Genomic DNA, 115343 nt, shown 5'->3' with positions numbered 1-115343 from the left:
CTGCTCGACAAGATCGGCGCCGACCACCTGCTCACCGAGGCGGGCACCCAGCTCGAACCGATCCTGTTCGGCCTCGGCGAGTGGGGTGCCCGCTGGACCTTCAGCGCCCCGCGGCACGAGGAACTCGACGCCGCCCTGCTCGTGTGGTGGATGCACACCCGCGTCGACACCTCCGGTTTCCCCGGCAGGCGCAATGTCCTGCAGGTCCGGTTCACCGACGATGTCCGCCGATTCTGGATCGTGGTCGAGGGTTCCACGCCTTCGGTCTGTGAGACCGATCCCGGCTACCCCGTCGATGTCGCCATCATCGCCGACGTGGCCGCCCTCTACGAGGTCTGGCTCGGCCGCATGCCGCTGACCCACGCCCAGCGCACCGGTCGGGTGAGCTTCGCCGGGCCCGCCGCCCTGACCCGCCGGATGCCCACCGTCCTGCGGTTGAGCCCGGTCGCCGGCTACGTCAGCGAGGCCGCCCTCGCCGAGAACCCCACCGCCCGCGCGTCCTGACGTCGACGAACCTCACGGCCACAGACGCTCGCGCACCCAGGTGTCGTCCGCCCGGCGGTATCGCAGTCGGAGGTGCCGTCGGTCGTGACTCGCCTGCCAGAATTCGGCCTCGACGGGCGCGGAACAGCTCGTGCGGTGCCGGCGATGCCGAGTCCGGGTCGAAGTCCGGGAGCTCGTCGGGAAAGGAAGCCCAGCCACGCAACGAAACCATGCCCCGACCGTACGGCCACCCGCTCGCGGCGGGTACCACCACCGCCGACGAACCGCGCGCCGGGCCCCCACCCACCAACTCTGAAAACGTGGCGGTTATCACTCCAGGGCCCACCGTGTTGGCCACGGCCGTAATCAAAACGTTAGGGTTCAGACATGGTTCGTCACGGAGCAGCACACACCGATCCGGATGTGCCGAATGTTCCTCTCCCCCAGCAACATCCGGCACGCCTAGCACTCGTCGACGAACCCGCCGGCGCCCCCGAAACCCCCGCGGACCAGGTCGACGACCACTTTCCGCGACTCGGCGACACCAGTTTCCTCACCACCGCCGCCCGGCACCGGCTCGCCGCCTACATCCACACCAAGCTCGCCGAACTGGCCGAGATGCCGTGACGGTCCGCCGATGACCTAGGCTCGGACGCCAGGAGTCATCGGCGACAGACTGATTCACGCGAGGAGTGGCGACGTGAGCGGCAACGACGCAGCGGTCGTCCTTCCCGAACAGGTACGGACCGAACTGCGCCGCGGCGTGCGCAGCGTCCTCGTCGACACCGCCGCACTGCGGCTGGTCCGCGAACGATTCGACGACGACCAGGCCGACGCCCTGCGCCGCTACCTCGAAGCCTCCCAGTCGGCGAACACCCTGCGCGCCTACCGCACCGACTGGATCGCCTGGGCGGGCTGGTGCGCGGCCGAGCACCGGCAGGCACTGCCCGCCGACCCACTCGACGTCGCCGTCTATCTCGCCGCGGCCGCCGACGCCCGCCGCGACAACGGCGCCTGGGCATTCAGCCCCGCGACACTGGACCGCAAGTCGGCCGCCATCGCCGCCGTGCACGCCGCCAACGGACTGCCCTCGCCGACCCGCTCCGACGTCGTCCGGCTGACCCTGCGCGGTATCCGGCGCACCCGCCGCACCCCGCCGACCCGCAAACGCCCCGTCCTGCTGCACACCCTCGATCAACTGCTCGCCGAACTCCCCGCCCCCGAGTGGCCCACCGAACCCGCCCGCCGCCGCGACGCCCTCGCCCTGCTGGTCGGCTTCGCCGGCGCACTACGGCGCAGCGAGCTCGCGGGCCTGCGCATCAGCGACGTCCATGTGCGCACCGATCACACCACCGGCGAACCACTGCTCGTCGTGCACCTGCCGACCACGAAGACCGACCCGACCGGCGTCGCCGAACAGCGCATCGCACTGCCGCGCGGCAAGCATCCGCGCACCTGCCCGATCTGCGCCTACGCCGACTGGGTCCGGCTCCTGGAAGTGCACGCGGCGGCGGGCGACCTCGGCACCCGCGCCTGGACAGCCGAACACCCCGTGCCCGACACCACGATCCATCGCTGTCACGGCTTCACCGGCACCCCACTCGGCACCGACGCCGACCGGCCGTTGTTCCCCACGATCAACCGGCACGGCTCCATCGGCGCGGCCCCGCTGTCCGGTCGAGCGGTCGCCGAACTCGTCAAACGCTATGCCGCCCGCGCAGGCCTCGACCCCGACCTGTTCTCCGGCCACTCCCTGCGCGCCGGATTCGCCACCCAGGCCGCGCTGGGCGGCGCCAGCGACCGCGAGATCATGCGCCAGGGCCGCTGGTCGAACCCCCGCACCGTGCACGGCTACATCCGCACCGCGAACCCGCTCGAGGACAACGCCGTCACCAAACTCGGCCTCTGACGGCGATGATAATGAGTCGGTTTTCGCGGCTTCCGGGCGTTCGGTCGCCACATGTCGAGAAGGGACGACAATGACCCGACCGGGCAACCATCACTGCTACGTCGACGCGGTAACCACCTACGTCGCCACCCATGTGGTGCGAGCGCATGAATCCAGAGGCGGCGAAGCGTCGAGTTGGTTTCGCACCGGCGCTCCCAGCGACGAACTGAACGCGGTGCTGCGACTCGGCGGTGATCTTCCCCGCGAGATCGAGCGGTTGCGGGACCTGTTCGACGGCGCCCCTGCGTCCTGGCATTTCTGGCGAGAAATCGACCCTCCGGAAGTTCCCGAGCTACTGGCGCAACAGAACCTCGCGCTGTTCGAAACCGAGCCGCTCATGGTTTTCGCGGACACCGACACCGTGGCGCATCAGCTCCTCGATCCACGCGAGCTCGCGCGGATCGAGGAAGTCACCGACGAGACCGGTCTCGCGGAGTGGGCGGCCCTCTGGTCGGGTGCCGCTGGTGCGAAGGCATTGGTGGCGGGCCTGTGTCAGGGCTTGGAACTCGCATCGACGCGCTACCTGTTGTGGCGTGAGCACGGCGAAGTACTCGGCTGCGCCGCCGTCGTGACCAGCGCGTCGGGCGCATCGATCGAGCACATCGTCACGCGATCCGATCACCGCGGGCGAGGGATCGGCACCGCGCTCACCCAGCGTGCGCTCGAGCTCGCACTCGACGCGGACCCGGATCGCGTAATACTCACCGCCTCGCCCGACGGAGAACAGATCTACCGACGACTCGGGTTCGTCACCGTCGGGCACGTCGACCGGTATGGGTGACACCCCACAGCGAATACCGCACGGCGGCGATACCGCTCCGGCGCCGCCGCATGTTCGAAATACTCCCATGCCACCGGTCAGCCAGAATGAATTACACAAGGGTGGATAGATGGTGAGACGTCTATCCCATTGTGCGGATCGGCATTTCATGTCCTTCACTCAGGGAGTCCGATCACTGCGGACGCTACCGTCCGATTCATGGAGTGGAGTTTTCTCGCGGCCGAAAGGCTTGTGGCCGCGTTGCGTGCCGGTGAAGTGACCTCGGTGGAACTGACCGAGGAGGCGATTGCTCGTATCGAGCGCACCGACGAGATGATCAACGCGATCTGTGTACCGGACTTCGACCGCGCGCTGGCCGCGGCGCACCGTGCCGATGAGGCGCGCGCCCGCGGCGAGGACCGGCCACTGCTCGGCATTCCGGTGACGGTCAAGGAGTCCTGCAACATCGCCGGGCTGCCCACGACCTGGGGCATGCGAGATATCCAGAGCTTCAACGAGATCTACGGCACCACCAACAATCCGTGGGATCACAGCCGCACGTCGGGTGGCTCGTCCGGCGGTTCGGCGGCGGCCCTGGCGGCCGGATTCGGCGCGCTGTCCATCGGCTCCGACCTCGCCGGTTCGCTGCGCACCCCCGCGCATTTCTGCGGTGTCTACGCGCACAAGCCGACACTCGGGTTGGCACCGACCCGGGGCATGGTCGCGCCGCCCACGCCGGCCTTGCCGATCGACCTCGACCTCGCCGTCGTCGGCCCGATGGCACGCACCGCGCGCGACCTCACGCTCCTGCTCGACGTGATGGCCGGACCGGACCCGCTGACCCACGGCATCGCCTACCACGCGGCACTGCCGACCGCGCGCCACGAGCGGCTGTCGGACTTCCGTGTCCTGATCCTGGAGGACCATCCGTTCATCGCGACCGGATCGGCGGTGCGGGCTGCCGTGAACCGGGTCGCCGAGGCGCTCGTCGACGAGGGCGCCCACGTCGAACGGCGCAGCCCGCTGCTGCCCGATCCGACCGAAGCGGCGACGCTCTACATGCAGCTGATGCTGTCGAACGCCGCGGCGAGTCTTCCCCTCGACGTGTACGAACAGCTACAGACCCGAGCCGCCGGCCTGAGCGCGAACGACCGGAGTCTCGATGCGGCGCGACTGCGCGGCATGGTGCTCAGCCACCGCGACTGGGTCGAGGTGAACAACCGTCGCGAGCTCCACCGCCACGGCTGGCGGCAGCTCTTCGCCGAGTTCGACGCCGTGGTGTGCCCCGTCACGCCGACGCCCGCCTTCCCACACGACCACAACGGAGGTCTGGAGAACCGGCACATCGACATCGACGGCGTCCGCTACCCGTACTTCGATCAGCTCGTCTGGGCCGGCGTGGCCACCATGCCCGGCCTGCCCGCCACCGCCATACCCGCGGGCCGGTCCCCCACAGGTCTGCCGGTGGGAGTGCAGCTCATCGGTCCGATGTTCGAAGACCGCACCCCACTGCGGCTGGCCGAACTGCTCGAGGAGAAGATCGGCGGCTTCCGATCAGTCAGCGATACGGTCTAGGCGGAAGATGCGGAACTCGCGGCCACCAGACCGTTCGAACTCCATCTCGTAGCCGGGCCAGAACTCCACGGCCTGGTCCCAGACGCGCTTGCGCTCCACCCCGGTGATCTCGGCGACCGTCACCGGGAACGCGGCGCTGCTGTTGTAGCGCACCGAAGCCGTCCGCGCCGCCCGCAGGTTCGCCGACCACGCCGGGTGATCGGGCTTGCCCCAGTTGGAGCCGACCAGATAGAAACCGTCGCCGTCGGGTACACACAGCAGCGAGGTCGTGCGGGGACGGCCGGACTTGCGGCCGACCACGGTGACCTCGATCGACGGCAGCCCGGCCAGGTCCAGCACTCCCCACCGGCCGCCGCTGAGCCTGCGCAGCAGTCGTTCGGTCGGCAGCACGATGCCGGCGCCGCGCATCACCCAGGGCTGTGCCGCGAATTTTCGTGCGAGGGCAGGTAAGGGATTCCACGCCATCATCGAATCCTGGCTCGAGCGAAACCGATACCTCGACTCGGAACACGCCGCTGAGAGGCAACTCACTCACTCACCCGGACTGGCGCCGCGCCATGCGGACGTCGTCGGCCCTCTCCTCGTCTGTGCGAGTGAGTGGTGGTTTCGGATGGACATGTTTGTGAAGTTGTGAGCTGTAGTGTTCCCAAGGCGAGGATTCATAAGTAGATGCGCATATCTACGTAACCACATGTCATAAATAGGAGTTCGAGTTCTTCAGGCGCCGCACCGGCGTGACTCCCGGAATCCGTCGTCCTGATGACGCACACTGGACCACTCCCCCACCCTTTCTTCCAGGAGCGAGTGTCATGCCCTCCCCCAGCGGTCGCCGATTCCTCGCCACAGTCGCCCTCGCCGCCGCGGCACTCCTGGCGACCAGCCCCTCCCCCGCCCTCGCCCGCCCACCGGCACCGGCACAGCTCACTCCCCTCGGACCCGAGTTCCTGTGGGGTGTAGCCGCTTCCGGCTTCCAGGCCGAAGGTGATGCGCCGGACAGCAATTGGCGTCGTTACGCCGCCTCCGGTGCCACCCACGACCCGTATCTGAACTCGGTGGACTTCCGTACGCGGTACAGCTCCGACATCGCCCTCGCTGCGGATCTCGGTGTGCGCGTGTACCGCATCGGCATCGAGTGGGCGCGGGTACAGCCACAGCCGGGCGTCTGGGACAAGATCGCACTCGCCTACTACGACGACGTGGTAGGCGCGATTACCGACGCAGGCATGCGCCCGATGCTCACCCTCGATCACTGGGTCTATCCGGGCTGGGCCGCCGATCGCGGTGGCTGGCGCGATCCCGAGATCGTGCCGAACTGGCTCGCGAACGCGCGGGTCGTGGTCGATCGGTTCGCCGGCGCCGACCCACTGTGGGTGACCTTCAACGAGCCCACGTTCTACCTCGTCAACGAAGTGCGCCGGGGCGGAATCGGCGTGGCCGACGTCCCCGCCATGGGCGACCGGATCGCCCAGGCGCACAACAGCATCTACGACTACATCCACGCCGTGCAGCCCGGCGCTCAGGTCACCAGCAATATCGCCTTCATCCCCGGCGTCGACGACGCGGTCAGCGGGCCACTGCTCGACCGGATCGCGGCCCGCCTCGACTACATCGGCATCGACTACTACTACGGCCTCGCCCCCACCCAGCTCACCGTCCCCGACTTCGACCGCCTCTGGACGCTGCCACTGCAATCCGAAGGCATCTACTACGCACTCGACCACTACGCACGCCGCTTCCCCGGCAAGCCGCTCTACATCGTCGAGAACGGCATCCCCACGGAGAACGGCCTCCCGCGCGCGGACGGATACACCCGCGCCGATTCGCTGCGCGACACCGTCTACTGGCTGCAGCGCGCGGTCGCCGACGGCATCCCGCTCATCGGCTACAACTACTGGAGCCTGACCGACAACTACGAATGGGGTTCCTACACACCACGTTTCGGTCTGTACACGGTCGATGTGCTGACCGACCCGACGCTGACCCGTACCCCGACCGACGCGGTCGCCGCCTACCGCGCGATCACCGCGGGCGGCGGCGTCCCCGCGGACTACCGCCCGACCCGCCCGCCGGTCCCGTGCTCGTTGGTCGACGCGACGACGAGCTGCACCGATCCCGTGTCGGTCCCTCGGTAGCGGTTTCCGCGTGTCCCGGGTGCTCTACACTCGGGCGGGTGTCGAGCGCAACGTCACGCCCCGCCAGCGCCGTGAGCGGCAGACAAGCCCGATGGCAGCCGCACAACGACAGCCGCCGGGAGCGGATCGTGCTGTCGGCGGTCGACTTGCTCGAGCGGGCGCCCGCCGGCGTCGAGGTGCCGATCATCCAGATCGCCGAGAACGCCGGCCTCGCGAAGTCCGTGGTGTACCGGCAGTTCGCAGGCCGCGACGAGCTCGATCGGCGGATCAGGAGCGAGATCGCCGATCGCTTCGTCGGCGACATCGAAGACGCGCTCGATATCGCCGAAGGGTCCATCAACAGCATTCTCGTGCGGACGGTCGGCGCCGTGGTCACCTGGATCGAGGACCACCCCCGGCTGCACGAGTTCCTGCGCACCGGTCCGTCGGACGACGATTCCGAGGTCGACGCGATGAGCGCGCTGATCGGCACCATCGCGGCGTCGACCAGGGCGCTGGTCACCGGCCTCGCCGGCGTCGTCGGTGTGACCGACGACGGCGCGGCCGACACGATGACCTTCGCCATCGTGTCGATGACCGAGGCCACCGTCACCCGCTGGGCCAACGACCCGAATCCGGTGCTGACCAGGGATCAGCTGATCGAGGAGGTCGCCTCCTACGCCTGGCACGTGGTCGACGGTGTCGCCCGCCGCCACGGCCTAACCCTCGACCCCGACCAGCAGCTGGTCGAGATCATCACGCAGCTCGCCACGGGCTGACCCGCCGTCAGGCCACCCGGCGATGGCCTCGTTCGGGCTCGCTGCGGTAGCGCGAGGCCGGACCGCCGACACCGAGCGTCCGCCACAACCGCCGGGCGATCGGGTTCATCAGGCCGAGGTCGTCGGCCAGCTTGCGCATGTCGCCGAAGTAGCCCGACAGGATCTGCTTCGAGTGCTCCGACTTCCAGAACGCCTGCTCGATCACCTCGCGGGGAATGCCGAACTCACGCTCGAACGAGCGCGGTGGCGCCATGATCTCCCCGGCCAGCCAGCGCATGGCGATCGGGAACGCCACCGAGCACGCGCCGCGATTGAACTTGCCCATCCGGTTGATGTGCGCGGCCAGGAATTCGCCGGCGAAGGAGATGTGCCGCGCTTCCTCCGCGATGTGGATCTCCATGGTGCGCAACACCATCGGCGGCATCGACGATCCCTCGCGGATGACGGCCTTCTGATAGTGGTCGATCGGCTCCTCGCCACCGAGGATGCCGATGAACAGGATCGTGTGGGCGTAGCCGCCTGCGACGCCGATCAGCGGCGAGAGCACCTTGAACATCGGGCGCATGCCGGGCACGTCCACACCGATGCGATTCACCAGCTCCTGGAACATCTGGATGTGGTTGCACTCTTCGGTCATCTCGTGCAAGCAGTACCGGAACTCGGGCGAGCCGTTCGGCAGCTTCATGATGTACTGCATCATTCCGCGGATCAGGATGCTCTCGAACGCCGCGCCGACCTTGATCGTGTTCGCGATTCGCCATTTGCCGATCGCGATCTGCCGATCCAGCGGCTGGTCGCGGTACCACTGCGTGGCACCCAGCGGGTCGACGTCGGGTGACAGAACCCAGCGCACGTCGTCCGGGTCAAGGGCGAGCTCCGGCGAATCCCAGTCGATGTCGAGGTAGGGATCGAAATGCCGGTCGACGGACCCCTGCGAGAGGGTCGCCAGCGCATCTCGGTACTCCTCGGTGATGAGTCCGCCACGGCTCGATTCGGTCAGCGTCATCGGTGCCTCCTCGGTTCGCGTCCGGCGGCGGCGCTGTAAGCGTCGTCACACCGGCTGACCCGAGGATAACTGAGACTTACAGTCCCACACAACCCGCCACACCGACTTGTGACCGCCGATCGCACCCGCCGGCAGTCGCGACCCGAAGCGACGCGCCCGCCGAACAGTCCAGCGTCGACGGCGCTTATTCGACGAGGAGGACGATCAGCTGTCGAGCCAGGTCGGCGTCGCCGGGGCCGCCGAGCCAGACCAGGGGGCGGCGGGGGTCGAGGCGGTCGAGGGCGTCGGGGAGGGAGCCGAAGACGCGGTCGGCGCGGACGACACAGACCTGCGGGACGACTTCGGAGACGTCGGGGCCACCGTCGACGTCGAGAGCGAGCGTGCCGGTCGAGGCGTCGCCTGCCACCGCGTCACGGACGACGGCGTCGCCGGAGTCCGAGATACCCGAGCCGCGGTGGAGGACCTCGTGCCCCGGGGCGCTCGCCCAGTGGTCGAGCCAGGCCGGGCCCGGTTCGACCGCGGCCAGGACCGAGCGCACGCTCATGCCGTAGAGGACTTCGGCGACCGCGGTCGGCAGGCCGGCGAGGTCGACGGTACGGACGAGGGAGCCGTGTTCGCGCAACCGTTCGGCGAACGCGGCCAGGACCGCGGCCCGCTCGGCGGGATCGACGTCACCGCCGTGCCGCGACGTCCGGCGCATGGGCACCCGTCGCTCGTCGTCGGGTAGGTCCAGCAGCCCGTCACGGACGCGGCGCAACATCTCCTCGCGAGGATTCATTCCGGCACTCCCGTTCGTCGGCGACACCGGTCGACATCGCCGTACACACATCTCTCGTTCCACATACCGTCGGAATCACCTCGTTCGCTACGGTACCGACCGGTCCACAGTAGGCGGTCCGCCACACCGGACCGAATGGCTAGTTCACGGTTACTTGGGTGAACCCGAGCATTCGCAGCATCTGGTCGACCTGGAGTTCGAACACTTCGGCCCGATCGGCGAAGGTATCCCGGCCGTACATGTCGAAGACGTCGAAGTTCACCGCGCCGAACAGGGTCGTCCAGGTGGTGAGGGCGGCCACGATCAACCAGTCCGGGGCGGCCATGCCGAATTGCCCGCGGATAGCGGCGAAATCGGCCGACGTGGCCGGTGCCACGACCGGCTCAACGGTGGGAGCGCTGAGCTCCCCCGCCTGGAAGGCGCTGTCGACGATGCCGAGCAGCGTCGCGATCACCCGGATCCCGGGTGTCTCGGTGTCCTCGGCGGGCGCCGCATACCCGGGCACCGGGGTGCCGAACAGCAATCCGTACCAGGCGGGCTCGGCTAGCGCCCAGGTCCGGACGGTCCGGGCGACCACACGGAACCGCGTCGCCGCGTCGTCGGGCGCCTCGGCCAGTGCCGCGTCGACCGCGTCGCCGAGCGCGTTGTATCCGTCGACGACCAGCAATGTCAGCAATTCGTCGCGGCTGCGCACGTACCGGTACACCGCCGACGACACGACACCCAGGTCACGGGCGACGGCACGCAGCGACAACGCGGCCGCGCCCTGCGAAGCGAGGTGCTCGCGGCCGATCCGTTTGATGTCGGCGAGAGTCTGGGCGCGCGCCAGTGCCCGCGGTCCCGGTCGGTCGGTACTCATCCCCCGATCATCGCGCACCCGCGGCATGGTCCCATCGCCGCCGCACGGCTGTGTCGTCGGCAGACTCGACGGCGGCCGCGCGCTCGATCTCCGCGGCGAAGGTCGCGCCGCCGACCTCCCAGGCCATGGCCAGGAACTGCTCGCGGAACCGGCTCAGATCGACGCCGATGTCCTCGCCGCCGTAGCCGGTGCCCGCGGCGGCGCGCACCGTGCGCACCACGTCGTCGGCCAGCTCGGCGATGCGTTCCCGGATCAGGGTGCGCAGGACGCCGCTGAGGGTGATGTCGGTGCCGACGTCGTAGAGCACGAGCGCGCCCTTCAGCATCGGGCGGTCGGGCACGAACCAGGCATCGTCGCGACGTTCGAGATAGCCGGCGCCGATGAGCTCGGCGAGGACATCGGTGCCGCGGTCGCCGAGCAGGTCGATCAGCTCGGCGTCATCGACGATCACCGCGCGCTCCCCCGCCTGCACGGCGCGCGGATCGAACAGCGTGCGCCAGTCGCCCGCACCGGGCGATGGCTCGGCGTCGAACACCTCGCGGATGGCGTCCAAGCGCAGCCCGCGGGCCTGCATGGCGACGATGTCGCGTAACCGATCCAGGTGGGCGTCGGAGTAGACGACCTCCTTGCCCGCGCGGCCGGGTTTCGGCAGCACGCCGAGCGAGTGGTAGTAGCGGATCGTGCGCGCCGCGACGCCGCTGACGTCGGCGAGTTCGGCTCGGGTGTATCGAGGCACCCGACCAGCATAGGGCCGCCCGCGGCGGACTTTGACAGCTCTGGCTGTCGACGTTAGCGTTACCGACGTCACTGTCGACACCGATCGAGGAGCCCTCGTATGTCCGATCGCACCACCGACTTCGACGTTCTGATCGTCGGTTCCGGCTTCGGTGGCAGTGTCACCGCGCTGCGCCTGGTCGAGAAGGGCTACAAGGTCGGCATTCTCGAGGCGGGTCGCCGGTTCGCCGACGACGAGCTGCCCAAGACCAGCTGGGACCTGCGCAAATTCCTGTGGGCGCCCAAGCTCGGCTGCTTCGGCATCCAGCGCATCCACCCCCTGCGCGACGTCCTGATCCTCGGCGGCGCCGGTGTCGGCGGTGGTTCGCTGAACTACGCCAACACCCTGTACGTGCCGCCGGAGCCGTTCTTCCAGGACGCCCAGTGGCGCGAGATCACCGACTGGCGCGCCGAGCTCACCCCGTACTACGAGCGGGCCCAGAAGATGCTCGGTGTGGTGCGCAACCCACACATGACCCCCGCCGACGAGATCTTCAAGGCCGTCGCCGAGGACATGGGCGTGGGCGACACCTTCGTGCAGACCCCGGTCGGTGTCTTCTTCGGTGAGCCGGGCAAGACCGTGGCCGACCCGTACTTCGGTGGTGCCGGTCCCGAGCGCACCGGGTGCGTGGAGTGCGGCGACTGCATGGTCGGCTGCAAGTTCGGCGCCAAGAACACCCTCGTCAAGAACTACCTGTACCTCGCGGAAAAGGCCGGGGCACAGATCATTCCGATGACGACGGTCAACGCCTTGCGCCCGTTGCCCGACGGCACCTGGGATATCGCCACCGAGCGCACCGGCGCCTGGGTCCGCAAGGACCCCAAGACCTTCACCGCCGGGCAGGTCGTGCTGGCCGCGGGCACGCTCGGCACGCAGAAGCTGCTGCACTCGATGCGCGATCAGGGCGTGCTGCCGAACCTGTCCGACAAGCTGGGCCTGCTGACCCGCACCAATTCCGAGTCCATCGTCGGCGCGGCGACCAAGACCCTCGCACCCGGCCAGGACTTCACCAAGGGTGTCGCGATCACCTCCTCGATCCACCCGACGCCCGACACCCACATCGAGCCGGTGCGCTACGGCAAGGGCTCCAACTCGATGGGCCTGTTGCAGACCCTGATGGTCGACGGCGGCGGCAAGGTCCCGCGCTGGCTGCGCTTCCTCGGCGTCGCGCTGCTGCATCCGTTGCTGCTGCTGCGCTTCCTGAGCGTGAAGAACTGGAGTGAGCGCACCATCATCTCGCTGGTGATGCAGCACCTGGACAACTCGATCACCACCTACACCAAGCGTGGCCTGTTCGGCGGGCGCAAGCTGACCTCCAAGCAGGGCCACGGCGAACCGAACCCGACCTGGATCCCGGCGGGCAACGATGTCACCCGCCGCGTCGCGGAGAAGATCGGCGGTGTCGCGGGCGGCACCTGGGGTGAGGTGTTCAACGTCCCGCTGACCGCCCACTTCCTCGGTGGTGCCGCGATCGGCGCCGACCGCGAGCACGGCGTGATCGACGCCTACCACCGCGTCTTCGGCTACCCCACGCTGAGTGTCGTCGACGGTGCCGCCGTCTCGGCCAACCTGGGCGTGAACCCGTCGCTGACCATCACCGCCCAGGCCGAGCGCGCGGCTGCCTACTGGCCGAACAAGGGCGAGGTCGACACCCGCCCCGAGCAGAACGCCGGATACACCCGGATCGAACCGGTCGCCCCGCAGCACCCCGCCGTGCCCGCGGGCGCGCCCGCCGCGCTGGTGCTGCCGATCGTGGAGATCCGCAGCAAGGAGCAGACCGCGGGCTGACCCCTGTCTCGAAAATCGGCCCCGGACAACGGTTCACCCGTTGTCCGGGGCTGTTTTGTTTCTGGCCATGGCCGGGGCAGCCCGGATCTGTGGATCCCCAGCGCATGCGCTGACCGAACTGGTCGCGCGGCAACCGATCAACCAGTCCGAACTCGGCATGATCCTGCGACTGACCAAGAGCACGATCAGTCGCATGGTCGGACTGGCCGAACTCCGGGCAGGCGCGAGTCGCATCACCGTTCGCTACGAGGAACTGCCCGCCGGTGCGATCCTGCACTACACCTCGGCCGACCCCGCACTGCACCGATGGTTCGAAGCCCAATCCGGCGATCGCGGTGTGGATGGTGTGACCAGCGCTGAGTACTTGTGCTCGGCGACGATGTCGCTGAGCCGGAACACCTCACGCGGATCCGGCAGCAGGTGGCGTTTCGCGAACACGGCGAATCGGGCCAGGCGGCGCACCGCGTAACTGAACGCGCTGGGCGGCCGCGGGAGTCGGAGAGTGTCGAGGACGTGTTCTTCGGAGAACGCCAACGCCAGCCAGCGTCCGAACCAGCGCAGTGGCCGCGGGAACCAGCGGGTCGCGAACTGGTCGATGAGTGCTTTCGCCAGTCGTTGGCCGGCCGGCGAATACGCGAATTCTGCGCCGTATTCGTAGGATTCGAGGAGCTGTTCCATGTCGCGCCAGGTATCCGGGATATCGGTGACACCGAGGTGCTCGGACACGCTGCGCCAGTGGATCAGCTGGGCGCGGCGCTCATTCTCGCTCAGTCCGGGAGCTCCGGCGACATGGCGCAGTAGCCGGTCGTAGATGAGGGTGAAGACGGCAGCGCTGTGCTGGAAGGTATGCATGGGCATCGGCCAGTTGCGGGCGACGCCGGAGTGCCGATTCCGCACGTAGCGGAGGCTTTCGATGCTGGTGGGGCTGGACACCCCGTCGTCGGCCCAGGAGAAGAGGTGGAACATGGTTTCGTCGGCGCGCCGGATTCCGTGCTCGTAGAGCATCCCGGTGCCGTTGCGGTCCACCGAGTCCGCCGAGACCGGCGGACCGGCGAAGCGGACGAAGCCGACGGTATAGAACAAGTGCACCACGAGCAGGCTCTTCGGGAGGAGCTGGCAGCTGGTCAATCTCACGATCCGTGCACTGTCCACCTCCGGATCGAGTCGTTCGATCTCGGCACGAATCCATTGGAAGCCACGCTTCTCGGTTGCCATCGGGGTTCTCCTATCAATCGTTCATTACGGCGGGGGTTTCGGACTTCGGCTCCGCGTCCGGGACCGGACTGGTGCGCAGCAAGGCAATGGTCAGCACGGCGCCGGTCGCGGCCAGTGCGGCGGCGACCGCGAAGGCGACGTTCAGGCCGGTCCGGTAGGCGTCGACTGCCGCGGATCGCCGAGCCACCACATCGGCGATCAGCAGAACAGTCGTGACTCCGATCCCCGATCCGACACGCTGCGCGGTGTTGACGATGCCCGCCGCGATCCCGGCGTCGGCCTTGTCGACGGAGGTGACCGCGGGGACGGTGACGCCGACGAACGCGGCGGGCAGGCCGATGCCGAGCAGTACCGCACCGGGCAGCACGTCGATCAGGTAGTTGCCGTGCTCGGGCAGACGAGCGAACCAGGCCATGGCCAGGGCCTGCAGCCCGAGGCCCGCAGCCAGCACCCGCCAGGCACCCAGCCGATCCAGCGCGTACGGGATCAGCGTGCGGGAGACGATGATGTTCACCACGGCCACCGGTAGCACCGCGAGGCCGGAGACGGTCGGACTGTAGTGCTGGGTGTTCTGCAGGTACAGCGCCAGCAGGGCGAAGGTGGGCACGTGCGCCGCGCCGACCAGCGCGTTGACCACGGCCGACCCACTCACCTGGCGAATGGCGAACAGCCGCAGTGGCATCAGTGGATGTGCGCTGCGCGCCTCGAGAACTACGAAGCCCGCGAGCAGCGCGAGCCCGGTCACCAGCAGACCCCACGCCGCGGTGCGCATCGACTCGTCACCGAGGGCGCCGATGGCATATCCGGTGATCAACAGCCCCGCCGTGCCGGTGATCGCACCCGGCACGTCGAGCCGACGCAGGGCCCGGACGGACGGCGCCGGATCCGGTGGGAGCACTCGGACGTAGGCCAGCGCCAGCACACCGACGGGCAGGTTGATCAGGAAGATCGAAGGCCAGCCGAACAGATCGGTGAGTGGTCCGCCGACCGCGGTGCCGATGGCCGCGCCTGCCGCCCCCATCGCACTCCACACCCCGAAGGCGCGGTTGCGTGCCGCGGGTTCGGTGAACGTCATGGTGAGCAGTGCCAGTTGAGCGGGGATGATCACGGCCGCGCCGAGGCCCTGCAACGCCCGGGCGGCGATGAGGATCGCCGGGGTCGGCGCTGATCCGGCCAGCGCGGACGCCACCGTGAAGACGGTGAGTCCGCCCGCGAACACCCGGCGTGGTCCGAGCAGATCGGCGGCGCGCCCGCCGAGCAGCATGAATCCGCCGAAGGCGAGCAGGTAGGCGTTGGTCACCCAGCCCAATCCCGCTTCGTCGAGCCCGAGGTCCGCGCCGATGCTGGGCAGCGCCACATTCAGCACGGTCGTGTCCAGGAAGACCACCAGCTCGACCATCGTGATCAACAGCAGGACCAGCCGGTCCTTCGCCGCGAGTACACCCTTGCTCGGCATGAGCACAAACCTCTTTCACTAGAGCGTTACTACAGTCAGATTCCACTAGAGTTTCGCTCTAGTCAAGTAGGATGCGGGGCATGACAGGCAGAAACACCGGCGTGCGAGCGGCCAGGACAACGGCCAACCGAGCAAAGATGCTGGCAGCGGCACGGGAACTGTTCACCACCCGCGGCTACACACCGACCACGATGAAGGCCATCGCCGATCAGGCCGGCATGGCAGTGCAGACGCTGTACTTCACCTTCGCCACCAAGCGTGCGATCCTGTCCGAGCTACTCGACGTCGAGATCGCCGGCGACACCGAACCGGTCGCCACCATGGACCGTCCCTGGTTCACCGAGGCGCTGGCGGCGGCGCCCGCCGAGCAGATCCGGCTTCAAGTCGCGGCGGCGGCAACGATTTTCGCTCGCGTCAGCTCGCTGCTCGAGGTGATTCGGTCGGCCGCGGCGACCGACCCGGAACTCGCCGAGATCTGGGAAACCAACGTCGCCCAGCGTCACCTGATCCAGCTTCGTCTTGCCGAGGCCCTCACCGGCAAGACGAAGCTGCGCGGGGGCATCACCGCTGCCCGTGCCGCCGACATCGCCCTCGCCACACTGGCCCCCGAGACCTACCGCCTGCTCGTCCACCACCGCGGCTGGACCGATGCCGAGTGGGCGTCCTGGGCCACCGACGCGCTCACCCTGCAGTTGCTCCCCTCAGCACCTGTCGACTCCATCGAAGCGCCCGCACCCGAGGAGGCCCGATGAGCGTGCTCGTCCTGGGTGGATATGGAGCCGTCGGAGCTCACCTGGTACGGCTACTACGCGCACGAGGAGTTCCGGTGCTCGCGGCCGGACGCGATGCGGCTCGCGCGGACCGGGTACTCGACGTCACCATGATGGACAGTGTCATCTCCGCGCTGGAGGGAGTCTCGATCGTGGTGAATTGCGCGGGCGTCGAAGACGTCCGGCTCGCCGAGGAGTGCGCCTGTCGCGGGATCGTGTTCCTCGAGATCTCCGCGACCTCCGACTACGTGCAGGCATTGGAGCACGTCGAGGGGCCGGTCGTCCTGGGAGTCGGACTGGCGCCCGGCCTGACAACGCTGCTCGCCGTCGACGTGCTCTCGCGCGACCCCGGCCCCGTCGACATCATGATCGGGCTCGGTTCCGGCGAACACCACGGCGCCGCCGCCACCGCCTGGACCTACCGGCTGTTGGGACAGCACTTCCCCGACCCCGACGGCACCAACATCCGCAACTTCACCGAACCCGCACAATTCACGATTCCCGAACAGGCGGGATACCGACCGTTTCCCGCGTTGCGCGCCGACTTCGTCGACCAGCACCGACTCACCCGCGAATTCGCGGTCCCTGTCCGCACCTACCTGAGACTGGACTCCCGCCTCGCCACCGCCGGGCTGGCAGCACTCACCTGGGCACCCGCGCTACGGGCGCTGGTTCCGCATCGAATGCCCGGCGGCGACAGATGGGTTGTGCTCGCGCGAGGCGCCGACGGGCCGTCGCGTTGGGCCAGCGGCTGTGGACAATCGCTGGCCACCGCCGCGGTCGCCGCCACCACGGTCCGGGAGATGGCACACCACCGAATCACCGCACCGACGTGGATCCACGAACTACTCGAGATCGGCACCCTACGGCGCGATCTGTCAGCGATGGGTATCAGCAGCTGACCTTCGCTTCGACCGGCATCGCCGCCGCGCGGGTGATCTCGCCGCACTCTCGCCGTGAAGGATGGTGTGGCCCAGTCCGTGACCGCCCTCCTGGAGCGTGGTTTGGGCCTTGACCTCGCGCCGGCAGGACCGTCGTCGGCCGAGCGCAGGATGAGCAGCGTCGTGAAGATGCGCGACAACCACAGTGCGAAGGAAGTGCCGACGAACTCCCGCCGGCCTCAGAGGGCGTTGATCCGGGCCAGCGCCTCGAAAGCCAGGTCGGCGGCCTGCCACAGGGCGGTGATCTCGGTGCGCACCGCGGGGGCGAGAGCGGGGTCCTGGAGGGCGAGGCCGTTGGTGAAGATGACGGTGTTGGCGCTGAGGTCGGCGGCGATGAGCAGTTGCTCGGTGGCGACACCCGCGCCGAAGAGCTGGTCGAGGCCCTCGCCGACGAAGTAGAACCGCCACAGCGGGCCGAGGTCGGCGCCGTAGGCCGCCTTGGTGCGGTCGACGATGAGGTCGCCTGCGGCGGCGATCGCGGCGACGATCTCGAAATAGTCCGGTGCGTTCTCCGGTCGGCTGCCCACGGCCGCAACCGAATACGTGAGGTCCACGGTCAGGTGGGCGTTGTAGCCTGCCATCGCGGTGCGGGCGCGGGAGGCCCCGCAGTCCTGGGCGAGGGCGAAGTAGTGCGCCCACTGGGGCTCGGCGACGCCGCCGGTGAATTCGGCATGGAGATTGTCGAGGAAGCGGCGCAGCAATTCGGTGCTGATCGCGTGCGCGTAGTCACGATTCGCGAACGCGCCGGGATCCCGTTGCAGCGGCATGACCGCCGCGTATTCGACGCCGTCGAGCCCGATCGCGAACAGGCCGCGCAGATCTCGGTGCTCGACCAGGATCTCGGTGATCCGGTGATGACGGGCGACAGCGTCCTCGAGGCGGGCGAGACCATCAGCGCCGATGATCGTCGAGGTGTCCGAGAGTCGCACGATCTCGGCGATGTCGCCGGCGGACAGTGTCGATCCGCAGGCGGTGTCGCGAACGGCTCCGCTCGCCGGTGCCGCGACGAGCGCGGGCATGGTCATGATCACGACCGCGGCGAAGGCGGCGATCCCGCTCGGTACACGCACCCGCAGATTCCACCATCCGCGCGGCCGAACCGCAGAGCGCGACACGGCGACCGGCGCGTCCCTCCGGCGCGCCGCGGGTGCAATAGCCTGGGCGGATGCCGGAAACCATTGCGATTTCAGGGGCCAGTGGACAGATCGGCGGGCGCGTCGCCCGGCTGCTCGCGGACTCGAGCGCACCGTTGCGGTTGCTCGGCCGGAATCTCGACCGCCTGCCGTCGATCGCGGGCGCGAGCACGGCGGTCATCGATTTCGCCGATCCGGACACGGTGGCACCCGCGCTGGAAGGCGTGCAGACCTTCTTCTTCGTCTCTGCCACCGAGAGCGCCGATCGCGCCGCGCAGCAGTCCACGGTGGTGAGCGCCGCCCGCAGCGCGGGTGTGCGGCGCATCGTGTATCTGTCGTTCGTCGGCGCGGCGCCGGACTGCACGTTCACCTTCGGCCGCGATCACTGGTACACCGAGCAGGCCATCCGGCAGTCCGGCCTGGACTTCACGTTCCTGCGCGACAACCAGTACCAGGACATCATCCCGCATTTCGCCGATGCCGACGGCGTGATCGCGGGTCCGGCCGGCGACGGCAAGGTCGCCGCGGTGACCCGTACCGACGTGGCCGACTGCGCCGCCGCCGTGCTCGCCTCGACCACCTACACCGGCGAGACCTTCGACCTCACCGGCCCGCGCGCCTTCACGCTGCCGACCGCCGCCGCCGAGATGACCGAAGTCCTCGGCCGCCCTTACCGTTTCGTCGATCAGACTGTCGACGAGGCGTACGCCACGCGGGCGAGCTATGACGCGCCCCGGTGGGAAGTCGACGGCTGGGTGAGCACCTACACCGCGATCGCCCAGGGCGATCTCGCCCATGTCTCCGACGCGGTGCCGGCCCTCACCGGTCACCAGGCCACCGACTTCCGGGACTACCTGGCGTCCTTGCCGCACAACCCCTGATTCCCGGGCAGTGGCCTCACGTGGCGTGGATCGGTTCGGAGCGCGCGTCGTCGGCCTTCGCGGGCGACGACGGCCACCAAACCCGGTCGCCCAGCAGCGCGAACAGCGCTGGGACGACCAGTGTCCGCACGACGAAGGTGTCCAGCAGAATGCCGAAACCGACCACGATGCCCAGCTGAGTCAGCGTGATCAGGGGCAGGATGCCCAGGACACAGAACACCGCGGCGAGAACGATGCCCGCGCTGGTGATCACCGAGCCCGTCGAGGCGACCGCACGCACCATCCCCCTGGTGGTGCCGTACGTGCCGGCCTCCTCGCGGGCCCTGGTCACCAGGAAGATCGTGTAGTCCACCCCCAGGGCCACCAGGAACAGGAAGCCGAACAGCGGAACGTTGGTGTCCAGGGCCGGGAACCCGAACACCGTGCCGCTGATCCAGCTGCCCGCGCCGAGCGCCGCGAGCGCGCTGAGCACCGTCACCCCGACGAGCACAACGGCCGCCGGAACGGCCCGCAACAGCACCAGCAGGACCAGCAGGACGACAGCCAGGATCAACGGGATCACCAGCGCCTGGTCCCGGCGTGCGGCATCGCGGATGTCGAGCGCCTCGGCATCGGACCCGCCGACGAGTGCCTCGGCACCCGGTATCGCGCCGACCGCCGACCGGATCGCCTCGATGGTGGTGAATGCCTCCGCCGAGCCGGGTGCCGCGTCCAGCACGACCGACCACCGAGTGGTGCCGACCTCGGCGACGCCGGTCACCGTGGCACGCGAAACACCCTGCACACCTTCGAGTTCCTGACGCACGGCGGCGTCGGCGGTGGTCCGCGCGATCACCACGGCGGGGTCCGAGGAGCCGGACGGGAAGTGCCGCGCCATGGTCTCGAGACCGTCGACCGATTCGGCCTCGACCCGGAACTGCTCGGTGCGCGAGAGTCCGATGTCGGTGGTCGCGAGCCCGGCGGCGAGCACCACCAGGATCACCGACGCGACACCGGCGACCACCCCTGGACGTCGGACCACCCGCGTCGCCACGGCGGACCACACGCCGTGCTCGGCGGTATCGCGCCCGTCCGCGTGCGGCACGAACGGCCAGAAGACCCGGCGCCCGCACAGCGCGAGGGCGGGCGGCAAGGCCGCCAGGACGAAGACCAGCGCGACCACGAGTCCCGCCGCGGCGAACGCGCCCAGGCTGCGGGTGTTGGGCAACAGGGCGAGCAGCAGGGTCAGCAGTGCGAGCACGACCGTGATATTGCTGGCGACGATGGCGGGCGCGGCATGGCGCACCGCCGCGCGCAAGGCCACCCGATGGTCCACGTGCCGATGCAGTTCGTCACGGTAGCGCGACACCAGCAGCAGCGCGTAGTTGGTTCCGGCACCGAAGACCAGCACGCTGGTGATGCCGGAGGTCGACCCGTCGAAGGTGAGGCCGGTGAGCTCGGCCAGCAGGGTGCCCACACTGGTGGCGACGCGGTCCGCCAGGCCGACGACCGTCAACGGGACCAGCCACAGCACCGGTGAGCGATAGGTGACGATCAGCAGGATCATCACCACGAGGGCGGTGACCAGCAGCAGCAAGGTGTTCGCCCCGGAGAACGAGTCGGCGATGTCCGCGCCGAAGGCCGGCCCGCCGGTCACCTGCACGCGTAGCGGTTCCGGCAGTTCGGCGGTGAGCGCGCCGCGCAGCTCGGCGATCCGGTCGGTGAGCGCGAAACCGTTCAGCTCCGCCGACACGGGAATCTGCGCGAGAACGGCGCGCCCGTCGGGCGCGGGCACGACCCGCGGCCCCTCGGGCGCGGGCACCCCGGCCCGGGTGAGCGCGGCATCCAGCGCCGCGAGGTCCGATGGGGTCAGCACGCCGTCGTCGACGCGGGTGGCCACCATGATCGCCGTGGCGGTCCCCGCATCGGGGAACTGCGCGGCGGCCTCGGCGGCCTGTGCCGATTCCGCCGACGCGGGCAGCGACACCGGTGCCTGCCCCGCGCTGTCGTTGCCGCCCGCCAGGGCCATCACGGCCACCGCGGCAGCGAGCACGGCCAGCAGCACCGCCCACGATCGCCGACCGGTGACCAGCCCCGCGAACCGGTCCCAACCATTTCCGTCGCTGTCTCGCATCACGGGATTACTATTTCAGAAACTTAACTACTGAGCAACGACGAGGGGGCCGGGCGCTAAACTCGCAGCCGGACAGTGAGAGGAGACAGCGCGTGGGCGAGGACATCGCGAAGCCCGGTCCGGCCGTCGACCGGACCGGGCTTCAGACCGAGATCGCCCGGGACCTGCGCGCGCTGACCGCGGTTTCGGAACAGATCGGCCACGTCTTCGCGCGCTCGAACAACTTGCGCCCGAATGACTTCCGCGCGCTGATGCACGTGGCGACCGCGGATGCCGAGGGCGCGCCGGTGACCGCGGGTCAGCTGAGCAAACTCATGGGCGTCTCCGCGCCCGCGGTGACCTACCTGGTCGAGCGGATGATCGAATCCGGCCATCTGGAGCGGGTGCCCGATGCCACCGATCGGCGGCGCGTCCACCTCGGCTACACCGACGACGGCATGGCCGTGGCGGCCGGATTCTTCGGACCGCTCAGCGCCCGCACCCAGGCGGCGCTGGCGGATCTGCCCGACAGCGATCTGGCGGCAGCCCACCGCGTGCTGGTCGGGGTGACCGCCGCGCTGCGCGAGTTCTACGCCGAACTCCCGGAACCCGGACAGGCTGCCGGCTAGAACAACGCCGCCGGTGCGCTGATCAGGGCTTGTCGACCGCCTGTTCGGTCGCCCCTGCGGGCAGGACCGAGTAGGCCAGGCAGACGATCGCGAAGAACGCGTACCCGAGTGCCACGTGCGGCGCGGCCGCCCACTCGACCGCATGGGCATGGATGAGACCGATCCAGCTCAGCGCGGCGCCGATGAGCGCGGCGAGTCCCGCTGCGCGGAAACGCTTGTCGAGGATGAAGGTGACGATCGCGCCGAGGACGAGACCCGCCAGCACCGCGCCGGAGCCGAACGTCTTCAGCCCGTCGTACACCACGCCCGCCTGGCCCAGCGCCGCCGAACCGACCTTGTCGGCCGAGGTGCCCGCCGCCGACAGCGCGTTGTCGATCTGGGTCACCGCCCATTCCGCGAGATTGGGCAGCAGGGCGGCCACCACCGCCACCGCGTGCAGTCGCGGCACGGCCTGGAACGCTTGGGCGCCGATCAGCAGGCCGATGTAGAGCAGGATCGGCACGATCGCCGGAATCGGCAGCACCGTCGCCAGTACCCCGAACAAGCCGAGCAGGCACATGACGCCGATGGTCAGGCCGCTGGCCAGCGAGTACCCGGTGCGCCCGCCGGCGTCCTTCCAGCCGGGGTGACCGATGTAGACCGCGGGCGGGAACGGCGAGCCGAAGCCCGCTCCGATGACCGCGCCGAAGCCGTCGGCCAGCAGCACACTGCGCAGGTTGTAGTTGTCGCCCGCCGCCGCGGCGCTCTCGACATTGCTCATCGCCTCGGTGAAGTTGTAGATACCGAGCGGAATCGCGGTGGCCAGCAACGGCGCGAGGTTGCTCAGGCCGTCGAACAGCAGACCCAGGCGCAGATCGGGCAGACCGAGGGCGATATCGCTCGCGGCCTGGGCCACATCGGGCGGCGACATGTATCCGCCGATCCAGCCGATCGCGGTGCCGACGAGCAGCGCGACCAGACCGACCGGGATATTGCCCGGCAGCTTCACGTCGGTGAAGAAGCCGATGAGGATGATCGCCAGCACCGGCAGGCCGATCCAGGCCACCTCCCACATCTGGGCGGCGGGCCGCATGGCGATGAAGGTGATCGAGATGCCGGCCAGGGTGCCGAGCATCGCGGCGCGCGGGGTGACCCGGCGGATGTAGGGGCCGACGAACGCGCCGATCATCACGATCACGCCGATCATGAAGGCCCAGGCAAGCCCAGCGGCCCACGCCCGCAAGGGATCTCCGGTCTTCAGATAGATCGGCAGCATCACCACGAACACGACGATGAACATGTGCGGCACGCTCGGGCCGTACGGCAGCGCGGTGACGTCGCTGCGGTTCTCCCGGCGCGCCAGGCGGCGAGCCAGGACCAGGTAGTAGAGGTTGCCGAGGACCAGCGCGACACCGAGCGCGGGCAGAACGGTGCCGAGCACGTCGCCGCTGGGGATCTTCACGACGGCGATGGTGAGCGTGGTGAGGGTCAGAACGTTGACGAGGATGTTGAACGCCAGTCCGAAGAAGGCGTTGGTGTCACCGCGTGTCCACCACGGAAGCACCAGGGGCGCAGGAGGTTCGGGGGCTTTGCTGGTGGTGGTCGTGTCGACGGACATGGGTGTTCCTGTTCGCTAGGCCGTGACGGGTGAAGCGGGGGTCGCCGTCAGCGCGGTGACGACGGCGGTCGATTCGGCGACCCACCCGAAGATCCCGCCCTGGGCGGCGATCATCGCCAGCCCGACGCGCTGGAATTCGGGGAAGTAGGAACCGACGCAGTCGGCGACGACGAGGCATTCGTAGCCGCGATCGTTGGCCTCGCGGACGGTCGTGTGCACGCACACCTCGGTGGTGACACCGGTGACGAGCAGCGAGGTGATCGCGAGCCGGTGCAGCACATCGCCGAGTCCGGTCGCGTAGAACGCGCCCTTGCCGGGCTTGTCGATCACCACCTCGCCCTCGATCGGCGCGAGTTCGTCGACGATGTCGTGCCCGTACTCGCCGCGGATCAGGATCCGGCCGAACGCGCCCGGATCGCCGATGCGCTGGGACGGGTTGCCGCGCCGCAGTTTCGCGGGTGGACAGTCGGAGAGATCGGGCAGGTGCCCTTCCCTGGTGTGGATCACCGGCATACCGGCGGCGCGCGCGGCGGCGATCAGTCCGGCCAGCGGCTCGATGACGGTACGCAGCAGCGCGACATCGTTGCCCAGGCTCTCGCCGAAGCCGCCGGGAAGCAGGAAGTCGCGCTGCATGTCGATCACGAGCAGCGCGGTCGTGGCCGGGTCGAAGGTGAACGGTGCCGGGGCGGCGGGGATCTCGGTCATCGGTGGTCCTCGAGGACGGTGGAGTAGGACGGGGTGACGGCGCGAGGTTCGTCGAGCAGACGGGCGGCGACCGCGAGGACGACATCGTCGGCGAGCGCGGGACCGAACACCATGAGCGAGACCGGCCTGCCGTCGCGGGTGGTGCCCGCGGGCACGGCGACCGCGGTGAGGTCGAGCAGATTGCCGAAGTGGGTGTAGTGCCCCAGAACGGTGTTGGTCGCGATCGGGTCGGCGAGAACCTGGTCGACGGTGAAGGTGGTACCGATCGTCGGGACGACCATCACGTCGAAGCCTGCCCAGAGCAGACCGACCTCGGCGCGCAGCTCCTGCAATCGCTGCTGGGCGCGGAACACCTCGACCGCGGTGAATCGCTGTCCACCGGTGAGGATCTCGCGGATCACCGGCAGCAGCGAGTCGGGCCGCTCGGCGAGGAAGGTCTCGAACTCGACGAGTCGTTCGGCGACCCAGGGGCCCTGGTAGAGCAGGGCACCGGCATCCAGGAACGGCGTCAGCGTGGTCGCCACACAGTCGAAACCGGCGCGCGGCAGGCGATCCCGGGCCGCCAGGTGGGCGGCGCCCATCGCCTCGTCACCGAAGAACTCGAGGTCGGCCTCGGCGGGCAGGCCGACCCGGATCGGCGTGCCGCGATAGCGCGGCCCGCGCGCCCGCGTCCACGGGTCGTCATGGTCAACCCCGGCGATGATGTCGAAGACCTGGTCGAGGTCTTCGACGGTGGTGCCCATCAGGGTCAGGCAATCCAGCGACTTGCAGGCGGGGACCAACCCGACGGTGCTGATCAACCCGCGCGACGGCTTCCAGCCGACGATGCCGTTGAGCGCGGCGGGCACCCGCCCCGAGCCGGCGGTGTCGGTGGCGACGCAGAACGGCACCTGCCCGAGCGCGACCGCCAGCGCCGACCCGGAGCTGGAGCCGCCGGCGATGAGGTCGCCGCCGAATACACTGCGCGGCACCGGATACGGCGTTCTCGTGCCGTTGAGCCCGGTCGCGAACTGATCGAGATTGGTCTTGCCGACGAACAACGCGCCCGCGTCGAGCAGCCGCTGCACGGCCGGTGCGGTGCGCGTCGCGGTGTAGGCGTAGTCCGGACAGGCCAGCGTGGTCGGATAGCCGGCCACATCGATACTGTCCTTCACCCCGAACGGGACGCCGTACAACGGCAACGCCCGCGCTCCCGGCCTACGCTCGATCTCCGCCGCGGCGGCGAGCAGTTCGGCGCGTGGCACCGGGGTGATCCAGGTACCGTCGTCGCCGCGCGCCGCGATCGCGTCGGCGACCCGCGCGGCGGTTCTGGTCGGCGAACCGTTGCCGTCCTGGTGCTGGGTGAGGATTTCCGCGACTGTGGGGCCCGCCGAACCGATCATGTTGTCGATTGTCGACAAAATGTGTGACGGCCGAGGTCGCCGTCTGTATCGGATGTGTTAGCGGATACCGAGTTTCAGGTATGTTTGCTCGCCGTGCTGCCGTAGTGCGGCCTCGGCGGTCGCCGGGTCGTTCGAGGCCACCGCGGCCAGCAGCTCCCGGTGGCGGCGCACGCCGTCGCGGCGGGCGGCGACCTCGGTCTCCTCGCGCAGGTTGCGCGCCATCGCCAGTTGCAGCTTCACCAGGATCTGGCCGTACACCAGGTCGAGCTGCCGATTGCCCGCCAGCGCCACGATCTCGGCGTGGAAGCTGCGGTGCGCGTCGTCCCGGGCGAGCCAGTCGCCGCGCCGGTCGGCGTCGGTCAGCTCGTCGAGTGCCGTGCGCACTCCCCCGAGCCCGCGGTCCAGGTCGGGGTGGGGCAGCGCGGTGGTCAACGCGTGGCGCTCCAGCGCTTTCCGCACCTCGAACAATTCGACGATGTCGGCCGCCGACCACACCATCACCCGGTATCCCCGGCGCGGCAGGTGTTCGATCAAGCCCTGCTCGGCCAGGCGCCGCAAGGCCTCCCGGACCGGCGCCCGGCTGATGCCCAGCCGCGCGCACAGCGCCTCCTCCCCCACCCGGACGCCCGGGGCCAGCGCGCCGCTGAGCACCTCGGCCCGCACGTGCCGCGCCGCCATCTCCACCAGACTCGCCGGTAGCACAGTCGAATCGGATGCCGCTGCCGTCATAGGTCGAGTCTACGAACACCGCGACCGAGCGGTCTTCCGCGCTAGACCAGACGCAGGCTGGTGATCAGTTTCTTCGCCTCGTCGGCGCTCAGTTCCCCGCTCGTGTTGCGGTCGACGAGCACGGTCAGTACGAGCAGCGTACCGGCGGCATTGCGGAAGGCGAAGGTGTAGACCGAGTAGGCGTTCGCCGTGCAGCCGGAGAGCTGAGGCTTCCACGGTCCCGTGCTCTCCACGAACTGTCCGGCGACTCCGCTCTGGGTGGTCAACGCCGTCGGCGTGGTGAGCTTGCCGCCGCTGGGATCCGAATAGCCGCCCGCCGCAGCGATCTTCGCGACGGTCTGGGCGGCGGCGGCCGGATCGGATTCCGTGGTCGCTGTGACGGCGGCCATGGCCCGGTACGCGGAGCCGGGGCAGTATTTCTCGCCCTCGGTCGACTGACCGCGGCCGTCGATGGAGCCGTTCGCCGTGGTGAAGCTCATCGTGTCGTAGGAGGGGGCGACCGACCAGGTCGACGGCACGTCGTAGGCGACGCGATAGGTGGGGATGAGCACGCCCTTCGCACCGGGCGTCACCGGGGCCGTCGTGGTGCCCGACAGCGACCCGGTGGGCACCGGCGCGGACGTGACCGACGTCGAAGTCGCGGTGGTGTCCTCCGAGGAGCGGGTGCCGAGCACGACGGCCACGATGCCGACGACGACCACCAGCACGGCCACGACCACCACCGCGATGATCACCCCCGCACCACCGCCGCCGCGCCGTGGCGGACCCGGATAGGGCTGTGGCGCATAGCCGTACGGCTGCTGACCGTACAGTGGTTGGCCGTACCCTTGCTGCGGCGCGCCGTACTGGGGCGGCGGATACGCGCCCTGCTGCGGCTGGGGGTACCCGGAGGGCTGCTGCGGCGCGGGCTGCGCGTACGGTTCCGGACCGGTCTGCGGCGGCTGCTGCCCCGCCAGGCCCGGCGCTTCCCACCAGCGATCGCTGTCGTCCGCCACGTCGAGTCCTCTCGTGCACCTGCCGCGACCATCCTGCGGGTACGGCCGGGTTCTCCCCGTCAGCGTAGCGGCGAACGGCCGGACACGGGCGGGTCAGGCCGGGTGGATCGCGTGCGCGCTGATCCGTTCCGCGGCAGCGACAGTCGCCGCACCGAGCTCACTCAGCGCGACGGCCGACAGGCGAGCGTCGGGGCAGCTGACCACCGCAGCCACCACCGCGCCGTTCGCATCGCGCACGGGGGCGGCGAGGGTGACGACCGCGTTCTCCTGGCCCAGTTCGTCGGGCAGGTAGTCGATGGTGATCAGTTCGGTGATGACCGAGCCGAGCTGGGCGCGCAGCGCGGCGGTGATCGGCGTATCGCGCAGGCCGGCGAGCACCTCGAGCATCGGCGTCGAGTCGTCGACGAGCCGTTCGACGGAGTACCCGCGCTCGCGGATCTCGGCGAGCACGCGCGCGAGGCGATCGCGGTGGGCCGGGTCGGCGGCCGCGAGCCACGCCTGCCGGACGGGTTCGGGCGCCCACGCGACGAACTCCCGGCAGACCGGTGGCGCGAGCGGGAGCCTGCGCCCCGCCCGGATCCACTCGGCGGACGGGTCACCGACCACCTCGGTGACCACGATGCTGTCGCCGTCGCGTTCGGCGAGGAACACCGGATCGCCCGTCCGTTCGCACAGCGCGCGCACGTGCGGCACCGCGGTCCGGCGCAGCGGAAACGCCGCTTCGGCGCGCCGGGCCACGGTGAGCAGGCGCAGACCGATGCCGTAGCACCCGTCGGCGTCGCGGACGGTCCAGCCGTCGGCGGTGAGCTGGGTGAGCACGGCGTGCGCGGTGGCCCTGGACAGCCCGGCCTCACGGACGATGCGAGCCAGCGACAGCCGATCCGCCGGATGCCGGGACAGCAGCTCGAGCACCTTCACGACCCGCTGCGTCGGCGGCGACGCCACCTCGGGCGACGCCGTCTCACGCACCGATTCGCCGGTCACCTCTTGACCGGCGCGCTCGGCCCGGCTTATCGTCGGTGTCACAATATCGAACAATAGCGTCGAATATTCGACAACGCAACTCGGCGGTGGAGATTCCGCCGACGGAGCACGAACGAAGTGGGTGAACGAGTGCAGACGGGGTACGAGCTGTCGCATCTGGCGGCCTTGGAGGCCGAGTCGGTGCATATCTTCCGGGAGGTGGCGGCCACCTTCGAACGGCCTGGACTGCTGTTCTCCGGAGGCAAGGACTCGGCGGTGCTGTTGCATCTGGCGCGCCGGGCGTTCTGGCCCGCGCCGCTGCCGTTCCCGCTGTTGCATGTGGACACCGGGCACAATTTCGACGAGGTCATCGAGTTCCGTGATCGGACCGCCGACCGCACCGGCGCGCGCCTGCTGGTGGCATCGGTGCAGGACGACATCGACGCGGGCCGCGCGGTGGAACGCCCCGGCGGCACCCGCAATCCGCTCCAGACCACCACTCTCCTGCGGGCGATCGGCGAACATCGCTTCGATGCCGTGTTCGGCGGGGCACGCCGCGACGAGGAGAAGGCGCGCGCCAAGGAGCGCGTGTTCAGCTTCCGCAACCGGTTCGGCGAATGGGATCCGCGCGCGCAGCGACCCGAGGTGTGGAACCTCTACAACGGACGGCATCAGCAGGGCGAGCACATCCGGGTGTTCCCGCTGTCGAACTGGACCGAGCTCGACATCTGGGAGTACATCGATCGCGAGGCGGTCGAGCTGCCGGCGCTGTACTACGCGCACCGGCGCCGCGTCGTCGAACGTGACGGCATGCTGCTCTCGGCAGGCCGATTCATCACCCCGCAACCGGGCGAGCGCACTTTCGACGCCACCGTCCGCTTCCGGACCGTCGGCGACGCCACCTGCACCGGCTGCGTCGAGAGCGAGGCCGACACCGCTGCCAAGGTGATCGCCGAGACCGCCGCCACCCGGCTCACCGAGCGCGGCGCCACCCGCGCCGACGACCGGATCTCCGAGACCGGCATGGAAGACCGCAAGCGAGAGGGCTACTTCTGATGAGCCGCAACCTGTTACGCCTGGCGACCGCGGGCAGCGTCGACGACGGCAAGTCGACCCTCATCGGCAGGCTGCTCTACGACTCCAAGTCGCTGTTCGACGATCAGCTGGCCGCGATCGAGCGGGTCAGCACCGAGCGCGGCGGCGACGCGGCCGACCTCGCCCTGGTGACCGACGGGCTGCGCGCCGAGCGCGAGCAGGGCATCACCATCGATGTCGCCTACCGCTATGTGACGACGCCGCGGCGCAAGTTCGTCATCGCCGACACGCCGGGCCACGTGCAGTACACCCGCAACATGGTCACCGGCGCGTCCACCGCCGATCTCGCGCTGATCCTGGTCGACGCCCGCGCCGGGGTGTCCGAGCAGACCCGCAGGCACGCCTTCCTGGCCACCCTGCTCGGCGTGCCGCACCTGGTGGTGTGCGTGAACAAGATGGATCTGGTCGACTGGTCGCAGGAGCGATTCGAGGAGATCAGGGCCGAATTCGCCGCCTTCGCCGCGAAATTGACGGTCGGCGACCTCAGCTTCGTGCCGGTCTCGGCGCTGCTCGGCGACAATGTCGTCGAGGGCTCCGAGCACATGGACTGGTATCCGGGACCGCCGCTGCTGCGCCACCTCGAGGACGTGCACATCGCCTCGGACCGCAATCTCATCGACGCGCGGTTGCCGATCCAGTACGTCATCCGGGCCCAGCAGGGGCTCGATCACCGCAGCTACGCAGGCACCGTCGCGGGCGGCATCTTCAAGCCGGGCGACGAAGTGGTGGTGCTGCCCGCCGGGCACACCTCCCGGGTGCGCGAGATCTGGGGCCCCGGCGGCAGCAAGGTCGACGAGGCGTTCACCGGCATGGCGGTCTCGCTGACCCTCGACGACGAGATCGATATCGGCCGTGGCGATCTCCTGGCCAGGCCGGGCAATCGCCCACAGCAGGGCGCCGATCTGGACGCGATGGTGTGCTGGTTCTCCGAGACCAGCCAGCTGCGCGCGGGTGGGCGGTATCTGGTGCGGACCGCGGCGCAGACCTCACCCGCCGAGGTGACCGCCATCGACTACCAGCTCGATGTCAACACGCTGCACCGGCTCGAGGACGTGGAGGCGCTGTCGCTCAACGACATCGCCCGGGTCCGGCTGCGCAGCCGTCAGCCGCTGCTGTTCGACCCGTACCGGGAGAACCGCCGCACCGGCAGCTTCATCCTGATCGATCCGGTCACCGACGAGACGGTCGCCGCGGGTATGGTCACCGGGCGCGACACCGGAGCGCACGCCGCGCCTGCGACGGTGGTCTGGCATCGCTCGGCGGTCGGCCGCGACGATCGCGCGCACGCCGGTGCCACGATCTGGCTGACCGGACTGTCCGGCTCCGGGAAGTCGACCATCGCCGTCGAGGTGGAGCGTCAGCTGGTCGCGGCAGGCCGGGCCGCCTACCTGCTCGACGGCGACAATCTGCGGCACGGGCTCAACGCGGGCCTCGGTTTCTCCGCGGCCGACCGGGACGAGAACGTGCGCAGGGTCGCCGAGGTCGCTGCCCTGTTCGCCGATTCCGGCGCCGTCGCGATCGTGTCGGTGATCAGCCCGTTCGCCGCGCAGCGGGCCCGAGCGCGCACCACGCACGCCGAGCGCGAACTGCCGTTCCACGAGGTGTTCGTCGATACCCCGCTGCCGGAATGCGAACGCCGCGACCCCAAGGGCCTCTACGCGAAGGCCCGCGCGGGTGAGCTGCCCGGCTTCACCGGCATCAGTTCGCCCTACGAGCGACCCACCGACGCAGATCTCGTCATCACTCCCGATCTGGGCTCCCCCGCCGAGATCGCCGTCCGTATCCTCCGAGAGCTAGGAATCGCAGACCGTTGACCCACTCGAGTACCGCCACCGAAGCCGGGAGCACCGTGCCACCGGAGCCACTGACCGCGCCGTTCACCGCCGCGGTCGCCCAGGCCGAAAAGCTCATCGCCGGGGCCGAATTCGTGCGCAGTGACGCCGATCTGGCCGAGGGCTACGATTATCTCGCCGCGAGCGTCGCCGCCTGCCTGCGCCTGTCCGGCGCGCACGGCACCAGTCATCCGTACTTCGTGTCCTCGACCGGGCCCTACGCCAAGATGGGCCTGGACAATCCGGACACCCTCTACTACCACGCGAATATCGAGCCCGACGCCGAGTACGTGGTGAGCGGCGTGCGCGGCAGCACCGTCGACCTCAGTTTCCAAGTGCTCAAAGGTGACTACACCGCGACCGATGTCCCCGGCGGTGCGGACGCCTTCGACGACCGGCGGATCCCGATCGCCGAGGACGGCAGCTTCTCGATTCGGTTCGGCCCCGCGAAGCCGAACGCCGGGCCGGACTATTTCGCGCTCGGTGAGGGCGCGTCGATGCTGGCGGTGCGCGAGGTCTACAGCGACTGGACCGAGCGCAAGGGCTCGATCCGGATCGAACGGGTCGACACGATCGGCACCGCCCCCGTCGAGCCGGACCTCGCCCGCATGCGCAAGCGCTACGGCGCCGCGGCGAAGATGCTGCTGACCAGGGTGCACACCTGGTTCAACTTCCCGAAGTGGTTCTACCTCGACCTGCCGGTGAACACCCTCACCGCGCCCCGGCTCACCCCGGGTGGCCTCAGTACCCAGTACTCCTCGGTGGGCCACTTCGACCTGGCCGACGATCAGGCGCTGGTGATCACGGTGCCGAAATCCGATGCGCCGTATCAGGGTTTCCAGCTGGGCAGTCTCTGGTACATCTCGCTCGACTACGTCAACCACCAGACCAGCCTCAATCACGCGCAGGCCCAGGTGGATCCGAACGGCCTGATCCGGATGGTGGTGAGCAAGCAGGATCCCGGCATCGCGAACTGGATCGAGACCACCGGCCGCACCCGGGGCATCCTGCAGTTCCGCTGGCAGCGCACCGACCGGCCGATGACCGAGGCCGACGGCCCGACGGTCACCGTCGTCCCGGTCGCCGAGGTCGCGCAGCACCTTCCCCACTACACAGACAACCGGATCGACGCCGCCGGCTGGCGCGACCGGATCGCCGCCCGGCAGCGGGCTTTCGCAGAAAGGATGCTCGGATGAGCGGGGCACTGTTGGATGGAAAGGTCGTCGTCGTGTCCGGGGTCGGTCCCGGGCTCGGACGGTCGATCTGCCTGGAAGCGGCGGCCGCGGGCGCGACAGTCGTGCTGGCGGCGCGGACCGAGTCGCGGTTGCAGGAGGTGGCCGCGGAGATCGAGGCCGCCGGCGGCGCCACGCTCTGCGTGCCGACCGACATCACCGACGAGACCGCGGTAGCGAACCTGGTGTCGCGCACCGTCGAGACGTTCGGCCGGGTCGACGCACTGGTGAACAACGCGTTCTCGGTGCCGTCGATGAAGCCGCTGGACCGCACCGATTTCGACCACATCCGGTCCAGTCTCGACATGACGGTGCTGGGCGGTCTGCGGATGACGCAGGCGTTCACGCCCGCCCTCGCCGAGGCCAAAGGCGCTGTGGTGATGATCAATTCGATGGTCGTGCGGCATTCCGAGCCGCGGTACGGTAGCTACAAGCTGACCAAGGCGGCGCTGCTGGCCATGTCGCAGACCCTGGCCACCGAACTCGGCGGCAAGGGCGTGCGGGTCAACAGCGTGCTGCCCGGCTACATCTGGACCGACCAGCTGAAGTGGTACTTCGGCCATGTGGCAGAGAAGTACGGCATCACCGTCGAGCAGGTGTACGAGCAGACCGCGTCGAAGTCCGATCTCAAGCGACTGCCCGAGCCGGACGAGATCGCCCGCGCCGTGGTGTTTCTCGCGTCCGACTGGTCCTCGGCGATCACCGGACAGACCCTCGACGTCAACTGCGGCGAATACCACAACTGAGCAAGGAGCTCCCCTCGATGACCGTGCGCACCGATGTCGGCACCGTGGCCGACCTGCACGCCTCAGCCACCAAACTCACCGGTCTCACCGATTTCGGGGCCGACGACTACACCGAGGCGTTGCAGGTGCTGCTCGACTCGTACCGTGACGAGGCCGGGCTCACCGAGCTCGGCAGCAAGATGTCGCGATTCTTCCTGCGTGGCACGCTCGTGGCCCGCGCGCTGAGCGAGGCCGCGTGGGCGGCCAACCCCGGCTATGCCGACACGCCGATCACCCGGCCGATCTTCGTCACCGGTCTGCCCCGGACCGGCACCACCGCGCTGCATCGGCTGCTGGCGGCCGATCCGGCCAATCAGGGGCTGGAGATGTGGCTGACCGACTTCCCGCAGCCGCGTCCGCCGCGCGAGACCTGGTCGGCGAATCCGGCCTACCAGCAGATCGACGCCGGCCTGCGTCAGCATCAGGTGCAGAACCCGGAGTTCATGGGTCTGCACTACATGAGCGCCTCCGATGTGGAGGAATGCTGGCAGCTGCTGCGGCAGTCCGGTACCTCGCATTCCTACGAGTGCCTGGCCTATGTGCCGAGCTACTCGCAGTGGCTGGCGGGCCAGGACTGGACCCCCGCCTACGCGCGGCACCGTCGCAACCTGCAGCTGATCGGCATGAACGACAGCAGGCGCTGGGTGCTCAAGAACCCCAGTCACCTGTTCTGCCTGGACGCCCTGCTGGCCGTCTACCCGGACGCGATCGTCATCCAGACCCACCGTGACCCGGCCACCATCATCCCGTCGGTGTGCAGCCTCAACGAACACGCCACCCGCGGCTGGTCGACCACCTTCACCGGTGAGACCATCGGCCGCACCCAGCTCGACCTGTGGGCCCGTGGCCTCGCCGAATTCACCGCCGCCCGCACTCGCCACACCGACGCCACCTTCATCGACGTCGACTTCGACGACCTGCGCACCGACCCCTTCGGCGTGGTCGACCGCATCTACACCCACATCGGCACCGATTTCACCGAGGAGGCCCGCACCGCCATCACCGCCCTCGACAACGAGAGCCGCACCGGCGACCGCAAACCCACCCACCACTACTCCCTCGCCGACTACGGCCTCACCGAGGACATGGTCGCCGAACGCTTCGGCAGCTGAGGCACACTCGGCGCGGCGAGGTGCTACTCGACCTCTACCCCGTATCCACGCGCCAGCGCGGCGAGGTCGAATTCGTAGCCCTGCCCTACGGCGCGAAACCGCCAGGTCCCGCCCCGTAGATACAGTTCGGCGAGCAGGAGGGTCCGTTCGACCGTGGCCGCGTCCAAGGTCGAACGGATCACCGCGCTCGATTCGGGACCCGCGGCGACATCGACCTCGATAGCACCGACGTCGCCGAAGGTCACGCCGCGAGCATCGAGGGCCGCGGCGAAGACGACACGGGCACAGCGCTCGGGGAGGTCGTCCAGGCAGACAGCGATCGACTGTTCGGTCGGCCCCTCCTCGGCGAGCCTGACCCCCGCGGCCGCAGGCTGGTTGTAGAACACGAAATCGTCCGAACTACCGACTTTCTCCTCGGCGTCGACGAGGAAGGCGACCAGGTCTACGGCCGCGGTGCCGAGCTGGTTCCAAACGGCGCGCATCGTCCAGGAGTCCGATTCGATCGGCAGATCCATCACCTGGCCCCGGGCCAGCACCGCAGGCTCGGGAGCCGCCGCTTCCGCGGCTGGTGGCGAAGGCTCGGTTTCCGCCGCCCGCGAGTGCGTGAGCAGCTCGGGTCCGTGCAGTGGAAGCCCGAGGTCGGTCGCCTTCTGCACCCGGCGATCCGCGTCGCCGCCTGGCAGGACCAGCAGATCCGTCACGGTTGCCGACAGGTTGACGGCCGCCGATCCCCCGAGCTCCACGACGCGGGTCCTGGTCTGCGCGGCGTGGTCGTGGGTTCCGCCCACGACCAGCACGCGGTGACCGGACAGCGGCCCCGACAGTACGGCGGTGCGACGACGTGAGGGGAGCCGGTCGGTCCGGGCAGTCCTGGGTTGCCCTGGTTCGATCGTCGCGAGCAGCGCAACGAATCCCGGCTCGTCGATGATCGGAGTCTCGTGCTGGATCGCCTTGCGCGCCTTGCCTGTCCCGGAGTCCGGCGCATTGGTGACGAGCACACTCGTGCGACCACTCACCACGCTGGTCACGTCGAGCCCGGCGGACTCGGCGCGCGACACCAGTTCTTCGCGGTCGATCCGGGTGTCACCGGTGAACGCGACCTTCATGCCTTGGCGCAGTGCCGCACCCGGCTCCCAGCGTCCCGGATAAACGTAGGCGCACGGCAGCTTCGCGCCGCTACGCTCGATCGGCCACGCCGACTCTGCGCGGCTTTCCGCTGTCGGCTCACACGGGAGCAGTGGCGGCGCGATGCCGAGGCGAGCCGCGTCGGCCACCAGTGCTCGCAGCACGCTGACGAGAACACGGGTGTCGTCGAGCGCATCGTGTGCTTTGTGTTGTGGCACGCCGTAATAGGTGGCCAGCGTCGCCAGCTTGTAGTCCGGAGTCGGCAGAGCGACGCGACGAGCGAGTGCCAAGGTACACAACCGACGGCGGACGGGAAGCACCCCGCCTGCCCGTGCGAACTCACTCGCCAAGAAGCCGAAGTCGAACAGCGCGTTGTGCGCCACCAATACCCGCCCGGTCAGCATCGATGACAGGCGCTCGTGCACATGCGCGAATCGCGGTGAGCCACGCAGCACCTCGGCGGTGAGCCCGTGCACGTGAACCGGACCAGGGTCGCACTCGGGATCGAGCAAGGTGTGGAACTCACCAGTCACCTGCCCGGTGCTGTCCAAGGCCAGCGCGGCAACCGACAGGACCCGGTGTCTGTGCGGTTGGAGTCCGGATGTCTCGACATCGACCACGGTGAACTCACCGAAGCCAGATGCCTGCTGCTGCTCGCCGACCCGTGTCATCCCCTGCATGAGCATCGCATCGTAGCCGAGTTCGGAAATGTTGCAGTCGAACTCAGCTCAGCGTGCGGGCTGCGCGGTCATGGTCACGCGCGTGGTCCGAAGAACTCGGCTCGCGCGGCGTCGATGCGGGCTTGGGCCTGTGCGGCGCCTTGAAAGCTCACTGCGGCTGATCCGCCGCCGGCGAGCCCCAGTGCGATGAGGCCGCCGATCACGGAGAGCAGGTTCGGATCGGGGAGGATGTCGGTGTCGCTGGTGGGTCTGACATCGTGCGCGGGAACCGGGGCACCACCGCCCGGTGCCTGCGCCGCGGGTGGAGCACCTGCTCCGCCGGGCGCCGGTGCTGCGGGTGATTCAGCGCCGGGTGCTGAACCTGCGGGCGGTGCACCGTCGCCGGGTGCGCTCTCCGGTGCCGACGCACCCCCGGGCTCGGCAGTCTCCGGATCGGAGGGCTCCGGCGCGGGTGGTGTCGGTGCGGACGGTTCTGCGGGGGACGGGTCTTCGGGAGCAGGCGCTTCGGCAGGTGCTTGCGGCTGGGGTGCATTGCCAGGGTTCGGGTTGTTGCCCTGGTTACCGCCCCCGTTCCCCTGATTACCGTTTCCGCTACCCGGGTTCTGATTACCGTTGTTGCCCTGATTTCCGCTGTTTCCCTGGTTACCTTTCCCCTTGCCCTGATTACCGTTTCCGCTGCCGGGGTTCTGGTTTCCGTTGTTGCCGTTGTTCCCGCCCCCATTGCCCTGATTACCGTTTCCGCTACCCGGGTTCGAATTCCCGCTATTGCCTTGGTTGCCACCCCCATTGCCGTGGTCACCCGGTCCGGCAACCAACCAGGCACCCTCCTTTGTCGCGAAACGATCCCCACCCGGAACCCCCGCGATGCTGATCTCGCCGCTGGTAACGGGGGTCGGTTCGGCCCCCGCGGCCCCGCCGTACCCGAGCATGCCGAGGACACCCGCGGTCCCGGCCACCACGACTGTTCGTCTCATCCGGCCCATCGTCACACGACCGCCCTCCCGTCCTCACTGGTCCAGCCCACACCATTGCGGTCGGCTCCCGCGTCCAGCACGTTACGGTCCAGCGACGGGGTCGTCGGACCCCACCGCGCCGCCGGTCGCCCTGGCCTATGACGCCGGCCAGGGCGACGAGTCCGCCCGTTGCGGGCACAGTCGGTGAGTTCGCTTTTGCCGCTGGGACTTTCCCCACGATCTGTCACGGAGAGGCTCGACCGCTTCGTCCTGCGCGAGGCAAAGCCATCGTACGGACCAACGACTTCGATCCGTTCCCGGTCTTCGGCCAGGTCCTGCGGCACCCGCCCCTGTGGCAGAGGTCGGGACTGTCACCCGCAGTGCCGCGCCGCCGTCCCGAACACCTCGGCTCGGGAACTGGACCACCATCGGATCCGCGCCCTGTCGACTACTTCCTGACGAACCGCGCGAACCAGACCAGCAGCGCCGGGTCGTCGACCGCGCCCTCGGCGACCACGCGCGCGGGATCACCGCCTTGGATCAATTTCTTGACGGGCACCTCGAGCTTCTTGCCCGTCCGGGTTCTGGGAACGCCCGGTACCGCGATGATCTCGTCGGGGACGTGACGTGGCGAGATACCGGTGCGGATGGTGGCACTGATCCGGGCGCGCAGGTCGTCGGTCAAGGCGCTGCCCGGCGCGAGGACGACGAACAGGGGCATCCAGTAGCCGCCGTCGGGCTGTTCGGCGCCGATGACCAGGGAGTCGACGATCTCGGGAAGCTGTTCGACGGCCTGGTAGATGTCGGCGCTGCCCATCCGGATGCCGTGCCGGTTGAGGGTGGCGTCGGAACGGCCGTGCACGACGACGCTGTGATTCCCGGTGACGGTGATCCAGTCGCCGTGCCGCCAGACACCGGGGTAGGTGTCGAAATAGGCCGCGCGATAACGGGATCCGTCCGGGTCGTGCCAGAAGTGCAGCGGCATGGACGGCATCGGCGCGGTGACGACGAGCTCGCCGACGGCGTCGTGCACGGGTCGGCCCTCGCCGTCCCACGCCGCCAGCGCGACACCGAGGTAGGGCGCGGACAACTCGCCCGGCCACACCGGGACAGTACGGACACCACCCGCGAAGGCCGACACGATGTCGGTGCCGCCACTGATCGACGACACCGGAATGTGGGCACCCACGGTGTCGCGCAACCAGCGCGACGACGACGCGGGCAGCGCCGAGCCGGTGACCCCGATGAGGCGCAGCGCGGACAGGTCGTGGTCGCGCCGCGGCACGGACTCCGCCTTCGCGCACGCCAGGACATAGCCGGGGCTGGTCCCGAGAACAGTCGCGCGCACACGAGCAGCGATGTCCCACAGGGCATCCGGCGCCGGCGCGGTCGGGCTCCCCGGGTAGCAGACGATGGTCGCGCCGACCAGCAGCCCGGCGACCTGGTAGTTCCACATCATCCAGCTCGGGCTGGTGTACCAGAAGAAGGTGTCGTCGGGGCCGAGGTCGGACTGCAGCGCCAACGCTTTGAGATGTTCGAGCAGGACACCGCCGTGGCCGTGCACGATGCCCTTGGGCAACCCCGTGGTGCCGGAGGAATACAGGACCCACAGGGGATGGTCGAACGCGACCTGTTCGGTGGCCGGCGTCGTGTCCGCCGATGTGGTCACCGTGTCCCAGTCGAGCGCGCCCTCGACCGTGCCGCCGAGCCGCGATACCAGGACGGTCGCCCGCAGGCCGGGCAGTGCGGCACGCAGTGCCGCGATCTCGGCGAATTTGTGGTGGTCCTTGCCGCCGAATCGGTAGACGTCGCTGGTCACCAGCACTTTCGGGTCGAGCTGCCCCAGCCGGTCCAGCGCCGCCTTCGCCGTGTAGTCCGGCCCGCAGGCGCTCCATATCGCGCCGATACTCGCGGTCGCCAGGAACGCGATCACCGCCTCGGCGATATTCGGCAGGTAGCCGACTACTCGGTCACCGGGCCCGACGCCGAGCTCGCGTAGAGTAGCCGCGAATCCGGCTGTCCGGCTCAGCATCTCGGCCCACGACAGCTCTGCCATCGCACCGGTCTCGTCGACGGTGACGATCGCGGGCCGATCCGTGCGCGCCTGCCGGATCACCTGATCGACGTAGTTCACCCGAGTGCCCGGAAACCACTGCGCCCCGGGCATTCCGGTGTCGGCCAGGACCTCCGACGACCGCTGCCCCAGCTCGAAGTAGTCCCAGACCGCACCCCAGAACCCGGCCAGATCGTCGACCGACCACTGCCACAGCGCCCGGTAGTCCGCCACGTCGACCCGGTGCCGGGCAGTCACGAACCGCGCGAAATCGGTGATCCGCGCCCGCGCGATGTCCTGCTCGCCCGGCACCCACTGCGGCGCCGCTGTCACGCTCGTCATCGCGCGCTCCACCCACCGTCCATGACATACGACGATCCGGTAACCATGCCCGCGTGGTCGGAGGCCAGCCATCCGACCAGTGCCGCCACCTCCTCGGGTTCGATCAGCCGTTTGATCGCGCTCTCGGTGAGCAGCACCTTCTCCACCACTTCCGGCGCGGGAATGCCGTGCGCGGCCGCCTGTTCCGCGATCTGCTTGTCCACCAGCGGAGTTCGCACATAGCCGGGGTTCACGCAATTGCTGGTGACACCGCGCGCGCCGCCCTCGAGCGCGGTCACCTTCGACAGTCCTTCCAGTGCGTGCTTGGCCGTCACGTACGCGACTTTGAACGGCGAGGCGCGCAGTCCGTGCACCGAGGACACATTGATGATGCGCCCGAAACCCTGGGCGTACATGTGCGGCAGCGCCGCGCGGATCAGCAGGAAGGGCGCTTCCACCATGAGGGTCTGGATCAGGCGGAACCGGGCGGGCGGGAAGTCCTCGAGCGGGCTGACGGTCTGTACCCCGGCATTGTTGACCAGGATGTCCACCGACAGGGTCAGATCCGCGAGCGCGTCGACATCGAGCAGGTCGACCGCCCAGGCCTGGCCGCCGATCTCGGCGGCCACGGTCTTGGCCCCCAGCTCGTTCACGTCGGCGACCGTCACCTCCGCGCCGCGCGCGGCCAGCTCGTGTGCGCAGGCCGCGCCGATTCCGCCGGCCGCGCCGGTGACCAGCGCCTTGCGTCCGATGAGATCGCTCATGCCGGAACGACCTTCGTCGACACCGCCGCCGGAGCGGTCACCGTCTCGGCGGCATCTGCGACGTCCAGGGACTCCAGATCGATGCCTTTGGTCTCCTTGGCGCACAGCACGGCGATCACGGTGATCGCCGCCGCCACCGCGAGGTACACCGCGATCGGGACCGAGGACCCGTAGGAGTCGAGCAGCTTCACCGCGATGATCGGGGCGAGCGAACCCGCCACGATCGAGGTGACCTGATAGCCGAGGGACACCCCGGAATAGCGCATCCGGGTCGGGAACATCTCGGCCATGATGGCCGGCTGACCGGCATACATGAGGCCGTGGAAGACCAGGCCGACGATGATCGCGGTCAGGATCAGCAGGCTGTGGCCGGAATCCATCAGTGGGAAGGCGAAGAAGCCCCACGTGGCCGCGGCCAGCGCGCCGACGAGATAGACGGGCCTACGGCCGAAACGGTCACCGAGACGGCCCGCCAGCGGGATCACCGCCATGTGCACCGCGTGCGCGGCCAGCAGCCACCACAGGATCGTCGTGGTGTCGGCGTGCACGTGCACCTTCAGGTAGGTGATCGAGAAGGTCACGACCAGGTAGTACATGATGTTCTCGCCGAAACGCAGTCCCATGGCGGTGAAGACGCCGCGCGGGTACCGGCGCAGCACCTCGAACACGCTGAACGAGGTGGCTTTCGCGTGCTCCATCTGCCGCTGCGCCTCGACGAAGATCGGGGCGTCGGTGACCTTGGTGCGCACGTAGTAGCCGACCAGCACGACCACCGCCGACAGCCAGAAGGCCACGCGCCATCCCCAACTCAGGAACGCGGCATCGGACAGGGTCGAGGTCAGTACGAGCAGCACGACCGTGGCGAGCAGGTTGCCCGCGGGCACACCGGCCTGCGGCCAGCTCGACCAGAACGCCCGACTGCGACTGGGACTGTGTTCGGCCACCAGCAGCACCGCGCCGCCCCATTCGCCGCCGATCGCGAAGCCCTGGATGAAGCGCAGGGTCACCAGCAGCGCCGGGGCCCAGTAGCCGATCTGGGTGAAGGTGGGCAGACAGCCCATCAGGAAGGTGGCGCCGCCGACCAGGACCAGGCTCAGCTGGAGCAGCTTCTTGCGGCCGTAGCGGTCACCGAAGTAGCCGAAGACGATGCCGCCGAGCGGGCGCGCGGCGAAGCCGACCGCGTAGGTGACGAACGCGGCCAGAATCGCGTCGAGATCGCTGGTGCCCTTGGCGAAGAACACCTTGCTGAAGACGAGGGTGGCTGCGGTGCCGTAGAGGAAGAATTCGTACCATTCGACGACGGTGCCTGCCATCGAGGCGGCTACCACTCGGCGCAGACCGCTCGGGGCGCGGTCCTCGCCGGCCGCCGGGGTCGCATTGCGGACGCTCATCACTGCTCCTTGGTGATCGGGGCCACATCACGCCATGACTGTGATGTGGCCCACTAGCAATGCGAAGAGTATTCGTGCAGATCGGATCCGGTCACAATGGCCAAGTTCGCACCGAGTATCTGCAAAGATGCAGAAATGAGCGCGACCTCGTCTGATCCGGGTCGGCGGCCGAGCGCCGATGACCTGCTGGTTCTGCTGGCGGTCGGTCGATCGGGCCGCTACGTCACCGCCGCCGAGGAACTCGGCATCAACCACACGACGATCTCCCGGCGCATCGCGGCGCTCGAGCGGGCGGTCGGGGGCCGGGTACTGACCCGGGTCACCGGCGGGTGGGAGCTGACCGATCTCGGGCGATCGGCGCTGACCGCCGCCGAAACCATCGAGTCCGCGGTGCGCTCACTCGGTGCCGCCGATGGCGAGCCGGAACTCGAAGGGGTGGTGCGGCTCTCGGCCACCGACGGGTTCAGCGCCTATCTGGCCGCGCCTGCCGCCGCGCGGGTGCAGCGCACGCATCCCCGGGTTGCGGTGGACATCATCGCGACCACCCGGCGCGCCTCCACCCAGCGCAGCGGGCTCGATCTCGAAGTGGTGGTCGGGCGACCACAGGTCCATCGCGCCGAGGCGATCCGGCTCGGCGACTACAGCCTCGGCCTCTACGCCGCGCACGACTACCTCGCCGAGCACGGCACACCGGCCGGCATCGAGGACCTGCGCCGCTATCCCCTGGTCTACTTCATCGAGTCCATCCTGCAGGTCGACGATCTCGACCTGGCCACCAGATTCGCACCCGACATGCGCCGATCCGTCTCGTCCACCAATGTTTTCGTCCATGTCGAGGCCACCCGCGCCGCGGCGGGGATCGGCCTACTGCCGTGCTTCATGGCCGACCGGCACGACGATCTCGTCCGGGTGCTCGGACCTCAGGTGCGGGTGCAGCTCACCTACTGGCTCGTCACCCGCCCCGAGACGCTGCGGCGGCCCGAGGTGGCCGCCGTCGTCGACGCCCTCCGCGCCACCGTCGAGGAACGGCGCACGGAACTCCTCGGCGCTCAGCGTGGGTCGGGGCAGCGGCCCGCGTAGTGACTCAGGCCGAGGCCGTGGCTGCCCTTGCTGCGCCCGACCGGGCCGTTCTTGGCCGACCGCAGCCAGGTGCCGCTGGTGTCGAGGACGGGCATCCGTTCGCTGAACGCACGGCTGTAGCGGGTGGTGCCGTCGACGGTGAGGATGCCGTCGCGGACGTCGATATGGGCGACGGTGGCCCAGAAGGAGTTCTTGCCGTTGCCGATGACGACGGTGATCTGATCGGCGTCGGGGCCGGGTAGCCCGTCACGCCCGGCACGGCCGTAGCGGACCCGCACGCGCGGCTTGCCGAAGGTGTCGATCGCGCCCGCGCCGTTGTCGACGGATTGGTACACGTTGAGCAGCAGGTCGCCGTTCTCGGTGGGGCGCACGATCACCTGTTCGGTGGCCGGGAGGTTGTTCGCGCCCGGGCCGCGGCTGTCGCCCTGGTGGTGGAGGAACGGCCACACGGCCAGATCGCCCTGGTGGCCCTTCTCACCGCTGATCACGACGTAGTCGCCGGTGATCTCGTTGCGGCAGAAGAAGTACACATCCAGGTCGCCCGCCCCGAACTTCGTCACGCGGCCGTCCGCGTCGTAGTGCGCACCGCGGCCGTCCCATTCGAGACCGACCGTGAGGACGTAACCCGGGTCGCCCTTGCGCAGGTCGATGCTGGCGCGCCGGTCGGGCGAATCCTTGGTGAGGACGACGTCGATCTTGCGGAGATCGATCGCTGGAGCCGAAGGGGGTTGCGGCACAGCGGCAGCGACACGCTGCGACACCACACCGGCGGGCGGGACGGCTCGCGGCGGTGCATCGACGGGCGCGACGGCCTCGGCCGCGTCCTCCTCGTCGACGACGATCCCGTGCTCGGTGGCGAAGGCCGCGAGCCCGGCACTGTAGCCCTGCCCGATCGCGTCGAGGCGCCAGCCGCTCCCCCGCCGATACAGGGCGACGGCTTGCAGCACCGTCTCCGAATCCAGCCCCGGCGGAACGAAATTCAGCGCCTGCCCGGGTCCGGCGACCGCCACCCGGAGCCCGCGAACCTCCCCGAACCGGATACCCTGCGCCTCGGTGCTGCCCGCGATCACCACTCGCTCGATCTCGGCGGGGACGGCTCTCAGATCCACCGACACCACGGCATCGGATTCCAGCCGCACCCCAGGCGCCGCCGGATTGTTGAAGAACACGAAATCGGCGTCGGAACGGACCCGGCCGTCCGCGGTCACCAGCACCGCCGACACGTCGACCGCGCCGGCCGGACCGTCCAGGTCGATGCGCACCGTGTAGCGGCCGTCGACCAGATCGGTCTTGGACCCCTTGGACACCTCGACCACCGTTGCGTTCCCTGTCATGACGCCGCCCTCCACCGGTCGTTGTACTCGCCACTGCCCGCGATCAGCCCACGGTACCCGCGCCGCGCGCGGGCGCCGGGCATCGCGCGAGCCCGCACAGCGGATCCCCGGCCTGTCGGTGTCGATAGTGGGTCGGCCGGACCGTTGGCCTCGTTCACAGGATTCGCCCGGATCGGTGGCGCCCGCGGTGGCCGGTGTCGTTCACTGGTCGGCATGGACGTCCGTGCGCTGATCGACCGCAAGCTGGGTCGCCGGGTCTCGGTGGTGGTGCCCGCGCTCGACGACGAGGACACCGTCGCCGGGGTGATCGCCGCCGTCCGGCCCTGGCTCGGCGGGCTCGTCGACGAACTGCTCGTCATCGACGCCGGCTCGACCGATCGCACCATCGCGCGGGCGCGCGCGGCGGGCGCCACGGTCTACACCCGGGAGGAGGCGCTGCCCGGGGTGGCGACCCGGCCGGGCAAAGGCGAGGTGCTGTGGCGGTCGCTGGCGGTGAGCACCGGGGATCTGCTCGTCTTCCTCGACGCCGATCTGGTCACCCCGGACCCGGACTTCGTCCCGATGCTGGTCGCGCCGCTGCTCGACGATCCCGGCCTCGCCCTGGTGAAAGGCTTCTACCGGCGGCCGATGCCGAGTGGTACGAGCGTGGAAGCGGACGGCGGCGGCCGGGTGACACAGCTGGTCGCCCGCCCGCTGCTCACCGCGCTCGCGCCCGCGCTGGCCGAGATCGTGCAGCCGCTCGGCGGCGAATACGCGGCCACCCGAACGTTTCTCGGCGACATCTCCTTCGCCAGCGGCTACGGCGCGGAGATCGGGATCCTCATCGATTGCTGGCAGCGGCATGGTCTGTCGTCGATCACCCAGGTCGATCTCGGCGTCCGGCGCCACCGCAACCGGCCGACGCACGAACTGGCGGTGATGAGCAGGCAGGTCGTGGCGACCCTGCTCGACCGCCTCGGCATCCGCGACTCCGGGATCGGGCTCGTGCAGTTCCTGCCGGGCGACACCGGCTGGCAGCGGATGCCTTCCGAGGTCAGCCTGACCGACCGGCCACCGATGGCGCAGCTCATCGCGACCCAGCGCGAGATCGCCTGACACGACGAACGCCGGCCCGGTCCCGGGGACCGAACCGGCGTCCGACGAGCCGGACTACGCCGCGACCAGACCGAAGTCCAGCTTCACCAGCTGGTCGGCGCAGTCGAAGTAGCGGTCGTCGTGGGTGATCACGATGACCGTCTTACCGCGCCGCTTGAGATCGGTGAGGATCTCGCGATAGAAGACCTCGCGGAAGCGCGGCTCCTGATCGGCGGCCCATTCGTCGAAGACGTAGATCTGCCGGTCCTCGAGCAGTGCGGTGAGCAGCGCCAGCCGCTTGCGCTGCCCCTGCGACAGATCGACGGTCGACAGCCTGCCGTCCCGCACGGTCACCTTGTGCGCGATCTGCAACTCCTCGAGGTACCGCTCGACTTCGGCGTCGATACCGGGGCGGTCGAAGCCCAGGTAGTCCTCGAACAGATGGAAATCGGTGAACACCGCCGACGAATTCTGCCGGTACCACTCGATGTTGTCGTGGTCGATCCTCTCCCCGTTGAGCGACAACGACCCCGAGCGTGGCACGTACAGACCGGTGATGAGCTTGGCCAGCGTCGACTTCCCGCTGCCGTTGCCACCGACGATGAACGTGATCTGCCCCGGTTCGAAAACCAGGTCGATCGGACCGAGCCGGAAGCCGGCGTCCTCGGACTCGTCGAGTCCGGGCGGCGGTGCCAGCGGGCGCACATCGGTGCCACCGTGGTCGATCCAGTTCTTACCGTTGACATCCGGCTGCGCGGCACCCGGATGCGCACCGGGATGCGCCGGATGCGGCCCGCCGTGTCCCGGCCTGCCGTTGCCCTCGCGCGGCGGCATTCCCGGACGCGGCGGATGTCCACCACGCGCGGGCGGTCCAGCCGGTTCACCCGGATGCGCGCCGGGCGGCGGTGGCACGAGTGACGGAGCCTCGGCGCGGTACACATAGCTGACGTTGGTCAGTTCCAGTTTGGCCTCCCCTGCCACTGGACGCTCGGTGTACGGCAGGAGCTCCTCGTCGTGCAGGGTCTCCATCGACAGGTTCATCGCCCGGATCTTGGCCAGCGCCACGTCACCACGCAGCAGGTCCGGGATGCGGTGCATGAAGTTCTGCATCGGCATCGCCAGGAACGTGGTGACCAGCACGTAGCCGACCATCGTGTCGCGCGGCAGATCCAGTGCCGCCGCGATGACGAACAGGATCAGCGCCATTGTCGCCAGCTGCAGCGCCTGGCCGAAACCCTGCGCGTAGGAGAACTTCGAGCCCGCGTCGGTGTTCTGATCGCGCAGCGTGCCCGCCGATCCGAGCAGATGCCGATCCATGAAATCCCGGCGCCTGCCCCGGTGCAGCTTGAGTTCCTTGATGCCGAGCGTGACGGCCTGGAACGAACGCAGCAGCGCGTCCTCGTTCTCCCGGGCCTCGCGGTAGATCCCGCGCACCCGCTTGAGCACCAGCTCGACACACGCGATGCCGACCAGCGTGCCCGCCACCGTCACCGCGAAGATCGGGCCCGACACGATGGCCAGGAACACGAAGCAGCCGATGATGGTCGCCACGTCGACGCAGATCGACGGGATGGCGGTCACGGCCTGCGACAGCGACCGCACGTCCTCGGTGAGCGTCGCCATCAGGCGGTGCATACCGAGCCGTTCCAGGTGTTCCAGTGGCGCGGAGACGATCCCGGAGCTCAGGTCGCTGCGCAGCCGGAAGATCGCGTCCTGGGACAGCCGGATCAGCAACACCTGCGACGCCACCCCGCTGACCAGGATCACCAGGCCGGTCAGCCCGAAACGCAGCAGCAGATGGTCGGGCTGCGGCTTCGGTGAGACGACCGCGTTGATCAGGGTCACCAGGTAGGTGTTGGCCACACCGCAGATCAGGCCCGCGGCCACCACGGCGGCGATCCTGGCCGGCGAGAGCGCGGCGAGAAAACGGAGTAGATGCATGACGTGCGCTCTCAGCTGCGGATGACATCGAACACGATGCCCTCGAGGGTGACACCGGGCGCGAACGAGAACGCCACCCCGGTGGAAATCGGTGCCGCCGAACGCGCGTCGCGGATCATCCGCTCCAGCACGAAGATCAGCGAGACACTCAGCATGTTGCCGTACTCGGCGAGCACCTCCCAGCTCGGCGCCGCCAGCTCGGCCGGGATCCCCAGCGAGTGCGCCGACTCCTCGATGATGCGGGGACCACCGGGATGGATCGCCCACAGCTCGATGTCGTTCTTGCCCAGGCCGTTGCGCGCGAGCACCTCGGTCACCACCGGATCCACGCCGCGGTAGATGTAGTCGGGCAGGCTGGTCGCGAGCTCGCAGGTGATGCCCGCGTCCTCGACGCCGAGCACGATGCCGTCCTCCGCGTCGTCGAACAGGTGGCTGAAGCTGTCGCGGATCACGATGCTGCCCGCCGCCAGTGGCTGGTGCACCTGGTTGGCGCCGATCACCACCGCGCCACAGCCGTCACCGAAGAGGCTGTGGGTGATGACGTCGTTGACATCGTCGTCGAACACCGCGTTCACCGAGCTCAGCTCGATGCACAGCACCATCGCCTTCTTGTCCGGGTGCGCCCGGACGTAGTCGGTGGCGGCGCGGATGCCGTTCATCGCGGCGGCGCAGCCCATGAAGTTGATGACCATGCGGCCCACCGTCGGCGACAGCCCCAGCTGCTTGACCACCGCGACGTCGACACCGGGCGCGATGAAACCGGTGCTGGTCACGAAGATCAGCTGGCCGATGTCCTCGGCGGGGTTCTCCAGGCCGGCCACCGCCCGGCGGGCCACATCGACCGCGAGTGGCACCGCGTGCTCGAAGAACAGGTTCATCCGCTCCCGGATGGTGCCGGGGCGACGGCTGAACGCGAGGAACTCCGGGTCGAGCGGATCGATCGCCAGGTGCCGGGTGTCGATCCGGGTCTTCTGGTAGATCCGCGGAATCCGCTGGCGCTGTGCGGGATCGGAGAACAGCTCGGCGACCCGGCCCGCGTTCACGGTCTGGTCGACCACGAGCTCGGGCGATCCGGTGGCGACCGCTTCGATCACGCCGACGGTGGTCGGCGGGGCGGGTGGTAGCAGGTCGTGCCCGCGCTCGACGTCGGGCGTGCGGAGCAGGTCAAAGGAAACAGACACGGGCACAAATCCTTTCGAAACAGAAATGAACGTGGCAGCGGAGTCGGATCAGACCGTTCCGATGCCGGTGAAGCCCTGCACCGTGTAGGTCACACAGGTCTTCAGCGCTGTGGGTGCGCAGTGTTCGCGCACGAATCCCCACCGGTTCTCCTCGGCCTCACGCGAGGGCGCGAGCAGGTAGGTCCGGCACAGCTTGGGGAAACGATCTCCGAAGAAACTCTTCGCGGGCAGCCACTCCACCCCGAACTTCGCGGCTTCCTCGCGCACCACGTCCTCGGAGGCGATATTGGCGAAACCGCTGCGCTGGAACGGAAGTACGTGATGCACGCGGTGCGAACTCAGGCCCGCGGAGAGGAAGCAGTCGACGTACTTGTTGCCGACCACGGTCAGGTCGTAGGCCTGCTCGAGCTGGTTGACCGCCCAGTCCTCGGTCTCGGTGTGCAGTTCCTCGGTCGGCACCTCGAAGTCGTGGCTGGCCACCACCATGAAGGTGCTGATCCACAGGGTGATCACGAATTGCAGTGCCCACGCCCAGAAGTCGCCCGCGAGGGTGAACACGACGACCTCGGCCACCAGCAGGAAGCGGATACCGAAGGAGCCGATGAAGTGCGGCAGCGCGCCGCGCCAGGTGCCGTACATGTCCTTGATGCCCACCTTGCGGGTGAGCCGGCAGACATCGAGCAGGCGAATGATCATGCCCGTCAACAGATGTCCGAACTTGTGTACCGTATGCACGGGCACCCGGTACAGGCGCGGCACCTGCATCATCATCGTGAAGACGTTCTTCTTGATGTCGACTTCACTCTGTGTGTGCGGGTGGTGCAGCAGGGCGTGACCATCAGCGGTGACGAAAGACAGTGCGACATAATTCATGTCGAACGCGTTCACCGCGTACTTGTTGAGGCCCTTCTGCGCCCGGTGGATCGCGTAGTGGCCGAATCCGGCCAGTGAGCTGCGCAGCAGCACCATCGCGATCACGAAGACCGGCAACGGCATCCAGCTGGTGTCCCACAGGCGCAGGCCCTGCACGGCGAAGTAGAGGAAGATCAGCACGGCGACGACGACGTCGAACGCGCGGTCCATCCGCTTCAGGCGGGCCGCCAGCTCGGGTTCCTTGATCCGGGCCTTGACCTGATGCAGGAGGTCGGTCTTGTTGTCGAACTTGTACTTCGGGGTGTCGTCCCAGCTGTTGAAGCCTTCCTTGAACAGGAAGTCGGGCGCGTTGTTCTTCGGGTGGATGTCTTCGGGAGTGGCATCGCGACCGAGGCTGTAACGCTCGATCATCCGCGCGATTTTTTCCGGATCACGGTGGTAGGAACCGATGATCGAGGTGATGTCGCGGTTCTTCGTCCGGCCGATGAAGAATTCACCGCCTGGATGCTTGGAGATCCAGTCACTCAGGTCGTAGGCTCTGCCGTTATAAACCCATACGTTGTTGACGGGAGGCCGTCCCCCGGGGCCGGGCGGTGGCGGGAGCTCGCGCTCCTCTTCATCAGGTCGATCATCGATCGTCATTAGTTCTTCCTCCGTGTCGATCGGCGTTCGATGCGTGTTGCCTGCCGACCAGCGTCCCGACACGTATAGTCCTTGTGGCGCCTTGCATCTCGCTGAACATTCTCTTATCGGTGCCGCGCCTCCGGCTCGAAGCTCCGGTTACCGCAGGCGACACCCAGACGACACACCGGCCCGGGGCCGCGGACGGCACTGCGTGCCAGGCTCCGCGGTCCCCGGACCGGTGTGTGGTCTCCGGTTCGGTCGGCTCGGATCAGCCAGCCGGCTTGACGATGTTGACCGGCTTGGCCCAGTTGGACAGGCCGACGGTGACCTCGCCCTGGTCCTTCTTCACCACGGCGCGAACGAGATTCGGGCCCTCACCGGTGGACGCGGCGTCCGACGGCTTGGTCGAATCCGAGGCAGGCGGCGCGGTGTCCTGGATCCACAGGGTGATCGGCATGGTGCCCGCGTTCTCACCGACGCGGGGCACGATCGGGTCGATCACGGCGGCATCGATGGTGCCGGTGACCTTGACGGTGTTGATGCCGTCGATGACCTCGCGGCCCTCGGTCTTCGGGTTCTGGACGTTGGCGATCACGTTCGCGATGCCCTTGTCCTTGTCCAGGATGACGCCCGGATCGTAGACCTTCTCCGCCGGGCCCGCGGGCACGTAGCGGCCGCCGGCCTGGGTGTAGAGGACCTTGTCCACGACGAGGAACTTCGACTCGGTGAAGTCGGCCTCCGGCTTGAGCTTGACCTTCGCCTCGCCCATCGCGGCGCCGGAACCCTGGGTCTCGTTGGTGACGTCGGCCGAGACGGTCTCCACGGGCAGGTTCGGCAGGTTCTTCACATTGATCTTCAGGTGCACGGTGTGCAGGGTCTGCGTGGTCTTCGCCGACTCCTTCACGATCTGCGCGCCGTCGGGCAGCTGACCGGTGGGCGGCGCCGCGGTGGTGGTGGCGTCGTCCTTGGTGCAGCCGGTGACGAGCGCGGCGCAGAGAGCAGCGGCCGCGACGATCGAAGTGATGCCGGAGCGCCGCGCGAAGCGGCTCCGGGGGGTGGGGTTCGGTGTCGTGTCGATCAAGTTTCATCCCCTGGAGATGTCGAGTATGGCGTTGGTGAGGCAGCCGAAGCTGCCGGTGCCTGCGACATACTAAGCAGAACATCGGACATCTCGCGCTCCCCCGACGGCGATAGTACCCGAGGTTCGCAGATTGCGACTTGCAAGCGCGCAGTGGAGTTTTCGGTCCCGCTCAGCGGGATCGATTCGGTCGTTCGCGCAGGTCAGCCGACCGCGTGGTAGCGCTGGGCGTGCTCGATGACCGGTGCGCGGCGTTCCTGCTCGGACATCGCGAGCAAGCGGGACATCGTCGCGGTGGCCGCGTCGTCGGCCGGGGTGAAGATCTGCATCCAGGCGCCGTCGATCACCGGCAGCGACATGCTCGTCATGTGCATCGCGATCTTGCCGACCGCCAGATGCTGGATCACCTTGACCAGGCTCTTCGGCACGGCGACGTCGTTGCGGGCCCACAGGCGGGCGAACAGCGGACTCGCACCGCACAGTTCGCCGATCAGCGCCTGCCACTGCGGGTCGTCGAGATACCGCACGTAGGCGCCGCGCAGGTAGGCGACCATGCGGCGCAGATCGTCCTCGTTGTGCTCGTACGGATTGCAGCAGTCGGGCGTCAGGAACGCGCGGCGCAGAACGTTGCGCTCGCCGTCGGTGAAGCCGGGGCACAGCGCGCGATAGGCGGCGTTGTGGGCGAGCACATCGTATTTCGCGCTCAGCAGCGCCGCGGGCAACGGCGAGAGCTGATCCAGGATCACCGGCAGTCCCGGCGGCATCGCCGACTCCCCCGTTGACCTGGGCACGGTCGGCACGTCGGCCAGCCGGTACAGGTGCGCCTTCTCCGCCGGGTCCAGGCACAGCGTGCGAGCGACCGCGTCGAGCACCTGGACACTGGCATTGATCGGTCTGCCCTGTTCGAGCCAGGTGTACCAGGTGACCCCGATTCCCGACAGCTGGGCGACCTCCTCGCGCCGCAGACCCGGTGTGCGCCTGCGTGGCCCGGGCGGCAATCCGACATCGCCGGGAGCGATCCTGGCCCGGCGCGACTTCAGGAACGCGCCGAGTTGTGCCCTGCGCTCGGTCCGTACCGAGCGCATGTCGACCACTTCACTCATCGGTCCATCGTCGCCGAACCCGATCCTGGTATCCAGGTGGTACTGATACCCGTTTCGGCGGGCCGGTGCTCAGGCGCTCGCGAAGGAACGGCTGCAGGACTGTCACCGCTTCTTCGAACCCGGCACCGGTCATCGGCGTCTGCGTCTGCGCGGCGTCGCCGAGCAAGCCGATGCGGCCGTTGACGACCCGATGCGGCAAGTAAGCGGTGATCGGGGTCGCGAGCACCGGCGATCGCGCGGAATCGCTTCATGCGTTCGGCGGCGTCAGTGGGAGTGGGGTGCACGTAGCGTTTCACGCCCGTGTAGTGGACACCGATTTCGTGTTCGTTCCAGACGGTGCGGAATTCCGCGCTACGGGCGAGCAGGAGCTCCAGCAGGTGAGCGGCCCGTGATCCGGGGCCGCGGAGGGTGACCATCGCCCGCAATCCGGAGGCGAAGACGCGGGAGTGCAGCGGGTGGTCGTCGGGGTGGTACATGGCCCGGGTCGCGGGGTCGGTGAACCACCGATAGCCGAGGGAGCGGGCGGGGCCGGTGTAGCAGGTGGTGTCGCCGGTGATCGCGATGCCCAGCGGGGTCTGCCGCAAGGTCTCGCCGAGTTCGGTGACGATCTCGGCGGGGGTGTCGGTGAGCCGATCGAAGATCCGCAGCAGGCCGGGGCTGATGTGTTCGCTGGTCGAGCCACGCGCGGGTGGGTTGTGCCCGGCCAGGCGGAACAGGTGGTCGCGCTCGTCGAGCGACAGATGCAGTCCCTGCGCGATCGAGGCGATCATCTGCTCGGACGGATGCGGTCCCCGTTCGCGCTCGAGCCGGCTGTAGTAGTCGGCCGAGATGTGGCACAGCGTGGCGACCTCTTCGCGACGCAGACCGGCGGTTCTTCTGCGTTGCCCGCGTGGGAGACCGACGTCTTCGGGTTGCAGTGCCGCTCGGCGGCGGCGCAGGAATTCGGCGAGCCCCGCTCGATCGATCATCGGCTGCTTCCTCCTTGGCCTCCGGTCCTGTCTTCAGTCTGCCCGCGGCGCTCGACGGTTGCCTGGGATCGACAGGCCGTGGATAACTCCGCGTTCTGCGCGCAGCCTGAATGTAGGTCCACCTTCCAGCGAACCAGGAGCAACGCATGGCACACACACAGCCCGACCTCACGGTGCCGGACCTGACCGGGAAACTCGCGGTCGTCACCGGCGCCAGCGACGGAGTCGGCCTCGGTCTGGCGACCCGGCTGGCCGCGGCGGGAGCGGAGGTCGTCATGCCCGTCCGCAACCGGCGTAAGGGCGACGCGGCGGTGGCGAGGATCGAGCAGGAGTACCCGCGAGCGGTCCTGTCCCTGCGCGACCTCGATCTGTCGTCCCTGGACTCGGTCACCGCACTGGGCGCCACCTTGCGTGGCGAGAACCGTCCCATCCACATTCTCGTCAACAACGCCGGCGTGATGACCCCGCCGGACCGGCAAACCACTGCCGACGGGTTCGAGTTGCAGTTCGGCAGCAACCATCTGGGGCACTTCGCGCTCGTCGCCCACCTACTGCCCCTGCTGCGCGCCGGTCAGGCGCGGGTGACCTCGCAGATCAGTATCGCCGCGAACCAGCACGCCATCCACTGGGACGACCTCAACTGGGAACGGTCCTACCACCCCCGGCATCGCGCCCACCAATCTCCTGGCCGCGCGCCCCGAGGTCGGCCGAACCCGAGATACCGTCGGCAGGCGCCTCATCCACGCGCTGTCCCGCCGCGGCATCCTCGTCGGCACCGTCGAGACGGCACTGCTGCCCGCACTCCTGGCGGCCACCTCGCCGGACGCCCGCGGCGCCCGTTTGTACGGTCCGAGCGGGCTCGGGCACCTGTCCGGCGCCCCGGCCGAACAAACCGTCTACTCCCGGCTACGCAGCGAAGACGACGCCGCACGCATCTGGCAGATCTCCGAGACCCTCACCCACACTCGCTTCCCGACCGGCGAACCGGCACGCACCAGCCCTGGATCGACCGGACCCGGTCGACCGTCGGCCCGATGACCACCACGGGCGCCGGGTCACGGGCAGCGCCCGAAATACCAGCTACGGTGTAGTTATCCACTCAGTGAGACCCGACATCTGGAGTCAGCATGCCGAAGTTGGAGATCAAGAGAAAGACCGAGCTCTCTCGTCACGAGGCGGCCGCGCGGCTGATCGCGATAGGCAAGGCTCTAGCGGGCGGATCGGAGGTGGAATACAGCTCAGAAGGCGATTCGATCGAGATCGTCGTCGCCGACCGGGTCAGCTGGGAATTCGAGATCGAGGTCGACGGTGACGAGACCGAGATCGAGATCGAAATCAAATGGCGCGACGATCCGGTCGAATCGCCGACCCCTGCGCCGTCGCCACGACCGAAAGCCGCGGCTCCGGCCAAAACCACGCGCCGGGCGCGCGCCCGGAAAACCGCCGCCGGCTAGTTCCTGCTGAACCGCGCCGGGCTCAGCCCGGTGCAATCGGCGCGAAGGAGCGGATCGAGTCGGCACCGGCGCCCACCACCCCGGCCGATGATTCCGGCACTTCGTTCCATGCGCCGGGCAGATCGCGCAGCGGCTCCGAGACCACGAATCGGGTCTCGGAGCCGAGTTCGCGCAATACCTCGACCTCGGGGTGCAGTGCCCGCAAGGCGGCCAACTCGGTCGAGAAGAACAGCGTCCGCGATTCTCGCTCGCTGGAATAGCGGAAGAACCAGAGGAATTCCCCGTCGGCCGTCGCGACGGTCATCTGCACCGGATGGTCTACCCCGTACGCGTGACCGACGTCCTCGACGAAACCCACCGCGCGGGCGACAGCACCGAACGGATCGTCGACGAGGCCGAACGTCAAGGCCAGGTAGAACAGGGTTTCGCTGTCCGTCGAACCCTCGATGTCGGCGAAGAGCCCCGGTTCGACGGCCGCGAGCAGGTCACGCCGGGTCTCGTGGAAGCCGCGCAGGGCGCCGTTGTGCACCCACAACCACCGTCCGTGCCGGAACGGGTGACAGTTGCTGCGCTGTACCGGCGTCCCGGTCGAGGCCCGAACATGCGCGAGCAGCATCGGCGTGCGCACCTGACCCGCGATCTCCCGCAGATTTCGATCGTTCCAGGCGGGTTCGATGCTCTTGTACACCGCGGGCTCGGCGCCGAGGCCGTACCAGCCGAGGCCGAAGCCGTCACCGTTGGTGGTGGTCGCGGCCATGTGTGAGTGCAGGCTCTGGTCGATCAGGGAGTGCGCAGGGCGGAACAACAGATCCTCGGCGAGGATCGGCTCACCCGAGTAGGCCATCCACCGGCACACACCACCATTCTGGCAGAAACTGCGGCCTAGCGTTTGCGGCCGACTCCGCCGACGATGCAGTGGCGCACGGCGTTGAGCGGGGTGAGGTGGGGCCCGTCGGGCCACCAATCGTCGCAGCGGACGAGGCCCGGTTCGACCATTTCCAGGTCGCCGAACATGGCCTGGATCTCGTCCCTGGTCCGGAAGCGGCCGCTGCCCATCGGGCTGTGGATGAACTTCTCTTCCATCGTGCGGGCCAGATCGGTGTATTCGGGCGTCTGCGGGTCGTGGAAGTGGGCGATCGCTACGAACGAGCCCGAGGGCAGGGCGTCGATGTAGGTCTGCATCAGCGCGGGCCCGTCCTCACCCAGGTAGTGGTGCAGGGTGCCGATGTGGAACAGCGCCAGCGGGCGGGTGAAGTCGAGGGTGCTCCGGATCGTCTCGTTGCCGAGCACCTCGAGCGGGCGGAAGATGTCGGCCTCGGCGATGCGGGTGCGGTTGTTGCTGGCCAGCAGCGCCTGAGCGTGCGCGAGGACCGACGGGTCGTTGTCGACGTAGACCACCCGCGACTGCGGGTTCACCCGCTGGACCACCTGGTGGGTGTTCTCCGCGGTGGGCAGGCCGGAACCGAGATCGAGGAACTGATCGATCCCGGCCTTGGCCAGGAACCGGCACGCGCGAATCAGGAAATCACGGTTGGCCCAAGCCAAATCGTTCACCTGCGGCGCGACGGTGCGGACCTGCTCCAGCACCGCCCGGTCCACGTCGAAGTTGTCTTTGCCGTTGAGCGCGGCATCGTAGACACGCGCGATGCTCGCGCGTGTGGTGTCCACCCCGACCGGAACAGAGCTGGGGTAGGCGGCAGAAGATTGCGACATCGGGCGCCTCCGGGCATCAGACCGACTGTACGAATTCAGCCTAGAGCATCGGTTCCGTTGGCGCGGAAGCTATCCCGAGTCGAGCTCACCGCCGGTCGAGCCACTCGGTGAAGGTCGGGCCCGCGATGATCGCCGCGGGTCCGGGCAGCAGCGCGCCGTCGGCCTGCCGCCGGTGGTCCGGGTCGGTGGTGTCCACGACTTCGACGACGCGGGCCGGCGCGCCCCGGCGGGCGGCGACCAGCGCGACCGCCTCGACCAGGCGCCATTCCTCGGGACCGGCGATCTCGACCATCGCCGGCCCGTCGGTCCGCACGACGTCGGCGAGGTGCTCGGCGACGGTGCGCGCCGAGACCAAACGCGCTCGGTAGGCGGGTACCTCGGCGCGATCACCGACGGTGGTCCAGTCGAGCATCATCTCGGTGAATTCGTGGAACTGGGCGGCGCGCAGGATGCGCACCGGCACCGGGCCCACCTGGTAGGCGCGCTCCTGGGCGAGTTTGCCCGCGTAGTGGCCCCCGGTGAAGTCGTCGATGCCGATGATCGACACCAGCGCGATCCGGGCTACGCCCGCTGCCGCCGCGGCCCGGCCGACGTTGCACGCGACGGTGTCGAAGAACGCGGTGACCGCGGCGGTGTCGGTGGTCTCGGCGTTGATCGCGTCGACGACCAGGTCGGCGCCGGCCAAGGCGTCGGCCAGTCCCCGACCGGTTACCACGTCGACCCCGGCCGAGCGGGTGATCTCGACGACGTCCTCTCCCTGATTCTTCAGCACGTCGACGATTTCGCGGCCGATTCGTCCGCTCGCGCCGATCACTGCGATTCGCATGTGGGTGTCTCCTTCGTCGGTGAACCTGTCGACGGGACGACGAAATACGTTCGCGCGGTGTGACATCAGGCAGGTACCGGCGATACCCGTGTCGATGGACTCCTGGTCGGCAGCCCGCGCACGGCCCACGATCAGCGCATGACCCAGACCATCGCGCCGGCCCCGGCGCACGCATCGCTGACGGGCAGGCGAGCGGTCGCCCTGCTCGTCGTCATCCTTACCGGGCAGTTCATGGCGGTGCTCGACGCCTCCATCGTCAATGTCGCCATCCCGTCGATCCGGGCGGATCTGCGCACCGGCGGCGCGGCGCTGCAATTGATCGTCGCCGGCTACGTCATCGCGTACGCGGTGCTGCTGGTCTGCGGTGCCCGCCTCGGTGACCGGTTCACCCAGCGGCGCACCTTCATCGCCGGGCTCACGGTGTTCACGGTGGCCTCGCTGGCCTGCGGACTGGCCTGGAACGAGTTGTCGCTCATCGTGTTCCGGTTCGCCCAGGGAATGGGCGCGGCGGCGATGGTGCCGCAGGTGATGACGCTGATCCAGCGCACCTTCACCGGACCGGCACGGGCCAGGGCGCTGAGCGTCTACGCGGCGATCATCTCCGGTGGCATGGTGGCCGGGCAGATCTTGGGTGGTCTGATCGTCGACGCCGACCTCGCGGGCAGCAGCTGGCGCGGGGTGTTCCTGGTGAATGTGCCGCTGGGTCTGGCGCTGCTGGCGATCGCGCCCGCCGCGCTTCCGGTGACCGCCGCGCGCACCGAGCGCGAACTCGACGTGCCGGGTCTGGCGACGCTCACCGTCACCGTGCTGCTGCTCGTCGTTCCGCTGGTGCTCGGCCGGGAACTCGATTTCCCGGTGTGGTCGTGGCTGTGCCTCGGCGCCGGTGTCCTCGGTGTGGCCGTGTTCGCCGGAATCGAGCGGTCCGTGGCCGCGCGCGGCGGGGAGCCCCTGTTCTCTCCTCGGGTGCTGGCCGCGCCCGGCCTGCTGCTCACCGCGGCTACGCTGCTGCTGATCATGGCGAGTTTCGGTGGCTGGCTGTTCGCGATGGCGATTCACCTGCAGGGCGAACTCGGTTACCGGGCACTGCATGCCGGCGTGCAGTTCCTGCCGATGGGCATCACCTTCGCGGCCGCCGGGCTGTATCGGCAGCGGATCCCGCAGCGGTGGCACGCCGGCATGATCCCGCTCGGACTCGTGCTGGGGGCGGCGGCGATGGGCTGGCTGGCGCTGCTGCTGCGCGACGGCGCCGGAATCGGTCCGGCCATCCTGGTCGCCTTCGGGCTGCTCGGCCTCGGCAACGGGCTGGCGTTCAGTCCCCTGATGACCAGGGCGCTGGCCTCGGTGCCGATGGCGCTGGCCGCCGACGCCAGCGGCATTCTGGTGACGAGCGTGCAGCTGGGGATCGTGGTGGGGATCGCGAGTTTCGGGTCGGTGTTCTTCGCGCTCGCGGAGACGTCGGCCAGCGGGGCGCTGGTCGTCGTCCATGTTCTGGGCGCGGTCACCACGCTGGTGGCCGCGGCACTCGCGGCGATGGCGGTGCAGCGCACGCGACGCTGACCCGGCGTCGGGGCACCACGATGGCGCCGGCAGCACACCCGCTGTCGGCGCACGGGCTCGGCATCGATGCTGCCGAGCCTGCGATCAGAGCTGGGCTTCGATCGCGGTGACGACCTCGCCCGCGTCCGGGGTGACGGTCGGGCGGAAGCGGCCCGCGACCGTGCCGTCGCGGCCGATGAGGAACTTCTCGAAGTTCCACTGGATATCGCCCGCGCTGCCGTCGGCGGCGGGGGACTCGACCAGGGCGGCGTAGAGCGGGTGCCGGTCGTCACCGTTGACATCGGCCTTGGCCAGCAGCGGGAAGTCGACGCCGTAGGTGACCGAGCAGAATTCCTGGATCTCCTCGGCGGTGCCGGGCTCCTGACCCATGAACTGGTTGCAGGGGACACCGATCACCGTGAAGCCACGCTCGCCGTAGGTCTTCTGGAGCTCGACCAGGCCGGTGTACTGCGGGGTCAGGCCACACTTGGAGGCCACGTTGACCAGCAGGACCGCCCGGTCGCCCGCCAGTTCGCCCAGCGTGGTGTCGGCCCCGGTCAGGGTCTGCACCGCAATGTCTCGAATATTCGCGCTCACCACAACACCACCAGATCTCGTCGACGTCGGTTCGATCGCCACCGTACCGGAGCCCGATCGGGGCGCAACCGTCCCGCTGGGCGGGAGCTTTTGTAACACGTTCTTGTTTTGTCGCGCGGTTGGCGGCACCATTTCGGTACGTACCCGAGCAGCGGAGGAAGCCCGTGACCGAACAGCCCCACCGGATCGACACCGTCCGCCCGCTGCGCGCGAACGCCGTCGAGCACTGGGATTTCGAAGCCGACGTGGTGGTGGCCGGTTTCGGCATCGCCGGCGTGTGCGCCGCGATCGAAGCCGCCAGGGCGGGCGCGAAGGTGCTCATCCTGGAACGCACCGGCGGCTGGGGCGGCGCGGCGGCGCTGGCGGGCGGCTTCGTCTACCTCGGCGGCGGCACACCGCTGCAGCAGGCGCTCGGATTCGACGACACTCCCGAGAACATGGCCGCCTTTCTCAAGGCGGCGCTCGGTCCGGGCGTCGACGAGGCCAAGATCGACGACTACTGCGCGGGCAGCGTCGAGCACTACAACTGGCTCGTCGACTGCGGTGTGCCGTTCAAGGAGTCGTTCTGGGGCGAGCCCGGCTGGGAACCGCCGCACGACGAGGGCCTGATGTACTCCGGCGGCGAGAACTCCGCGCCGTTCCTCGACATCGCCAAGCCCGCGCCGCGCGGTCACGTTCCCGAGCTGGCGGGCAAGAAGATCGGTGAGCGCAGCGGCGGCTACATGCTGATGAAGCCGCTGGCCGACACCGTCGCCGCGCTCGATATCGACGTCGAGTACGACACCCGCATCCGCAGGCTGATCGTCGACGACGACGATCGCGTGGTCGGCATCCTGGCGACGAACTACGGCAAGCCGGTCACCGTGCGGGCCGCGCGGGGCGTCGTCCTGGCGACCGGGAGTTTCGCCTACGACACCGAGATGATCGACCGCTACACCCCGCGCTTGAGCGGCAGGCCCGGCGCGGCGATCGAGGAACACGACGGTATCGGCATCCGGCTCGCGCAGGCACTGGGCGCCGAGCTGGCGCACATGGACGCCAGCGAGGTCGCCATCTTCGGCGATCCGCAGATGATGGCGCGCGGCATCCTCGTCAACGGGCGCGGCCAGCGCTACGTCACCGAGGACACCTACCCGGGCCGGATCGGCCAGGCGACCCTGCTGCAGAACGACAATCAGGCCTTCCTCGTCATCGACGAGGCCTCGCTCGAGGAAGCGCTCGCGACCGAATCCGCCACCCCGTTCTTCCGGTTCCCGCCCAAGTGGGTCGCCGAGACGGTGGCCGAGCTCGAAGCGGACATGGGACTGCCGGAACAAACGCTGCAGACCACGATCGCCACCTACAACCGGCATGCCGAGAACGGCAGTGACCCGCTGCTGGGCAAGAAGCCCGAATGGGTGCGCCCGATCTCGACTCCCCTGGCCGGTTTCGATCTGCGTGGTTTCACCGCCGGATTCACCCTCGGCGGCCTGCGCACCGACCTGGACTCGCGGGTGATGCACGTCAGCGGCGAGCCGATTCCCGGACTCTACGCCGCAGGTCGTTGCACGTCAGGGCTGTGCGCGTACGGTTACGTCAGCGGTGCGTCACTCGGTGACGGCAGCTTCTACGGCCGTCGCGCCGGTCAGGCCGCGGCAGCGGCCGGCACGGACTGAGACAGGCGGCACCCACCGGACCGCCACTGTCAGTACGCTGCTTGCAGCGCCGCCGCCCGACGACGAGTCCGGCTGCGCTCGCGGGCTTTTCGAGCCCGCGAGCGGGCGCGTCCAGTTGGCTACGACAGATGCAGTGCAGGATCGGAGTTGGACAGTGCAAGCAGGTGGGACGTCCGCGGATTACGTGATCGTCGGCTCGGGGTCGGCGGGGGCGGTGCTCGCGAATCGGCTCAGTGCCGACCCGGGCACCACGGTCGTGCTGTTGGAGGCCGGTCCGGCCGACGACGACAAATTCGCCCATATTCCGGCGGCGTTCTCGAAGCTGTTCCGCACCGAGCGTGACTGGGACTACCTGACCGAGCCGCAGCCCGGCCTCGGTGACCGGCAGATCTACTGGCCGCGCGGCAAGACCTTCGGCGGCTCGTCGTCGATGAACGCGATGATGTGGGTGCGCGGTTTCCGCGCCGACTACGAGGAGTGGGGACTCCTCGCCGGCGAGCAGTGGAACTTCGCGGCCGCGGTCGAGCAGTTCCGCAAGATCGAGAACGTCCAGGACGCGCAGTACCCGGACGAGGGGTCGCGCGGCCCGCAGCACGTGCAGCGCCAGCGCAGCCCGCGCGCCTCGACGCACGCTTTCCTCGAGGCCGCGCGCCAGGCAGGCCACGAGCTCGAGTCGCCGAACCGGCCCGCACCGCAGGGCTTCTCGCAGACGATGGTCACCCAGCGCGACGGCAGGCGCTGGAGCACCGCCGACGCGTACCTGCGCCCGGCGATGAAGCGGGCCAACCTGACCGTGCGCGCCGAAGCGCTGGCCACCAGGGTGCTGTTCGACGGCACCAAGGCCACCGGCGTGGAATACCTGCACGACGGGCAGACCCACACCGTGACCGCGAATCGCGAGGTCATCCTGTGCGGTGGGGCGGTGAACAGCCCGCAGCTGCTGCAGCTCTCGGGGATCGGCGACCGGGAGGAGCTGAACAAGCACGACATCGAGGTCGTCGCGCACTCCCCCGAGGTCGGCGCGAATCTGCAGGACCACCTGATCGCGGCGCTGGGCTACAGCGTCGAGAGCGACTCGCTGTTCGCGGCGGAGAAGCCGCTCGAGCTGATCAACTACCTGATCCGTCATCGCGGCATGCTCACCTCCAATGTCGGTGAGGCGTACGGCTTCGTGCGCAGCGAACCCGATCTCGAGCACCCCGACCTGGAGCTGATCTACGCGCCCGCGCCGTTCTATCACGAGGGTCTGGTCGAGGCGACCGAGCACGGCGTCGTCGTCGGCGCGATCCTGCTGCGTCCGCGCAGCCGGGGCCGGATCGGTCTCGCGTCGGCCGATCCGACGGCCAAGCCGGTGATCGACCCGCAGTACCTGTCCGATCCGGACGGCGCCGACCGCGCCGCCCTGACCGCCGGACTGCGGGTGTGCGCGAGCCTGGTCGAGCAGCCGGCGCTCAAGAGCGCGCTCGGCGCACTGATCTACCCGCCGGAGGCGCCCGACGATATCGAGGCGACCATGGCGCTGACCATCGAGCAGTTCTCGCACACCCTGTACCACCCGGTCGGCACCTGCCGGATGGGTACCGACGCCGCCAGCGTCGTCACCCCGGACCTGAAGGTGCGCGGTGTGGAGGGCCTGCGGGTGGCCGACGCGTCGGTGATGCCGCTGATCATCCGCGGACACACCAACGCCCCGGCCATCTTCATCGGTGAGCAGGCGGCGGACTTCATCCTGGCCGAGTCCTGACCCGCCGGTGGTGGCGCGTCCGACCGGGCGCGCCACCACCGCCTCAGGCGACGGCCAGCGCCAGCGAGGCCGCGGCGAGCAGCAGGTACGGCAGCGGGTATCCGAGGTCGGAGTAGGCGCGGGCGCGCAGGACGGTCAACTCCGCGCAGACGAAGTACAGCACCAGGCCCGCCGCCGCGGCGATCGCCAGCGGCCGCGAGGCCAGCCCCGCCAGCAGCGCGAGACCACCGACCGCCTTGATCACCGCCAGCGGGGTCAGTGTCCACGACGCGACGCCGTAGCGGCGCATGTTTTCGCGGACCCAGTCGGCGCGGACGATATCCATCGCGGCGGCGATCAGCGCGGCCAGTGCGGCGAGCACGGTGACGACGACGAAGCTCGTGTGCATGAGTGGGTTCCTCCGGTCTACGGTGAGCGACGGCGACCGCCGTCGATCCGATGACGAACGGGCCGGCCGAAAGGTGACCGATGCACCCGGATTCGCTCGCGCTCGCCTTCGAACAGCGCCGTGACCGGCTCCGCGGCGTCGCCTACCGGATGCTGGGCACCGCCGCCGAGGCCGACGACGTGGTGCAGGAGGCGTGGCTGCGCCTGGACCGCGTCACCGTGGCCGAGATCGGCAATCTCGACGGCTGGCTGACCACGGTCGTCTCCCGGATCTGCCTGGATCTGCTGCGCGCCCGCACCCAGCGCGCCGAGAACACGGAAGCGGACATCGCCGACGCGCGGGCCACCGGGCCCGGCGCCGACCCCGAGGACGACGCCCTGCTCGCCGACTCGGTCGGGCGCGCGCTGCTGGTCGTCCTCGATGTCCTCGGACCGGAGGAACGGGTCGCGTTCGTGTTGCACGACCTGTTCGCCGTCCCCTTCGCCGACATCGCTCCGATGCTCGGGCGGACGCCGGCCACGACCAAGAAGCTGGGCAGCCGGGCCAGGCAGCGCGTCCACGCGCCCGCCCGGATCGGGCAGTCGGAACTCACGGCGCAGCGGGCCGTCGTCGCGGCGTTCCTGAAGGCGGCGCGCGAGGGTGACCTGGACGAATTGCTGGCCGTGCTGGCCCCCGATGTCGTGCGCTCGGCCGATCCGGCGGCGCTCCCGCCCGGCATGGCCGCCCTGGTCCGGGGCGCCGCCGCCGTCGCGGACGGCGCGGTCGTGCTGCGCAGGCGCTCGCGGGAGGCGGTGCTGGTCCTCGTCGACGGTCGGCCCGGACTCGTCGTCGTCCGGGCGGGCCGACCGCTGTTCGTGCTGGTTTTCACCGTCGAGGGCACGCGGATCGCCGCCTACGACGTGGTCGCCGACCCCGTCAGGCTGGCCGGTCTCACCTTGTCGCTGCTGCCGGAGCAGTCCTGACCCGCTGCTCGCCGGTCGATTTCGGCACACTGTGCAACATTGCACGCGGTGCTGCATCGCATCGCGTGCGAGATCGCAGTGCGCGCAGTCGAACTCGGCCCGTCAGAGGGCCGGGACGCGCGCGAAACCCAGCGGCGGCGTCGGGACCGGGCCCGAGCGCAGGTCGTGACGGAAATCGGGCAGCAGCGGCAGCATGTCCGCGTTGCGGGCCGCGTAGCAGCGCACCATCGGCAGCGCACGCGAGACCTCGGCGCGTTCCACCGGCTCGGCGTCGAGGAACGCCATCCCCGCCAGCCCGAGGCCCAGGGTGTCGGCGATCCGCACGATCGAGGCCGACTTGCGGCCCCAGCCCACCTCCACCGCCGAGAACATCTCGTACAGGCCGTGCCGATAGAGCGTGCGCAGGGTACGCGAACGATCACCACGTGCCGCGACGGCATGCAGCACTCCGCGCGCGCTCAGCTTGGTGAGCGTACGCAGTGCCTGCGGGCGCAGCGTGGTGCTGGTCGAGTCATGGACCACGCCGTCCCACAGGGTTTCGTCCAGTTCCCAGACCAGACAACGGACGGCAGGTCGCATGGTGCCCCTATCGGTTCGTTCCGGCGCGGAGAACTCTACAACCACTCATAGCGATGGACCAGACTTGTGACCGCTCACCAAGCAGGCGAGCAAGCATGGGTCCACGACCCATAACCTGACGTTCCATTCCGGCATCGACGCGGGTTGGCTAGGGTGAAGTCGCTGGACAGCGGGGGCAGAGCGGCAAGATGGGCGAAGGGAACACAGATGTCCGTTGAGAATCCACCCCGGCAATCGCTGACCATCTCCGGTCAGCCGATGTCGTCGCCACTGAAGGACGTGCGCGCCCTGTCACGGCAGATGGTCGGCCACTTCGTCGCCAATGTCGTCCCCTGTGGCACGCTGCCGGGCGACGCGATCTCCGGCGACGTCACCACCATCACCCGGATCTGCCTGGAATTCGCCGTCAGCATGCTCGACGGCCGCGACATCCCCAACAAGCTGCAGCGCCTGCAGGACGCGGCCAGCGGCTGGGCCCGCGAGGGCGTGCCGATCGACACCATCCACCACTCGATCGCCGAGGGCTTCAAGATCGGCCTCGACCTGGTGGTCGCGAACGCGTCGGTGAAGGACTACGACAACCTGGTCGACGGCGTGAAGATGGTGATGGAGATGCTCGACACCATCACCGCCCAGGTGTCGCTGGCCTACGTGCGGGAGCTGCGCGGCGTGGTCAGCGAACACCACACCGCCGTACACACCCTCACCTCGGCGCTGCTCGGCGGCCACAGCACCTCGACGATGGCCCGCGAGTGCGGAATCGCGATCGCCGAGACCTACGCCGTGCTCGCCCTGGCGATCCCGCCGCACCGCGAGGAAGCCAACCCCGCCCTCGACGCGAAGGTGGTCGCGCGGCGCAAGCTGCGCCGGGTGCAGGCCGAACTGGCCAAGCGCTGCGGCGATTCGGCGCTGTCGCTGCTCAGTGTCGACGGTGGCACGGTGCTCATCCCCGCGGGCACCTTCGATCGCGACGGTCTGGCCGCGCTCGTCGCCCAGCTCTCGCAGGCGGCCCAGGTCGGCATCACCGCGGCGATGGTCGAGACCAGCACGACCGGCGTCCCCGATGCCGCCGACCAGGCCCACGAGCTGCTGGACATGGTGCAGCGGCTCGACGTCACCTCGGGGCTGTACCGCTTCGACGAGCTGGCCCTCGAGTACCAGCTCACCCGCCCCGGCCCCGGCCGGGAGTTCCTCGGTTCGTTGCTCGACCCGCTGGACCAGTACCCCGAACTGCTGGAGACCCTGCAGCGCCACATCGCCAACAATCTCAACCGCCAGCGCACCGCCCGGGTGCTGCATGTGCACACCAATACGGTCGACTACCGGCTCAAGCGGATCGGCCAGCTCACCGGTTTCGACCCGACCCAGCCCTCGGGCCTGTGGTACCTGCGCTCGGCACTCGTCGCCCGCAGTTACCGCTCCGCTGCCTGACCTCTCCCGAAACGCCGAAGGCGCTGTCCGCGGAATCGCGGACAGCGCCTTCGTGTCGTCTCACAGGGAGCCGCCACCCCCGACCAGCCAGGGGTTGAATTCGCAGACCAGGTCAGGGCTACCCGCGGGGTCGAGGGCCCGCAGCGCGATCGACAGCGCACGCGGGGAGTACATCACCGTCAGGTGATCGGAGACGTCCTGTTCGCAGCCTTCCTGCAGGGTGATGTTGTCGACGGTGGCCCCGGGACCCGGCTTCAGGAAGGTCAGGTCGTAGGGGTTGGTGACCTCGTCGTAGCGGGTGCCGACGACGGTGTAGTCGACGCCGGCGACGGTGTCACCGTTGGCGTTGAGCTGGTTGACGAAGTCCGAGCCGATCGTCTGCTGGATACCGGCGTGCCCGACGAAGATCTCGATCAGACCCAGGATGTCGATACCGGCGTTGTTGATCATGCGGCCGAGGGCGCCGATGCCGTCGAGGCTGGTGCCGTGGTGGGTGGCGCCGAAGGTGACCAGGTTCTCGACCTTGGCCGCACCGCCGTCGAACTTGGTGTACCAGTTGGCCAGCGCGCCGCCCTGGGAGTGGGCGATGATGTCGACCTCGCCGGCGCCGGTGGCCGCGAGCACGCGGTCGACGAAGGTGGCGACCTGCTTGGACGAGTCCTGGATGTAGCCGGTGCCCATGACTCCGGGCAGCAGCGAACCGAGACCGCCGCCTTCGACCAGGCCCGAGCGACCGTAGTTGAAGGTGAAGGTGCAGTAGCCCGCGTCCTTGATCGGCTGGCCCATGAAGGCGTAGCCGTTGTAGGCGTTCATCCAGGTGCCGTGCAACAGCACCACCGGACGTGGATGTTCGGCGGTCGGCTTGCAGTTCCAGTCGTTGGCGCCGGGCGGGGCAGCGTCACCGTTGCCGAGTCCGTACCCGAACGCGGCCAGCCAGGAGGTCTGCGCGGGGCCGTAACCGATTGTGTCGGTGGACTTTCCACCGGAGGAGCCCGAGCTGGACCCCGAACCGCCGAAGCAGTTGCCCGAACCGTTCCCCGACCCGGCGCCGCTGCCGGAGGTGCAGGCCGAACCGCTACCGGGACCGGCCACCTCCCGGCCGGCGGTGATGATGTCGGCGAGGGCCTGCTCGGAGGGCGCGGGGTCCGGGGACGCGGCGGCCCCCGGACCGGTGAGCGCGACGGCGAGCGCGCCGACACCGGTGAGCACCGCCGTCTGTAGCGTCCGTCTGCGACTGGGAGATTTCATCGTTGCGTATCTTCCTGTGCGATTCGAGAAATACGAATGGCTGTTGTCGAAACCGCAACGAACATAAGGCCCGAAAATCTCCGCATTTCTGCCATTTCCGGGTTTCTGGACAGGTCACCACGGGTCGTCGAAAACCCCCATGAGGGGGCACAGGAATTCTTCGGCTACCCGGACCGCACGACCGTCCTGGTCACCGCCGGAACTGTTTCACCAGCCCCGACCAGCCACTCTCGCCCACGCCACCGGGAATTCGTCGGCGCACTGAACGTTCACAGCAGCCGCCCGCGAGAAACGAAGACAATTCCCACTTCCGGCGGGTCAGCATTCACCGCGCGCCGCGGTCCCCTGCAACCGCTCGTCGAGCCAGAGCATCGCTTCCGGATATCCGGTGACCGCGCCGATCACATGCTCGCCGAACACACTGCGGTACACCGCGTTCGCGCCGAGTACGCACTGCTCGTGGTACAGATTCCGCGCGCCGGCGGCGGGGATCCAGAACTCCTGCTCACCGTTGTAGATGTAGAGCGGTGTGGCCGAGCGCATTCCGGCCATCCTGGTGATCTCGTAGATCCGGGTGGCCAGGTCCGAGCGCAGCGGGTCGGGGATGTTCGCGCCGACATCGATCGGCAAATGCAGGATGCCGGGGACGGCGAACACGCTGACGCACTGGTCCTTCATCACCGAGGTGGCGACCCAGCGCGCCAGGTTGTTCATCGCGGCCAGGATCTCGGGGCGTTCCCGGCCGATCGCGAAGGTGGCCGCCATGAAGATCCCGGAGGCCAGATTCGCATTCATGCTGCGCGAGAGGATCTCGAAATCGGCGGGCACGCCGCCCAGCGCCGCACCGACGATCACGTCCGCGAGTTCCGGTGCGTAGGAATCGATCAGCTTGGCCGCGCCGTGGGTGGCGATGGCGCCGCCGGAGTAGCCGGTCATCGCGAACCGGCTCGCGCCGAACACGGCCGGATCGACGCTCCGTACCGCCCGGATCCCGTCGAGCACCGCGTGCCCGGCGACATAGGGTTCCGCGTAGGCCATCCACGGGCCCTCGTGATCGGGGACCAGGACCGCGTACCCGCGCAGCGCCGCCAATTGCGTTGTCGGCGGGAGGAATTCGGTCATGCTGGAGTGCAAATTGAGACCGTGCGAAAGGGTGTATCCCGGCGTGCAGTCGCGTCCCAGCGCATCGATCGGCAGGTTGTTGACCAGGACCGGCCGGTCGCCGGGGCCGGTCCAGTCGGTGGCGGGTACGAGCAGGGTCGCCGTGGCGAAGGACGGGCGTCCTTGCGAATCGTCGGTCCGGTATTTGAGCAGCGTGGCCGACCGCAGCGGTACCAGCGTCAGCGGGCCCGCGGTGGCGAGGATGTCGCGCGTGGCGATGATGTCGCCCGGCGCGAGATCGGCCAGCCCGTCGGGCCATTGGTCGAACATGGCGTCGCCGACGGCGGAGGGCAGGACCGCGGCCCGCAGCGCGGCGAGCTCGGCGTCGGGATCGGTGCCGGCCGAGGACGGGATCGGCGACGGCAGCACCTGATCGATCCAGCGTTGCAGATCGGGCAGGAAGCCCGGCGTACCCGGTTGTGGCACCGGGAATTCCGGGGTGGGATCGGCGGCAGCGCTGCCGACGGAGAACGAACACAGCAGCAGGATCGAGCAGATCAGCACACGCACAGATCGCATGGCACACACGCCTTCGGGTGGCAACGTCGGATTCGTCGCTGACGTGCGGCGATGCGGTGCTTCGTCGCCCGCCGAACCTCACCGAGCGCGCCTTCGTCAGTCCACTGACGGTACGCCGGAACCACCCGGCCGAATCGGCGTCGTGCCCGAGTCGTGACGCAATGCGGCACGATCGCAACAACAATCGGCCCGGATCCGCGTCGGGGTGTGCGGATCCGGGCCGATCGAAACCGGGCTCAGCAGGTGCTGGGCGCCGGTTCCCCCGGCAGCCGCGCGTCGAGCCACCTCAGCGCGGAAGGCAGTCCGAGCACAGCTGCGGTCAGGTGGTCCGGAGTAGGGTCGATGCGTTGACCACCGGGGTGCCCGCCGCGCACCAGCGCCGCGTGGTGGTGGTGATCGCGTCGACCGGGATCAGGCCGTCGATGGGCGAAAGCCATTCGCAGACAGGCATTGTCGGTCTTCCCAGGTCCGGATGCCGTCGAGGGTCACCTGACCACCCGATTCGGCTGCGCCGTAGGCGAAGCCGAGGCCGAGGTGGTCGGCAGTGCCATTGTCCACCCGCGCCGCGGGCGAGGTTCCACAGGTGCGCTGTGCGTGGGGGCGGCACGGACCACGGCCGGCACCAGCGCCGCCACCACGGCGGGCCCGGTCCCATCGTGCCGCGGCAACCCAGATCATCCGGCTGTCCTTCCGTGTCGCTACCGTCGAGACCGATACTTGCCGGTAGCGTGGCTCGTCGGTACCCCTTCGGACCGAGATCGGCGGAGCTCACAACCGGCACGAATGCGCGTTGTGACCGGATTCAAGTCGACGGCGATTCTCGTCGGTCACCGTCGCGCCGCGGCACCGGAGGGCTGTGAGATCTCCAGTGAATTCCAGAACATGTTCCACTCGACGGTCCGGGACCTACCGTCGAGTAGGAAGGCGCCCACCAGCGCCGGGGCAAAAGGAGCACGCCATGATTCCCATCGACGAGAACATCGCCGCCACCTCCCATCGCACCGACCGCACCGAGATACCGACCCGGCGGATCACGGTCTACTTCGACGGCGCGACACCGCAGGACGCGCTGGTCCTCGAGTACGCGGCGACTCCCGCGGAGGCGTGGGAGTTCACCACCGCGGCGGTGCACGCCGGACTGCTGGTGACCGTCGACGGGCAGGTGGGGCCCGAACTGCGCCGGCTCCCCTGCCGATCCCTCTGGCACTGAGCCCTCCGGCACCGCCGGGCCCGCCGCACTAGGCTGGCCGGGCGGCCGCGTCCCGGCCGCGCGCCAGGACGACAAGGAGGGCCTCGCGTGATGCGGTGGCAGTTCCCGGCCGCACTCGCCGCGGTCGCGGCGCTCGGCCTCACCGGCTGCGCCTCGACCACCGCCGACGAGCCGGCCTCGGCGGCTCCGTCGACGACCACCACGCCGCCCCGCTCGACCAGCAAGCCGCCGGTGACCCTTGTATCTCCCACTCCGACGGTCGATCCGTATTCCGGACTGCCGCTGATCGATCACCTCACCTGGACCGACACCATCGACGGCCCCCGCCTGCTCGTCGTTCCGACCGTCGCGGGCAGACACACCGCCGCGCCGGGCACCGACGAACTCGCCTGGCAGGAGGTTCTCGCCCTGGACGCCGACGCCGACGCGCCGGGGATGCGGGACCAATTCGTCTGCCACTGGGTGTGGGCGAGGATGGTCGCGCCCGACAAACCGAGCTGGAACCTCGAACCGTGGCGACCCGCCGTCGGCTATTCGGCCACGGTGTCGGCGAACTGCAATCCCGGCGGCCCGGAACGCTGACGGCGGCCGATCCGCTCGAAAGGAGCACTCGCATGCGCATCGTCGTCGCCGGTGGACACGGCAAGATCGCCCTGCTGCTGGCCCCGTTGCTCACCCGTCGCGGTGATCAGGTCCACGCGCTCATCCGCCGTCCCGATCAGGCCGCCGACATCGCCGCGACCGGCGGCGTTCCGGTCATCTTCGACATGGAACGCGACACCCCCGGCGACCTCGCCGCCGCGATCGCCGGATCGGACGCGGTCGTCTTCGCCGCGGGCGCGGGTCCGGGTAGCGGCGCCGAGCGCAAGTACACCGTCGACCTCGGCGGCTCGGTGCAGCTCGCCGACGCCGCCGAGCAGACCGGCGTCCGGCGCTTTGTGCAGATCTCGACGATGGGCGCAGGCTCACCGCCTGCCCCGGGAACCGACGCGGTCTGGGCCGCCTATATCGAGGCCAAGACGCGCGCGGAAGACGATCTGCGGGCCCGCGCACTGGACTGGACGATCCTGCGACCCGGCATGCTCACCGACGCCGCAGGCAACGGTCTGGTCACGCTCGGACCACCGCCGATTTCGCGCGGTCCGATACCCCGCGCCGACGTCGCCGCAACCCTCGCGTCGCTCTTGGTCGCGGACAATACATTTCGGCACACGCTGGAATTGGTCTCCGGCACGGAGCCGATCGCGTCGGCCGTGTCGGCAATTCGGTAGCCGAAAATTAACTATCGCAACAATATTCGGCCGGCTGGCCGAATCTCGCCGACGGGCGACAACCCCCGCGCCACCCCGCGGGCGAGACCAGCCGCCGGTCACGGCGATATCCACCCGCCATTCGCCGCGAACACGGTGGCGCAAACCCGGATTCGCCGCTCAGAAGCCGAGAAAAGCCCTGCATCGAGACGGAATCGATCATGCAGATGTGCTTGCATTCGAAACTTGACCCGTCCTAAACTCAGGGCCGCAACACAATTCAGGGGATAGTCAGGGGAGGCCGCGAGCGGCACACCTGGGGCTATGTTTGCCTTGGGTTTGCCACTGCCTAAACACAGGGGCGTTCACCATGAACAACACCAACGGCCGTTTCGGATTCGCCAATCGCGCAGCGACGACCCACCCCGTCACCGCAGGGTGCTCCAGGGAAACAGCGGTCGCCTATGTCATCGATGCCGTGGAATCCACCGGCGCGGCGACGCGCAATGATTTCGATATCGACCGAATCGTGACCACCGCGCACGAATTGGCCGACGACTGGGATCTGCAGACGCTGACCCCCGACACCTTCTGGCGGATCGCCGCGGGCTGCATCCGCTACTGAATCACCGACCCGGACCGGGCGCCGTCCGCGGCGCCCGGTAGCGGTGCCTCGTCTCAGGCGCGGTCGGCGTAGTCCAGCAGGATCTCGCGCGAGCGATCGGGCCGCGCGGCCTGCACGCTGAGCTGATCCATCACCGACAGATACAGCGCCAGGTCCTGCCGACGCTCGAGGTACAGCGCGCTGGTGAGCTGCTCGAGGTAGACGATGTCGGGCAGCTCGGGCTCGGCGAAGCGCAGAATACTGAAGGAGCTGCCGGCGGCGGCGTGCCCACCGGCGGAGTACGGCAGCACCTGCACGGTCACGTTCGGCAGCGCGGACAGCTCGGCGAGATAGCGCAGCTGCGCGCGATGCACATCCCGCCCGCCGATCGGGCGGTGCAGGACGGCCTCGTCGATGACCGCCCACACCACCGGCGGGTCGACCCGGCGCAGCACTTCCTGGCGGAGCTGACGGACCTGCACCCGGCGCTCGGTATCGGCGTCGTCGAACCCGAGGGTGACGATCGCCCGCGTGTACTCCGGCGTCTGCAGCAGGCCGGGCACCAACTGGGCCTCATAGGTGCGGATCTGGCTGGCCGCCTGCTCGAGCCCCAGATAGGTGCTGAACCACGAGGGCAGCAGATCGCTGTAGCGATGCCACCAGCCGGGTTCACTTGCCTGCCTGGCCAGTTCGAAGAAGGACTCACGCTCGCGGGTGTCGTGGACACCGTAGAGCGTGAGCAGGTCCCTGATGTCACGTTCTTTGAATCCGGTGCGTCCCAGTTCGAGCCGGCTGATCTTGGCGTGTGAGCCACGGATCGCGTCACCAGCCGCTTCGCGGGTGATGCCTTTGCTCTCGCGCAGTTTGCGCAACTGACCACCGAGGGCGATACGCAGCACGGTGGGGCCGCGATCGACAACGGGTTGCACGCGACCGATCTCGTCGGGTTCAGCCGTCATGGCTGCCGATATTACCGATCACCGGGTCAAGTAGTCGAACTCTCCGGCCTTCGCGCCGCGGATGAAAGCGTCGATCTCGGGCCGGGTGTAGAAGATCACCGAGCCGTGCGGGTCGCGCGAGTTGCGCACGGCGACCGAACCGTCCGTCGCTTCGGCCACCTCGACGCAGTTGCCGCTGGGGTTGCTGAAGGTGCTCTTGCGCCAGTCGCCGACGCCAGGGCGTTCCCGCTGATCATGGTGCATACCGGACACGTCACACTCCTCGTTCTCGATTGATGCCATCAGTACGAAAGTTGCAGATGCACGCACAAACGTTCTTGCATCTGCACGTTGCGATCGGGACATTAACACGGTTCACATACGGCCGCACCGGTCGGTACTTACCCGGTGACACGACCTGGGCGGCCGCTGGATAGATGACGTCCAGTCCCCTGAATTCGCAAGCGCCACAACCCGATCAGCTGCCCGACACGTCCGAATCGACAGTGCAGATGTGCTTGCATCTGCAAACAACACACCCGTAGACTCGGGCTGCAAGATCACCGGAAGGGACGTCGGCAGCACCAGCCGGATGGGCCCTCCGCCGCCGGATGCGAGGGGACTCGGATGAGTACGCCGTTTCGAACACCCCGCCGGGTCTCGGCCGGAACCGCCGGCCTCGAGATCCCGCGATACCTCGGCACGGCAGGCGCGTCCTCAGGATCGTGTAGCGACGAGCCGCTCGGGCTCACCTACCGCCAGGCACGCGAGATGCTGCGTCAGCACGACGTGCACGGTCCGCAGTGCCGCCAATGGCTGGCCGCCGCGGCCTATCTCTCCGCGGGCCTGGACGACGAATAGCCGGTTGTAACGTCTTCGTGCTGGTCACGGCCGTGTCACCGAGGCATCCTGAAGAGGAATGACCGGGCTCGACACAGGTGAGCGGCGTATGCGAATAGCGGAGATCCTGCGCAACAAGGGCACGACGGTGACCACGGTCCCGCCGCAGACCACGGTGCGCGCCCTGCTCACCGTGCTGGCCGAGCACAATATCGGCGCGGTGGTGGTCTCCCCCGACGGCGCGGCCATCAGCGGGATCGTCTCCGAGCGCGATGTGGTCCGCCACCTCGACCGGCACGGCGCCGCCCTGCTCGACCAGCCGGTCGCCGAGATCATGACCGACCGGGTGCGCACCTGCGGCCCCGAGGATCACGTCTCCTCGTTGCGCGAGGTCATGACCGAGCACCGGGTCCGGCACATGCCGGTCGTCGAGGCGGAGCGGCTGATCGGGATCGTCAGCATCGGCGACGTGGTGAAGAGCGAGATCACCGAGCTGGCCGCCGAACGCGGGCACCTGGTCGACTACCTGCAGGGCAAGTACTGAGCCCGAGGCCGAAAAGCGTTGCCCGCGAGAATTCTTCGTCAGCCGTACCAGAAAAGTGCGTATCGTTGAGCTGGTGCACCCCCTCCGGCCCGAGCTCACCGCCGTTCCGGCGCTGCGGCACGCGCCGACGCCGGTGCCCTCGTCGATCCGCGACCGCTTTCCCGCGCTGGCCGATCCGGCCGTGGTGTATCTCGACAGCGCCGCCACGACCCAGAAGCCCGACACCGTGATCGCCGCCGTCACCGGCTATCACGCCCAGCACACGGCCAATGCCGGTCGCGGCACCTACAGCTGGGCGACCTCGCTGTCCGCGCGGATCACCGCCATCCGGTCCCGGGCCGCGGCGTTCGTCGGTGCGGAGCATCCCGACGAGATCGTCTTCACCAGCGGCGCGACCGCGGCACTCGGCGCCGTCGCCTACAGCTGGGGCCTGGCCGTCCTCGACGACGGCGACGAGATCCTCTACAACCCCGCCGATCACGCGTCCACTGTGCTGCCCTGGCACCATCTGCGCGACACCCTGGCCCGGTTCGGGCGCCGGATCGTCCTGCGCCCCTATCGCAGCACCGCGGCGGGCGAGGCCGACACCGACGACATCCTCGCCCAGGTCGGTCCGCGCACCCGGCTGATCACCACCAGCCACCTGCACCACGTCTACGGCGGGCTGACCACGCTCGAGGAACTGCGCGGCCGGATCGACCCGGAGATCCTGCTGTGTTTCGACTGCTCGCAGAGCGGTGGGCACCTGCCGGTCGACGTGATCGACCTCGGCGCCGACTTCGCGGTGTTCGCCGGGCACAAGATGTTCGGCGCCCCCGGGATCGGGCTGCTGTACTGCCGGCGGCGGGTCCACGACCGGCTGCGGCCGTTCCTGCCCGGTGGGCATTCCGGGGTGACGGTCGGGGAATCCGGGCTGATCGGCTCCGGTATGCCGGAGCTGCTGGAGGGCGGCACCCACAACATTCCTGGAATCCTTTCGCTCGCACCGGCTTTCGATCTACTGGACGAGCTGGACCCGATCGCGATCGCCGCGCACAACCGGGAGCTGACGCTGCGGCTGATCGACGGGTTACGGCCGCTGCCCGGCCTGGAGTTCCTGCCGGGCCCCGCGTACGCGGGCTGCGCGGTGGGGTACGGGATCGTCTCGTTCACGCTCGACGGAATCAGCGCCACGGATCTCGGTTTCGTGCTGGCCGACGCCGGTTTCCTGGTCCGCACCGGGGCGCACTGTGTACCGAGCACCGAGCCCGGGGCGGATTCGGTGCGGGTGAGCACCCACCTCTACAACACCCTGGACGAGATCGATCGTTTCGTCGCCTGCGTGGCCGGCCTCGCCGGGCACGGGCGCTGACCATTTCCTGTCCCGAGCCGAGGAGGAACCCATGGGCACGCACCCCGCGCAGTACTACGATCGGCGGGCCGCGTCCCGGGTACTGGCCGAGCTGGCCGCACCCGGACTGTTCGCGGGGGCCGAGCCGCCCTCGCCGGCCAGGATCACTTACCGCGCCACGGCATTACGGCCCGAGCCCGGCAGCGCGCTGACCCATTCGCAGCGGATGTATCTCGAGCGGTTCATGCGGCCGTGCCGCCCCGACCAGGTCACCAGCGCGACCCACCGCATCACCTGGACCGACAGCGCGGGCGTGCCGAATACCGGGTACTTCCACGCCGAGGGCGCGGGCCCCGAACTGGCCGTGGTGGCCAGGGAGACGGTGCTGACGCTGTGGCGGGAGCTGGCCGCCTCCGGTCTGGTGGCGCGCGCTGCGGCGCTGACCGCACCCGATCTCGCGGTGCTGGCGGGCACCACCACCGATCACGACCCACACGAGATCTTCCGCGTCGGGGTGGAGGCCACCGGGCGCGCGCTGGTCCAGCACGGGCTCGTGGCGGCGGACACCCCCTATCGCGATCTCGTCGGCTTCGCCCGGGGACTGCGCGATTCCGGCATCTTCGCCGCCGTCGCGACCCGGTGGTTCTGGGAACTGCAGGCCTCGACGTTCCGGCGGGGGATGATCCCGGTGCGCCTGGTCGCCCAGCCCGACGGGAGCGTGCGCTACACCGCCGACTCGATCGCGGTGCTGCGCGCCATGAAGGACGCCACCATCGCCGACGCGCACGCGGTGATGCGCCGGGCGGTCACCGAGGAGGGTCTCGACACCGAGGCCGCGGTGGCCAAGTACCACGACGACCTCGACCTCATCTCCCGCCAGTACGCCCTGCTGCCGGCGAGCACCGGACCCGCGTGCCTGGCGGCGGCACCGCAGGCGGTCGGCGGCGCGGCGGTGCATGTGCTGGCCACCGTGGTGGACCGGTTCGTCGAGACCTTCGCCGCGCTGGCGGGCACGGTGGTCGTCGTCGAGGACACCACCCAGCAGGTGCCCGACGGTGCGCCGCTGGGCGACGACAGCGTCTTCTACGTCCCCGACATGAGCTGCAAGCACTGTGTCCGCACCATCACCGCACTGCTCGAATCGATGGACATCCCGGTGGCCGAGGTCGATCTGGAGTCCAAACGGGTGACCGCGCGGATCCGTAGCCCGCGCCATCGGTTCCGGGTGTTCGAGGCGCTGCGCGACGGCGGCTACAACCCGGTCGACGACGTGCCGGCGCAGGCGCCGGGCGCGGCGGTGGGATGACGCCGCCGCCCGCCGTTCCCGCCGCGCTCCCCCCGCTGGTCGCCGGCTTCCTCGCCGACCGGCCCGCCGTGCGTGCGGCGCTGGACCGCTACGGTTCGCCGCTGCATCTGCTGTTCCCGCAGGTGTTCGCGGCGAACCTGGCCGCCCTGCGCGCGGTGCTCGACGCGGGGGCCAGCCGGTACCGGATCTGCTACGCGCACAAGGTGAACCGTTCGGCCGCTTTCGCGCGCACGGCGGCGGCGGCCGGCATCTCCGTCGACGTCGCCTCGGCGCGGGAATTGTCGGCCGCCCACACCGCCGGGTTCCCCGCTGACCGGATCGAGGCGACCGGCCCCAAGGGGGTGGCCATGCTGCGCGCGGCGCTCGCGGCGGGGGTGACGGTCAATGTCGACAATCTGTGGGAGCTCTCGACGCTGGCCGACCTGGCGGAATCGACGGTCCCCGTGCTGCTGCGCGTCTCGGGCTTCCCCGGCAGCGCCCCGAGCCGCTTCGGCATCGACCTCGCGGCCGTCGACGCGGCGTTCGAGGTGCTCACCCGGCACCGGGATCGGCTGCGGCTGCTGGGTTTCGCCTTCCACCTCGACACGGCCGCCACCGCGGAACGCGTCCGGGCGGTCGCCGCGTGCCTGGATCTCGTCGAGCGCGCCTACGGACACGATCTGACACCGACCGTCCTCGATATCGGCGGTGGGCTACGTCAGGTCTTCACCGCCGACGCCGCTGGCTACGACGCCTACGACCACGCGCTGCGCGCGGGCCTGCTCGGCCGGGGCGAGGCACTGCACTGGGGCAGCAGTACATTCGGCTACCACGTGTCCGGCGGCGCGGTCCACGGCGGACCGGTGTTCCACAAGTACGCCAATACCGAGTCGGCCGCCGGCATCCTCGCCGATCTGCTCGGCACGCCGCTGCCCGGGCATGGTGGCCGCGCACTGGGACAGGTGCTCGCCGACAATCTGCTCGAGCTGTGGCTCGAGCCCGGCAAGGCGCTGGTCGATCAGGCCGGCATCACACTGGCCAGTGTCGAATTCGTCAAACAGGCCGGCAACGGCGCGACCCTGGTGCATCTGGACCTGAGCCGCGACACGGTCACCGCCGCCGACCAGGAGGTACTCATCGACCCCGTGGTGCTCGCCGAACCCGCCGTCGCCGAACCCGCCGGGGTGTTCTTCGCCGGGCATCTGTGTCTGGAGCGGGATCTGGTCACCCAGCGGCAAGTGCGGGTGGCCGGGGTGCCCGCGCCGGACGATCCCGTGCTGTTCGCCAATACCGGCGCCTATCACATGGACCTGTCCGCCGCACAGGCCAGCATGCATCCGGCGGTGGCGAAAGTCGCTGTGCTGCATGATGCCTCAGGTTTCTCGCTGTGCCCCGACGCGGACTACCGGGTGCCGTGATGCTCTACACCCACATCACCGAGCTCATCGGCAACACTCCCCTGCTGCGTCTCGATCCGGCGGTCCACGGGCTGGCCGGGGTGGAGCTGTACGCGAAACTGGAGTCGCACAATCCGTTCGGTTCGGTCAAGGACCGGGTGGCCTGGGCGATGATCCGCGCCGACCTGGACCGTATCGCCGCCGACGGGCAGTCGTTCATCGAGGCCTCCAGCGGCAATACCGCCAAGGCGCTGCGGGTCCTCGGCGCGCTGCACGGCATCCCGCTGCGGGCGGTGACCAACCGGATCAGGGTCGGCGAGGTCAGGCAGCTGCTGCAACTGCTCGGCACCGAGATCGTGGAGCTGCCCGGCCTGTCCGAATGCCCGGATCCGCACGCGGCCGACGATGTCTCGGCGGTGATCGCGCAGACCACCGGTCAGGCGCCGCAGCGGTGGTTCCATCCGTCGCAGTACACCAACGAGCGCAATATCGACGCCCACCACGACGGCACCGGCACCGAGATCGCCGCCGACCTCGCCGAAGCGGGCATCGCGCATCTCGACTACCTGATCGGCGGACTCGGCACCACCGGATCCACCCGGGGCACCGCGACCGCGCTACTCGCCCATCATCCGGCGCTGCGCACGATCGGCGTGGTCTCGGACCGGTTCGACTTCATCCCCGGCATCCGCTCCGAACGCGAGATGTGGGATGTCGGGCTGTTCCGGCCCGATTTCTACGACGACATCGTCACCGTCGACTCGGCCGCCGCCATCGACGCCACCCTCGCGCTGATCCACGGCTACGGGGTGCTCGCCGGGCCCACCAGCGGCGCGAGCTACGCGGCGGCCCTGCGCGCGCTGGCCACGGCGCCGCGCCCGGACGATCGGCCGCTGGTCGCGGTGCTCATCGTGTGCGACCGGCTCGAGCCCTACCTGTCCTATATCGCCAAGCGCAGGCCGGAGCTGTTCGGCAAGGCCGCCGGCCCGGCCGCGCCCGGACCCGACGACACCGCCGCCGCACCGACTCTCACGCCCGCCGAGCTGGCCGAGCTGGACCGGTCCGGCAGGCCGACCGTCGTCGACACCAGGGGCGCGATGGCCTATCGGGTCGGGCATGTGCCCGGTGCGCTCAATATCCGCGACGATCAGCTCGACGAGATGCTCGCCCAGGGCATGCCGTTCCCGCGCTCGCGCCCGGTCGTGTTCGTGTGCCCGGTCGGCGAGACCTCGCTGCGCTTCGCCGCCCTCGCCCACCGCGCGGGCTATGCCGCCTACAGCCTGGCCGGCGGCATCGTCGCCTGGCGCGACGCGGGTCACCCGCTCGAACGCGGCGGCTGATCAGACGAGCACCCGCGCGGCCCGGCGGGCGCCCGCGAGGGACCGGCGCGTGCCCGTGGCCGCCAGCAGCGCGCTCAGCGGGCCGCGGTAGCCGTCGGCGAGGAGTCCGACGACCGCCCGGAACCGCGCGACGAACCGTTCCGCGGTCTCCTCGTCGAACCGGGCGACCGGATACAGGAACGAGCCGTCGATCCCGGCGGGCGCGCCGAGCGGATCGTAGTGATCGGTCAGCCCGAACTCGAGATCGTGCTTGGCCCTGACCACACCGGTCGGCACCTCGGTGATCGAGAACCCCTGGGCCGGAGCGGGTTCGGCGGTGGTGCGCGGTGCCCGGGCGCGCTGCAGGATCAGCGTCGCCTGGAACAGCGGCAGCGCCGCGTCCTGGAGCAGGCAGCGCTTCAGCCGGGGATTGGGGGTGTCGGGGTGGGCGTAGGCGGCGAGTGCCACGCGGCGCACCTGGTCGACGAGTTCGTCGACGTCGCCGGCGCGGTCCAGTCGCACGCGCATGAGGACGTCGTCGGAGAAGTTGCCGACCAGGTCGTCGAGGAGGCGGTGGTCGCGCCCCGAGACCGCGGTGGCCACGGTGACATCGGCGCTGCGGGCGAACGCGCCGACGGTCACCGCGAACGCGGCCTGCAGGACCATGAACAGGCTCGCCCGCCCGTCCTGCGCCAGTCGCAGCAGACCGGCGTGGGTCCGCGCGTCGAACGAGATCGGCAGCAGCGCACCGGCAACCGGGTCGACGGGCGGCGACTGCGGTTCGCGCGCGGGCAGGTCCAGCAGGGCGGGTCGCCCGGCCAGCGCGTTGGCCCAGTAGCGCAGCTGGTGGGTGGCGCGACTCCACTCGTCGGTGAACTCGCCGAGCTGGGCGTGCTTCCACAGGGTGTAGTCGGTGTAGCTCACCGGCAGCGGCGGCCACTCGGGTGCGGTACCGGCGCGGCACGCGCTGTAGGCGGTGACCAGGTCCCGGATCAGCGGCCCCAGCGAACGCCCGTCGACCGAGATGTGGTGCACGACCAAGGCGAGCACCACATCGCCTGGTCCTACGACGAACAGTCGCGCACGCACCGGCAGCTCGCGCGTGAGATCGAAGGCTTGCGCGGACAGCGCCGCGACGGCCGCCGCGAGTTCCCCCTCGGTGACCGCACATTCGGCGATATCGAGCGCCACCTCCGCCGTGTCGACGACGTGCTGCGCCGGGCCGTGCTCGGTCGCCGGATAGATCGTGCGCAGCGGTTCATGCCGGGCGACAAGGCATTCCAGCGCTGCCCGCAGCGCGGCCGGGTCCACCTCGGCGCCGCGCAACCGCAGGGCACGCGCGACATTCCAGTCCGCGGACCGGCCGAGCCGGGCGGCATGCCACATGCGCTCCTGCGCGGGCGCCAACGGCACATGCGCCGGGCGCGGCTGCGGCCCGAGCAGGACGACCGGCGGCACCGGCGGACGGAAACACCCCGCCTCCGCCCCGGCCCGTGGTGCCGTCAGCACCCCGCAACCGGTGTCATATCCCCCCGACCTCATCCCCCGACCGGGGTCGAACACTCGTAACAACCTCCACGCCCGTACCAACAGATTCGGAACGCTAACGAGCGGATGTGAACTAACAGTTACCGGATTGTGACCACGTCCGGTCGAGCAGACAGCGCCGCGAACCCGCGATGTCGCTGTCTGTCCACTTTCCCGGAAAATCGCCCAAATGCCGCGTTACAGTGGCGTCGGGAAGCGGAGCGAGGAGCTGGTCGGTGTCCATCGGGAAATTGGTGTCGTTCGACGGGTCACGGGGTTTCGGATTCATCCGGCCCGACGACGGCGGGCCCGATGTCTTCGTCCACGTCAACGACATCGGCCTCGACGAGGACGAATTGCGTCAGGGCAGGCTGTTCGAATTCGATGTGACCGAAGGCGATCGTGGCCCCAAGGCGATCAACCTGACCGCCGCGGGTCACACCGCGCCTGCCCCGAAGTCGCGTAAGGAGCGCACGGGCGGTGACCGCCTCGGCCCCGACGAACTGCGCCGCCAGATCACCGAACTGCTACTGGAGGCCTCCCCCGCGCTCACCGCGGCCGAGATCATCACCATTCGCGAGCGGTTCACCGCCTTCGCCGACGAACACGGCTGGCTCGACAGCTGACCTCGCGCCTGCCCGGACTCCACGGCCACGGCACCTGGAACTCGCCGAACCGCACCGTCTACGACTTCGCGGTGGTGGCCCCCTTTCGATCGCGACACCGCCGCGCGCGATGTCCGCGCGGTGTCGGTGGGCCGCCCTACGATCGAAGCCGCACCGATGAATCGGGCACGCTCGCGCCGTCGACACGGGTGAACCCACCCGCGAGGAGGATCGGATGGATCTACCGGTGATGCCGCCAGTGCGCCCCATGCTGGCCAAGTCGACCCCGTCGTTGCCCCGCGAGCCCGGGCTCAGTTACGAACCCAAATGGGATGGGTTCCGGTGCATCGTGTTCCGCGACGGCGACGAGATCGAACTCGGTTCCCGCAACGACCGCCCGCTCACCCGGTACTTCCCCGAACTGGCCGAGCTGCTCCAAGCCGCCCTGCCGCAGCGCTGTGTCGTCGACGGGGAGATCGTCGTCGTCACCGATCAGGGCCTGGATTTCGACACGCTGCAGCAGCGGCTGCACCCGGCGGCGTCGCGGGTGAACAAGCTGGCCGCCGAGACGCCCGCCAGCTTCGTCGCCTTCGATCTGCTCGCTCTGGGTGATCGCGATCTGACCACCGAACCGTTCGCCGAGCGCAGGCGCGCACTGGAATCGCTGCTCGCGGCCGCGCCGGGCCGTATTCACCTCACCCCGATCACCCAGGACCCCGATGTCGCGCAGGACTGGTTCACCCGGTTCGAAGGCGCGGGTTTCGACGGGGTGATGGCCAAAGCCGACGACCTGGCCTATCTCCAGGACAAACGCGTGATGCTCAAGATCAAGCACGAACGCACCGCCGACTGTGTGGTCGCGGGTTACCGGATGCACAAGGACGGCGAGGGCGTGGGATCACTGCTGCTCGGCCTGTTCGACGACGACGGCAACCTGCATCATGTCGGTGTCGCGTCGAGCTTCACCGCGGCCCGGCGCCGCGAACTGCTCGGCGAGCTGGCGCCGCTGCGGGAGAACGCGCTCGAGGACCATCCGTGGCGCAACTGGGCCGACGCGGTCGCCCAGGCCGGCGCCGACGGCAAGATGCCCGGCGGGGTGAGCCGGTGGACCGGCGGCAAGGATCTGTCCTGGGAACCGCTGCGCCCGGAGCTGGTCGCCGAGGTCCGCTACGAGCACGTGCAGTCGGGACGGTTCCGGCACGGCGGGCGGCTGGTCCGCTTCCGCGCCGACCGCACCCCGGATTCGTGCACCTACGCCCAGCTCGACGAGGTCGCCCCGGCCGAACTCGACGCGATCTTCGGCGGTGCGCGATGAGCGCCGCCGTGGAGATCGAGGTCGACGGCCGCGTCCTGTCGATCAGCAATCCGGACAAGGTCTACTTCAGCAAGCGCGGTGACACCAAGCTCGACCTGGTCCGTTACTACCAGGCCGTCGCCGAACCCCTGCTCGGTGTCATCGGCGACCGGCCGCTGCTGCTGGAGCGCTATCCCGACGGCGCGTCCGGCAAGTCGTGGTTCCAGAAGCGGGTGCCGAAGTCGGCGCCGGACTGGTTGCAGACCGTGGAGGTGTCGACGCCGAACGGCACCACCAGCGACGCCCTCGTCGCCCACGATCTCGCCCACCTCCTGTGGGCGGTGAACCAGGGCTGCCTCGGCTTCCACGTCTGGCCCAACCACGTGCCCGATCTGCGGATCGCCGACGAACTGCGGATCGACCTCGATCCCTCGCCCGGGATCGGTTTCGACGATCTGCGCCGGGCGGCGGTGCGCACCAGGGAGCTGCTGACCGAACTCGGCATCGAGAGCTGGATCAAGACCTCTGGCTCGCGCGGGTTGCACATCTACGCCGTGCTCGAACCCCGGTGGGACGGTTACGAGGTGCGCGCGGCCGCCGTCGCGCTGGCCAGGGAATTGGAGCGCCGCCACCCCGAGGAGATCACCGCGCACTGGTGGAAAGAGGAGCGCGGTTCGCGGGTCTTCGTCGACTTCAACCAGAACGCGCCGCACAAGACGGTGTTCGGCGCGTGGTCGGTCCGTCCGAAGGTGGGCGGGCAGGTGTCGACGCCGATCGCCTGGGCCGACCTCGACACCGTCGTTCCCGACGACCTCACGCTCGCCACCGTCCCCGCCCGGCTGGCCGAGTACGGTGACCCGTGGGCCGACCGCACGCCGCAGTCCATCGAACCGCTGCTGGCGATGTCGGAACGCGATATGGCGGCGGGCTTGATGGACGCGCCGTGGCCGCCGCAATACCCGAAGATGCCGAACGAGCCACCGCGGGTGCAGCCGAGCCGGGCCAAGCAGTCCGACTGAGGACCTATTCGGTCCAGGGCACCCAGGTGCCCGCCCCCGCCTTGCCCTCGCACACCAGGGCGTGGTTGTCGGAGGTGCGCCCCGACTTGTCCACCGTGGGATCGCAGCGCGCGCCCTCGGTGTAGTACGACCCGGACACCCGGAACGGGCCCGACCAGGTATAGGCGCCGTCGGCCCGCAGACACAGCAGGGTCGCACCGTCCGCCGCGACGCCGAGCAGCCCGGCCCGGTCCGCCGAACACGGTGTGCCCTTCTCGACGACGGTGCCGACCGGGCTCAGCACCGGGACGGTCCCGGTCGCGGTGGCGGTCGGCGCGCCCTGCGACGGCACGGTGGTCGACACCGAGGTCACCGTCGTCTCCTGGGCGAGAGTGGGCACTTCGAGATCCAGCCCACCGAACATCACCAGTCCCACCGTGGCCAGAGCGGCGACCTCGGCGATGCCGAGCAGCAGCGCGAACACCGCCATCCCCCGCCCCCGCGGATGCCCGAACGACAGCAGCCCGAACACGATCGCGATCGGGAACAGCAGTACCAGCGCGGCGGCGAGCGCGACCATCGCGTACGGGTTCACCCGTGGCTGGTCGGCGCGTCCCGCACCCGCAGCACCGTCTTCCGGTGTCGCGTGCGGCCAGCGCTGACCGTTCCAGCGCCGCTCGTCCATGTCCTCTTCGGGGTCGTCGTCCCATTCGTCGTACCGTGCCATCAACCCCGGGTCCCTCTCGATCCCCCCGGCGCGGAATCGAACCACTTGCGACGCCGGGTTACGCGACGAGAATAGGGACTCCGGGACGGTCGGTCAGCGCAAACGACAAATGCGTGTACCTGCGGTTCGCCGCCGAATCCAGGGGCATCGACACGGGTAACGAACCGGCAAACACCTTTGCCTCCCCACCATCGACGGGTCCATGCTGGTCACCAGGTGAACCACAGCGCGCAGTAGCGGCCCGCGAGGAGGACCCCATGTCCGGTAGCACCACTTCGGCAGACGACCAGCACTGGCACGCCCAGGCCGGCGATCTGCTCGCCGACGATTACAACGTTCCCGGCCTCATCGCGTGCGCGATCGGCATCGTCGGCCTGGCCTGCACGCTGGTTGGCGCGGGTTCGGGGCACTACGGCTGGGCGGTGGTCGCCGGGGTGGCCACGGCGATATTCCTCGTCGGTGGCGCGGGCGCGCTGCTGTTCGAGCATCGCCGGGAGGAGCAGATCGAGCTCGCGTACGGGCGCGGCGGGCACGCACCCGGGCACGTCGGCCCGCAGCGCTACAGCGCCCGCGACATTCCGCTCCCGAACCCCGCCCGGCGCAGGCTGACGTCCTAGTCGAGCACGCCCGTCCGGGGTTCGACGCTGGGGATGGTCTCGGTGATCACGGTGATCAGGGTGTCGGCGAGCAGCCGGTGCACCTGGTCGCGGGTCAGCGTGCCCCGGGTGATCCACTCCCGGCCCGCCACCTTCACCAGTCCCGCGTAGGCGAGGACCAGCGCGCGCGATGTCGCATTGTCTGCCAGATCGGACCGGCCGATCATCACCAGCATCCGTTCGGCGGCCGCGTCGTCGGCCTGGTCGAGGATCTGCTGCACCTCGGGGTCGTCGCCGACGCCCTCGTGGCTGGTGACCTTCACCCAGGTGGTGCCGTGCTCGGCGATGGTGTCGAGCAGCCAGGTGACGATCGCGTCGACCCGCTCGACCGGCCTGCCGTCGGGGATGGACACCTTGTCCGGCCGCGGCAGCGTCACCATCCGGCGCACGACGGCCAGATACAGGTCGCGCTTGTTGCCGAAATAGTGGTTGATCAGCCCACGAGCGACACCGGCGCGCTGCGCGAGTTCCGCGGTGGACACCGCCGCGTAGGGCCGCTCGCCGAACATGTCGATGGCACAGGCCAGGATCTGCGCGCGTCGCTCGTCGGGTTCGAGCCTGCGCCTGCGGGGCGCGTCTGCGGTGTCGGTGTCGAGCGGGGAAATCGGGCTGCTCCGTCGGGTTCGAGGGTCGCCGCGCTGTTGCGGTGACGGTGCACCACGATACCCAGCGGGTCCGTCGAGCGGCCAATGCGACAATAAGTGTCGTCCCCCGCTCCCGCACGAAGGAATGCCGCACTCCCCGATGACCGCGAACATGATCGATCCGGACGAGTTGGCGACCTGTCTGCGGGTGCTGGACCAGGCCGGGCAACTGGAGAAGGAACACCCCGATTCGATCGCGGTCCAGCGCGCGGTGGGGCACATGTTCAAAAAGCTCAAGCAGCGCAAGCGCCTCGAGGCCAGGGAGCAGGTCGCCTCGGCCGATCGCGCGGTCATCGCCGCGACGGCCACCGGCTCACCCCAGCGCATCGACGACGAGACCGCGGGCATCCCGATCAGCTCGGCCACCTCCGGCGCGAGCGCGGGCACCCTGCTGCGGCCGCGGCCCTGCTACATCTGCAAGCAGCGCTACACCCAGGTCGACGCCTTCTATCACCAGCTCTGCCCCGACTGCGCCGCCGCGAGCCACGCCAAGCGCGACGCCCGCACCGACCTGTCCGGCAAGCGCGCCCTGCTCACCGGTGGCCGCGCCAAGATCGGTATGTACATCGCCTTGCGACTGCTGCGCGACGGCGCGCACACCACCATCACCACCCGCTTCCCCAACGACGCGATCCGCCGTTTCGCCGCGATGGAGGACAGCGCCGACTGGCTGCACCGGCTGCGCATCGTCGGCATCGACCTGCGCGACCCGGCCCAGGTCGTCGCGCTGGCCGACGACGTCGCCGCGCAGGGCCCGCTCGACATCCTGATCAACAACGCCGCGCAGACCGTACGCCGTTCGGCGGGTGCCTACAGCGCGCTGGTCGACGCCGAGACCGCGCCGCTGCCCGCGGGCGTGCTGCCGGAGATGGTCACCTTCGGCAAGACCATGCAGGCGCATCCGACCGCGCTCACCGCCTCGCTGACGCCGTCGCTGTCGGCCGCCGAGGTCGCCGAGCTCGCGCTGGTCGCCGGATCGGCCACCCCGGAGCGGATCGCGGCGGGTGTGGCCATCGACGCCGGCGGGCTGGTGCCCGACCTCGCACACACCAACAGCTGGGTGCAGACGGTCGCCGAGGTCGACGCCACCGAGCTGCTCGAGGTGCAGCTGTGCAACTCCGTCGCGCCGTTCATCCTGGTCTCGCGGTTGCGCCCGGCGATGGCCGCCGCGGCGGGACGGCGCAAGTACGTCGTCAACGTCTCGGCGATGGAGGGCCAGTTCAGCCGCGGCTACAAGGGCCCCGGCCATCCGCACACCAACATGGCCAAGGCCGCGCTGAACATGCTGACCCGCACCAGCGCGCTGGAGATGTTCGAGGCCGACTCGATCCTGATGACCGCGGTCGACACCGGCTGGATCACCGACGAGCGCCCGCACTACACCAAGGTGCGCCTGGCCGAGGAGGGCTTCCACGCGCCGCTCGACCTGGTCGACGGTGCCGCCCGCGTCTACGACCCGATCGTGCAGGGCGAGAACGGCGTCGATCTCTACGGCTGCTTCCTCAAGGACTACCAGCCCTCGCCCTGGTAAGCCATCGAAGCGATGCCGAACCGGAATGTTGATCATGATTCCGTATCGGCGAACGGCCGCCTAATCTGAATAGGTGCCGTTCCGGGTGTTGGCCGATCTGATCGCCGTCACTCACGTCGCGTTCATCGCGTACGTGGTCGCCGGTGGTTTCCTCGCGTGGCGGTGGCCGCGCACCATCGGGCTGCATCTGCTCGCGGCCTCCTGGGGCTTCGGCACCATTCTGATCGGCTTCGACTGCCCGCTGACCTACGCCGAGAACTGGGCGCGCAGGCATGCCGGGGTAGCCGAACTGCCGCAGGCCGGCTTCATCGACCACTACCTGACCGGGGTGATCTACCCCGACAGCGCGCTCGGGCTGGTGCGGCTGGTGGCCGCGGTGGCGGTGCTGGTGTCGTGGGTGGGCTATGTGCGCCTCCAGCTGCGCCACCGCGGGCTCAGCTCAGGTGCCGTGTGATCTCCTGTGCCACCGCGGCGGGCTGCTCGTCGAGGTAGAAATGCCCGCCGGGGAAGGTCCGCAGCGTGAACGACCCGTCGGTGACCGTGCGCCACTGCTCGGCCTGCTCGACGGTGGTGGTGGGGTCCTCGGTGCTGACCAGCGCGACAACCGGGCACGTCAACGCGGGCCCCGGCTCGTGGCGGTAGGTCTCCACGGCCTGGTAGTCGGCCCGGACCGCGGGCAGGACCAGGTCGGCCAGGCCGGGTTCGGTGCGCAGCAGCCGCACCGGGGCCGGGTCGGCGGCGAGGCGCTCGAGGTCGTCGATGAGGGCCGCGTCGGAGCCGCGGTGCAGCCGCCCGGTCTCGACGAAAGCCGGTGCGGGACGGCCGGACACGATCAACGCCGCCGGTGGCTGGCCCGCGGCGGCCAGCCTGCGCGCGGTCTCGTAGGCCACCGTCGCGCCCATGCTGTGCCCGAACAGCACGCGCGGCGGGCCGGAGCGGCGGGCGACGTCCTCGGCGATGCGGTCGGCGAGCGTGTGCAGCTCGGTGACGACCGCGTCGCCGAGCCGATCCTGGCGGCCGGGATACTGCACGGCCGTCACCTCGGCGCCGGGGCCGACGTGCTCGGCGAGCTCGCGGTACGCGGTGGCCGATGCTCCGCCGGGCGGGAAGCACACCAGTCGCCGCCGGGCCACCGGGTCGGCCCGCAGCACCCGAATCCATTCCGTCGCCGCTGTATTCACGCCCACATCATGCTCCTCACCCGTCATCGTCCTCGCTAGGCTGAACGGCGTGACCACCGCGCAGCACCTCGTACACGCCTATGCGACCGGGCTGGGACTCGAGCCGTCGGCACTCGACGACGAGCCGGCACCCGGTGCCCGGCTGGCAGCCACGCTACCGGTGTGGGCGCTGGCCGCGGGATCGGTGGCCGCGGCGGCCGGATCGGCGAATCGATACCGTGCGGCGCTCGGCCTGGCCACCCGGCCGACGCGCATCGACCCGGCGCGCATCGGCGCGGCCTTCGCGAGCGAGCGGCTGTTCCGTCAGGGCGGCGCGGCGCCGTCGATCTTCGCCGAGCTGTCCGGTTTCTTCCGCAGCGCCGACGGCTGGGTCCGCACCCACGCCAACTACCCGCACCACCGCGCGCGGCTGCTGCGCGCGCTCGACCTGCCCGCCGACGCCGACCTCGCCCGGCTCACCGACGCCTTCGCCGCCGCGCAGGGCGCCGAGATCGAGGACGCCGCCGCCGCGGTGGGCGCCATCGCGGTGCGGGTCCGCACCGAGGCCGAGTGGTCCGCCTGCCCGATGGGCCGCGCCGCCGCGACCGGGCCGCTGGTCGCCGTCGACCCGCGCGCGGACCGGCTGCCCCCGGGCAGAGCACGCCTCGACACCGGCGCGCCCACGATCGATCGCCCGCTGGCCGGTATCCGCGTGCTCGACCTCACCCGGGTCCTCGCCGGTCCGATCGCCACCAGAACCCTGGCGCTGCTCGGTGCCGACGTGCTCCGCGTCGACCCGCCACACCTGCCCGAGATCGACTGGCAGTTCGCCGACACCTGCCAGGGCAAACGCTCGACGCTGCTGGACCTGCGCTCCGACCTCACGACCTTCGAGGACCTCCTCGCCACCGCCGATGTCCTGGTGACGGGGTACCGGCCGGGCGCACTCGCCGCGGCCGGTGTCCGCGCCGCGGCACGGCCCGGCCTGATCGACGCGTCCGTCTCGGCGTGGGGCACGACCGGGCCGTGGGGCGATCGGCGCGGTTTCGACAGCATCGTCCAGGCGGCCTCCGGCATCTCCCTGCTCGAAGGTGGCGCGGATCGCCCCGGCGCGCTGCCCGCCCAGGCACTCGACCACGGTTCGGGCTATCTCCTCGCCGCGGGAGTCGTCGACGCGCTGCGGGCGCGGAACGAGGACGGTGCGGGCCGCGACGTCCGGGTCTCGCTGGCCCGCACCGCGTCCTGGCTCCAGTCGGCCGAACGCTGCCCGGACCACCCCGCGCCGGCACCACCCGATCCGGCCGCGACGAACCACCACGGCGACATCGTCACGGCCGCACCGGCTTTCGCCGACTACGACGACTATCGCTGGCCCGCACCGCCGTACGGCTCCGCCCAGCCCTTCTGGATCGAAGCGCCGGACCACGTCCACCGCGGCTGACCGGCAGCGGTCAGCCCGCAGTCATTTCCCCGCCAGCGCCCGGATCGCGGTCGCCAGCTGGTCACCGTCGGCGACCACCTCGCCCGGATTCAGCAGCCACAGCACGCCGAGTCCTTGCGCGAGCGCGAAATACAGTCGCCCGATGGCGTCGGCCTGTGCTGCGTCGAGTTCGGGGTGGGCCGCCCGCACCGTGGATGCGAGGTCGGCGAACGCGTGGGAGAGCTGGTCGCCGAGCTGAGCGCGCGCGTCGTCGGAGCGCACGATGCGCACGATGTTCTCCAGACTGGCCAGCATCGCCTCGTGGTTGTCCGCGAATACCGCGGGCATGCCGTTCCACAGACCGGTGAGCCCGGCCAGCGGTGACGAGCCGGCACCGGCCGCGATCAGCGACTCCATCGAATCGCCGATCGCGTTGCCGAGCGCCTCGGCCAGCGCCTCGGTGACCAACCGGTCCTTCGACCCGAAGTGGTAGCCGATCGCGGCCAGGCTCACCCCTGCCGCGGCGGCGATATCGCGCGCGGTCGCCTTCGCGACACCGCGCTCCAGGATCACTTTCCTCGCCCCCGCCAAGAGGTCTTCTCTGTTGCCCATGGCCATCAGCCTACCGGACCGTCTTAGACATTTGTTCTAGACAATCGTGCAACCTCTGTGTTAGACATATGTCTAAGACATTCGTTCTTCTCCAGACGGGAAACATCATGACCACCACCAGCCCCCTGCACGTTCTGGTCTCCGGCGGCGGTATCGCGGGCAACGCGGTCGCACTCCAGTTGCTGCGCAACGGCATTCGCACGACGGTGGTCGAGCGGGCCGCGGTCCCCCGCCCCGGCGGCCAGGCCGTCGATCTGCGCGGGCCGAGCAAGGAAGCCGCCGCGAAGATGGGACTGATGGAGGGCATCGCCGAGTACCAGCTCGACGAGCGCGGCATGTCCTACATCGACGGCGACGGCAAGGTCTACGCCCGGATGGCGATGGCGGACTTCGACGGTCAGGGCGCCGTCGCGGAGATCGAGATCACCCGCGGCGACCTGAACAAGGTCCTGCTCGAGGCCATCGCCACCGCCGACAACGGCCGGCTGGACTACCGCTACGGCGAGTGGATCGAACGGATCGACCAGGACACCACCGGTGTCGAGGTCACCTTCGCCTCCGGCGCCACCGAGCGCTTCGACCTGGTGATCGGCGCCGAGGGCGTGCACTCGGCCACCCGGCGGCTGGCCTTCGGCCCGGAAGAGCAGTTCAGCACCAATCTCGGCGGCTACGGAGCGTTCTTCACCATGCCCTCGCCCGCCGATCTGGAGCCCGGCTGGTTCGGGATGCGCCTGGTGCCCGGCGCCATGCTCGGGATCCGCCCCGACGGCGATCCGGCCACCGCCAAGGCGATCATCACCCTGCGCGCCGAGGTCGACCCGAACCTGCGCCGCGACAGCGACGCCCAGCGCGCGCTCATCCGCCGGATGATCGGCGACGCGGGCTGGCACGCCCCCGAGGTGCTCGCGGCGATGGACACCACGACCGACTTCTACTTCGACGAGCTCGCCCGGGTGGACGTGCCCGAGCTGTCCGCAGGCCGGGTCACCCTCGTCGGCGACGCGGGCTACTGCGGCTCCCCCATGACCGGCATGGGCACCGCGATGGCCATCGTCGGCGCCTACGTACTGGCCGCCGAGATCGCCGCCACCCCGGACGATCCGGCCGGCGCGCAGCAGCGCTACCAGGACACGATCACACCGTTCCTGGACAAGGCCAAGGAGATCCCCGGCGGCGGCATCGAGATGATGATCCCCAAAACCCCGCTGATGACGCGAGTGGCCAAGACCAACGTGCGGATCATGATGTCGCGTCCGATGCGGCCGATCACCAAGAAGATCTTCTTCGGCCACACCGAGGAACTCGCGCTGCCGACCTACTGATCCGGACGCCCGGCCGCCACGGCTACGCGGACGCCGGGCGCGCGCTCACAGCGGAATCAGCAGGTGCTTGCGCGGCCGCTGCTCGACGCGCTTGTCCCGGAGCAGATGCAGGGCCTTGCGGATCTCCAGCCGGGTGGTCGACGGCTCGATCACCGCGTCGATATAGCCGCGTTCGGCGGCGATCCACGGTGTGGCGACCGCGGTGTTGTAGTAGTCGACCATCTGCTGACGGACCCCGGCCCGCTCGGCCTCGGGCACGGCGGCGAGCTGCCGTCGCTGGGTGAGCCCGATCGCGGCCTCGGCACCCATCACAGCGATGCGCGCGGTCGGCCAGGCCAGATTCACATCGGCGCCCAGCTGCTTGCAGCCCATCACCGCGTAGCCGCCGCCGTAGGCCTTACGCACCACCACGGTCACGATCGGCACGGTCGCCTCGACCACGGCGTAGAAGAACCGGCCGCCCCGCTTGATGACGCCGATCTTCTCCTCCTCGACGCCGGGCAACACCCCGGGCGTGTCGACGACGAAGATCAGCGGCAGCCCGAACGCGTCGCAGAGCCGGATGAAATGCGCCGCCTTGTCCGAGCACCTGGCATCGATCGCCCCGCTGAACACCTGCGGCTGATTGGCGACGACACCGACACTGCGGCCGTCGACCCGGGCGAAGCCGGTGATCATGTTGCGGGCGGCACTCGCCCCGACCTCGTGGAACTCGCCGTCGTCGAAGATCCGCAGCAGCACGTCGTACATGTCGTAGCCCGCGCGATCGGAATCGGGGATCAGCGTGTCGAGCTCCCGGTCCGTCTCGGTGATCGCGGGTTCCAGCCCCGGGTTGACCACCGGGGCGCGCTCGAAGCAGTTCGACGGCATGAAGCTCAAATATGTTCGGGCCCAGTCGAAAGCGGCCCGCTCGTCGGCCGCGACATGGTGGATGGTCCCGTTCTGCGCCTGGTTGTACGCGCCGCCGAGTTCCTCGAGCGTCACCTCTTCGCCGGTGGTCTCGCGGATGATCTCCGGTCCGGTGACGAACATGTAGGCGTTCTCGGTCGCGATCAGCACGTCGGTATTGATCGGGGCGTAGACCGCGCCCGCCGCGCATTTGCCCAGCATGATCGACACCTGCGGCACCACGCCCGACAGATTCAGCTGCCGCCTGCTCATCGCCGCGTACCAGGCCAGCGAGGTGACCGCGTCCTGCACGCGCGCCCCGCCGGAGTCGTTGATCGCCACGAACGGGCAGCCGATCTCGGCCGCGAGATCCATCGCCTTGGCGACCTTGCGGCCGAACATCTCCCCGACCGAGCCGCCGAACACCGTTTGATCGTGGGCGATCACCACCACCGGGCGGCCGTCGACCGTGCCGTGGCCGGTCACGACGCCGTCGCTGTAGAGGCTGTTCGCCACGCCGGGCTGCTTCACCAGTGCCCCGATCTCGACAAAACTCCCCGCGTCCAGCAGCATGCCGATCCGTTCCCGCGGGCTGGCAATGCCCTTGGCGGCCCGTTTGGCGACCCCCACGTCCCCCGCGGGCTCCTGCGCGGCTGCCAGATTCTTCCGCAACTCTTCCAGTTTCGCAGCGGTCGTCGCCTTCACAGATGCACCTACCCTCGCCAGTGTTGAGCTATCGGTCCGCAATCTCCCAGCGAGAGTAACCGAAACCGCCGCCGTAACAGCTCTTTCGACCCCGTCGGCGCCGCATTCGGGTGACCGGGATCGGCCCGTCGCGCGGGGAAATCGCCATGACCAGCGGCGAACGTCCCTGGTTCGGCACGGTCGGCGGCAGCGCGCGAAACGCCCGCGGTTACCCTCGATCTGTGCCGCGCAAGATCATCCTCGATGTCGATACCGGAATCGACGATTCGCTGGCGCTGCTGTACCTGCTGGCTTCCCCCGAGGCCGAGCTCCTCGGAATCGCCGCGACCGCGGGCAATGTGCCGACCGCCCAGGTCGCCGCGAACACGCTGGCGCTGCTGGATCTCGCGCGCACGGGCACCGTCGAGGTCGCGGCGGGCGCCGACGGACCGCTGGTGGTCCCGCTGCGCACCACCGAGGACACCCACGGTCCCCAGGGCCTCGGCTACGCCGAACTGCCCACCTCGCCCCGGCCGCTCTCGGACCGGTCCGCCGCACGGATGTGGGTCGAGCTGGTCCGCGCCCACCCCGGCTCCGCGATCGGCCTGTGCACCGGCCCGCTGACCAACCTGGCGCTGGCCGTGCGCAGGGATCCCGAGCTGCCCCTGCTGCTGGACCGCCTGGTCATCATGGGCGGCGCGTTCAATCACCCCGGGAACACGACGCCGACCAACGAGTGGAATATCCACGTCGACCCCGAGGCCGCCAAGGAAGTCTTCGACGCCTTCTCGGTGGTCCCACCGGAGCGCAGGCCCGTGGTGTGCGCGCTCGACATCACCGAATCCATCGAGATGCGGCCCGAGCACCTGGTGCGCTTGGCCGAGGCCGCGCACAGCGCGCCGATCGAGCGGGTCGCGGCGGGCGACGCCGCCGAATGGCGTTCGGCGACAAGCAATCCGGTCATCCGGTATCTGATCGATGCGGTGCGTTTCTACTTCGACTTCCACGACGGCTACGACCTGGGCTATCTCGCGCACATGCACGATCCCTTCGCCGCCGCGGTGGCGCTGGACCCCGCGCTGGCGACGACCAGGCCCGCGACCGTCGACGTCGAGCTGGCCGGCACTCTCACCCGGGCCACCACGGTCGCCGACTGGGCGGGCATGTGGGGCCGGGAACCCAACGCCGACATCGTGATCGGCACCGACCCGGCCGTCTTCTTCGAACGTCTCATCACTCGCGTCGGCGCCCTGGCCCGTCGCCTCTACCCGGAGCTGCCCTCGTGACCGTCGATACCGCCGCCTATCTCGCCGACTTCCGCACCCGCCTCGGGCTGCCCGCGATCGTCGACGTGCACACCCACTTCATGCCCGATCAGGTGATGCGCAAGGTGTGGGCCTACTTCGACCAGGTGGGCCCGCTGACCGGGCGGACGTGGCCGATCACCTACCGCGACGACGAGCAGGTGCGGCTGAAGACCCTGCGCGACTTCGGCGTCCGCGCGTTCACCTCGCTGGTGTACCCGCACAAGCCGGAGATGGCGGCCTGGCTCAACAACTGGACCGCCGAGTTCGCGGCCCGCACGCCCGACTGCCTGCACACCGCGACCTGCTATCCGGAGCCGACGGCCCCCGATTACGTCCGCACGGCGATCGACCGTGGTGCGCGGGTCTTCAAGGTCCACATCCAGGTCGGTGCGTTCTCCCCGCTCGACCCGCTGCTCGACCCGGTGTGGGCGATCCTCGCCGAGACGGGCGTGCCGGTGCTCATCCACTGCGGATCCGGTCCCGCCCCCGGCGAATTCACCGGACCGGCGCCGATCGCCGAACTGCTGCGGCGGTTTCCGGACCTGCGCCTGATCATCGCCCACATGGGCACCCCCGAGTACAGCGAGTTCCTCGACCTGGCCGAGCAGTACCCTCGCCTCTACCTGGACACCACCATGGTGTGGACCGATTTCAGCGAGAGCGGCGCGCCGTTCCCGCAGGCCGAGCGGGAACGCCTACGCCGCTTCGGCGACCGGATCCTGTTCGGCAGCGACTTCCCCAACATCCCGTACCCGTACGCCGAGGCCGTCCAGGCGCTCGAGCGCCTGGATCTCGGGCCGGACTGGCTGCGCAAGGTGTGTCACGACAACGCGGTCGCGCTGTTCGAGCTGCGCTGATCAGGCGGGGATCTCCAACCCCTCGGCCAGCAGCGGCCAGGAGTTCTTGAACGCCTTCTGCCAATAGCCCCACGAATGGGTGCCCTGGGTGTCCACGTCGAACGTGGCGGGAATGTCGAGCTCCGCCAGCCGTTCCCGCAGATTCTCGGTGCACCAGCTGGTCGCGGCCTCGATCACGCCACCGACGACGATCTGATTGGCCAGCCCGACCGGGCCCCAGGTGATCAGGTGCGGGTCACCGAGCTTGTCGTGTTCGCCGGGCAGGCCGTTGCCGTTGGAGATGTAGAGCTTGGTGCCGCGCAGACCCTCGGCGTTGACGACCGGATCGTTGGCGACCCATTCCGGATCGCCGGGCGGCCCGTACATGTTCGACGCGTCCCCGCCGCCGGTGCCGACGACGACATTGACGAACTGCCTGCCGACCGGGTCGCTGATCTGCGCGCAGCCGCTGTAGGCCGCGACCGAGCGGAACAGGCCAGGTTTCGCGATCGCGAGCTGCAGCACCGAGGTGACGGTCATCGAGTTCGCGGCGATGGCGTTGCGGCCGGTCGTCTCGAACATCGTGTCGACGAGGGCGGGCAGTTCGTCGAGGAAGAAGGTGCGCCACTTGTTCACGCCGAGGCGCGGATCCGTGCTGCGCCAGTCGGTGTAGTAACTCCACGCGCCACCCACCGGCATCACGACATTGACGTCCTTGCCTGCCAGGAAGTCCACCACGTCGGTGTTCTGCTCCCAGGTGGCGGTGTCCTCGCCGCCGCCCGCGCCGTTCACCAGATACAGCGCGGGCCGCGGGACCGAGGTGTCGGCCGGGCGCTGCACCTTCACCGAGACCTCGCGCGCCATCGCCGCCGAATAGATCCGGACCGTCACCTGCCGCCCGTCGACCGAGGTCACCTCGGCGCGCGAGCCGTCGATCGCTACCGCCCGATTCGTCACCGCGACACCGGATTCCGGGCCGTCGGCGATGGCGGGCGCGCCACCGGCGACCGTCGAACCGGCGGCGAGGAACACCGCCGCCAACGCCGAGAGCGCGCTGCGGCACCTCATCGATCGAACCTCCCACTGAAAACCGACCGCTCAGTGCGGTCGATCTCAGTATCGGGGAAGATCACAGCGCCGTTACCGGCTTCTTACCGATTCGTCACCAGAGACAATGGGACCCCGCGCGAATGATGAAGCGGCAACGTGCACCGAATTCGCTGATGCGCCGGGCGTTCTGCCTCGTCGAGCACGGCGACGGCACCACCGGCTCCGGACACCGCGATCCGCACGATCAATCCTCCGGTGCCACAACCCGACTGTCCGGGAGCTTCGAAGCGTAGACCGCCAGGCGGACGCGGTTGTCGGTGCCGGTCTTCTCGAACAGGTTCGCGAGGTGGGTCTTGACGGTGCTCACGCCGAGGTGCAGCCGCTCGGCGATCTCCTGATTGCCGTATCCGTCGCCGACCAGGCGCAACACCGCGAGTTCGCGGGGACTCAGCTCCGGTCGGGCGACCGCGGACGCGGGCTGCGCGTCGAGTGCCCGGTCGACCAGGCGGCGCAGCAACGCGGGCGAGAACAGCAGGTCACCGTCCACCGTCCGCCGGATGGCGTCGAGCAGGACCTCGGGGTCGGTGTCCTTGACGAAATAGCCGCACGCTCCGGCGGCCAGCGCCGGGAACAGATGATCGTCGTCGTCGAAGGTGGTGAGCACCAGCACTTTCGCCCCGGGCGAGGCGGCGAGGATCTGCCGGGTGGCCGCGACGCCGTCCAGGCCGGGCATGCGCAGGTCCATCACCACGAGATCGGGTGCGAGTTCGGCGAACCGGCGCACGGCCGCCGTCCCGTCGGCCGCTTCGCCGACGACGGTGAGGTCGGTGGTGTCCTCGATGAGCATCCGCAGACCCGCGCGCACCAGGCGCTGATCGTCCGCCAGCAGGATCGTGATCATGCCAGGTCGGCTCCTTTCGTGACGTCGGGCAGCCAGGCCCGGACGACCCAGTGCCGGGCGTCGGCCGCGGCGGTGAGTGTGCCGCCCGCCAGCGCGGCGCGTTCCCGCATCCCGACGAGGCCGTGACCCGGCGGCGCGGCGGCCCCGGCACGGCCGCTGATCACCTCGAGGTCGATTCCGTCCGCGCGCCTGCCGATCCGGAACCGCACGGGCACATCGCGATCGGCGTGCTTCATCACATTGGTCAGCGATTCCTGGACCAAGCGCAGCAGGGTCAGTCTGCTCATCGCGTCCAGCGCGCCGAGGTCGGCCTCGACGTCGGCGTCGATGGTGTATCCGGCGGCCCCCGAGCGGGTGAGAGCGGCGGTGATCTCGGTGCCGACCGCGTTCGGCTCGACCAGGGACACGGTGCCGAGGGCGGGATCACGGAGTGCGGCGAGGAACCGGCGGATGTCGGCCAGCGCGTCGGCGGCGGTGGCGCGGACGTCGTCGAGCACGGCGACCACCCGTGGATCGGCGTCCCGCACCACCCGCCCGGCGACGGAAACGCGCAGGACGATCGAGGCCATGTGGTGGGCGACCACATCGTGCAGTTCCCTGGCCATGGCCGCACGCTCGTCGAGGCGGGCGCGCGCTTCGGCGTCGGCCGCGCGCAGCCGGAGGTTGTCCGCGAGGTCGCGCTGGCCACGCAGGTACAGCCCGAGCAGCAGCGGAAGGCCGACATAGGCCACCGCCTCGACCACGGTCGACGCCCGCCCGATGGACGTGTCGTGCAGGCCGACGCGCCCGAGGATCACCGCGGCGGCCCAGCCCGCGGTCGCCACCCACACCGTCGAGCGCCGATGCGTGCGCGCGATCACATCGACCAGCGCGATCGCACCCAGGTAGGGCACCAGGCCGGATACGCCCCAGGCCGGTGTCCGCAGGAGGGGCACGGCCAGCGCCGACAGGGTCAGCGACACCGCGAACGGCCACCGTGCCCCGGCGAGGAAGACCACGCCGGCCGTCATCGCGAGCAGCCAGTAGTGCGGTGGCACCCGGTACTGACCCGGGTAGGTGCTGGCCAGCAGCAAGACCGGGATCAGCGCCAGCGGCAGCCACCGCAGGAGCGGCCGCGGGTCGCGGCGTGCGCCGGTGTCGATCACGCACCCACGGTAGGCGACGCACCGGGAGTAGCACGCGATCGGCGCGTCCGCAACAGCCGTGCGGCCGGAATCGGCTGTCCGTGATCCGGCTCCGGGGTGGAGTCGCCGAGGCCCTGGCCGACCGAAGCTGGAGGCCCCGCACAGACAAGGAGTACGACACGTGGTCTCGCGACGAGGATTCCTCACCGGACTCGCCCTCACCCCGGTCGCCTACGCCGCCGGCTGCTCGTTCCGCACCGCCGCGCCCACGGCGTCGACAGCCACACGCCCGCTACCGATCCCACCACCGGCGCCCTCGACGGTCGGCGTCGACGGTGTCCGCCGGTTCACCCTCCGGGCGCAAGCAGGCAGCACCGAGATGCGGCCCGGCACGCGCACCGCGACCTGGGGATACAGCGGGTCGGTCCTCGGCCCGACGTTGCGAGCCCGGCGCGGAGAGCGGATCGCCGTCACGGTGACCAACGACCTGCCGGAACCGACTTCGGTGCACTGGCACGGGATGCACGTGCCCGCCGCGTTCGACGGCGGACCGCACCAGATGATCGCTCCCGGTGCGGCGTGGACGCCCGGCTGGACGGTGGACCAGCAGGCGGCGACGCTCTGGTACCACCCGCATCCGCACGGCGCGACCGAGAAGCACGTCCACCGCGGACTGGCCGGCTTCTTCCTGATCGACGACGATCCCGCCGACGCACTGGACCTGCCGAAAGACTATGGCGTCGACGATATTCCGCTGGTGATCCAGGACCGGCGGTTCACCGCCGAGGGCGCTCTCGACGAAACCGACGCCACCGATGTCGGTCTGCTGGGCGACACCATCGTCACCAACGGCATCGCGGGCGCCCATCTGACCGTCACCACCGAGCGGGTGCGGCTGCGGGTGCTCAACGGGTCGTCGGGCCGGCTGTACAACCTCGCGCTCGGCGACGGCCGGCCGTTCCAGCTCGTCGCGACCGACGGCGGACTGCTCCCGGAACCCGGTGCGCTGTCCCGCATCCAGCTCAGCCCCGGGGAACGGGCGGAGATCGTCGTCACCGTCCGCGCGGGCGAGAACGTCACGTTACGGTCGCTCCCGATCGCTGACCGCGCGGGTATCGATCGCGCGGCCGATTTCGGCTTCGACGACACCTTCGACATCTTGACCCTGCGGGCCGCCGACACCCTGCGCCCCGCGGCGGCCGTTCCCGCGGCGCTCGTGCCGATCCGGCCCCTCGCCGCGGCGAACACCGCACCGGCCCGGACCTTCGAGTTGCGGTGGTTCATGATCAACAACCGCCGGATGGACATGAACCGCATCGATATGACCATCCCGGTCGACACCACCGAGGTCTGGTCGGTCCGCAACGAGGACAACTGGCCGCACAACTTCCACGTCCACGATGTCCAATTCCAGATCCTCGCGATCGACGGAACCCCGCCTCCCCCAGCGCTTTCCGGCTGGAAAGACACCGTGTACACGGCGCCGGGCGCCACCTACACCCTGGCCATGCACTTCGCCGATCACACCGACCCGACCTTCCCGTACATGTATCACTGCCACCTGCTCCATCACGAGGACCAGGGCATGATGGGCCAGTTCCTGGTCCTGGCGCCGGGGCAGCGACCCGCCCCGATGCGGATGGACATGGGGCACGGGTGATCAGGCGACGGATTCGAGGTACTTCGCCAGCGCGGCGACCAGTTCGCGGGTACCCTCCTCGCGCTGGGCGCCGGTGTCGTGGCCGTCGAGGTGGGCGCCGAATTCGACGAGGGTGAGCTTGGTGCCGGTGCTGGTCGGCTCGAATTCCCAGGTGGCGACCGAGGTGGAGATGTGGGAGCCGTTGAGCCACATGTCGTAGGTGTAGACGAGACGTTCGTTGTCGATGATGTCGGTGTAAGTGGCGACGAAGCGCGAGGTCACCGCCTCCTGGAAGATGCCCTCGTTGATCTCGACGCCGCCGACCCGGAAGTCGACGGAGGCCTCGGTCAGCTCCCAGCCCTCGTCGCCGCCGAACCACTTGCTCTTGATCGTGGGGTCGGCGAACGCCTGGAACGCGACCGCGGGCGCCACGGGCACCTCGCGCTCGATGGTGAACTGGGCGTGGTTGATGGAGCGGGTCGCGGTGTCGGTCATTGTTGTTCTCCCTCTGCGTTGTTCGCTGATTCCATGAGTAGTGCCGTGAGCCGGTCCAGCTGACGCTCGGCCGGTGGTCGCTGCTGTCGCAGCCAGTCGATCGCGGACCCGAAGGCCCCCGGCGCCAGCTGGTAGGTCCGCACGCGACCGATCTTGGCCGAGCTGACGATCCGCCCGGCCTCGAGCGCCTTCAGGTGCTGCACGATCGTCGGCAGGGCGACCTCGAACGGCGCCGCGAGATCCGACACCGAGGCAGGCCCCCGAGCGAGCCGCTCGACGATCGCCCGCCGCGTCGGATCGGCCAGCGCCCGGAAGACACTGTCCAGCCCTCCGTCCGGCTCACCATCCGAATACTTAGGCACATGCCTAAGTATTCACATCGACCACGTTCCGCGCAACCCCTGCGGGCAAACAAGTTCCAGCGACTGGTCGACCTGCGGGCTAGTTCTGTCTAGACTGTCCAGATAGCAGGCAATCCGACGGGAGCGACCAGTGACGCGTTGGCAGGTTCAGGAAGCGAAGCAGCGCTTCTCCGAGGTTCTGCGTGCTGTGCAGACCGAGGGGCCACAAACGATCACCAGGCACGGTGCCGAGGTCGCCGTGGTCATCGACATCGCCGAGTATCGACAGCTCACCCGGCCCGACATCGGCTTCGTCGATCGGGTTCTGGTGACCTTCGCCGACCTGGGTGACGAGGTCGCCGAGGCGATCGACGAGATCGAGGGCGCGAGATCGTCGTCGATGCCGCGCGACCTCGACCTGACCGAGCTGCCGTGAGCTACGTGCTCGACACCAACGTCCTGTCCGAACTGATGCGACAGCGACCCAGCACGCAGGTACTCGACTGGTTCGATCGCAACCGCGATACCGAACAGTGGCTGAGCGTGATCACCCTCGGCGAGCTGCGCCGGGGCATCGCCCTACTCCGGGCACGGGCCGAACCCGTGCGCGCCGATCGACTCGAGCGCGCCGTCGACGAGATCGAGCACAGCTTCACGCATCGGATCCTGCCGGTGGACACACAGGTCGTGCACCACTGGGCCCTCATCGCCGCCGCACCCGTCGATGTCAGCGACGGGCTCATCGCCGCCACGGCGCTCGCCCACGGTCATACCGTCGCCACGCGTAACGTCAAGCACTTCGCGCGTACCGGTGTCGCCCTGGTGAATCCCTTCGCATCGCCGAGCCGCGATCCGTGACAGCTCTCAGGCGTCGAAGGCCCGCAGGATTTGTTCGGCGGCCAGGGCCGGGGTGAGGGTGCCGTCGCGCACCGCGGATTCGATGTCGGCGCGAGCGGATTTCACGGCCGGGTTGTCGGCGAGGCGGCGCAGGATCTGGTCGTGGACCATGGTCCAGGTCCAGTCGACCTGCTGGCGGCGGCGCTTCTCGGCGAATTCGCCCGCGTCGGTGAGGACGCTGCGGTGCTCCAGGACGGTGTCCCAGAACTTGTCGAGGCCAACGCCTTCGAGCCCGCTCATGGTGAGCACGGGCGGCCGCCAGAGGGCGTCGTGCGGGTGGATCAGGCGCAGGGCGCCGGCCAGTTCGCGTGCCGCGGCCTTGGCCTCGATCTCGTGCTTGCCGTCGGCCTTGTTCACCGCGACCAGCTCGGCCAGCTCCAGCACACCCTTCTTGATGCCCTGGAGCTGGTCACCGGTGCGGGCGAGGGTGAGGAAGCAGAACACGTCGACCATATTGGCGACGGTCACCTCGGACTGGCCGACACCGACGGTCTCCACCAGGATCACGTCGTAGCCTGCGGCTTCGAGCAGCACGATGGTCTCGCGGGTGGCCTTGGCGACACCGCCGAGGGTGCCCGCGGTCGGCGACGGCCGGATGAACGCGTCTGCCTCCAATGACAGGCGCGCCATGCGCGTCTTGTCGCCGAGGATCGAGCCGCCGGTGCGGGTCGAGGACGGGTCGACCGCCAGCACCGCCACGCGGTGTCCTTTGCCGAGCAGGTACATGCCGAGGGCGTCGATGAAGGTCGACTTGCCGACGCCGGGAACGCCGGTGATCCCCACCCGGTTCGACACGACCTTGCCCGGTTCGGTGCCCAATCGCAGCAGCAACTGCTGCGCGAGCTCCCGGTGATCGGCGCGGGTCGATTCGACCAGGGTGATCGCCCGGGCCAGCGGGGCACGCTGGCCGGCACGGATCCCGTCGGCGAGCTCACCGATGTCGATCGTGCGCGCGGCACGAGCGACGGTCCGGCCTTCGTTGCGCGGAGCTCCGACGCCCGCGGTGGTGCCGAGCCGGGGGTGCGCTGCGGTACCCCCGGCTCCTGCTGCGGCGTCGCTCATACTGTTCCCCCACGGCATGCTCGGGCGCCCTCCGTGGTTACGCCGGCTGCCGTCTCCGGGCGCTGACCGATCATTCCGGTGCGCCGCCGCCGATCTCGTGCCCGAGCGAGGCACCCAGCTTCTTCAGCAGATCGATGGCCGCGTCGGCGATGACCGTGCCGGGCGGGAAGATCGCCGCGGCGCCCGCCTCGTACAGCTCGTCGAAGTCACCGGGTGGGATGACGCCGCCGACGATGACCATGATGTCGGGGCGACCGACATCGGCCAGCGCCTGCCGCAGGGCGGGCACCAGCGTGAGGTGACCCGCGGCCAGCGAGGAGACACCGACGATGTGCACGTCGTTGTCGGCCGCCTGGCGCGCCACCTCTTCGGGGGTCTGGAACAGCGGGCCCACGTCGACGTCCATGCCGAGGTCGGCGAACGCGGTGGCGATCACCTTCTGGCCGCGGTCGTGGCCGTCCTGACCCATCTTGGCGACCAGGATGCGCGGGCGGCGGCCCTCGGCCTCGGCGAACTCCTCGACGAGCGCGATGGCCGCGCCGATGTTGGATGCCTTGCCTGCTTCGTCACGGTACACACCGGAGAGCGTACGGATTTCGGCCTGATGGCGGCCGTAGACCTTCTCCAGTGCGTCGGAGATCTCACCGACGGTGGCCTTGGCGCGCGCGGCGTCGATGGCCAGGGCCAGCAGATTGTTGTCCATCCCGCCCTCGGAGGAGGCGGCGGCCCTGGTCAAGTTGGCCAGCGCGGCCTCGACGGCGGCCGAATCGCGTTCGGCGCGTAGCCGTTCCAGCTTCTCGATCTGCTCGGCGCGCACGCGGGAGTTCTCGACCTTGAGGACCTCGACCTCGTGGTCTTCCTCGACCTGGTACTTGTTGACGCCGATCACCGGCTGCTGGCCGGTGTCGATGCGCGCCTGGGTGCGGGCGGCGGCCTCTTCGATGCGCAGCTTCGGAATGCCTTCCGAGATCGCCTGCGCCATACCGCCGTGCGCCTCCACCTCGGCGATGTGCGCGCGGGCGCGCTCGGCGAGCTGGTGGGTCAGCCACTCCACGTAGTACGAGCCGCCCCACGGGTCGATCGGACGGGTGGTGTTGGACTCCTGCTGGATCAGCAGCTGGGTGTTGCGGGCGATGCGGGCGGAGAAGTCCGTCGGCAGCGCCAGGGCCTCGTCGAGGGCGTTGGTGTGCAGCGACTGGGTGTGGCCCTGGGTGGCGGCCATCGCCTCGATGCAGGTGCGCGCCACATTGTTGTAGGCGTCCTGCGCGGTGAGCGACCAGCCGGAGGTCTGCGAATGGGTCCGCAGCGACAGCGATTTCGCGCTCTTGGGCTCGAACTTCGAGACCAGCTCGCTCCACAGCAGGCGGCCCGCGCGCAGCTTGGCGACCTCCATGAAGAAGTTCATGCCGATCGCCCAGAAGAACGACAGGCGCGGCGCGAACTTGTCGACATCCATGCCCGCCGCGATACCGGCGCGGATGTACTCCACACCGTCGGCGAGGGTGTACGCCAGTTCCAGGTCGGCCGTGGCACCGGCTTCCTGGATGTGGTAGCCGGAGATGGAGATCGAGTTGAACTTCGGCATCTTCGCGCTGGTGAAGGCGAAGATGTCGGAGATGATCCGCATCGAGGGCTTGGGCGGGTAGATGTAGGTGTTGCGGACCATGAACTCTTTCAGAATGTCGTTCTGAATGGTTCCGGCCAGCTGCTCGGGCCCGACGCCCTGCTCTTCGGCGGCGACGACGTAGAGCGCCAGGATCGGCAGCACCGCACCGTTCATGGTCATCGACACCGACACCTGATCCAGCGGGATCTGGTCGAAGAGCTGGCGCATGTCCAGGATCGAGTCGATCGCGACACCGGCCATACCGACGTCACCCTGCACGCGCGGGTGGTCGGAGTCGTAGCCCCGGTGGGTGGCGAGGTCGAAGGCGACCGACAGGCCCTTCTGCCCGGCCTGCAGGTTGCGGCGGTAGAAGGCGTTGGAGTCGGCGGCGGTGGAAAAGCCCGCGTACTGGCGGATGGTCCACGGCTGGTTGACGTACATGGTCGGGTAGGGACCGCGCAGGAACGGCGCCACGCCGGGCACCGTGTCCAGCGGATAGCCCTGCGCGACAACGGCATCGCGGTCGGCCTTGGTGAACACCGGCGGCACGTCGATGCCCTCGGGCGTGGCCCAGGTGAGCTGGTCGGCGGTGGTGTGGTTGGCCGCGGCGGCCTCGGCCACGAACTCCTCGACCTGCGCGTCGTCGACCTCGGCGGCCGTGGGCGCGTGCTCGGTGAGCGGCACCTCGGCGAAACTACCGATCAGGTGCTCGATATCGGATGTCGTCATCAGGCTCCCACCTTCTCCAGCAGCTGCGACAGGACCGCGACCGCGTCGATGCGCAGGGTCAGGTACCCGTCGGGACGCTGTGTACCGCTGTACTGCGCGACCGATTTCTCCGGTCCGGCCAGCAGGACCGTGGCGATGCCCGCAGCGCGCAGGGCCTCGACCGCGGCGCCGGCTTCCTCGCCGTAGCGCTTGTCCGCACCGCACAGCACCGCGATCGGGGCGCCGGATTCGGCGGCGGCCGCGGCGATCCCGTCGACGGTGAGCGGGCCGGGGTTGACCGACTCGATACCACCGGAGGCCAGCACGTTCGCGGTGAAGATCGTGCGCGCGTTGTGTTCGGCGACCGGGCCGAGCGGCACGATCAGCGCCTTGGGCCGGGCACCGTTGGCCGTGAGATACGCGTCGGAGCGGTTGCGCAGCGACTCGAACGCGGCGCCGTAGCGCGCGACCGAGTCCGCGGCGCGGGCCTGCTCCGAGAGCGGGGTCTCGGCCAGGTTGGGGAATTCGTTGACGCCGGTGACCGCGGTCTTGCGGTGCGCGATGTCGGCGGCCCGGGCGGCGGCCGTCGCGGCGATCCGCTCGGCGACCAGGCCCGCGGCGAGCGCGGCGGGGAACCCGCCGGCAGCCTCGATCTCCTGCATGAACTCCCACGCCTTGGCGGCGAGTTCGTCGGTCAGCGAGTCGACGTACCAGGAACCGGCGGACGGGTCCTGGACATGCCCGAGGCGCGACTCCTCCAGCAGCAACAGCTGGATATTGCGCGCCATCCGCTCCGAGAACGACTGTGAGACACCGAGTTCGCCCGCGGGCAGGGCGGAGTCGAACGGCAGCACGGTGACCGAGTCGGCGCCACCGACACCGGCGCCGAAGGCGGCCAGGGTCGTGCGCAGCAGGTTCACCCAGGGGTCACGCTGGGTCATCATGGCGGCCGAGGTCACCGCGTGCTGCGGGGCGGCGCCGAAGGCGGGCGCACCGCACACCTGCGCGACACGCGCCCAGAGGCGACGGGCCGCACGGAACTTCGCGACGGTGGCGAACTGGTCGTCGGTGGCCGCGAAGCGGAACTCGAGCTGACCGAATGCGTCGGCGATGTCGACCCCGGCGGCGGTCAGCGCGCGCAGGTAGGCCAGGCCGGCCGCGACGGACGCGCCCAGTTCCTGGGCGTCGGAGGCGCCGGCGTTGTGGAAGGCGGTGCCGTCCACCGTGATCGCGCGGACGGTCTCCGGGCGGGCGATCGCGCGCGTGGCCAGGGCGACGGCCTGATCGGTGTCGATGTCGGCGGCACCGGCGAAGGCACTGGTCAGCGGCGCGGCGCCCAGGCCGACCTGGATCTGGTCGCGCTCGGCGAGCTGGTAGCCGTCGAGCACGGTGAAGACCTGTGTGGCCGCCGCCTCGACCTCGACGCCGGCGACCAGGGTCAGCGGTGCCAGCTCGAAGAGCAGGCCGGCCAGCGCGGTGGGGATGTCGGCGGTCGCGACGCCGTCGGCGCCGACCCCGAGGGACACGGCGCTGACGCCGTTCTCCAGCCAGCTGAGAATCGTCCGGTTGGTGGCCGCAGCATCGGCCGAGCCGGCGAACGCGGCGACGAACCAGCCGCGCTGCGGGTCGCGGGTGGCGCTGCCACCGCGCACGAACGGGAACGCGCCGGGCAGCGGCTGCTCGGGCAGCTCGTCGCGGCGGGTGTAGAGCGGGGCGATGGTCAGCCCGTCATAGGTGGTCTCGTCGAGCAGATGCTCGGGCTCCGCCGGGAGCTCGGCAGCCTCGACCCGTCGCGCTTTGGCCAGCACGCCCGCCACACCCTTGCGCCAGACGGCGTACTCGGGCACCGGATCCGGCGCGAGTCCCGCCCCGGACTCTGAACCAATCGGCATAGCTGCTGTTCTCTCTTCCATTCGACGACCGCACCCCGGTGTACTGCCGATCCGGCAGCATCAGCCCAGCAGCGGAATACTGCGGCGAACCAGGATGTGTCCGGTTCTTACATGATGCTAACTGTGACACCCTGTCCACTCCCTCCGGCCATCCCCTACCGGCCGGTACGCTTACCCGGTGTCCCGACTGATCCGCTCCCCGCGCCTGCTGATGGCTCTGGCCGGGATCGCCGTGCTGTTCGTGGTGGCGATGATGGTTCCGCTGCCCGGCCCGCAGCAGATCAGGGAGTGGGCAGGCGACGCGGGTCCTCTTCTGCCACTGCTGTTCTTCCTCTTCTATGCGCTGGTCGCGGTGGCGCCGGTGCCACGCACGGTGCTCACGGTGACCAGCGGTGTCCTGTTCGGACCCGTGCTCGGGTCGATGGTCGCCCTCGGCGCGACCGGCATCAGCGCGACGCTGGCGCTGCTGGGCGTCCGCGCGATCGGCCGCGAGCGGGTCGCCGAGCATCTGCACCATCCGGCGGTGCGCGCGATCGATGACCGCCTGGCCCAGCGCGGATGGCTGGCGGTGGCCGCGCTGCGGATGATCCCGTTCGCGCCGTTCTCGATCGTCAACTACTGCTGCGGCCTGTCCTCGGTGCGGGTGCTGCCTTATCTGGCGGCGACCCTCGCCGGGTCGGCGCCGGGCACCATCTCGACCGTCGTCCTCGCCGGATCCCTGGCGGGCCACACCAATCCGATCGCGGTCACCGTCTCGGCGGTCTGCCTCTCGATCGGCCTGCTCGGGCTGGTACTCGATGCCAGGATGCCGATCGCCGCCGCCCCGACGACGCCGGAGACCGAACCGGTGGCGGCGCGCGGCTGAACTACGCGCGGCGCGCCTGCGCCGCCCGGGCCGTTTCCGCTCGGATAATCCCAGTTCATGGCGATGACAGTGGGCCGACGATCCGCACTCGCGCTGCTGGCCGGGGTGCCCCTGCTGGCCACCGGGACCGCGCGGGCGCAATCCTCGCTCGGTCCGGGCGTCGGGATCGACCCGGACCGCATCCCCACCCGCTACACGATGACCGCGTTCCGCGCCGATAGCGACACCACGCTGGCGGTGTACGAGTCGGCCGACGGCACGGAGTTCGCCCCGGTCAGCGAGCACGCGTACACCCCGCCCACCGGCCTGGTCCGCGATCCGAGCATCCTGCGGCACACCGACGGCCGCTATTACCTCACCTACACGATCGCCGGTGACGCCACCGCGATCGGCCTGGCGCACAGTCTCGACCGGATCACCTGGACCGCCATGGCGCCCGCGCCGATACTGGTCCCGGGCAGGCTCGAGGGCGCGTGGGCGCCGGAGTGGTATGCCGACGCCGCGGGCCGGGTCGGCATCATCGTCTCGCTCACCTGGGGGCGCGGGTTCACGCCGCATCTGCTGATCCCGCTCGACGCCGGCCTCACGACGTGGGCGCCGCCGGTCCCGCTGTTCGGGCTCGCCCCCGGCGGGCCGGGTTCACTCGGCTATATCGACACCACCCTGGTCCGGCTGGCGGGCCGGCTGTTCGCGTTCGTCAAGAACGAGGACACCAAGCTGATCGAACTGGCCGTGGCCGACCGCCCGGTCGGTCCCTACACCTTCGTGGCGACCGGAGACTGGGCCGGGTGGGGCGGTCCGTGCGAGGGACCGTCGGTGGTCCGGCTGCCCGGCGGCGGGCACCGGATCTACCTCGACGCCTACACCACCGGCCGCTATGTCTTCAGCGACAGCTATGACGGATTCCGGTCCTGGACACCCCCGACGGAGCTCCCCGGGCTCTCCGGTGTGATCCGTCACGGCACCGTGCTCGCCGAGTTCGACCCGATTTTCACGGCATAACCGCAGGTCACCACCCATTCACCGGGTCGGTCGTGGACTTTCTGAACTGAAACCCCCTTACTTCAGGGGCACCGGGTTACGCTTGTGATCCGAGACAATTTGAAAGTGAGCTTCTTCACATAGGCCAGTTGTGACTAACGCATATTTCAGAAAACTCTCAGAGTTATAGACTCGGGATAGCCCAGGGTTCGCCAGCTACATCCGGTGCGGGATCCAGAGCAACATCCGGTGACGCGACCGCGGTCACCGAACATCCCCGTTCGCGCCGTCTTCGGCATGCACTGCACCTCGAGGTGACCCCGCATGGAATACACCCATCTGTCCGAATTCACGATTCGCTCCGGCGCACTGTCCATCTGGACCCCGGAACTGGCCACCGCCGACTCGTGGTACGACGACGAACGCCCGCTCGCCAGCGTCCACTCCCAGTACCTCGGCTTCCTCGATCCCGAGGATCCCACCCCCGGCCGCGGCCGCTGGATCGGCACCATCTTCGAGATGGACGCCCCGCTCGACGCGCAGGTATGGGCCAGGACCCTGGAACTGTGGCACGACCGCCACGAGGGCTTCCGCACCACCGTCGCCCCCACCGGCGACGGCGACTACCACCGGATCACCACCGCCCCCGGCACCGTGCGGATCACCTCGGCACCGGTCCCCGATCTCACCGACGGTGAGCAGATCAACGAATTCCTGTGCGGCGAACTGGAACTGCGCCTCTCGCCGCTGGTCTGGCCGCACCTGCTGGTGGCCACCGTCGCCCACGACACCGACGACTTCACCGTCCTGGTCGCCGCCGATCACTCGGTGCTCGACGCCTACTCCCAGGCCGTGCTGATCCTCGAACTGCGCACGCTGTACACCTCGGTGCGCGACGGCGGGGAGATCCGCGATTCGGCCACCTTCGGCAGCGCCGCGGACTTCGCCGCCGTCGAACGCGCCGCCGCCGAGGAGCTCACCCCCGACTCCCCCGCCGTCGCGGTGTGGCGCGATTTCGTCGGTGCGCCCGGCTCGCCGATGCCGCGCTTCGCCGAGGGCATGGTGGCCACGCTCGACGGGGAACACGCCCAGCCCAGTGTCTCGCGCACGCTGCTGACCCTCGACCAGCTCGAAGAGGTCGAGGAGGCGCTCGCCCGGCTCAAGCACCGGCTCTCGGTCACGGTGTTCGCCGCGCTGGCCGCCGCCTCGCGAGAGGTGTTCGGCGACGATCGCTTCCGCACCATCATGCCGATCGCGACCCGCCCGGATCTGACCTGGCTCGAGTCGATGGGCTGGTTCGTCAATGTCGTCCCGGTCGACATCACCCTGCCCGCGGGCGCCGACATGGGCGCCGCGCTCGACGTCACCCGGGCTGCACTCAAACGCGCCCACATCTGCAACGACGCCTCGTGGGGCCGGTCGCTGGCGATGGCGGGGGCGCTCGAGGGCCCGACCTTCGGCGCCTCGTTCCTCGACATCCGGATGCTGCCGGACTACGAACTGGTCGCCGACCTGCGCGGGCGCACGCTGCGCGCGGTGTCGTACTCCACCGACGAGGTGTACTTCTGGGTCGTGCGTGGCCCCGAGGGGCTCTACGTGTCCACCCGCTACCCGGCCGGACTGGCCGCCGAGGTCATGGATCGTTTCCTCACCGAATTCGCCAGGGCCATCTACGCGGTCACCACCCTCGCGGCGCCCGTCGCGAACGTCCCGGTCGCCGACACCGCGTCGGCAGCGCTGAGCGCGGGCTGACGATGCGTGCACTGCTGGCCTTCACCGGCAGCCGTGGCGATGCCCAACCGGGCATCCTGCTGGCCCGCGAGCTGCTGGCTCGCGGGCACTCGGTGACGCTCGCCCTCTCGCCCAACCTCGTCGACTTCGCCACCGCGCACGGCATCCCCGCCGTCGGCTTCGGCCGCGACAGTGCCGAACTGCTGCGTACCCAGCACGCCGACCGGCGTTTCCGCAGTCCCAGCCCGCGTCAGCGGTTGCGGGCGGTGCTGGATCTGCAGCGGCGTGGCGTGGCCGAGGCGGTCCGTGACCTGCTCGCGCTCGCGCCGGGCCACGACGTACTGGTGACCGGAATGGCGGGCGAGGAGGCGGCCGAGAAGGCCGCCCGGCGGATCGGCCTGCCACTGGCCGCGGTGCACTTCTTCCCCATCCACCCGAATCGCTCGGTGCCGGTGGTACCCACCGCGTGGGGAGCCCGGATTCCCGGCGCGCTCAACCGGCGGATCTGGTCGGGACTGCGGTGGGCGCGCGACGCCGCGCTCGCCGAACCGCTCGCCGAATTCGGCGTCGTGGAACATCCACTGCCGGACCGGGTCTCGATCCAGGCCTATGACATCGACCTGTTTCCCGGGCTGGCGGCGGAACTGCCCGATCGGCATCCGATCACCGGCTTCGCCGTCGACGCCGACGGATTCCTCGGTGGCCCGCACGATTCCGCGCTGACGGCATGGCTCGACGCGGGCCCCGCGCCGATCTACGTCGGCTTCGGCTCGATGACCGTCGACGATCCGGCGGCACTGGTGGCGATGGTGCGCACGGCCTGCGCCCGCCGGGGCAGGCGGCTGCTGCTGGCCGCGGGCTGGGCGGGCATCGAGCCGGAGCTCTCCGCCGATGTCGCGATCGTCGACCAGGTCGACCACGCCGCGGTGTTCCCGCGCTGTGTCGCCGCGGTGCACCACGGCGGGGCGGGCACCACGGCCGCCGCGCTGCGCGCCGGTGTGCCACAGGTGATCTGCTCGGTCCAAGCCGATCAACCGTACTGGGGCCGTGCCCTGGCCCGGCTCGGGCTGGCCGACACCCTGCGCGCCACCGAACTGACCGCCGACCGGCTCACCGGCATGCTCGACCGGGTCGCCGACCCGAACGTGGTCTCGCGCGCCACCGCGTACGCGAACCGATTCCCCGACCGGGGCGTCGCGCTGGCCGCCGACGAGGTGGAAACCCTTGTCCCCCTGACCTTCCCGACCCCCGAACTCGACCATGCCGGGAGGCAACGGTGACCACCGACATCGCTGTCCGCACCAGCGGACTCGGCAAGTCCTACGGCGACTTCACCGCCGTCGGCGCCATCGATCTGAGCATCCCCGCCGGCTCGGTCTTCGCGATGCTGGGCCCCAACGGCGCGGGCAAGACCACGACGGTCCGCATGCTGGCGACGCTGCTGCGCCCCGATCGCGGCACCGCCGAGGTGTTCGGCTTCGACGTGGTGCGCGAGGCCACCGCCGTGCGTTCGATGATCGGCCTCACCGGCCAGTACGCCTCGGTCGACGAAACCCTCACCGCCGGTGAGAACCTGCGCCTGTTCGGTCGGCTGCTCGGTCTGTCCCGGCGCGCGGCCGCCGCGCGCAGCGACGAGCTCCTCGAGGAGTTCGAGCTCTCGGCGGTCGCGCGGCGCAGTGTGTCCGCGTTCTCCGGCGGGATGCGCCGCCGTCTGGATCTGGCCGCGACGCTGATCACCGTGCCTCCGTTGATCTTCCTCGACGAGCCGACCACCGGCCTGGACCCGCACACCCGCGACCGCATGTGGGGCATCGTGCGCGGACTCGTCGAGCGCGGCGCGACCGTGCTGCTCACCACCCAGTACCTGGAGGAGGCCGACGCGCTCGCCGACCGGATCGCGGTGATCGACCGCGGCAGCCTCGTCGCCGAGGGCACCGCCGCCGAACTCAAGGCCTCCATCGGCGAACAGGTGCTGCGCCTGGACATTCCCGACACCGCGGACCTGCGTCGCGCCGAGTCGCTGATCCAGGAACTCACCGGCGAGGTCCCCGAGGGTTCCTCGACCGGCACGCTCACGGTCACCCTGCCCGATGTCGCGCTCGGCGCCGACATCGTCGCCGCCTGCCGCGCCGCCGGCATCACGCTGCGTGGCTTCGCGGTCGACCGGCCCGACCTCAACGAGGTGTTCCTGTCACTGACCGGGCACGCCCGCACCGCCGACACCGTCGACGCGGCATGACCGCCGTCCGTGAAAGGTCGAGGACCGCCATGACTCTCACCACCGCGACCACCACGACGCCGCCGCAGGTCGTGCGCGCGCCGCGGGTCACCCGGGTCAGCGCGCTCGCGGCGCTGCACCATTCGCTGATGATGGCGTGGCGCGGCCTGCTCACCTTCCGGCACAGCCCGCAGCTGCTCTACGACGCCATCCTGCTGCCCATCGTGGGCCCGGTGCTGTTCGGCAGCATCTTCGGCACCGCCATCGCGGGGAGCATGGACGCCTACCTCCCGATCATGATCCCGGGGGTGCTGGTGCAGATCGTGCTCACCTCCTCGGTCGCAACCGGCGTCCAACTGTCCGAGGACATCCATTCCGGGGTCTTCGACCGGTTCGTCGCCATGCCGATCGCCCGATCCGCTCCGGTTGCCGGAGCGTTGCTGGCGGGCGCGGTGCGGTATCTCATCGCCGCGACGACGGTGGTGATCGTCGGATTCTGTATGGGGTACCGGCCCGAGCACACCGCGGGCTTCCTCGCGGGCGCCGTGCTGGTCGTCTTCGCGACGACCGCGATCAGCTGGCTGTTCGCCTTCATCGGCGCGACCGTCGCCCGGCCCGCCGCCGTGCAGGGCATGTGCATGCTGGTCCTGACCTTCCTCGGTTTCGCCTCCAACGCGCTGGTCCCCGAGGAGTCCATGCCCACCTGGATGCAGCACGTCTCGGACGTGAATCCAGTGTCCTACCTGGTCTCCGCGGTGCGCGAGCTGGCCTCCGCGGGCACCGTCGGTGCCGACGCGTGCTGGTCGCTGGTGGCCTCGGTGGTCGTCGTCGCCGTCTTCGCGCCGCTGACCGTGCGCACTCTCCGTTCCCGATGAGGAGTTCCCGATGACCGTCACCTCCCCCGCCGTCGCGGCCGTCGCCGCCGGACCGGCCGGCCTCAACCGGATCACCGCCGACGACGACCTGTTCTTCAAACTGCACAGCCTCTACCCGAACGCGCTGGTCAATCAGCTGGCGTACCGCTTCGACGAGCGGCTCGACCCCGATTTGCTGCGACGCTGGCACGCGCACCTGGCCACGGGATTCATCGCCCGCAAGGTCCGCACCACCCGGTTCCCGATCGCACGGGCGCATTGGGAACCCGCCACCGAGTCGATGCCGCTGATCTGGACGCCGGCACCGCTGCCCGACGACCAGGTGCTGGAGTGGTTCCTCGAGCAGGCCGCGGTCGAGTTCGACCCCGAGCGCGGTCTGGTGTGGCAGCTGGCGGGCGCGCACACGGAGTCGGGCGGCACCGTCATCACCCTGGTCGCCTCGCACGTCGCCTGTGACGGCGGCGGGATGATGCACGCGATCGTCGATTCCCTCGACCGGCTCAATCGGGGCGAGACCCCCGACCGGGCCGCCAGTGCCGGCAATCTGGTCGGCCCGGTCGCAGGCAAGGGGCGCCTCGCGGCCGATGTCGCCGATGCCACGGGACAATTGCGCGCGGTCGCGCGTGGCATCCGTGCCGCGCGTCGCGCCCGCGGCGTCAGCGAGCCCGCCCGCAACCCCCGCCCGGCCGAACCCCGGCTACCGCACGCGGAGACCTGGCAGGCCGCGGAGACGATCGTCCAGGTCGACCTCGCCGACTGGGACGCGGTCGCCGCGGCCAACGGCGGCACCACCAACGGCCTGCTGATCGGCGTCGCCGTCGGCCTGCTCGGGCGCAGCGGCCGGATCGCCGACGGCGCCGATGTGCGCGTGGACATCCCGCATTCGATGCGGGTGGCCGACGATCCGCGGGCCAATGCCACCACCGGCCTGCCGATCAGCGTCACCTACCGGGCGGGTCAGCGGGCCGATCTGCCCGCGGTCCGCGCCGCGCTCAAGGCCGCGGGCCTGGCCTACCGCAATCCCGGGACCATCCCGCCGATCCAGCATCTGCAACCGGTGCAGATGCTGCTGCCGAAGGTGGTGCTGCACAAGTTCGCCCGCACCGCCAAGGCGCCCGAATGCCTGTGCACGAACATGGGGCGCACCGCCCAGAACATCGCCGTCCTCGGCCCGCACCGGGCCCGCGACGTCATCATGCGCCCGGTGGTCAATCCCGGCCCGGTCGAGCTGTTCCGGCAGGTGGAAGTGGGCGTCAACCTGGCATTCT

Annotated in this window: 107 protein-coding genes and 2 pseudogenes (2 of these 109 cut by a window edge); 56 read left to right on the top strand and 53 right to left on the bottom strand. The window is 69.5% G+C overall.

What is annotated here, in order from left to right; genetic code table 11:
• Positions 1 to 504 carry the 3' portion of a winged helix-turn-helix transcriptional regulator gene (locus tag NV348_RS33110; RefSeq protein ID WP_447150415.1) on the top strand. It extends 198 nt beyond the left edge of the window, so the window shows 504 of its 702 coding nt (coding positions 199-702); its start codon lies beyond the left edge, outside the window; the stop codon is at positions 502 to 504.
• Between the two features lie 12 nt (positions 505 to 516).
• Here NV348_RS33110 and NV348_RS33105 read toward each other — a convergent pair whose 3' ends face one another.
• Complete coding sequence (locus NV348_RS33105; RefSeq protein WP_447150414.1) at positions 517 to 702, bottom strand: pyridoxine 5'-phosphate oxidase C-terminal domain-containing protein; 186 nt, start codon at positions 700 to 702, stop codon at positions 517 to 519.
• A 168-nt stretch (positions 703 to 870) separates the two neighbouring features.
• Between NV348_RS33105 and NV348_RS33100 the strand changes: the two genes are divergently transcribed.
• The 4 genes from NV348_RS33100 (at position 871) to NV348_RS33085 (ending at position 4766) form a co-directional block, all read left to right on the top strand.
• Positions 871 to 1110: a hypothetical protein gene (locus tag NV348_RS33100; protein WP_447150413.1), complete on the top strand. Its 240-nt coding sequence runs from the start codon at positions 871 to 873 to the stop codon at positions 1108 to 1110.
• 73 nt (positions 1111 to 1183) lie between these two features.
• Complete coding sequence (locus NV348_RS33095) at positions 1184 to 2392, top strand: site-specific integrase (protein ID WP_447150412.1); 1209 nt, start codon at positions 1184 to 1186, stop codon at positions 2390 to 2392.
• Between the two features lie 70 nt (positions 2393 to 2462).
• Entirely contained in the window at positions 2463 to 3212 is a 750-nt protein-coding gene (locus NV348_RS33090) for a GNAT family N-acetyltransferase (RefSeq protein ID WP_447150411.1), read from the top strand.
• 198 nt (positions 3213 to 3410) lie between these two features.
• Positions 3411 to 4766, top strand: a complete 1356-nt coding sequence (locus NV348_RS33085; RefSeq protein WP_447150410.1) for an amidase — start codon at positions 3411 to 3413, stop codon at positions 4764 to 4766.
• Here the strand turns inward: NV348_RS33085 and NV348_RS33080 are convergent.
• Positions 4746 to 5231, bottom strand: coding sequence for a nitroreductase family deazaflavin-dependent oxidoreductase (locus tag NV348_RS33080; protein WP_447150409.1), 486 nt, complete (start codon positions 5229 to 5231; stop codon positions 4746 to 4748). The two genes, NV348_RS33085 and NV348_RS33080, sit on opposite strands and share 21 nt — an antisense overlap.
• A 344-nt stretch (positions 5232 to 5575) precedes the next feature.
• On the opposite strand from NV348_RS33080, the gene NV348_RS33075 reads away from it, so the two are divergent.
• Together NV348_RS33075 and NV348_RS33070 are read left to right on the top strand one after the other, a co-directional pair.
• On the top strand, positions 5576 to 6898 hold the full coding sequence (locus NV348_RS33075; RefSeq protein WP_447150408.1) for a family 1 glycosylhydrolase: 1323 nt from the start codon (positions 5576 to 5578) through the stop codon (positions 6896 to 6898).
• 38 nt (positions 6899 to 6936) lie between these two features.
• Positions 6937 to 7656, top strand: coding sequence for a TetR/AcrR family transcriptional regulator (locus tag NV348_RS33070; RefSeq protein WP_447150407.1), 720 nt, complete (start codon positions 6937 to 6939; stop codon positions 7654 to 7656).
• A 7-nt stretch (positions 7657 to 7663) separates the two neighbouring features.
• Here the strand turns inward: NV348_RS33070 and NV348_RS33065 are convergent, their stop codons facing one another.
• From NV348_RS33065 to NV348_RS33050, 4 genes are all read right to left on the bottom strand, one after another.
• Positions 7664 to 8662, bottom strand: a complete 999-nt coding sequence (locus NV348_RS33065; RefSeq protein WP_447150406.1) for an AurF N-oxygenase family protein — start codon at positions 8660 to 8662, stop codon at positions 7664 to 7666.
• A gap of 184 nt (positions 8663 to 8846) precedes the next feature.
• Positions 8847 to 9440 carry a hypothetical protein gene (locus tag NV348_RS33060; RefSeq protein WP_447150405.1) on the bottom strand — a complete coding sequence of 198 codons (594 nt, stop codon included), beginning with the start codon at positions 9438 to 9440 and terminating at the stop codon, positions 8847 to 8849.
• Between the two features lie 139 nt (positions 9441 to 9579).
• On the bottom strand, positions 9580 to 10299 hold the full coding sequence (locus tag NV348_RS33055) for a TetR/AcrR family transcriptional regulator (protein ID WP_447150404.1): 720 nt from the start codon (positions 10297 to 10299) through the stop codon (positions 9580 to 9582).
• 7 nt (positions 10300 to 10306) lie between these two features.
• Positions 10307 to 11035 (bottom strand): MerR family transcriptional regulator, encoded by a 729-nt coding sequence (locus NV348_RS33050; protein WP_447150403.1) that lies wholly within the window; start codon positions 11033 to 11035, stop codon positions 10307 to 10309.
• 99 nt (positions 11036 to 11134) lie between these two features.
• Here NV348_RS33050 and NV348_RS33045 point away from each other — a divergent pair, with 99 nt between their 5' ends.
• On the top strand, positions 11135 to 12862 hold the full coding sequence (locus NV348_RS33045; protein WP_447150402.1) for a GMC oxidoreductase: 1728 nt from the start codon (positions 11135 to 11137) through the stop codon (positions 12860 to 12862).
• A 276-nt stretch (positions 12863 to 13138) separates the two neighbouring features.
• On the opposite strand, the gene NV348_RS33040 is transcribed toward NV348_RS33045, so the two are convergent.
• Positions 13139 to 14077: an oxygenase MpaB family protein gene (locus NV348_RS33040; protein ID WP_447150401.1), complete on the bottom strand. Its 939-nt coding sequence runs from the start codon at positions 14075 to 14077 to the stop codon at positions 13139 to 13141.
• A gap of 13 nt (positions 14078 to 14090) precedes the next feature.
• Positions 14091 to 15533, bottom strand: a complete 1443-nt coding sequence (locus tag NV348_RS33035; protein WP_447150400.1) for an MFS transporter — start codon at positions 15531 to 15533, stop codon at positions 14091 to 14093.
• Between the two features lie 80 nt (positions 15534 to 15613).
• Between NV348_RS33035 and NV348_RS33030 the strand changes: the two genes are divergently transcribed.
• Positions 15614 to 16285 (top strand): TetR/AcrR family transcriptional regulator, encoded by a 672-nt coding sequence (locus tag NV348_RS33030; RefSeq protein WP_447150399.1) that lies wholly within the window; start codon positions 15614 to 15616, stop codon positions 16283 to 16285.
• On the top strand, positions 16282 to 17205 hold the full coding sequence (locus tag NV348_RS33025; RefSeq protein ID WP_447150398.1) for an NAD-dependent epimerase/dehydratase family protein: 924 nt from the start codon (positions 16282 to 16284) through the stop codon (positions 17203 to 17205). Before NV348_RS33030 ends, NV348_RS33025 begins: the two co-directional genes overlap by 4 nt.
• A 218-nt stretch (positions 17206 to 17423) precedes the next feature.
• On the opposite strand, the gene NV348_RS33020 is transcribed toward NV348_RS33025, so the two are convergent.
• The gene (locus tag NV348_RS33020; protein ID WP_447150397.1) at positions 17424 to 18314 is read right to left on the bottom strand and encodes a DUF5995 family protein; all 891 of its coding nucleotides are present in this window, start codon (positions 18312 to 18314) and stop codon (positions 17424 to 17426) included.
• A gap of 95 nt (positions 18315 to 18409) precedes the next feature.
• On the opposite strand from NV348_RS33020, the gene NV348_RS33015 reads away from it, so the two are divergent.
• Positions 18410 to 19258, top strand: a complete 849-nt coding sequence (locus NV348_RS33015) for an SDR family oxidoreductase (protein ID WP_447150396.1) — start codon at positions 18410 to 18412, stop codon at positions 19256 to 19258.
• Positions 19259 to 19274: 16 nt separating this feature from the next.
• Here the strand turns inward: NV348_RS33015 and NV348_RS33010 are convergent, their stop codons facing one another.
• Positions 19275 to 21371 (bottom strand): MMPL family transporter, encoded by a 2097-nt coding sequence (locus NV348_RS33010; RefSeq protein WP_447151207.1) that lies wholly within the window; start codon positions 21369 to 21371, stop codon positions 19275 to 19277.
• Positions 21372 to 21463: 92 nt separating this feature from the next.
• Here NV348_RS33010 and NV348_RS33005 point away from each other — a divergent pair, with 92 nt between their 5' ends.
• Positions 21464 to 21979, top strand: a complete 516-nt coding sequence (locus NV348_RS33005; protein ID WP_447150395.1) for a MarR family winged helix-turn-helix transcriptional regulator — start codon at positions 21464 to 21466, stop codon at positions 21977 to 21979.
• Between the two features lie 22 nt (positions 21980 to 22001).
• Here the strand turns inward: NV348_RS33005 and NV348_RS33000 are convergent, their stop codons facing one another.
• The 6 genes from NV348_RS33000 to NV348_RS32975 all read right to left on the bottom strand — a co-directional run bounded on the left by NV348_RS33000 (position 22002) and on the right by NV348_RS32975 (position 28413).
• Positions 22002 to 23576 (bottom strand): regulator, encoded by a 1575-nt coding sequence (locus tag NV348_RS33000; protein ID WP_447150394.1) that lies wholly within the window; start codon positions 23574 to 23576, stop codon positions 22002 to 22004.
• 15 nt (positions 23577 to 23591) lie between these two features.
• Positions 23592 to 24281 (bottom strand): cysteine hydrolase family protein, encoded by a 690-nt coding sequence (locus tag NV348_RS32995; protein ID WP_447150393.1) that lies wholly within the window; start codon positions 24279 to 24281, stop codon positions 23592 to 23594.
• Complete coding sequence (locus NV348_RS32990) at positions 24278 to 25663, bottom strand: allophanate hydrolase (RefSeq protein WP_447150392.1); 1386 nt, start codon at positions 25661 to 25663, stop codon at positions 24278 to 24280. The genes NV348_RS32995 and NV348_RS32990 overlap by 4 nt, the downstream gene beginning before the upstream one ends.
• A gap of 57 nt (positions 25664 to 25720) precedes the next feature.
• Positions 25721 to 26392: a GntR family transcriptional regulator gene (locus tag NV348_RS32985; protein WP_447150391.1), complete on the bottom strand. Its 672-nt coding sequence runs from the start codon at positions 26390 to 26392 to the stop codon at positions 25721 to 25723.
• 41 nt (positions 26393 to 26433) lie between these two features.
• Positions 26434 to 27387: a DUF8017 domain-containing protein gene (locus tag NV348_RS32980; protein WP_447150390.1), complete on the bottom strand. Its 954-nt coding sequence runs from the start codon at positions 27385 to 27387 to the stop codon at positions 26434 to 26436.
• A gap of 93 nt (positions 27388 to 27480) precedes the next feature.
• A complete protein-coding gene (locus tag NV348_RS32975; protein ID WP_447150389.1) occupies positions 27481 to 28413 on the bottom strand; it encodes an IclR family transcriptional regulator in 933 nt (310 codons plus the stop codon).
• Between the two features lie 75 nt (positions 28414 to 28488).
• Between NV348_RS32975 and cysD the strand changes: the two genes are divergently transcribed.
• From cysD to NV348_RS32950, 5 genes are read left to right on the top strand one after another with little or no spacing between them, the layout of a single operon-like run.
• A complete protein-coding gene (gene cysD / locus NV348_RS32970) occupies positions 28489 to 29406 on the top strand; it encodes a sulfate adenylyltransferase subunit CysD (protein ID WP_447150388.1) in 918 nt (305 codons plus the stop codon).
• Positions 29406 to 31259: an adenylyl-sulfate kinase gene (cysC, locus tag NV348_RS32965; RefSeq protein WP_447150387.1), complete on the top strand. Its 1854-nt coding sequence runs from the start codon at positions 29406 to 29408 to the stop codon at positions 31257 to 31259. Before cysD ends, cysC begins: the two co-directional genes overlap by 1 nt.
• Complete coding sequence (locus NV348_RS32960) at positions 31256 to 32473, top strand: hypothetical protein (RefSeq protein WP_447150386.1); 1218 nt, start codon at positions 31256 to 31258, stop codon at positions 32471 to 32473. Before cysC ends, NV348_RS32960 begins: the two co-directional genes overlap by 4 nt.
• Complete coding sequence (locus NV348_RS32955) at positions 32470 to 33255, top strand: SDR family oxidoreductase (protein WP_447150385.1); 786 nt, start codon at positions 32470 to 32472, stop codon at positions 33253 to 33255. The genes NV348_RS32960 and NV348_RS32955 overlap by 4 nt, the downstream gene beginning before the upstream one ends.
• 17 nt (positions 33256 to 33272) lie before the next feature.
• The gene (locus NV348_RS32950) at positions 33273 to 34406 is read left to right on the top strand and encodes a sulfotransferase family protein (RefSeq protein ID WP_447150384.1); all 1134 of its coding nucleotides are present in this window, start codon (positions 33273 to 33275) and stop codon (positions 34404 to 34406) included.
• A gap of 23 nt (positions 34407 to 34429) precedes the next feature.
• Here NV348_RS32950 and NV348_RS32945 read toward each other — a convergent pair whose 3' ends face one another.
• From NV348_RS32945 to NV348_RS32925, 5 genes are all read right to left on the bottom strand, one after another.
• The gene (locus NV348_RS32945; RefSeq protein WP_447150383.1) at positions 34430 to 36211 is read right to left on the bottom strand and encodes a TerD family protein; all 1782 of its coding nucleotides are present in this window, start codon (positions 36209 to 36211) and stop codon (positions 34430 to 34432) included.
• 74 nt (positions 36212 to 36285) lie between these two features.
• Positions 36286 to 37185: a hypothetical protein gene (locus NV348_RS32940; RefSeq protein WP_447150382.1), complete on the bottom strand. Its 900-nt coding sequence runs from the start codon at positions 37183 to 37185 to the stop codon at positions 36286 to 36288.
• Positions 37186 to 37612: 427 nt separating this feature from the next.
• Positions 37613 to 39559, bottom strand: coding sequence for an acetoacetate--CoA ligase (locus tag NV348_RS32935; protein WP_447150381.1), 1947 nt, complete (start codon positions 39557 to 39559; stop codon positions 37613 to 37615).
• Positions 39556 to 40302 (bottom strand): 3-hydroxybutyrate dehydrogenase, encoded by a 747-nt coding sequence (locus NV348_RS32930; protein WP_447150380.1) that lies wholly within the window; start codon positions 40300 to 40302, stop codon positions 39556 to 39558. Before NV348_RS32930 ends, NV348_RS32935 begins: the two co-directional genes overlap by 4 nt.
• Positions 40299 to 41693: an MFS transporter gene (locus NV348_RS32925; protein WP_447150379.1), complete on the bottom strand. Its 1395-nt coding sequence runs from the start codon at positions 41691 to 41693 to the stop codon at positions 40299 to 40301. The genes NV348_RS32930 and NV348_RS32925 overlap by 4 nt, the downstream gene beginning before the upstream one ends.
• A 135-nt stretch (positions 41694 to 41828) precedes the next feature.
• On the opposite strand from NV348_RS32925, the gene NV348_RS32920 reads away from it, so the two are divergent.
• Positions 41829 to 42773 carry a LysR family transcriptional regulator gene (locus NV348_RS32920; RefSeq protein ID WP_447150378.1) on the top strand — a complete coding sequence of 315 codons (945 nt, stop codon included), beginning with the start codon at positions 41829 to 41831 and terminating at the stop codon, positions 42771 to 42773.
• Here the strand turns inward: NV348_RS32920 and NV348_RS32915 are convergent.
• The gene (locus tag NV348_RS32915; RefSeq protein WP_447150377.1) at positions 42743 to 44107 is read right to left on the bottom strand and encodes a TerD family protein; all 1365 of its coding nucleotides are present in this window, start codon (positions 44105 to 44107) and stop codon (positions 42743 to 42745) included. The genes NV348_RS32920 and NV348_RS32915 overlap by 31 nt on opposite strands.
• A gap of 213 nt (positions 44108 to 44320) precedes the next feature.
• Between NV348_RS32915 and NV348_RS32910 the strand changes: the two genes are divergently transcribed.
• A complete protein-coding gene (locus NV348_RS32910; RefSeq protein ID WP_447150376.1) occupies positions 44321 to 45202 on the top strand; it encodes a glucosyl-3-phosphoglycerate synthase in 882 nt (293 codons plus the stop codon).
• 54 nt (positions 45203 to 45256) lie between these two features.
• Here the strand turns inward: NV348_RS32910 and NV348_RS32905 are convergent, their stop codons facing one another.
• The 6 genes from NV348_RS32905 to NV348_RS32880 all read right to left on the bottom strand — a co-directional run bounded on the left by NV348_RS32905 (position 45257) and on the right by NV348_RS32880 (position 52949).
• On the bottom strand, positions 45257 to 47122 hold the full coding sequence (locus NV348_RS32905) for an ATP-binding cassette domain-containing protein (protein ID WP_447150375.1): 1866 nt from the start codon (positions 47120 to 47122) through the stop codon (positions 45257 to 45259).
• 11 nt (positions 47123 to 47133) lie between these two features.
• Entirely contained in the window at positions 47134 to 48303 is a 1170-nt protein-coding gene (locus NV348_RS32900; RefSeq protein WP_447150374.1) for a type III polyketide synthase, read from the bottom strand.
• A gap of 48 nt (positions 48304 to 48351) precedes the next feature.
• Positions 48352 to 49818, bottom strand: a complete 1467-nt coding sequence (locus NV348_RS32895; protein WP_447150373.1) for a fatty acid desaturase — start codon at positions 49816 to 49818, stop codon at positions 48352 to 48354.
• Positions 49819 to 50068: 250 nt separating this feature from the next.
• A complete protein-coding gene (locus NV348_RS32890; RefSeq protein WP_355271900.1) occupies positions 50069 to 50881 on the bottom strand; it encodes an LppX_LprAFG lipoprotein in 813 nt (270 codons plus the stop codon).
• A 200-nt stretch (positions 50882 to 51081) separates the two neighbouring features.
• Positions 51082 to 51981: a helix-turn-helix transcriptional regulator gene (locus NV348_RS32885; protein WP_447150372.1), complete on the bottom strand. Its 900-nt coding sequence runs from the start codon at positions 51979 to 51981 to the stop codon at positions 51082 to 51084.
• On the bottom strand, positions 51978 to 52949 hold the full coding sequence (locus tag NV348_RS32880; RefSeq protein WP_447150371.1) for a helix-turn-helix transcriptional regulator: 972 nt from the start codon (positions 52947 to 52949) through the stop codon (positions 51978 to 51980). The genes NV348_RS32885 and NV348_RS32880 overlap by 4 nt, the downstream gene beginning before the upstream one ends.
• Positions 52950 to 53095: 146 nt before the next feature.
• On the opposite strand from NV348_RS32880, the pseudogene NV348_RS32875 reads away from it, so the two are divergent.
• Both NV348_RS32875 and NV348_RS32870 read left to right on the top strand, forming a co-directional pair.
• A pseudogene (locus NV348_RS32875) lies at positions 53096 to 53987 on the top strand (SDR family oxidoreductase).
• Between the two features lie 89 nt (positions 53988 to 54076).
• Positions 54077 to 54403, top strand: a complete 327-nt coding sequence (locus tag NV348_RS32870) for an amphi-Trp domain-containing protein (protein ID WP_447150370.1) — start codon at positions 54077 to 54079, stop codon at positions 54401 to 54403.
• Positions 54404 to 54425: 22 nt separating this feature from the next.
• Here NV348_RS32870 and NV348_RS32865 read toward each other — a convergent pair whose 3' ends face one another.
• The 3 genes from NV348_RS32865 to NV348_RS32855 form a co-directional block, all read right to left on the bottom strand.
• On the bottom strand, positions 54426 to 55247 hold the full coding sequence (locus tag NV348_RS32865) for a class II glutamine amidotransferase (RefSeq protein ID WP_447150369.1): 822 nt from the start codon (positions 55245 to 55247) through the stop codon (positions 54426 to 54428).
• Positions 55248 to 55285: 38 nt separating this feature from the next.
• Positions 55286 to 56116, bottom strand: coding sequence for an SAM-dependent methyltransferase (locus NV348_RS32860; RefSeq protein ID WP_447150368.1), 831 nt, complete (start codon positions 56114 to 56116; stop codon positions 55286 to 55288).
• Positions 56117 to 56201: 85 nt separating this feature from the next.
• The gene (locus tag NV348_RS32855; protein WP_447150367.1) at positions 56202 to 56942 is read right to left on the bottom strand and encodes an SDR family oxidoreductase; all 741 of its coding nucleotides are present in this window, start codon (positions 56940 to 56942) and stop codon (positions 56202 to 56204) included.
• Positions 56943 to 57080: 138 nt separating this feature from the next.
• Here NV348_RS32855 and NV348_RS32850 point away from each other — a divergent pair, with 138 nt between their 5' ends.
• Complete coding sequence (locus tag NV348_RS32850; RefSeq protein WP_447150366.1) at positions 57081 to 58499, top strand: MFS transporter; 1419 nt, start codon at positions 57081 to 57083, stop codon at positions 58497 to 58499.
• Positions 58500 to 58583: 84 nt separating this feature from the next.
• Here NV348_RS32850 and NV348_RS32845 read toward each other — a convergent pair whose 3' ends face one another.
• Positions 58584 to 59078 carry a glutathione peroxidase gene (locus NV348_RS32845; RefSeq protein WP_447150365.1) on the bottom strand — a complete coding sequence of 165 codons (495 nt, stop codon included), beginning with the start codon at positions 59076 to 59078 and terminating at the stop codon, positions 58584 to 58586.
• A 161-nt stretch (positions 59079 to 59239) separates the two neighbouring features.
• On the opposite strand from NV348_RS32845, the gene NV348_RS32840 reads away from it, so the two are divergent.
• Together NV348_RS32840 and NV348_RS32835 are read left to right on the top strand one after the other, a co-directional pair.
• On the top strand, positions 59240 to 60730 hold the full coding sequence (locus NV348_RS32840) for an FAD-dependent oxidoreductase (protein WP_447150364.1): 1491 nt from the start codon (positions 59240 to 59242) through the stop codon (positions 60728 to 60730).
• A 154-nt stretch (positions 60731 to 60884) separates the two neighbouring features.
• Positions 60885 to 62474, top strand: coding sequence for a GMC family oxidoreductase (locus tag NV348_RS32835; protein ID WP_447150363.1), 1590 nt, complete (start codon positions 60885 to 60887; stop codon positions 62472 to 62474).
• Positions 62475 to 62517: 43 nt separating this feature from the next.
• Here the strand turns inward: NV348_RS32835 and NV348_RS32830 are convergent, their stop codons facing one another.
• Entirely contained in the window at positions 62518 to 62862 is a 345-nt protein-coding gene (locus NV348_RS32830) for a DoxX family protein (protein WP_447150362.1), read from the bottom strand.
• 80 nt (positions 62863 to 62942) lie between these two features.
• Here NV348_RS32830 and NV348_RS32825 point away from each other — a divergent pair, with 80 nt between their 5' ends.
• Entirely contained in the window at positions 62943 to 63824 is an 882-nt protein-coding gene (locus NV348_RS32825; protein WP_447150361.1) for a sigma-70 family RNA polymerase sigma factor, read from the top strand.
• 102 nt (positions 63825 to 63926) lie between these two features.
• On the opposite strand, the gene NV348_RS32820 is transcribed toward NV348_RS32825, so the two are convergent.
• On the bottom strand, positions 63927 to 64403 hold the full coding sequence (locus NV348_RS32820) for an HAD-IIIC family phosphatase (RefSeq protein WP_447150360.1): 477 nt from the start codon (positions 64401 to 64403) through the stop codon (positions 63927 to 63929).
• 207 nt (positions 64404 to 64610) lie between these two features.
• Here NV348_RS32820 and NV348_RS32815 point away from each other — a divergent pair, with 207 nt between their 5' ends.
• A complete protein-coding gene (locus NV348_RS32815; RefSeq protein ID WP_447150359.1) occupies positions 64611 to 65834 on the top strand; it encodes a PucR family transcriptional regulator in 1224 nt (407 codons plus the stop codon).
• Positions 65835 to 65894: 60 nt separating this feature from the next.
• Here the strand turns inward: NV348_RS32815 and NV348_RS32810 are convergent, their stop codons facing one another.
• From NV348_RS32810 to NV348_RS32800, 3 genes and pseudogenes are all read right to left on the bottom strand, one after another.
• The gene (locus tag NV348_RS32810) at positions 65895 to 67082 is read right to left on the bottom strand and encodes an esterase/lipase family protein (RefSeq protein WP_447150358.1); all 1188 of its coding nucleotides are present in this window, start codon (positions 67080 to 67082) and stop codon (positions 65895 to 65897) included.
• Between the two features lie 318 nt (positions 67083 to 67400).
• Complete coding sequence (locus NV348_RS32805) at positions 67401 to 68762, bottom strand: lipase family protein (RefSeq protein ID WP_447150357.1); 1362 nt, start codon at positions 68760 to 68762, stop codon at positions 67401 to 67403.
• 236 nt (positions 68763 to 68998) lie between these two features.
• Positions 68999 to 69225 (bottom strand): annotated as a pseudogene (locus tag NV348_RS32800) (lipase family protein); the annotation flags it as partial.
• Positions 69226 to 69720: 495 nt separating this feature from the next.
• Here NV348_RS32800 and NV348_RS32795 point away from each other — a divergent pair.
• The 4 genes from NV348_RS32795 (at position 69721) to NV348_RS32780 (ending at position 71847) form a co-directional block, all read left to right on the top strand.
• Complete coding sequence (locus tag NV348_RS32795) at positions 69721 to 69972, top strand: hypothetical protein (protein ID WP_447150356.1); 252 nt, start codon at positions 69721 to 69723, stop codon at positions 69970 to 69972.
• Positions 69973 to 70062: 90 nt separating this feature from the next.
• A complete protein-coding gene (locus NV348_RS32790) occupies positions 70063 to 70554 on the top strand; it encodes a DUF2599 domain-containing protein (protein WP_447151206.1) in 492 nt (163 codons plus the stop codon).
• Between the two features lie 32 nt (positions 70555 to 70586).
• Positions 70587 to 71243, top strand: coding sequence for an SDR family oxidoreductase (locus NV348_RS32785; protein ID WP_447150355.1), 657 nt, complete (start codon positions 70587 to 70589; stop codon positions 71241 to 71243).
• Positions 71244 to 71592: 349 nt separating this feature from the next.
• Positions 71593 to 71847 (top strand): hypothetical protein, encoded by a 255-nt coding sequence (locus NV348_RS32780; protein ID WP_447150354.1) that lies wholly within the window; start codon positions 71593 to 71595, stop codon positions 71845 to 71847.
• Positions 71848 to 71900: 53 nt separating this feature from the next.
• Here the strand turns inward: NV348_RS32780 and NV348_RS32775 are convergent, their stop codons facing one another.
• Positions 71901 to 72785 (bottom strand): Sco1979 family transcriptional regulator, encoded by an 885-nt coding sequence (locus tag NV348_RS32775; protein WP_447150353.1) that lies wholly within the window; start codon positions 72783 to 72785, stop codon positions 71901 to 71903.
• Positions 72786 to 72803: 18 nt separating this feature from the next.
• Positions 72804 to 73028 carry a DUF397 domain-containing protein gene (locus NV348_RS32770; RefSeq protein ID WP_218720531.1) on the bottom strand — a complete coding sequence of 75 codons (225 nt, stop codon included), beginning with the start codon at positions 73026 to 73028 and terminating at the stop codon, positions 72804 to 72806.
• A gap of 363 nt (positions 73029 to 73391) precedes the next feature.
• Between NV348_RS32770 and NV348_RS32765 the strand changes: the two genes are divergently transcribed.
• The 6 genes from NV348_RS32765 to NV348_RS32740 all read left to right on the top strand — a co-directional run bounded on the left by NV348_RS32765 (position 73392) and on the right by NV348_RS32740 (position 79500).
• A complete protein-coding gene (locus NV348_RS32765; protein ID WP_447150352.1) occupies positions 73392 to 73625 on the top strand; it encodes a hypothetical protein in 234 nt (77 codons plus the stop codon).
• An 88-nt stretch (positions 73626 to 73713) separates the two neighbouring features.
• Positions 73714 to 74148 carry a CBS domain-containing protein gene (locus NV348_RS32760; RefSeq protein ID WP_447150351.1) on the top strand — a complete coding sequence of 145 codons (435 nt, stop codon included), beginning with the start codon at positions 73714 to 73716 and terminating at the stop codon, positions 74146 to 74148.
• Between the two features lie 73 nt (positions 74149 to 74221).
• Complete coding sequence (locus tag NV348_RS32755) at positions 74222 to 75499, top strand: aminotransferase class V-fold PLP-dependent enzyme (protein WP_447150350.1); 1278 nt, start codon at positions 74222 to 74224, stop codon at positions 75497 to 75499.
• Positions 75500 to 75530: 31 nt separating this feature from the next.
• Complete coding sequence (locus NV348_RS32750) at positions 75531 to 76784, top strand: heavy-metal-associated domain-containing protein (protein WP_447150349.1); 1254 nt, start codon at positions 75531 to 75533, stop codon at positions 76782 to 76784.
• On the top strand, positions 76781 to 78181 hold the full coding sequence (locus NV348_RS32745) for a type III PLP-dependent enzyme domain-containing protein (RefSeq protein WP_447150348.1): 1401 nt from the start codon (positions 76781 to 76783) through the stop codon (positions 78179 to 78181). The genes NV348_RS32750 and NV348_RS32745 overlap by 4 nt, the downstream gene beginning before the upstream one ends.
• On the top strand, positions 78181 to 79500 hold the full coding sequence (locus NV348_RS32740; RefSeq protein ID WP_447150347.1) for a pyridoxal-phosphate dependent enzyme: 1320 nt from the start codon (positions 78181 to 78183) through the stop codon (positions 79498 to 79500). The genes NV348_RS32745 and NV348_RS32740 overlap by 1 nt, the downstream gene beginning before the upstream one ends.
• Here the strand turns inward: NV348_RS32740 and NV348_RS32735 are convergent, their stop codons facing one another.
• Entirely contained in the window at positions 79501 to 80937 is a 1437-nt protein-coding gene (locus NV348_RS32735) for a condensation domain-containing protein (protein WP_447150346.1), read from the bottom strand.
• Between the two features lie 305 nt (positions 80938 to 81242).
• On the opposite strand from NV348_RS32735, the gene NV348_RS32730 reads away from it, so the two are divergent.
• The 3 genes from NV348_RS32730 to ligD all read left to right on the top strand — a co-directional run bounded on the left by NV348_RS32730 (position 81243) and on the right by ligD (position 83924).
• Positions 81243 to 81632 (top strand): cold-shock protein, encoded by a 390-nt coding sequence (locus NV348_RS32730; protein ID WP_447150345.1) that lies wholly within the window; start codon positions 81243 to 81245, stop codon positions 81630 to 81632.
• Between the two features lie 214 nt (positions 81633 to 81846).
• Positions 81847 to 82926 (top strand): ATP-dependent DNA ligase, encoded by a 1080-nt coding sequence (locus NV348_RS32725; RefSeq protein WP_447150344.1) that lies wholly within the window; start codon positions 81847 to 81849, stop codon positions 82924 to 82926.
• Positions 82923 to 83924 (top strand): non-homologous end-joining DNA ligase, encoded by a 1002-nt coding sequence (ligD, locus tag NV348_RS32720; RefSeq protein ID WP_447150343.1) that lies wholly within the window; start codon positions 82923 to 82925, stop codon positions 83922 to 83924. Before NV348_RS32725 ends, ligD begins: the two co-directional genes overlap by 4 nt.
• 4 nt (positions 83925 to 83928) lie before the next feature.
• Here the strand turns inward: ligD and NV348_RS32715 are convergent, their stop codons facing one another.
• The gene (locus tag NV348_RS32715) at positions 83929 to 84630 is read right to left on the bottom strand and encodes a hypothetical protein (protein WP_447150342.1); all 702 of its coding nucleotides are present in this window, start codon (positions 84628 to 84630) and stop codon (positions 83929 to 83931) included.
• Between the two features lie 257 nt (positions 84631 to 84887).
• Here NV348_RS32715 and NV348_RS32710 point away from each other — a divergent pair, with 257 nt between their 5' ends.
• Entirely contained in the window at positions 84888 to 85247 is a 360-nt protein-coding gene (locus tag NV348_RS32710) for a hypothetical protein (RefSeq protein ID WP_447150341.1), read from the top strand.
• Here NV348_RS32710 and NV348_RS32705 read toward each other — a convergent pair.
• Positions 85244 to 85795, bottom strand: coding sequence for a TetR/AcrR family transcriptional regulator (locus NV348_RS32705; RefSeq protein ID WP_447150340.1), 552 nt, complete (start codon positions 85793 to 85795; stop codon positions 85244 to 85246). The two genes, NV348_RS32710 and NV348_RS32705, sit on opposite strands and share 4 nt — an antisense overlap.
• 235 nt (positions 85796 to 86030) lie before the next feature.
• Here NV348_RS32705 and NV348_RS32700 point away from each other — a divergent pair, with 235 nt between their 5' ends.
• Both NV348_RS32700 and NV348_RS32695 read left to right on the top strand, forming a co-directional pair.
• Positions 86031 to 87461, top strand: a complete 1431-nt coding sequence (locus tag NV348_RS32700; RefSeq protein ID WP_447150339.1) for an SDR family NAD(P)-dependent oxidoreductase — start codon at positions 86031 to 86033, stop codon at positions 87459 to 87461.
• Positions 87462 to 87534: 73 nt separating this feature from the next.
• A complete protein-coding gene (locus NV348_RS32695) occupies positions 87535 to 87915 on the top strand; it encodes a DUF2784 domain-containing protein (protein ID WP_447150338.1) in 381 nt (126 codons plus the stop codon).
• On the opposite strand, the gene NV348_RS32690 is transcribed toward NV348_RS32695, so the two are convergent.
• Positions 87896 to 88648: a thioesterase II family protein gene (locus NV348_RS32690; protein WP_447150337.1), complete on the bottom strand. Its 753-nt coding sequence runs from the start codon at positions 88646 to 88648 to the stop codon at positions 87896 to 87898. The two genes, NV348_RS32695 and NV348_RS32690, sit on opposite strands and share 20 nt — an antisense overlap.
• A 43-nt stretch (positions 88649 to 88691) precedes the next feature.
• Here NV348_RS32690 and NV348_RS32685 point away from each other — a divergent pair, with 43 nt between their 5' ends.
• Positions 88692 to 90062: a CoA transferase gene (locus tag NV348_RS32685; RefSeq protein ID WP_447150336.1), complete on the top strand. Its 1371-nt coding sequence runs from the start codon at positions 88692 to 88694 to the stop codon at positions 90060 to 90062.
• A gap of 21 nt (positions 90063 to 90083) precedes the next feature.
• On the opposite strand, the gene NV348_RS32680 is transcribed toward NV348_RS32685, so the two are convergent.
• Positions 90084 to 90653, bottom strand: a complete 570-nt coding sequence (locus NV348_RS32680; protein WP_447150335.1) for a TetR family transcriptional regulator — start codon at positions 90651 to 90653, stop codon at positions 90084 to 90086.
• Positions 90654 to 90760: 107 nt separating this feature from the next.
• Here NV348_RS32680 and NV348_RS32675 point away from each other — a divergent pair, with 107 nt between their 5' ends.
• On the top strand, positions 90761 to 91975 hold the full coding sequence (locus tag NV348_RS32675; RefSeq protein WP_447150334.1) for an FAD-dependent monooxygenase: 1215 nt from the start codon (positions 90761 to 90763) through the stop codon (positions 91973 to 91975).
• Positions 91976 to 92020: 45 nt separating this feature from the next.
• Here NV348_RS32675 and NV348_RS32670 read toward each other — a convergent pair whose 3' ends face one another.
• Positions 92021 to 93568 carry an acyl-CoA carboxylase subunit beta gene (locus tag NV348_RS32670; RefSeq protein WP_447150333.1) on the bottom strand — a complete coding sequence of 516 codons (1548 nt, stop codon included), beginning with the start codon at positions 93566 to 93568 and terminating at the stop codon, positions 92021 to 92023.
• Between the two features lie 221 nt (positions 93569 to 93789).
• Between NV348_RS32670 and NV348_RS32665 the strand changes: the two genes are divergently transcribed.
• The gene (locus tag NV348_RS32665; RefSeq protein WP_447150332.1) at positions 93790 to 94833 is read left to right on the top strand and encodes a nucleoside hydrolase; all 1044 of its coding nucleotides are present in this window, start codon (positions 93790 to 93792) and stop codon (positions 94831 to 94833) included.
• Positions 94830 to 95711, top strand: a complete 882-nt coding sequence (locus NV348_RS32660; protein ID WP_447150331.1) for an amidohydrolase family protein — start codon at positions 94830 to 94832, stop codon at positions 95709 to 95711. Before NV348_RS32665 ends, NV348_RS32660 begins: the two co-directional genes overlap by 4 nt.
• Here NV348_RS32660 and NV348_RS32655 read toward each other — a convergent pair whose 3' ends face one another.
• The 3 genes from NV348_RS32655 to NV348_RS32645 all read right to left on the bottom strand — a co-directional run bounded on the left by NV348_RS32655 (position 95712) and on the right by NV348_RS32645 (position 98786).
• Positions 95712 to 96758 (bottom strand): alpha/beta hydrolase, encoded by a 1047-nt coding sequence (locus NV348_RS32655; RefSeq protein WP_447150330.1) that lies wholly within the window; start codon positions 96756 to 96758, stop codon positions 95712 to 95714.
• Positions 96759 to 96984: 226 nt separating this feature from the next.
• A complete protein-coding gene (locus NV348_RS32650) occupies positions 96985 to 97641 on the bottom strand; it encodes a response regulator transcription factor (RefSeq protein ID WP_447150329.1) in 657 nt (218 codons plus the stop codon).
• Positions 97638 to 98786, bottom strand: a complete 1149-nt coding sequence (locus tag NV348_RS32645) for a sensor histidine kinase (protein WP_447150328.1) — start codon at positions 98784 to 98786, stop codon at positions 97638 to 97640. Before NV348_RS32645 ends, NV348_RS32650 begins: the two co-directional genes overlap by 4 nt.
• A 160-nt stretch (positions 98787 to 98946) precedes the next feature.
• On the opposite strand from NV348_RS32645, the gene NV348_RS32640 reads away from it, so the two are divergent.
• A complete protein-coding gene (locus NV348_RS32640) occupies positions 98947 to 100425 on the top strand; it encodes a multicopper oxidase family protein (RefSeq protein ID WP_447150327.1) in 1479 nt (492 codons plus the stop codon).
• Here NV348_RS32640 and NV348_RS32635 read toward each other — a convergent pair whose 3' ends face one another.
• Together NV348_RS32635 and NV348_RS32630 are read right to left on the bottom strand one after the other, a co-directional pair.
• Complete coding sequence (locus NV348_RS32635) at positions 100426 to 100899, bottom strand: SRPBCC domain-containing protein (RefSeq protein ID WP_447150326.1); 474 nt, start codon at positions 100897 to 100899, stop codon at positions 100426 to 100428.
• A complete protein-coding gene (locus NV348_RS32630; protein WP_447150325.1) occupies positions 100896 to 101261 on the bottom strand; it encodes an ArsR/SmtB family transcription factor in 366 nt (121 codons plus the stop codon). The genes NV348_RS32635 and NV348_RS32630 overlap by 4 nt, the downstream gene beginning before the upstream one ends.
• 130 nt (positions 101262 to 101391) lie before the next feature.
• On the opposite strand from NV348_RS32630, the gene NV348_RS32625 reads away from it, so the two are divergent.
• A complete protein-coding gene (locus NV348_RS32625) occupies positions 101392 to 101676 on the top strand; it encodes a type II toxin-antitoxin system Phd/YefM family antitoxin (protein ID WP_447150324.1) in 285 nt (94 codons plus the stop codon).
• Positions 101673 to 102098, top strand: a complete 426-nt coding sequence (locus tag NV348_RS32620) for a type II toxin-antitoxin system VapC family toxin (protein WP_447150323.1) — start codon at positions 101673 to 101675, stop codon at positions 102096 to 102098. Before NV348_RS32625 ends, NV348_RS32620 begins: the two co-directional genes overlap by 4 nt.
• Positions 102099 to 102104: 6 nt before the next feature.
• On the opposite strand, the gene meaB is transcribed toward NV348_RS32620, so the two are convergent.
• From meaB to NV348_RS32605, 3 genes are all read right to left on the bottom strand, one after another.
• Positions 102105 to 103199, bottom strand: coding sequence for a methylmalonyl Co-A mutase-associated GTPase MeaB (gene meaB, locus NV348_RS32615; protein ID WP_447150322.1), 1095 nt, complete (start codon positions 103197 to 103199; stop codon positions 102105 to 102107).
• Positions 103200 to 103269: 70 nt separating this feature from the next.
• A complete protein-coding gene (scpA, locus tag NV348_RS32610; RefSeq protein ID WP_447150321.1) occupies positions 103270 to 105534 on the bottom strand; it encodes a methylmalonyl-CoA mutase in 2265 nt (754 codons plus the stop codon).
• Entirely contained in the window at positions 105534 to 107405 is a 1872-nt protein-coding gene (locus NV348_RS32605) for a methylmalonyl-CoA mutase family protein (RefSeq protein WP_447150320.1), read from the bottom strand. Before NV348_RS32605 ends, scpA begins: the two co-directional genes overlap by 1 nt.
• A gap of 178 nt (positions 107406 to 107583) precedes the next feature.
• Between NV348_RS32605 and NV348_RS32600 the strand changes: the two genes are divergently transcribed.
• From NV348_RS32600 to NV348_RS32570, 7 genes are all read left to right on the top strand, one after another.
• Positions 107584 to 108270, top strand: a complete 687-nt coding sequence (locus NV348_RS32600) for a TVP38/TMEM64 family protein (RefSeq protein ID WP_447150319.1) — start codon at positions 107584 to 107586, stop codon at positions 108268 to 108270.
• A 57-nt stretch (positions 108271 to 108327) separates the two neighbouring features.
• Positions 108328 to 109272, top strand: a complete 945-nt coding sequence (locus tag NV348_RS32595; protein WP_447150318.1) for a glycoside hydrolase family protein — start codon at positions 108328 to 108330, stop codon at positions 109270 to 109272.
• A 303-nt stretch (positions 109273 to 109575) separates the two neighbouring features.
• Complete coding sequence (locus NV348_RS32590) at positions 109576 to 111003, top strand: condensation domain-containing protein (RefSeq protein WP_447150317.1); 1428 nt, start codon at positions 109576 to 109578, stop codon at positions 111001 to 111003.
• Positions 111004 to 111005: 2 nt separating this feature from the next.
• Positions 111006 to 112262, top strand: a complete 1257-nt coding sequence (locus NV348_RS32585; protein WP_447150316.1) for a glycosyltransferase — start codon at positions 111006 to 111008, stop codon at positions 112260 to 112262.
• Positions 112259 to 113221 (top strand): ATP-binding cassette domain-containing protein, encoded by a 963-nt coding sequence (locus NV348_RS32580; RefSeq protein ID WP_447150315.1) that lies wholly within the window; start codon positions 112259 to 112261, stop codon positions 113219 to 113221. The genes NV348_RS32585 and NV348_RS32580 overlap by 4 nt, the downstream gene beginning before the upstream one ends.
• 29 nt (positions 113222 to 113250) lie before the next feature.
• Complete coding sequence (locus tag NV348_RS32575; RefSeq protein WP_447150314.1) at positions 113251 to 114075, top strand: ABC transporter permease; 825 nt, start codon at positions 113251 to 113253, stop codon at positions 114073 to 114075.
• A 10-nt stretch (positions 114076 to 114085) separates the two neighbouring features.
• Positions 114086 to 115343 carry the 5' portion of a hypothetical protein gene (locus tag NV348_RS32570; protein WP_447150313.1) on the top strand. The gene runs 131 nt beyond the window's last position, so the window shows 1258 of its 1389 coding nt (coding positions 1-1258); it begins with the start codon at positions 114086 to 114088; its stop codon lies off the right edge, out of view.

The sequence above is a fragment of the Nocardia fodinahabitans genome (assembly GCF_052983615.1).
The sequence above is the reverse complement of the archived record's forward strand: the minus strand, read 5'-3'. Positions and strand labels throughout refer to the sequence as shown.

Bases quoted from the DNA above. Each gene is read 5' to 3' on its own strand.
- NV348_RS32635 (WP_447150326.1), bottom strand. From the start codon at position 100,899: ATGACCGACACCGCGACCCGCTCCATCAACCACGCCCAGTTCACCATC.
- NV348_RS32705 (WP_447150340.1), bottom strand. From the start codon at position 85,795: ATGTTCGGCGAGCGGCCCTACGCGGCGGTGTCCACCGCGGAACTCGCG.
- NV348_RS32930 (WP_447150380.1), bottom strand. From the start codon at position 40,302: ATGAGCGATCTCATCGGACGCAAGGCGCTGGTCACCGGCGCGGCCGGC.
- NV348_RS32885 (WP_447150372.1), bottom strand. From the start codon at position 51,981: ATGAGTGAAGTGGTCGACATGCGCTCGGTACGGACCGAGCGCAGGGCA.
- scpA (WP_447150321.1), bottom strand. From the start codon at position 105,534: ATGACGACATCCGATATCGAGCACCTGATCGGTAGTTTCGCCGAGGTG.
- NV348_RS33075 (WP_447150408.1), top strand. From the start codon at position 5,576: ATGCCCTCCCCCAGCGGTCGCCGATTCCTCGCCACAGTCGCCCTCGCC.
- NV348_RS32675 (WP_447150334.1), top strand. From the start codon at position 90,761: ATGACCACCACCAGCCCCCTGCACGTTCTGGTCTCCGGCGGCGGTATC.
- NV348_RS32915 (WP_447150377.1), bottom strand. From the start codon at position 44,107: ATGACAGGGAACGCAACGGTGGTCGAGGTGTCCAAGGGGTCCAAGACC.
- NV348_RS33010 (WP_447151207.1), bottom strand. From the start codon at position 21,371: ATGCGAGACAGCGACGGAAATGGTTGGGACCGGTTCGCGGGGCTGGTC.
- NV348_RS33030 (WP_447150399.1), top strand. From the start codon at position 15,614: ATGACAGGCAGAAACACCGGCGTGCGAGCGGCCAGGACAACGGCCAAC.
- NV348_RS32770 (WP_218720531.1), bottom strand. From the start codon at position 73,028: ATGCACCATGATCAGCGGGAACGCCCTGGCGTCGGCGACTGGCGCAAG.
- NV348_RS32850 (WP_447150366.1), top strand. From the start codon at position 57,081: ATGACCCAGACCATCGCGCCGGCCCCGGCGCACGCATCGCTGACGGGC.
- NV348_RS33090 (WP_447150411.1), top strand. From the start codon at position 2,463: ATGACCCGACCGGGCAACCATCACTGCTACGTCGACGCGGTAACCACC.
- NV348_RS32865 (WP_447150369.1), bottom strand. From the start codon at position 55,247: ATGGCCTACTCGGGTGAGCCGATCCTCGCCGAGGATCTGTTGTTCCGC.
- NV348_RS32895 (WP_447150373.1), bottom strand. From the start codon at position 49,818: ATGACGATCGATGATCGACCTGATGAAGAGGAGCGCGAGCTCCCGCCA.
- NV348_RS32775 (WP_447150353.1), bottom strand. From the start codon at position 72,785: ATGACGGCTGAACCCGACGAGATCGGTCGCGTGCAACCCGTTGTCGAT.
- NV348_RS32910 (WP_447150376.1), top strand. From the start codon at position 44,321: ATGGACGTCCGTGCGCTGATCGACCGCAAGCTGGGTCGCCGGGTCTCG.
- NV348_RS32785 (WP_447150355.1), top strand. From the start codon at position 70,587: ATGCGCATCGTCGTCGCCGGTGGACACGGCAAGATCGCCCTGCTGCTG.
- NV348_RS33035 (WP_447150400.1), bottom strand. From the start codon at position 15,533: ATGCCGAGCAAGGGTGTACTCGCGGCGAAGGACCGGCTGGTCCTGCTG.
- NV348_RS33100 (WP_447150413.1), top strand. From the start codon at position 871: ATGGTTCGTCACGGAGCAGCACACACCGATCCGGATGTGCCGAATGTT.
- NV348_RS32905 (WP_447150375.1), bottom strand. From the start codon at position 47,122: ATGCATCTACTCCGTTTTCTCGCCGCGCTCTCGCCGGCCAGGATCGCC.
- NV348_RS32595 (WP_447150318.1), top strand. From the start codon at position 108,328: ATGGCGATGACAGTGGGCCGACGATCCGCACTCGCGCTGCTGGCCGGG.
- NV348_RS32955 (WP_447150385.1), top strand. From the start codon at position 32,470: ATGAGCGGGGCACTGTTGGATGGAAAGGTCGTCGTCGTGTCCGGGGTC.
- NV348_RS32680 (WP_447150335.1), bottom strand. From the start codon at position 90,653: ATGGGCAACAGAGAAGACCTCTTGGCGGGGGCGAGGAAAGTGATCCTG.
- NV348_RS32750 (WP_447150349.1), top strand. From the start codon at position 75,531: ATGGGCACGCACCCCGCGCAGTACTACGATCGGCGGGCCGCGTCCCGG.
- NV348_RS32935 (WP_447150381.1), bottom strand. From the start codon at position 39,559: ATGACGAGCGTGACAGCGGCGCCGCAGTGGGTGCCGGGCGAGCAGGAC.
- NV348_RS32790 (WP_447151206.1), top strand. From the start codon at position 70,063: ATGCGGTGGCAGTTCCCGGCCGCACTCGCCGCGGTCGCGGCGCTCGGC.
- NV348_RS33080 (WP_447150409.1), bottom strand. From the start codon at position 5,231: ATGGCGTGGAATCCCTTACCTGCCCTCGCACGAAAATTCGCGGCACAG.
- NV348_RS33015 (WP_447150396.1), top strand. From the start codon at position 18,410: ATGCCGGAAACCATTGCGATTTCAGGGGCCAGTGGACAGATCGGCGGG.
- NV348_RS32795 (WP_447150356.1), top strand. From the start codon at position 69,721: ATGATTCCCATCGACGAGAACATCGCCGCCACCTCCCATCGCACCGAC.
- NV348_RS33060 (WP_447150405.1), bottom strand. From the start codon at position 9,440: ATGAATCCTCGCGAGGAGATGTTGCGCCGCGTCCGTGACGGGCTGCTG.
- NV348_RS32760 (WP_447150351.1), top strand. From the start codon at position 73,714: ATGCGAATAGCGGAGATCCTGCGCAACAAGGGCACGACGGTGACCACG.
- NV348_RS32805 (WP_447150357.1), bottom strand. From the start codon at position 68,762: ATGCGATCTGTGCGTGTGCTGATCTGCTCGATCCTGCTGCTGTGTTCG.
- NV348_RS32700 (WP_447150339.1), top strand. From the start codon at position 86,031: ATGACCGCGAACATGATCGATCCGGACGAGTTGGCGACCTGTCTGCGG.
- NV348_RS33040 (WP_447150401.1), bottom strand. From the start codon at position 14,077: ATGGCAACCGAGAAGCGTGGCTTCCAATGGATTCGTGCCGAGATCGAA.
- NV348_RS32925 (WP_447150379.1), bottom strand. From the start codon at position 41,693: ATGAGCGTCCGCAATGCGACCCCGGCGGCCGGCGAGGACCGCGCCCCG.
- NV348_RS32985 (WP_447150391.1), bottom strand. From the start codon at position 26,392: ATGACGGCAGCGGCATCCGATTCGACTGTGCTACCGGCGAGTCTGGTG.
- NV348_RS32860 (WP_447150368.1), bottom strand. From the start codon at position 56,116: ATGTCGCAATCTTCTGCCGCCTACCCCAGCTCTGTTCCGGTCGGGGTG.
- NV348_RS32995 (WP_447150393.1), bottom strand. From the start codon at position 24,281: ATGACCGAGATCCCCGCCGCCCCGGCACCGTTCACCTTCGACCCGGCC.
- NV348_RS32740 (WP_447150347.1), top strand. From the start codon at position 78,181: ATGCTCTACACCCACATCACCGAGCTCATCGGCAACACTCCCCTGCTG.
- NV348_RS33065 (WP_447150406.1), bottom strand. From the start codon at position 8,662: ATGACGCTGACCGAATCGAGCCGTGGCGGACTCATCACCGAGGAGTAC.
- NV348_RS32855 (WP_447150367.1), bottom strand. From the start codon at position 56,942: ATGCGAATCGCAGTGATCGGCGCGAGCGGACGAATCGGCCGCGAAATC.
- NV348_RS32815 (WP_447150359.1), top strand. From the start codon at position 64,611: ATGTCCGTTGAGAATCCACCCCGGCAATCGCTGACCATCTCCGGTCAG.
- ligD (WP_447150343.1), top strand. From the start codon at position 82,923: ATGAGCGCCGCCGTGGAGATCGAGGTCGACGGCCGCGTCCTGTCGATC.
- meaB (WP_447150322.1), bottom strand. From the start codon at position 103,199: ATGAGCGACGCCGCAGCAGGAGCCGGGGGTACCGCAGCGCACCCCCGG.
- NV348_RS32920 (WP_447150378.1), top strand. From the start codon at position 41,829: ATGAGCGCGACCTCGTCTGATCCGGGTCGGCGGCCGAGCGCCGATGAC.
- NV348_RS32940 (WP_447150382.1), bottom strand. From the start codon at position 37,185: ATGAGACGAACAGTCGTGGTGGCCGGGACCGCGGGTGTCCTCGGCATG.
- NV348_RS32650 (WP_447150329.1), bottom strand. From the start codon at position 97,641: ATGATCACGATCCTGCTGGCGGACGATCAGCGCCTGGTGCGCGCGGGT.
- NV348_RS32830 (WP_447150362.1), bottom strand. From the start codon at position 62,862: ATGCACACGAGCTTCGTCGTCGTCACCGTGCTCGCCGCACTGGCCGCG.
- NV348_RS32990 (WP_447150392.1), bottom strand. From the start codon at position 25,663: ATGATCGGTTCGGCGGGCCCCACAGTCGCGGAAATCCTCACCCAGCAC.
- NV348_RS32605 (WP_447150320.1), bottom strand. From the start codon at position 107,405: ATGCCGATTGGTTCAGAGTCCGGGGCGGGACTCGCGCCGGATCCGGTG.
- NV348_RS33000 (WP_447150394.1), bottom strand. From the start codon at position 23,576: ATGTCCGTCGACACGACCACCACCAGCAAAGCCCCCGAACCTCCTGCG.
- NV348_RS32870 (WP_447150370.1), top strand. From the start codon at position 54,077: ATGCCGAAGTTGGAGATCAAGAGAAAGACCGAGCTCTCTCGTCACGAG.
- NV348_RS32590 (WP_447150317.1), top strand. From the start codon at position 109,576: ATGGAATACACCCATCTGTCCGAATTCACGATTCGCTCCGGCGCACTG.
- NV348_RS32765 (WP_447150352.1), top strand. From the start codon at position 73,392: ATGAGTACGCCGTTTCGAACACCCCGCCGGGTCTCGGCCGGAACCGCC.
- NV348_RS32950 (WP_447150384.1), top strand. From the start codon at position 33,273: ATGACCGTGCGCACCGATGTCGGCACCGTGGCCGACCTGCACGCCTCA.
- NV348_RS33085 (WP_447150410.1), top strand. From the start codon at position 3,411: ATGGAGTGGAGTTTTCTCGCGGCCGAAAGGCTTGTGGCCGCGTTGCGT.
- NV348_RS32655 (WP_447150330.1), bottom strand. From the start codon at position 96,758: ATGAGGTGCCGCAGCGCGCTCTCGGCGTTGGCGGCGGTGTTCCTCGCC.
- NV348_RS33025 (WP_447150398.1), top strand. From the start codon at position 16,282: ATGAGCGTGCTCGTCCTGGGTGGATATGGAGCCGTCGGAGCTCACCTG.
- NV348_RS32780 (WP_447150354.1), top strand. From the start codon at position 71,593: ATGAACAACACCAACGGCCGTTTCGGATTCGCCAATCGCGCAGCGACG.
- NV348_RS32725 (WP_447150344.1), top strand. From the start codon at position 81,847: ATGGATCTACCGGTGATGCCGCCAGTGCGCCCCATGCTGGCCAAGTCG.
- NV348_RS32585 (WP_447150316.1), top strand. From the start codon at position 111,006: ATGCGTGCACTGCTGGCCTTCACCGGCAGCCGTGGCGATGCCCAACCG.
- NV348_RS32820 (WP_447150360.1), bottom strand. From the start codon at position 64,403: ATGCGACCTGCCGTCCGTTGTCTGGTCTGGGAACTGGACGAAACCCTG.
- NV348_RS32810 (WP_447150358.1), bottom strand. From the start codon at position 67,082: ATGAAATCTCCCAGTCGCAGACGGACGCTACAGACGGCGGTGCTCACC.
- cysC (WP_447150387.1), top strand. From the start codon at position 29,406: ATGAGCCGCAACCTGTTACGCCTGGCGACCGCGGGCAGCGTCGACGAC.
- NV348_RS33055 (WP_447150404.1), bottom strand. From the start codon at position 10,299: ATGAGTACCGACCGACCGGGACCGCGGGCACTGGCGCGCGCCCAGACT.
- NV348_RS33045 (WP_447150402.1), top strand. From the start codon at position 11,135: ATGTCCGATCGCACCACCGACTTCGACGTTCTGATCGTCGGTTCCGGC.
- NV348_RS32575 (WP_447150314.1), top strand. From the start codon at position 113,251: ATGACTCTCACCACCGCGACCACCACGACGCCGCCGCAGGTCGTGCGC.
- NV348_RS32715 (WP_447150342.1), bottom strand. From the start codon at position 84,630: ATGGCACGGTACGACGAATGGGACGACGACCCCGAAGAGGACATGGAC.
- NV348_RS32945 (WP_447150383.1), bottom strand. From the start codon at position 36,211: ATGCAGGGGATGACACGGGTCGGCGAGCAGCAGCAGGCATCTGGCTTC.
- NV348_RS32825 (WP_447150361.1), top strand. From the start codon at position 62,943: ATGCACCCGGATTCGCTCGCGCTCGCCTTCGAACAGCGCCGTGACCGG.
- NV348_RS32710 (WP_447150341.1), top strand. From the start codon at position 84,888: ATGTCCGGTAGCACCACTTCGGCAGACGACCAGCACTGGCACGCCCAG.
- NV348_RS32880 (WP_447150371.1), bottom strand. From the start codon at position 52,949: ATGATCGATCGAGCGGGGCTCGCCGAATTCCTGCGCCGCCGCCGAGCG.
- NV348_RS32745 (WP_447150348.1), top strand. From the start codon at position 76,781: ATGACGCCGCCGCCCGCCGTTCCCGCCGCGCTCCCCCCGCTGGTCGCC.